The 115343-nt window shown below is 35.2% G+C and carries 93 protein-coding genes and 1 tRNA gene (1 of these 94 running past the window's edge); 39 read left to right on the forward strand and 55 right to left on the reverse strand.

Annotated elements, in window-relative coordinates; translation table 11 throughout:
- Nucleotides 1–30 precede the first annotated feature (30 nt).
- From M0D21_RS15805 to M0D21_RS15835, 7 genes are all read right to left on the reverse strand, one after another.
- The gene (locus M0D21_RS15805; RefSeq protein WP_248331288.1) at nucleotides 31–186 is read right to left on the reverse strand and encodes a hypothetical protein; all 156 of its coding nucleotides are present in this window, start codon (nucleotides 184–186) and stop codon (nucleotides 31–33) included.
- Between the two features lie 76 nt (nucleotides 187–262).
- Nucleotides 263–424, reverse strand: a complete 162-nt coding sequence (locus M0D21_RS15810; protein WP_248331290.1) for a hypothetical protein — start codon at nucleotides 422–424, stop codon at nucleotides 263–265.
- 45 nt (nucleotides 425–469) lie between these two features.
- Nucleotides 470–2641: a peptidase domain-containing ABC transporter gene (locus M0D21_RS15815; protein WP_248331292.1), complete on the reverse strand. Its 2172-nt coding sequence runs from the start codon at nucleotides 2639–2641 to the stop codon at nucleotides 470–472.
- Nucleotides 2642–2655: 14 nt separating this feature from the next.
- Entirely contained in the window at nucleotides 2656–3627 is a 972-nt protein-coding gene (gwsS, locus tag M0D21_RS15820) for a grasp-with-spasm system SPASM domain peptide maturase (protein WP_248331294.1), read from the reverse strand.
- Nucleotides 3605–3850, reverse strand: a complete 246-nt coding sequence (locus tag M0D21_RS15825) for a hypothetical protein (protein WP_248331296.1) — start codon at nucleotides 3848–3850, stop codon at nucleotides 3605–3607. The genes gwsS and M0D21_RS15825 overlap by 23 nt, the downstream gene beginning before the upstream one ends.
- Before the next feature lie 5 nt (nucleotides 3851–3855).
- Nucleotides 3856–4857 carry an ATP-grasp domain-containing protein gene (locus M0D21_RS15830; RefSeq protein ID WP_248331297.1) on the reverse strand — a complete coding sequence of 334 codons (1002 nt, stop codon included), beginning with the start codon at nucleotides 4855–4857 and terminating at the stop codon, nucleotides 3856–3858.
- Between the two features lie 11 nt (nucleotides 4858–4868).
- Nucleotides 4869–7262: a TonB-dependent receptor domain-containing protein gene (locus M0D21_RS15835; RefSeq protein ID WP_248331299.1), complete on the reverse strand. Its 2394-nt coding sequence runs from the start codon at nucleotides 7260–7262 to the stop codon at nucleotides 4869–4871.
- A 291-nt stretch (nucleotides 7263–7553) separates the two neighbouring features.
- Here M0D21_RS15835 and M0D21_RS15840 point away from each other — a divergent pair, with 291 nt between their 5' ends.
- From M0D21_RS15840 to M0D21_RS15865, 6 genes are all read left to right on the forward strand, one after another.
- Nucleotides 7554–9266: a tetratricopeptide repeat protein gene (locus M0D21_RS15840; protein ID WP_248331301.1), complete on the forward strand. Its 1713-nt coding sequence runs from the start codon at nucleotides 7554–7556 to the stop codon at nucleotides 9264–9266.
- 113 nt (nucleotides 9267–9379) lie between these two features.
- Complete coding sequence (locus M0D21_RS15845) at nucleotides 9380–9544, forward strand: hypothetical protein (RefSeq protein ID WP_248331303.1); 165 nt, start codon at nucleotides 9380–9382, stop codon at nucleotides 9542–9544.
- Nucleotides 9545–9691: 147 nt separating this feature from the next.
- Nucleotides 9692–11842: a prolyl oligopeptidase family serine peptidase gene (locus tag M0D21_RS15850; protein WP_248331305.1), complete on the forward strand. Its 2151-nt coding sequence runs from the start codon at nucleotides 9692–9694 to the stop codon at nucleotides 11840–11842.
- Between the two features lie 79 nt (nucleotides 11843–11921).
- Entirely contained in the window at nucleotides 11922–12995 is a 1074-nt protein-coding gene (locus M0D21_RS15855; protein WP_248331307.1) for a PA0069 family radical SAM protein, read from the forward strand.
- Between the two features lie 451 nt (nucleotides 12996–13446).
- Nucleotides 13447–15447, forward strand: a complete 2001-nt coding sequence (locus M0D21_RS15860; protein WP_248331309.1) for a M12 family metallo-peptidase — start codon at nucleotides 13447–13449, stop codon at nucleotides 15445–15447.
- A gap of 27 nt (nucleotides 15448–15474) precedes the next feature.
- The gene (locus tag M0D21_RS15865; protein ID WP_248331311.1) at nucleotides 15475–18750 is read left to right on the forward strand and encodes a discoidin domain-containing protein; all 3276 of its coding nucleotides are present in this window, start codon (nucleotides 15475–15477) and stop codon (nucleotides 18748–18750) included.
- Between the two features lie 74 nt (nucleotides 18751–18824).
- Here the strand turns inward: M0D21_RS15865 and M0D21_RS15870 are convergent, their stop codons facing one another.
- From M0D21_RS15870 to M0D21_RS15885, 4 genes are all read right to left on the reverse strand, one after another.
- A complete protein-coding gene (locus M0D21_RS15870; RefSeq protein WP_248331899.1) occupies nucleotides 18825–19475 on the reverse strand; it encodes an HD domain-containing protein in 651 nt (216 codons plus the stop codon).
- Nucleotides 19476–19492: 17 nt separating this feature from the next.
- Nucleotides 19493–20488, reverse strand: a complete 996-nt coding sequence (locus M0D21_RS15875; RefSeq protein ID WP_248331313.1) for an acyl-ACP desaturase — start codon at nucleotides 20486–20488, stop codon at nucleotides 19493–19495.
- 14 nt (nucleotides 20489–20502) lie between these two features.
- Complete coding sequence (locus M0D21_RS15880; RefSeq protein ID WP_248331315.1) at nucleotides 20503–21243, reverse strand: lysophospholipid acyltransferase family protein; 741 nt, start codon at nucleotides 21241–21243, stop codon at nucleotides 20503–20505.
- Between the two features lie 183 nt (nucleotides 21244–21426).
- A complete protein-coding gene (locus tag M0D21_RS15885; protein WP_248331317.1) occupies nucleotides 21427–21837 on the reverse strand; it encodes a BrxA/BrxB family bacilliredoxin in 411 nt (136 codons plus the stop codon).
- A 215-nt stretch (nucleotides 21838–22052) separates the two neighbouring features.
- On the opposite strand from M0D21_RS15885, the gene M0D21_RS15890 reads away from it, so the two are divergent.
- A complete protein-coding gene (locus M0D21_RS15890) occupies nucleotides 22053–22787 on the forward strand; it encodes a TerB family tellurite resistance protein (protein WP_248331319.1) in 735 nt (244 codons plus the stop codon).
- Between the two features lie 13 nt (nucleotides 22788–22800).
- On the opposite strand, the gene M0D21_RS15895 is transcribed toward M0D21_RS15890, so the two are convergent.
- On the reverse strand, nucleotides 22801–23940 hold the full coding sequence (locus tag M0D21_RS15895; RefSeq protein WP_248331321.1) for a lycopene cyclase family protein: 1140 nt from the start codon (nucleotides 23938–23940) through the stop codon (nucleotides 22801–22803).
- Between the two features lie 97 nt (nucleotides 23941–24037).
- On the opposite strand from M0D21_RS15895, the gene M0D21_RS15900 reads away from it, so the two are divergent.
- Nucleotides 24038–24448, forward strand: a complete 411-nt coding sequence (locus tag M0D21_RS15900; RefSeq protein ID WP_248331323.1) for a hypothetical protein — start codon at nucleotides 24038–24040, stop codon at nucleotides 24446–24448.
- A 33-nt stretch (nucleotides 24449–24481) separates the two neighbouring features.
- The gene (locus tag M0D21_RS15905; RefSeq protein ID WP_248331325.1) at nucleotides 24482–25399 is read left to right on the forward strand and encodes a DMT family transporter; all 918 of its coding nucleotides are present in this window, start codon (nucleotides 24482–24484) and stop codon (nucleotides 25397–25399) included.
- Nucleotides 25400–25591: 192 nt separating this feature from the next.
- Here M0D21_RS15905 and feoB read toward each other — a convergent pair whose 3' ends face one another.
- From feoB to M0D21_RS15920, 3 genes are all read right to left on the reverse strand, one after another.
- Complete coding sequence (gene feoB, locus M0D21_RS15910) at nucleotides 25592–27685, reverse strand: ferrous iron transport protein B (protein WP_248331327.1); 2094 nt, start codon at nucleotides 27683–27685, stop codon at nucleotides 25592–25594.
- A gap of 14 nt (nucleotides 27686–27699) precedes the next feature.
- On the reverse strand, nucleotides 27700–27927 hold the full coding sequence (locus tag M0D21_RS15915; protein ID WP_248331329.1) for a FeoA family protein: 228 nt from the start codon (nucleotides 27925–27927) through the stop codon (nucleotides 27700–27702).
- A 107-nt stretch (nucleotides 27928–28034) separates the two neighbouring features.
- A complete protein-coding gene (locus M0D21_RS15920) occupies nucleotides 28035–28706 on the reverse strand; it encodes an SCO family protein (RefSeq protein WP_248331901.1) in 672 nt (223 codons plus the stop codon).
- Between the two features lie 156 nt (nucleotides 28707–28862).
- Here M0D21_RS15920 and rseP point away from each other — a divergent pair, with 156 nt between their 5' ends.
- From rseP to M0D21_RS15935, 3 genes are all read left to right on the forward strand, one after another.
- Entirely contained in the window at nucleotides 28863–30197 is a 1335-nt protein-coding gene (gene rseP, locus M0D21_RS15925) for an RIP metalloprotease RseP (protein ID WP_248331331.1), read from the forward strand.
- A gap of 143 nt (nucleotides 30198–30340) precedes the next feature.
- Nucleotides 30341–30511, forward strand: coding sequence for a bacteriocin-like protein (locus M0D21_RS15930; protein ID WP_248331333.1), 171 nt, complete (start codon nucleotides 30341–30343; stop codon nucleotides 30509–30511).
- A gap of 216 nt (nucleotides 30512–30727) precedes the next feature.
- A tRNA-Asn gene (locus M0D21_RS15935) sits at nucleotides 30728–30801 on the forward strand.
- A 184-nt stretch (nucleotides 30802–30985) separates the two neighbouring features.
- Here the strand turns inward: M0D21_RS15935 and katG are convergent.
- Nucleotides 30986–33292 (reverse strand): catalase/peroxidase HPI, encoded by a 2307-nt coding sequence (gene katG / locus M0D21_RS15940; RefSeq protein WP_248331335.1) that lies wholly within the window; start codon nucleotides 33290–33292, stop codon nucleotides 30986–30988.
- Nucleotides 33293–33401: 109 nt separating this feature from the next.
- Here katG and M0D21_RS15945 point away from each other — a divergent pair, with 109 nt between their 5' ends.
- Entirely contained in the window at nucleotides 33402–34337 is a 936-nt protein-coding gene (locus M0D21_RS15945) for a hydrogen peroxide-inducible genes activator (RefSeq protein ID WP_248331337.1), read from the forward strand.
- A gap of 174 nt (nucleotides 34338–34511) precedes the next feature.
- Here the strand turns inward: M0D21_RS15945 and M0D21_RS15950 are convergent, their stop codons facing one another.
- The 21 genes from M0D21_RS15950 to M0D21_RS16050 form a co-directional block, all read right to left on the reverse strand.
- A complete protein-coding gene (locus M0D21_RS15950) occupies nucleotides 34512–35066 on the reverse strand; it encodes an RNA 2'-phosphotransferase (protein WP_248331339.1) in 555 nt (184 codons plus the stop codon).
- Nucleotides 35067–35094: 28 nt separating this feature from the next.
- The gene (locus M0D21_RS15955) at nucleotides 35095–35280 is read right to left on the reverse strand and encodes a hypothetical protein (protein ID WP_248331341.1); all 186 of its coding nucleotides are present in this window, start codon (nucleotides 35278–35280) and stop codon (nucleotides 35095–35097) included.
- A gap of 39 nt (nucleotides 35281–35319) precedes the next feature.
- A complete protein-coding gene (locus M0D21_RS15960) occupies nucleotides 35320–36339 on the reverse strand; it encodes a hypothetical protein (protein WP_248331343.1) in 1020 nt (339 codons plus the stop codon).
- Complete coding sequence (locus M0D21_RS15965; protein ID WP_248331345.1) at nucleotides 36323–37900, reverse strand: tail fiber domain-containing protein; 1578 nt, start codon at nucleotides 37898–37900, stop codon at nucleotides 36323–36325. Before M0D21_RS15965 ends, M0D21_RS15960 begins: the two co-directional genes overlap by 17 nt.
- A gap of 57 nt (nucleotides 37901–37957) precedes the next feature.
- A complete protein-coding gene (locus tag M0D21_RS15970; RefSeq protein WP_248331347.1) occupies nucleotides 37958–38590 on the reverse strand; it encodes a hypothetical protein in 633 nt (210 codons plus the stop codon).
- A gap of 11 nt (nucleotides 38591–38601) precedes the next feature.
- Nucleotides 38602–45810: an Ig-like domain-containing protein gene (locus M0D21_RS15975; protein ID WP_248331349.1), complete on the reverse strand. Its 7209-nt coding sequence runs from the start codon at nucleotides 45808–45810 to the stop codon at nucleotides 38602–38604.
- Between the two features lie 4 nt (nucleotides 45811–45814).
- Nucleotides 45815–51853 carry a hypothetical protein gene (locus tag M0D21_RS15980; RefSeq protein ID WP_248331351.1) on the reverse strand — a complete coding sequence of 2013 codons (6039 nt, stop codon included), beginning with the start codon at nucleotides 51851–51853 and terminating at the stop codon, nucleotides 45815–45817.
- Nucleotides 51854–51863: 10 nt separating this feature from the next.
- Nucleotides 51864–52919 (reverse strand): hypothetical protein, encoded by a 1056-nt coding sequence (locus tag M0D21_RS15985; RefSeq protein WP_248331353.1) that lies wholly within the window; start codon nucleotides 52917–52919, stop codon nucleotides 51864–51866.
- A complete protein-coding gene (locus M0D21_RS15990; protein WP_248331355.1) occupies nucleotides 52920–56549 on the reverse strand; it encodes a peptidoglycan-binding domain-containing protein in 3630 nt (1209 codons plus the stop codon). It abuts the gene before it with no gap.
- A gap of 3 nt (nucleotides 56550–56552) precedes the next feature.
- Nucleotides 56553–58643, reverse strand: coding sequence for a hypothetical protein (locus M0D21_RS15995; protein ID WP_248331357.1), 2091 nt, complete (start codon nucleotides 58641–58643; stop codon nucleotides 56553–56555).
- Nucleotides 58644–58984: 341 nt separating this feature from the next.
- Complete coding sequence (locus M0D21_RS16000) at nucleotides 58985–59260, reverse strand: HTH domain-containing protein (protein ID WP_248331359.1); 276 nt, start codon at nucleotides 59258–59260, stop codon at nucleotides 58985–58987.
- 128 nt (nucleotides 59261–59388) lie between these two features.
- A complete protein-coding gene (locus M0D21_RS16005) occupies nucleotides 59389–60123 on the reverse strand; it encodes a tetratricopeptide repeat protein (protein ID WP_248331360.1) in 735 nt (244 codons plus the stop codon).
- Nucleotides 60098–60709: an RNA polymerase sigma factor gene (locus M0D21_RS16010; protein ID WP_248331362.1), complete on the reverse strand. Its 612-nt coding sequence runs from the start codon at nucleotides 60707–60709 to the stop codon at nucleotides 60098–60100. The genes M0D21_RS16005 and M0D21_RS16010 overlap by 26 nt, the downstream gene beginning before the upstream one ends.
- Before the next feature lie 161 nt (nucleotides 60710–60870).
- Complete coding sequence (locus M0D21_RS16015; RefSeq protein WP_248331364.1) at nucleotides 60871–61761, reverse strand: thiopeptide-type bacteriocin biosynthesis protein; 891 nt, start codon at nucleotides 61759–61761, stop codon at nucleotides 60871–60873.
- Complete coding sequence (locus M0D21_RS16020; protein WP_248331366.1) at nucleotides 61754–63991, reverse strand: lantibiotic dehydratase family protein; 2238 nt, start codon at nucleotides 63989–63991, stop codon at nucleotides 61754–61756. The genes M0D21_RS16015 and M0D21_RS16020 overlap by 8 nt, the downstream gene beginning before the upstream one ends.
- A gap of 102 nt (nucleotides 63992–64093) precedes the next feature.
- The gene (locus tag M0D21_RS16025) at nucleotides 64094–65326 is read right to left on the reverse strand and encodes a lanthionine synthetase C family protein (RefSeq protein ID WP_248331368.1); all 1233 of its coding nucleotides are present in this window, start codon (nucleotides 65324–65326) and stop codon (nucleotides 64094–64096) included.
- Nucleotides 65327–65534: 208 nt separating this feature from the next.
- On the reverse strand, nucleotides 65535–65708 hold the full coding sequence (locus tag M0D21_RS16030) for a hypothetical protein (protein ID WP_248331370.1): 174 nt from the start codon (nucleotides 65706–65708) through the stop codon (nucleotides 65535–65537).
- Between the two features lie 194 nt (nucleotides 65709–65902).
- Nucleotides 65903–66070: a hypothetical protein gene (locus M0D21_RS16035; RefSeq protein WP_248331372.1), complete on the reverse strand. Its 168-nt coding sequence runs from the start codon at nucleotides 66068–66070 to the stop codon at nucleotides 65903–65905.
- A gap of 141 nt (nucleotides 66071–66211) precedes the next feature.
- Nucleotides 66212–67825, reverse strand: coding sequence for an AraC family transcriptional regulator (locus M0D21_RS16040; RefSeq protein ID WP_248331374.1), 1614 nt, complete (start codon nucleotides 67823–67825; stop codon nucleotides 66212–66214).
- A gap of 104 nt (nucleotides 67826–67929) precedes the next feature.
- Nucleotides 67930–69660, reverse strand: coding sequence for an AraC family transcriptional regulator (locus tag M0D21_RS16045; protein WP_248331376.1), 1731 nt, complete (start codon nucleotides 69658–69660; stop codon nucleotides 67930–67932).
- The gene (locus M0D21_RS16050) at nucleotides 69657–71372 is read right to left on the reverse strand and encodes an AraC family transcriptional regulator (RefSeq protein WP_248331378.1); all 1716 of its coding nucleotides are present in this window, start codon (nucleotides 71370–71372) and stop codon (nucleotides 69657–69659) included. The genes M0D21_RS16045 and M0D21_RS16050 overlap by 4 nt, the downstream gene beginning before the upstream one ends.
- 289 nt (nucleotides 71373–71661) lie before the next feature.
- On the opposite strand from M0D21_RS16050, the gene M0D21_RS16055 reads away from it, so the two are divergent.
- The 8 genes from M0D21_RS16055 (at nucleotide 71662) to M0D21_RS16090 (ending at nucleotide 79038) form a co-directional block, all read left to right on the forward strand.
- Entirely contained in the window at nucleotides 71662–71922 is a 261-nt protein-coding gene (locus M0D21_RS16055) for a hypothetical protein (RefSeq protein ID WP_248331380.1), read from the forward strand.
- A 7-nt stretch (nucleotides 71923–71929) separates the two neighbouring features.
- Nucleotides 71930–72154 (forward strand): hypothetical protein, encoded by a 225-nt coding sequence (locus tag M0D21_RS16060; RefSeq protein ID WP_248331382.1) that lies wholly within the window; start codon nucleotides 71930–71932, stop codon nucleotides 72152–72154.
- 5 nt (nucleotides 72155–72159) lie between these two features.
- A complete protein-coding gene (locus M0D21_RS16065) occupies nucleotides 72160–72639 on the forward strand; it encodes a hypothetical protein (protein WP_248331384.1) in 480 nt (159 codons plus the stop codon).
- Nucleotides 72640–73223: 584 nt separating this feature from the next.
- A complete protein-coding gene (locus M0D21_RS16070) occupies nucleotides 73224–73484 on the forward strand; it encodes a hypothetical protein (RefSeq protein WP_248331386.1) in 261 nt (86 codons plus the stop codon).
- A 247-nt stretch (nucleotides 73485–73731) separates the two neighbouring features.
- Nucleotides 73732–74739 carry a hypothetical protein gene (locus M0D21_RS16075; RefSeq protein ID WP_248331388.1) on the forward strand — a complete coding sequence of 336 codons (1008 nt, stop codon included), beginning with the start codon at nucleotides 73732–73734 and terminating at the stop codon, nucleotides 74737–74739.
- A gap of 28 nt (nucleotides 74740–74767) precedes the next feature.
- Nucleotides 74768–75922: a hypothetical protein gene (locus M0D21_RS16080; RefSeq protein ID WP_248331390.1), complete on the forward strand. Its 1155-nt coding sequence runs from the start codon at nucleotides 74768–74770 to the stop codon at nucleotides 75920–75922.
- Between the two features lie 17 nt (nucleotides 75923–75939).
- Complete coding sequence (locus M0D21_RS16085) at nucleotides 75940–76587, forward strand: hypothetical protein (protein ID WP_248331392.1); 648 nt, start codon at nucleotides 75940–75942, stop codon at nucleotides 76585–76587.
- A gap of 378 nt (nucleotides 76588–76965) precedes the next feature.
- On the forward strand, nucleotides 76966–79038 hold the full coding sequence (locus M0D21_RS16090) for a prolyl oligopeptidase family serine peptidase (RefSeq protein WP_248331394.1): 2073 nt from the start codon (nucleotides 76966–76968) through the stop codon (nucleotides 79036–79038).
- Nucleotides 79039–79415: 377 nt separating this feature from the next.
- Here the strand turns inward: M0D21_RS16090 and M0D21_RS16095 are convergent, their stop codons facing one another.
- Genes M0D21_RS16095 through M0D21_RS16105 form a run of 3 tightly spaced genes read right to left on the reverse strand, consistent with a single transcriptional unit; the run spans nucleotide 79416 to nucleotide 81709 of the window.
- A complete protein-coding gene (locus tag M0D21_RS16095; protein WP_248331396.1) occupies nucleotides 79416–79793 on the reverse strand; it encodes a thiol-disulfide oxidoreductase DCC family protein in 378 nt (125 codons plus the stop codon).
- A 36-nt stretch (nucleotides 79794–79829) separates the two neighbouring features.
- Nucleotides 79830–80498: an ABC transporter ATP-binding protein gene (locus M0D21_RS16100; protein WP_248331398.1), complete on the reverse strand. Its 669-nt coding sequence runs from the start codon at nucleotides 80496–80498 to the stop codon at nucleotides 79830–79832.
- Nucleotides 80495–81709, reverse strand: coding sequence for an ABC transporter permease (locus M0D21_RS16105; protein ID WP_248331400.1), 1215 nt, complete (start codon nucleotides 81707–81709; stop codon nucleotides 80495–80497). Before M0D21_RS16105 ends, M0D21_RS16100 begins: the two co-directional genes overlap by 4 nt.
- A gap of 376 nt (nucleotides 81710–82085) precedes the next feature.
- Between M0D21_RS16105 and M0D21_RS16110 the strand changes: the two genes are divergently transcribed.
- Entirely contained in the window at nucleotides 82086–85268 is a 3183-nt protein-coding gene (locus tag M0D21_RS16110) for a T9SS type A sorting domain-containing protein (protein WP_248331402.1), read from the forward strand.
- 54 nt (nucleotides 85269–85322) lie between these two features.
- Here the strand turns inward: M0D21_RS16110 and M0D21_RS16115 are convergent, their stop codons facing one another.
- The 3 genes from M0D21_RS16115 to M0D21_RS16125 form a co-directional block, all read right to left on the reverse strand.
- The gene (locus M0D21_RS16115) at nucleotides 85323–85688 is read right to left on the reverse strand and encodes a TfoX/Sxy family protein (protein ID WP_248331404.1); all 366 of its coding nucleotides are present in this window, start codon (nucleotides 85686–85688) and stop codon (nucleotides 85323–85325) included.
- A gap of 2 nt (nucleotides 85689–85690) precedes the next feature.
- Nucleotides 85691–86356, reverse strand: coding sequence for a DUF2461 domain-containing protein (locus M0D21_RS16120; RefSeq protein ID WP_248331406.1), 666 nt, complete (start codon nucleotides 86354–86356; stop codon nucleotides 85691–85693).
- A gap of 91 nt (nucleotides 86357–86447) precedes the next feature.
- Nucleotides 86448–86810, reverse strand: coding sequence for a VOC family protein (locus tag M0D21_RS16125; RefSeq protein WP_248331408.1), 363 nt, complete (start codon nucleotides 86808–86810; stop codon nucleotides 86448–86450).
- Nucleotides 86811–86901: 91 nt separating this feature from the next.
- On the opposite strand from M0D21_RS16125, the gene M0D21_RS16130 reads away from it, so the two are divergent.
- On the forward strand, nucleotides 86902–88293 hold the full coding sequence (locus M0D21_RS16130) for a hypothetical protein (protein WP_248331410.1): 1392 nt from the start codon (nucleotides 86902–86904) through the stop codon (nucleotides 88291–88293).
- A gap of 4 nt (nucleotides 88294–88297) precedes the next feature.
- On the opposite strand, the gene M0D21_RS16135 is transcribed toward M0D21_RS16130, so the two are convergent.
- The gene (locus M0D21_RS16135) at nucleotides 88298–89005 is read right to left on the reverse strand and encodes a LytR/AlgR family response regulator transcription factor (RefSeq protein ID WP_248331412.1); all 708 of its coding nucleotides are present in this window, start codon (nucleotides 89003–89005) and stop codon (nucleotides 88298–88300) included.
- Nucleotides 88995–90035, reverse strand: a complete 1041-nt coding sequence (locus tag M0D21_RS16140) for a sensor histidine kinase (protein ID WP_248331414.1) — start codon at nucleotides 90033–90035, stop codon at nucleotides 88995–88997. The genes M0D21_RS16135 and M0D21_RS16140 overlap by 11 nt, the downstream gene beginning before the upstream one ends.
- 210 nt (nucleotides 90036–90245) lie before the next feature.
- On the opposite strand from M0D21_RS16140, the gene M0D21_RS16145 reads away from it, so the two are divergent.
- Genes M0D21_RS16145 through M0D21_RS16155 form a run of 3 tightly spaced genes read left to right on the forward strand, consistent with a single transcriptional unit; the run spans nucleotide 90246 to nucleotide 92198 of the window.
- Entirely contained in the window at nucleotides 90246–91283 is a 1038-nt protein-coding gene (locus M0D21_RS16145) for an SMP-30/gluconolactonase/LRE family protein (RefSeq protein ID WP_248331416.1), read from the forward strand.
- On the forward strand, nucleotides 91276–91779 hold the full coding sequence (locus M0D21_RS16150) for an ankyrin repeat domain-containing protein (protein ID WP_248331418.1): 504 nt from the start codon (nucleotides 91276–91278) through the stop codon (nucleotides 91777–91779). The genes M0D21_RS16145 and M0D21_RS16150 overlap by 8 nt, the downstream gene beginning before the upstream one ends.
- An 11-nt stretch (nucleotides 91780–91790) precedes the next feature.
- The gene (locus M0D21_RS16155; RefSeq protein WP_248331420.1) at nucleotides 91791–92198 is read left to right on the forward strand and encodes a hypothetical protein; all 408 of its coding nucleotides are present in this window, start codon (nucleotides 91791–91793) and stop codon (nucleotides 92196–92198) included.
- A gap of 49 nt (nucleotides 92199–92247) precedes the next feature.
- On the opposite strand, the gene M0D21_RS16160 is transcribed toward M0D21_RS16155, so the two are convergent.
- A complete protein-coding gene (locus M0D21_RS16160) occupies nucleotides 92248–92868 on the reverse strand; it encodes an FMN-dependent NADH-azoreductase (RefSeq protein WP_248331422.1) in 621 nt (206 codons plus the stop codon).
- An 82-nt stretch (nucleotides 92869–92950) separates the two neighbouring features.
- Here M0D21_RS16160 and M0D21_RS16165 point away from each other — a divergent pair, with 82 nt between their 5' ends.
- The gene (locus tag M0D21_RS16165; RefSeq protein WP_248331424.1) at nucleotides 92951–93850 is read left to right on the forward strand and encodes a LysR family transcriptional regulator; all 900 of its coding nucleotides are present in this window, start codon (nucleotides 92951–92953) and stop codon (nucleotides 93848–93850) included.
- A 51-nt stretch (nucleotides 93851–93901) separates the two neighbouring features.
- On the opposite strand, the gene M0D21_RS16170 is transcribed toward M0D21_RS16165, so the two are convergent.
- Nucleotides 93902–95479, reverse strand: a complete 1578-nt coding sequence (locus M0D21_RS16170) for a solute:sodium symporter family transporter (RefSeq protein WP_248331426.1) — start codon at nucleotides 95477–95479, stop codon at nucleotides 93902–93904.
- 496 nt (nucleotides 95480–95975) lie between these two features.
- On the opposite strand from M0D21_RS16170, the gene M0D21_RS16175 reads away from it, so the two are divergent.
- Complete coding sequence (locus M0D21_RS16175) at nucleotides 95976–96512, forward strand: hypothetical protein (protein ID WP_248331429.1); 537 nt, start codon at nucleotides 95976–95978, stop codon at nucleotides 96510–96512.
- A 1-nt stretch (nucleotide 96513) separates the two neighbouring features.
- Nucleotides 96514–97005 carry a nuclear transport factor 2 family protein gene (locus tag M0D21_RS16180; RefSeq protein WP_248331431.1) on the forward strand — a complete coding sequence of 164 codons (492 nt, stop codon included), beginning with the start codon at nucleotides 96514–96516 and terminating at the stop codon, nucleotides 97003–97005.
- Here the strand turns inward: M0D21_RS16180 and M0D21_RS16185 are convergent.
- The 5 genes from M0D21_RS16185 to M0D21_RS16205 form a co-directional block, all read right to left on the reverse strand.
- Nucleotides 97002–97655 carry an HAD family hydrolase gene (locus tag M0D21_RS16185; protein WP_248331433.1) on the reverse strand — a complete coding sequence of 218 codons (654 nt, stop codon included), beginning with the start codon at nucleotides 97653–97655 and terminating at the stop codon, nucleotides 97002–97004. The two genes, M0D21_RS16180 and M0D21_RS16185, sit on opposite strands and share 4 nt — an antisense overlap.
- 10 nt (nucleotides 97656–97665) lie before the next feature.
- A complete protein-coding gene (locus tag M0D21_RS16190) occupies nucleotides 97666–100074 on the reverse strand; it encodes a TonB-dependent receptor plug domain-containing protein (RefSeq protein ID WP_248331435.1) in 2409 nt (802 codons plus the stop codon).
- Nucleotides 100075–100077: 3 nt separating this feature from the next.
- The gene (gene recO, locus M0D21_RS16195) at nucleotides 100078–100797 is read right to left on the reverse strand and encodes a DNA repair protein RecO (protein WP_248331437.1); all 720 of its coding nucleotides are present in this window, start codon (nucleotides 100795–100797) and stop codon (nucleotides 100078–100080) included.
- Nucleotides 100798–100871: 74 nt separating this feature from the next.
- Nucleotides 100872–102215: an NADP-specific glutamate dehydrogenase gene (gdhA, locus tag M0D21_RS16200; protein ID WP_248331439.1), complete on the reverse strand. Its 1344-nt coding sequence runs from the start codon at nucleotides 102213–102215 to the stop codon at nucleotides 100872–100874.
- 104 nt (nucleotides 102216–102319) lie between these two features.
- On the reverse strand, nucleotides 102320–103459 hold the full coding sequence (locus M0D21_RS16205; RefSeq protein WP_248331441.1) for a cystathionine gamma-synthase: 1140 nt from the start codon (nucleotides 103457–103459) through the stop codon (nucleotides 102320–102322).
- A gap of 108 nt (nucleotides 103460–103567) precedes the next feature.
- Here M0D21_RS16205 and M0D21_RS16210 point away from each other — a divergent pair, with 108 nt between their 5' ends.
- Nucleotides 103568–104347: a DUF3298 and DUF4163 domain-containing protein gene (locus M0D21_RS16210; protein ID WP_248331443.1), complete on the forward strand. Its 780-nt coding sequence runs from the start codon at nucleotides 103568–103570 to the stop codon at nucleotides 104345–104347.
- On the opposite strand, the gene M0D21_RS16215 is transcribed toward M0D21_RS16210, so the two are convergent.
- Together M0D21_RS16215 and M0D21_RS16220 are read right to left on the reverse strand one after the other, a co-directional pair.
- On the reverse strand, nucleotides 104323–105837 hold the full coding sequence (locus M0D21_RS16215; protein WP_248331445.1) for a serine hydrolase domain-containing protein: 1515 nt from the start codon (nucleotides 105835–105837) through the stop codon (nucleotides 104323–104325). The genes M0D21_RS16210 and M0D21_RS16215 overlap by 25 nt on opposite strands.
- Nucleotides 105838–105859: 22 nt before the next feature.
- Nucleotides 105860–106315, reverse strand: a complete 456-nt coding sequence (locus tag M0D21_RS16220; protein ID WP_248331447.1) for a DinB family protein — start codon at nucleotides 106313–106315, stop codon at nucleotides 105860–105862.
- 88 nt (nucleotides 106316–106403) lie between these two features.
- Between M0D21_RS16220 and M0D21_RS16225 the strand changes: the two genes are divergently transcribed.
- Together M0D21_RS16225 and M0D21_RS16230 are read left to right on the forward strand one after the other, a co-directional pair.
- Nucleotides 106404–106757, forward strand: coding sequence for an arsenate reductase family protein (locus M0D21_RS16225; protein ID WP_248331449.1), 354 nt, complete (start codon nucleotides 106404–106406; stop codon nucleotides 106755–106757).
- Nucleotides 106750–107643 (forward strand): DMT family transporter, encoded by an 894-nt coding sequence (locus M0D21_RS16230; RefSeq protein WP_248331451.1) that lies wholly within the window; start codon nucleotides 106750–106752, stop codon nucleotides 107641–107643. Before M0D21_RS16225 ends, M0D21_RS16230 begins: the two co-directional genes overlap by 8 nt.
- Here M0D21_RS16230 and M0D21_RS16235 read toward each other — a convergent pair.
- Nucleotides 107635–108111 (reverse strand): acyl-CoA thioesterase, encoded by a 477-nt coding sequence (locus tag M0D21_RS16235; RefSeq protein WP_248331454.1) that lies wholly within the window; start codon nucleotides 108109–108111, stop codon nucleotides 107635–107637. The two genes, M0D21_RS16230 and M0D21_RS16235, sit on opposite strands and share 9 nt — an antisense overlap.
- Before the next feature lie 134 nt (nucleotides 108112–108245).
- Here M0D21_RS16235 and M0D21_RS16240 point away from each other — a divergent pair, with 134 nt between their 5' ends.
- The 7 genes from M0D21_RS16240 to M0D21_RS16270 form a co-directional block, all read left to right on the forward strand.
- Complete coding sequence (locus M0D21_RS16240) at nucleotides 108246–109247, forward strand: bestrophin family protein (protein ID WP_248331456.1); 1002 nt, start codon at nucleotides 108246–108248, stop codon at nucleotides 109245–109247.
- On the forward strand, nucleotides 109247–110209 hold the full coding sequence (locus tag M0D21_RS16245) for a YheT family hydrolase (protein ID WP_248331458.1): 963 nt from the start codon (nucleotides 109247–109249) through the stop codon (nucleotides 110207–110209). The genes M0D21_RS16240 and M0D21_RS16245 overlap by 1 nt, the downstream gene beginning before the upstream one ends.
- A 197-nt stretch (nucleotides 110210–110406) precedes the next feature.
- Entirely contained in the window at nucleotides 110407–114045 is a 3639-nt protein-coding gene (locus tag M0D21_RS16250) for a S8 family serine peptidase (protein ID WP_248331460.1), read from the forward strand.
- Between the two features lie 205 nt (nucleotides 114046–114250).
- On the forward strand, nucleotides 114251–114406 hold the full coding sequence (locus tag M0D21_RS16255) for a PLDc N-terminal domain-containing protein (protein ID WP_248331903.1): 156 nt from the start codon (nucleotides 114251–114253) through the stop codon (nucleotides 114404–114406).
- Nucleotides 114403–114744, forward strand: coding sequence for a DUF2834 domain-containing protein (locus M0D21_RS16260; RefSeq protein WP_248331462.1), 342 nt, complete (start codon nucleotides 114403–114405; stop codon nucleotides 114742–114744). The genes M0D21_RS16255 and M0D21_RS16260 overlap by 4 nt, the downstream gene beginning before the upstream one ends.
- A 60-nt stretch (nucleotides 114745–114804) precedes the next feature.
- Complete coding sequence (locus M0D21_RS16265; RefSeq protein WP_248331464.1) at nucleotides 114805–115218, forward strand: hypothetical protein; 414 nt, start codon at nucleotides 114805–114807, stop codon at nucleotides 115216–115218.
- Nucleotides 115219–115300: 82 nt separating this feature from the next.
- Nucleotides 115301–115343, forward strand: partial view of a WG repeat-containing protein gene (locus tag M0D21_RS16270; protein WP_248331466.1) — the beginning only. The gene runs 1250 nt beyond the window's last position; the window shows 43 of its 1293 coding nt (coding positions 1–43); it begins with the start codon at nucleotides 115301–115303; its stop codon lies beyond the right edge, outside the window.

The raw sequence follows: 115343 nt of genomic DNA on the forward strand, positions 1-115343 counted from the left end.
AGGTTTTCGCTTGCCCTCTGTTTTTACTGTTTATCGAACTTGAGTATTCCCGTCTTTCTTACCACTTTCTACGTCAGAATCATTTCTTTCTGATTCTACTGTAGACGCAGCTGCGAATCCTCCTTGTACGATGTCTAAATCTTGTTGATTTAATACTTCAAAACTTGTTAAACTTTCTAATTTCATGATGTAATAATTTAATTAATGTTTGCTACTTCTTTTTCTAAGAGGTTTTCGCTTGCCCTCTATATTTTATGGTTATCTAAGCATATTTTGGTGGTCCTACATGGTCTATTTTGCGAGATGGTCTATCTGGATCTCCCAGTTCACTTATGGGGTCATGAAACCCTCCTTGTATGATGCTTAATTTTTCCTGATTTAGAGTCTCAAAATCCTTTAAACTCTTTAATTCGATGTTTTTCATAATATTTGATTTATTTATACATTTTTTAGACAGCTTCTAGGTGAATTACACCCCTAATTCCAATTGATTTTTAACTAGGTTATAATATCTCGACTTATTATCCACCAGGGATTTATGAGCCCCAAACTCCACTACTTTTCCATCTTCTATTACCAATATTTGATCTGCATTTTTAACCGTACTTAATCTATGTGCTATGATGAATACAGTTTTACCGTAGAAGAAATTATTGAGATTCTCCATTATAGCTCTTTCATTATTCGCATCCAGTGCAGATGTGGCTTCATCCAAAAAGATATATTCAGGATTTCTGTATACAGCTCTGGCAATAAACAATCTTTGTTTCTGACCCCCGCTCAAATCGACACCGGTATTACCTATTTTGGTATCAAATTTTAGAGGTAATTTTTCTATAAAGTCATATAGACAAGCAGTTTTTGCGGCAAACTCTAATCGTTCGGGATCTGGAGTTTCATCAGACAATGCGATGTTATGAGCAATAGTACCACTAAAAATATGTCCGTCCTGTAATACCACTCCACACTGGTCTCTCCAGTCATCAGAATTAATATCATCAAAACTGGTGTCATCTAGGTAAATATTACCTTGAGATGGTTGGTAAAACTTCAATAGTAGCTTCATCAATGTTGTTTTACCGCTTCCACTCACACCAACCACTGCAGTGACACTTCCTTTGGGAATTTCTATGTTGATATCTTGCAAAACGTAAGGAGAACTACTACCCTCATACTTAAAACTTACATTTTCTATTTTTATACTTTCCTTAATATCTGGTGGTGGAACCATTGAAAATATGTTTTCATTTTCTTTTTGGTGCACCTCATCCATTCTGAAAAATGAAATTTTAGCTTCCTGAAGTGATCGTACAAAGTCCACAGATATCTCAAAAGAATTTGTAAGTTGTCCCAAAATATATCCTACACTGAGCATAACCCCTATTGACATTGAGTCATAGATTACCCAGTAGGCACAGATAAAGGTGATGAGTATACTTTTGATATGATTAAACCCCCGTATTCCAATCTCTTGAAATTGATCTATTCGTAACCCCTGTAACTTTATATCATGTAATTTGTATTGTATTTTTTTCCAGATTGATACTTTGACAGCTTGTGCATTGTTGATCTTAATTTCTGTCATCGCCGTAATCAGTTCTATTAAAGCATTACGATTTTCGAGTTCATTATTGAAAGTGATATAATTAAGTCGTTCTCGTTTTTTATTAAAAACCAACATCCAAAAGACAGATAGCACACTTAAAACTATAAATACTAGGAAAACCGTCATATTTAACATTGCCAGCTGTATCGATAAGGCAATGATGAGAAAGAACGTAAACATCGATTGAATCATAGTTTGATTTAAAAATTGTTCAATTCTATTTTGTTCATCTATTCGCTGTAGAATATCTGTATACAATCTGGTATCAAAGAACTTCACCGGAAGTTTAATTATCTTATAAAGAAAATCGGTAATAATTTTCAAACTCACTTTAACCCCAAGTTTTATAAGAAGTACTCCTCGTATCCATTCAAAAATTACCTGTCCAAGAAATAGCGAGGTTTGAAACAGCAATACTGCCCACACAATATTCATGTTCTTTTTTTGCACACCTTCATCTAATAAATATTGTATAGTCATGGGAAATACAAAGGACAATACCGAGGTTACTCCCAGAATAGCAATAAGTTTAAAAATTGATTTCTTGTAAGAAGTATAGTAAGATTTTAAAAATTCTAACCCTCTTTTATACCCCTGATCCAGAAGCTTAGGTTCTAGCTCATAAAATTCCTCGGTAGGTTCTAGGAGTAAAACAATTCCTTTTTGGTCTGTAGTTTTCCAGAACTTAAGAAAATCCTTTTCTGAAAGCTTTAATCTACCGTGACCAGGATCGAGGATATAAAACTTCTTATTTTTTATTTTTTCAAGTACGACAAAGTGATCATGATTCCAATGAAGTATCAGCGGGAAAGGGGCTTTTGTTTTTAACTCCTCAAGAGATATTCTTGCTCCCATGGTATTAAACCCAAGTTTTTTGCTACCATTTACCAAGTCTGAAAAAGACACACCTGTTCTTGTAATTTCACATACATCTCTTATTTCGTCGAGTGTATATTCTTTTCCATAATGCGATGCAATCATGCGTATACAAGTCGGACCACAATCTGCTACCCCTATTTGATGATAAAACTTCATTTTTTTACTCTTTATTAATTGATAACTTTATAGTAGTAATCGTCTACTTTTTCTATTTGCTCGGTATAGAATCTGCAATACCTCATCTCGTCGTCTTTATAATCCAGGATTCTATCTGGATTTATATTCCATAACTCGGTAAAATCTGATTCCTGTAAAATGGTTTTGATCTTATCTTCCTTAATGTTTCCGAAGCTTTTAGTATGCATCAAACAGTTTTTGATGTTTCCTTCCCAATCTATACATACTCTCTTATTGAAGTAGGTATGATGTTTTTGAGATTCTGTGAAGTATTTCACATTAACGATATAATTATCTTCGGGAAAATTTTTTGTGTAAAGCTCATCATATATATTCTCTGTGATGAAATTGATCCTGTCCTTAAATTGCCCTGTGTTTAAATTGATGTCGGGGCTATTATGCACGATGATGAATTCAAATTTTTCATTCAAAGAAAATATACGGTTCAGCTCGTCCTGTAATGAATCTTCATACTCTACAATTAGACCTATAGATCTAAACACAAGTCCTTTGGTTAATTCAGAAAATGAATATATATCATCTACATTTCGAACTTTGAGTCTTATTTCGATATGAGTACACAGTACTTCATCCAATTGCGAAAGCAATTTCTTGAGATCATAGGTTTCAGTATTAAAGTCAAACTCAACTACTGCTGTGTTTATTACGTTGGGTGTTTGCCATGTTAACGGCATTTTTGGAAATTCTGCCGGAAACTCTGTAAAAAAACCAAGGTCATTTTTGAGTAAAAAATCGATGTAGCTTTCGTAAATATTTCGTTGATCCTCGGGTAAACCCTGTCGTATTTCATCTACCGATTGATGGTCCATTTCTTGTAAAATCTGGTATAAACTATTCGGAATAAAAGTGATCCCTGATCGTTGCAGATTATATATCGCGCTTTTCTCTTTTCCTTGCACCGGAATATTATGAGAGAACAACTTAAAGTATTCTATTTTTTTCATTGATTCTTAGTATTTGTCTTAGATATAAATTTGAATTTGGCTTATAGTTACTATGATTTATATAACTATATGATCTATGTCTTTCTGAGGTGCTGAAACGAGTATCACTATATAGCTCTCTTACACTGTTAGTAGGATCGACATGCATATGTCTATAATTCAGTGAAACATTCCTCAAAATATAATCGTCTTTGGTGATTGCTTTTAACTTTTTATCTTTCATTGTATTTATAGTATTAGTTCTACTTCCTTTTTATTTTTACTTTCTTCCAGCTTCATTTTTAACCAGTTTTTAATCTGAAATTCTAGATAATAATTGCTATAGTTCCCTGGGGCTAGATATTGCCCTACCGGGTTCACTTCGATAAATCTAAACCCCTCTTCTGTTCTCAGTATGTCTATCGAACCTGTATTAAGGTTTATTCTTGACATAAAATCGGTCAGTTTTTCTTCGATATCCTTAGGCAATTGATAGTTCACCCAGTGAATATGGTCTGTGTAATAATTCAGTTTGATATCTATGTTCTTATCTTTTGAAGTGGTAATAGCTGCGGTCGAATAGCATTTGCCGTCTAAGAAAAAGATTCGTATTTCATGTCTAGAAGCTACCTTCTCCTGAAAAAGAGTTGGGAAAAACTTATTTGGAGCCTCATCGATCATTTTTTGAGTATATGAAGTGGTATAAATCGAATAGGTTTCTTCTCCTTTTATAAAATAATTCGAAAAATACAGCGGCTTACTTATGATCTTGCCTTTGTTATCATCATAGAATTGTTGTAACTCCTTTTTATCATTGGTAACAATGGTATTTGGGCATTCTAATCCGGCTTTTTTAGCATGATCTAGGAAAATAAGTTTGTTTTCTCCGTAAGCCGGCATTTCTGGCATAATAATTCTATTGCGGAAGAAATATTTTAAATATTCCAAAAATGTTTTAATCTCAGAATCTGCTTCCTCATTTACCTGATTTAAGATGGGATCACTTTCATCGAATTCGAAATAATCGAGAATAGAGTAAAATCTTCGGTACCAGATCACATCAATAGCATTCTTAATACTTTTACCTTCTATAAGAATATCATTATTGATTACATCAACTTTATAAGATACTTTTCGGGTTACTAAGTCTTCAAGATTCAGCTTAAAAAATGGGATCTTATCTTTTATTAACCAGTCTACTACTGGATCTGTACATTGCTCATATAAGCTATACGTTAATACTAATATCATATCGTTTTGTTTTAATTTATACGGTTTCTAATTGAAGAATTTGTTCTTCGGTTTCTTTTTCCTTTTACAGTATTTTTTCCAAATGAATACCTTAGCGAGAACACTAACCTTCTTGAATCATAGTAGTTTTCATTGGTGCGTCTATAGTTGTCTTCTATAAGTTCAAATTTGTACTTATCGGTTCTAAGAATATCTTGAAAAAACAAGCTCAAATACCAGTTATTAATACTCTTCGATAGTGTAAAATCCATTGAAAAAACTGGTGATAACGTACTTTGTGTTAGTGGGCCATATTTGTTATAGTAGAAGTCTAAACTTGCTTCTAAACTTTTGTCTTTTAAGAAATAATAGTAGTTATACAGTCTAATGTCGAGTTCTAACCCATCAGCAGTAAATGGTGCATTGAAAGCTGGTGTTGCATTGAGCTTCTTATAATTTGCGTTGGCTGTAAATTGACTTTCGAATCTTTCATTATTAGTAGCATAATTATATACATATGTACCACCAACAATATCATACACGCCGTAGTTATCTCGGTAGTAGTTCAACACATTATCGTCGAGAATTCTTGATAACTGTCCAATCACATCTGTCTGTCTATTGTAGTTTATCAAAAAAGTATGTTTAGAATGTGCTACCAGAGAAAATTCTGTACTAAACGTTTTTGAAGGGTTAAGAAAAGGGTTGCCATCAGAAAATATTTGTGGAGTGATATAATATCTAAAAGGGTTAAGTTGCCAAAATGCAGGTCTTACAATTCTGTTATTTACAGATAAACTAAAAATGTAATTATTGCTAGGGGCATATTTTAGGAACGCCGATGGAAAAAAGTTGGTAAACTTATTTTCGTTTATAGCATTGGTCGTTAATTGATTTCCTTTTTGATTGGTATGTTCTACACGCAGGCCAAAACTATAATTGAATTTTTCATTAGGATTATAATTTGTACTTATATACCCAGATGCAACACGTTCTTCAAATTCAAATACATTACTGGTATTTGGATCTATAATATACTCCCCAGCATTGAACCTTCTAAGATCAATTTCATTGTCAGTAGTGGTCTGAAAATACTGAGCACCCAGACTAAAATTCCACTTATCTGATAAAACCTGGTAATAGTCGGCCTTAATGTTGTAGTTTTCTATTTCCTGAACAACCCCAGAATTAAAATTATCTATTGGAGATTGGCTAGGTATGGTAGAATTATTGAGAAAGTTGTTGTTCTCGGTAAATTGATCGTTTTTATACTTAAAATAATCAAAATTCCAACTTAAACTACTTCCCAAAGTATCTGTCTTGTAAACATGGTTTATATTAATATTATAACTTAATTTTTCATTCTTACCATCTACTGTTGTTAGTGTAAGAGAGTCTTGAACAGTATTAGTAAAGTAGTTGCTTAAAGTCTTATTTTCTATTTTTGGTTTACTAAAATTGAAATCAAGTAATAGACCTAGAATATGTGTATTTGAGGCATTGAAATCAACACCTATTTTTGTTCCTACTCCAAGGGTTGATGGATTTAACCTATCAGTATCATGGGTAGAAGTATTTGATAAATTTGGAAACTGTTGAGCAGAATATTCACTCACATAAGTTTTGCCTTCTGTAATCCAGGTAGAGGTATACGCATTCCATTTCCCTTTATTATAATTGAGATCCAAAGAAGCTCTACCCGCATTGTATTGTGACTGTCGCAGTACCGCAGAGGCAGATCCTACTAAACCTTCTTGAGGGTTGGGTTCCATAATGATATTTATTACCCCATTGCCTTGAGCATCAAATCTAGCAGGCGGACTGGTATATATCTCAATTTTCTTAATACTTTTAGCAGGAAGATTTTTAAGGTAATTTATAAGGGTTTCCCCAGAAAAATTGCTTTTTCTATTGTTGATATATACACTTACATCATTTTTACCTAATATTGACAGACCTCTACTCTCTTTGGCAGATAGCAATGGAGCTTTTTTCAGGGTTTGCCAACTATTTGCATTTTGTAAAAAATTCTTATTACTGAGGTTAACTACAAAATGATCCGATTTTTTTTCAATTAGCTTCCTTCTTTGAGTAATGACTACTTCATCCAGTTCATTACTTTCTTCTGTTAGTCTTATTTCTGCTAAGTCAATATTTTGTTCTACTATTGAAATTTCCTTGGTTAAGGTTTTATAGCCAATAAAACTTATAACAAGAACATAACTACCTTTATCTGCCTCGAGTGAAAATTTCCCCTCATCATCCGTAATTGTACCTACATAGATTTTATCTCCACTTTGTAGGCTAATATTTGCAAATGGAAGGTTCCCATGTATGTCAGTAACTTTTCCCTTTATAGTAGTCTGAGAAAAGATCAGAGCGGGAGCACACACAAAAAGTACGGTGAAAAATTTTATTATATCCATACTAGTCGTATTTTTAGTTACTAATTTTTTATTGGTTTCTTGAGTGAACATTTGCGTGACTATTAATCAGTTTTTGATTGTTTTGATTGACTCAAAGATATGAGCGTAAATAGCTGTAAAACAAGCACAACTAACCGATATTCTATGAATTTCTAGTCGAATTTCTAAGAAATCCGACCAAACTTAAAACCTTTCAAATGACTGATAAACAAACACATACATCTTCCTGGTCCTGATTTTTAAAAAAACCAACACTCTTACCCTTACTCTTTAAAGCCTGTTTTAAAAATCATGAAAATCAGCCAGTATATTCTATTATTTTATTCCGTCTTAGGAATAAATCATCCGGTATTTGCTCAGGAGAAAAATGGTCAAATTCCAGATTCTCTGATCCACCTTAGCAACAAAGAATTGTATTATGCTTTTGTCGAATCTTATTCAGATACTACCAAAGCAACCACTTATATGAATGCCTTTTTATATCGTGCCATTAAAGAAGATAGTCTTATTAATCAGGCCAGGGCGTATAATTATTTGTCGTATTATGCCATTACCGAAAAGAAAAAATTAGAACTTCTAGATAAATCGATTTCTATTAGCCAAAACCTAAATAATAGAACCTATCCTATTTTACCGTATACCTTTAAAGGGTATTATTATTTTAAAAAAGGAGATTACAAATTGGCGTTAGACAATTATCTAAAAGCACTTGAATTATCTGAGAAGGTGAATAACACAGAATACATTGATATATCAAAACATAATATTGGTATTATCAAAACCGAAATTGGAAAACATGAGGAAGCTCTTCTATTATTTAAGGAGAGTTATGCTTATGAAAAAACCAAATACAAATTAGACACAATGGGTTATCTTGAATCTTTGAGGTTATTGGGAGAATCCTACAGATATAACCAACAGATCGATTCTGCTACATACTATAACCAAAAAGGAATAGATCTATCTAAAAAAGCTAAACCTTATTACTACAATAAGTTTCTCATTAATGAAGGTATTAACTTATATTATAAGAAGGAATACCAAGATGCCTTAGACAGTATTAATAAAGGATTGTCCCTAATTAATCTCTACAATCCCGAAAATGTTAGATCGATTATTCTAGGAAAATTCTACAGTGGCAAACTCAAAATAATATCAAATAATAATTCAGACGCCTACAGGGATTTTGTAGCACTAGACTCTATTATAACTCACAAAAAGGTATACGTCGCCGAAGTGCGAGAGGGTTACGAATTTATTCTGAAACATTATAAAAGGAATAATGATAAAGACAAACAACTTGAATACATAAACAAATTACTGAGTTTTGATAGCGTTATTAATTATCAGAGAAGTTCACTCACCGAAAAATTATTTAGTGAATTCGATAAACCAAGACTTCTTAGTGAAAAACAGACTTTAATCAGTTCATTAGAAAAAGATAGAAAAAACATAAGCACCTGGTTATGGATATTTATTTCAATTTCAATATTGATAACCATGTTGTTGTTTTGGCAATACAATAAAAGGAAGTCTCTTAAACAAAAGTTTGACCAACTAATTACCGATAAGAACAAGAACGCTGCTGTCCCTAAGAAAAAATCTCAACCAACTAGTCCAAAAGAAGAAATAGATGTTCCCCAAGATATTGTTCAAAATGTTTTACAAGAACTACAAAAATTCGAGGAAAAAGAACTCTTTTTGAAAAAAGATATTACTACCAATACGTTATCAAAAAGTGTAGGGACCAATCCGAAATATCTTTCTAAGGTTGTCAATTTTTATAAAAAGAAAAGTATTACCAATTATGTAAATGATCTTAGAATTGAGCATGTGGTCAATTTACTAAAGGAGAACAAAAAAATAAGAAATTATACTATTCAAGGTATTGCAGAAGAAGTTGGATTTAATACTGCAGAATCATTTTCTTCAGCTTTTAAAAAGAAAACTGATATAAAACCCTCGTACTATGTGAAAGAATTGAATCGATTAGAGAAAAATTAACGCGAAATTCATAGAATCTCGTGTAACACCGCCCCAAAAACTCTTTTTTTTGGTTTCAACGAACATATATTTGCTTCATAATCAACTATTTATTAACAAATATATTTCGCATCATGAAAAATCAAAACAATAAAGGGCTTAACTTAAAAAAAATTAAAATTGTAAACTTATCAATGATAAAAGGAGGACATATTGGTGTAGGACCGGGTGATGATAAAAGTGGGAGGCCAGGATGTCCAGACTATACTCTTACAGGAACAATTTCAGATCAAAGATAATATTAGTTAGCTGTCTGAAATATGAATAGATCAACCCTTGATATTTCAGACAGCTAGCTTGTTTCCTATAAAAGTACTCATAATGATATAATACTATTAACATACCTCCGAAATATAGTTTCGGTTATATTTTAAAACCATACTTCTATGCTTAAAAAAACAGTTTTATTATTGTTACTAGTGTCGTGCACCACACAAAAGACTCCTACCCCTCCAGAAACTGTTTCCATTCCAGCTACCGATATTTACCACGGGGTTTCTATCACAGATCCATACCGAAATCTTGAAAACCTTAAAGATAGCACTGTAATTGACTGGTTTAAAAATCAGGATCAATATGCAAAGGAAATTCTGACTAAAATTCCGGGAAGACAAAGATTGCTTGATATACAACTTAAGCTTGACGAACGGCAAGCATTTTCTATTCAAAACATTGCTACGCAAAAAGACGGTTCATTGTTCTATTTAAAGCGCTCAAAAAACGAAACAATTAACAAACTTTGCTATCGTAGTACGAAAAACAAATCGGAAAAATTGATATATGACCCCACATTGTTTAAAGAAGGATATATCATTAACTACTTTAAAGTAAATTGGCAAGGAACAAAAGTGGCAATAAGTTTGGCAAAAAAAGGTGAAAATATTTCTAACATTATAATTTTTGATTTACTCACCCACAAAAGAAGTCCTTACGTTTTACAAAATACCTCACCCAATAGTGAAGGTGGTATACATTGGTTACCCGATGGTTCTGGTATTATCTATCAATATATTCCTTATACAGATCATCAAGACAAGAAATATAAACTAGATACAAGAGCTGTTCTTTACAAACTTGGAGAAGCTCCTGAAAAGATAACAGATGTTTTTTCAAGAAGGCATAATCCTTCATTCTCTATTCAAGAAGCCGACTTCCCCACTGTTTTTCTGCGATCCAACAACCCTTCATATATTTTTGGAAAAATAAGTGGCTCTTCAAAATACAACGATCACTATTATGCTAAAATCAACTCAAATACCAACTTTACAAAACTAGATTGGAAACCTCTTTTTAGTAAAAATCAAAAAATAGAACAATTTGTGGTCGTTCAAGATGAACTCATTTACAGGACTTCCAAAAATGCTTCAAATTATAAGATCTGCAAAACCTCTATACAATCACCCAATTTTGACAATCCCATAGAAATTGTACCTCAACAAAAGGATAAAGTAATCAGGGATTTCGAATTCGAGAACGAACAGTTATTTTATACTACTCTAAAAAACGGAATTGAAGCTAATCTGTATGTTCTAAAAAACGAAAAGGAGAATGAAATACAGCTACCATTCCCGGCGGGAAGTTGTTATATAAGTTCGTACAATGGGTATTTTACCGTTTCTATACGGGGGTGGACCAAACCAAATAAAATTTTTTACCTAGACACAAATACCCACGAATTCTCAGAAATTGATATAAGTGGTGGCGCCAAATATCCAGAGTTCAATGATTTTATCGTTGAAGAAATAGAAATTCCATCTCACGATAACGTAAAAGTTCCATTATCGATAATCTATAAAAAGGGATTAAAAAAAGATGGAAAAAACCCCCTTATTTCTCTTAGTTATGGTTCATACGGAGCATCTTTTAGTCCCTACTTCTCCATTCCCTTTCTCACCTGGGTTCTTGAAGGTGGAGTTTGGGTAATTCCTCACGTTAGAGGAGGAGGCGAAAAAGGTGATGCCTGGTACAAAGCCGGATTTAAAACAACAAAACCAAATACATGGAAAGATCTTATTGCCTGTACTCAATATCTCATAGATAATAAGTATACATCTCCAGAATATAACATAGCCTATGGAGTAAGTGCTGCTGGAATAGCAGTAGGTCGATCTATAACAGATAGCCCAGAACTATTTGCTGCTGCCACTATGGAGGTTCCTGCTCTAAACTTCCTTAGATGTGAAATTCAACCTAATGGCCCAAATAGCATTAAAGAATTTGGTACAGTAAAAGATTCCGTTGAATTTAGAGCGTTACTTGAAATGGACAGCTACCATCATATAAAATCGAACACCAATTATCCTGCGATTCTTATTACAACCGGAATGAAAGACGGAAGTGTTGTCCCTTGGGATCCCGCAAAATTTGTAGCAAGAATGCAAGCTTCAAGCACCTCAGGAAAGCCCGTTATCTTTTCTGTAGATTTTAATGCAAATCATCAGGGTGATGGCACCTATACAAAATATTACAGAGATATGTCTGATATTATGGCCTTCGCGCTTTGGCAAATAGGACATCCAGAATATCAATCTCAATAATTATATTAATGGAAATATTCCAATTATAATTGGAATATTTCCTAATTGATAGTATTTTTATACCAGAAAATACTATCAATTGAATTCAAACAAATACATTAAAGGAAGAGGCGCTCAGCAAAAAGTTCATAATCGTTTTTCAGAACATCAACATGAAATTCGAGACGACTTCTTGAATTATTGCCTTGAACAAAGAGAATCTATTCATAAATACCAAACTGAGTATATTGATATTTTTCCAAAAACAGTGGTAAACAAAGTTACAAGCCCAGATGTAGGCATGATGTATTCTCTAAATCCATATCAGGGTTGCGAACACGGTTGTGTATATTGTTACGCCAGAAATTCTCATGAATATTGGGGGTATGGTGCTGGGTTAGACTTTGAAAGTAAAATTCTCATTAAAAAAAATGCCCCAGAATTATTAGAAAAGAAGATAAAACACAAAAACTGGAAAGCCTACCCTATTTCATTGTCGGGTAATACAGATTGCTATCAACCTGTAGAAAAAAAACTCCAAATTACCAGAAAACTTCTGGAGGTATTCTTAAAATATAAACACCCTGTAGGCATTATTACCAAAAATGCGTTAATTCAAAGAGATATCGATATTCTTTCAGAATTAGCAAAAGACAATTTAGTGGGAGTATTTTTATCCATTACATCGTTACAAGAAAAAACTAGAAGGATTTTAGAGCCCAGAACTGCAAGTATCAAAAAAAGATTAGAAACTCTCGAAAAACTAAATCAAGCAGGCATACCTACAAGTGTAATGATGGCTCCAATTATTCCGTCTATAAACAGCCATGAAATATTACCTCTAGCTGAAGAAATATCAAAACGAGGAGCAAAAAGTCTAGGCTATACAGTTGTGCGTCTTAACGGTGCTATAGGAAAAATATTCACTTCGTGGTTAGAAAACACATTACCAGATAGAAAAGAAAAAATCCTTAATCAGATTATGCAATGTCATGAAGGCAATCTAAATGATAGTGAATTTGGGAGAAGAATGAAGGGATCAGGTAACATTGCCACTCAAATTCATCAATTATTTGCATTAGCAAGAAAAAAGTACTTCCCAAAGACAGAAAAGATGCATTTAAATTGTGATTTACATGATCAATATAAAGATGGACAATACAAACTATTCTGACATAGTCATGAAAATCAATTTAATCAAAAAGTAATTGAATTTTCATGTACACTATTCGATCAAAAATTTGTATTTTTGGGTAACCAATTTAACAAAAAACACAACTAGTCGATTGCTAACCTCAAAACTCTTAAAATGAAAAAATATCCCCATTATTTCCTAAACATTTAATCGTTTATCTATCATACTATCTGTTTGCTTATCATAATTAGTTTCTACTACACTTGATAAGATGTACACATGTGGTATACCATATACCTAAGACCCTTCGTTAAAGCAATTTAACACCCAGCATCATGTGAGATTTGCGAATTCTTCCTGTATAGGATGCATAATCAATTTTGCAAATTCTTACCCCTGATGATTCGCGAGTATACATAACTAACTTATGGTAATCTATCGCTATAGAGCTACCATTTTATTCTATTCAATAATCTTAAAACCTAAACCTATGAGACGTATTTTTACACTTCTCGTCATTACCTTAATGACATCACCTTTTTTTGCCCAAACCCAACACTTTAATCCAAAACATCTGGTTACGAAAACCAAGATGTCTGGACAATCTTTTACAGAAACTTCTCTTTTCTCATTGAAGACAGATAAATCGAAACTTTCCATTCCAAAGGAATTTAAGAACTATAGCATTCTTTCTTTGCAATCTTCTGAAATGAAAAACATGCTAGTTTCGAAACCAAAAGCAATAGATCTACTGCTTCCAGGAAAAAAATCTTCAATGCTTTTAGAATTGGTTAAAGTAGAAATGTTTTCAGACGAATTCTCGATCATTGAAATGCCATCTGGAAAACTACTTAAACCTGAAAACAGTATAGCTCATTATCGAGGTATTGTAAAAAACAGTCCGAACTCTATAGCAGCAATTACCATAAGTGACGGTGAAATTTCAGGACTCATAAGTCTTGAAAACGAGATCGGAAATCTAGTACTTGGTAAACTAGATAACGGTAATGATCATATTCTATATGAAGATAAAGATATACAACATCTCAATGAATTTGTATGTCAGACCAAAGACGTTTCTACGCATCAAATCATAGGTAATAATACATCAAAGCAAGAGCCTTCAGCAAGTGTTACTAAATGTCCAGAGATATTCTTCGATATTGCCAACGATATCGTAAGAGATAAAGGCGGAGCCCAGGCAGCTTCAAATTATATTCAAGCCATTTTTAATCAGGTAGCCTTATTGTACAATAATGAAGATGTAAACATCAAAATTTCCGGAATAAGAGCATGGACATCTACAGCCCCATTTAATAATTTGGATAACTATCGTAGTTACAGAAATCAAAATGGATTTAATGGAGATCTTGGTCATTTTGTGACCTATAATTATTCTGGTGGCGTAGCATGGCTTAACGCGTTATGCGGGTCTTACAGATATGGTTTATCTGGTATTAACAGAAGTTACAACGATGTACCTCGGTATTCTTGGACGGTATCTGTAATTGCACATGAATTGGGACATAATTTTGGTTCAAATCATACTCATTCCTGTGTTTGGAACGGAAATAATACGGCTATAGATGGTTGTTATACTACCGAGGGTGGTTGTGGGCGACCAGGAATACCTTCAGATGGAGGAACTATAATGAGCTATTGCCACTTAACCAATGTAGGAACCAACCTTAGAAAAGGTTTTGGATCCCAACCCGGAAATGTAATTAGGAGAACAATTAGCAGAGCCAGCTGTGTGAGTACCTGTGAAGGTGATGGAGGTGGTGGAGATGAAGTAAGTTGTGCTGGCATCGAACCTTGGTCAAACAATGTAAATTATGTTGCAGGAGATAAAGTTACTTACCAAGGAAGGTTATTTGAGCGAACAGCAAACAATAGTTGGAACGATTTGGGGGCATGTAGTACAGACCCATGTTTTGAAGTACCACAATGGTCTGATAGTACCAATTATAATCCAGGAGATTTGGTAATCTACCAAGGAAACCTGTTCCGTAGAAATAATAATGATGGATGGGATAGTTTAGGTTCATGTAACAGCAATAGCGATCCTTGTTTTGGGGTGAACCCATGGTCTGAAAATGAAAACTACACCAGTGGAGATCAAGTGATTTACCAAGGAAATTTATTTGAATGGAACGGAAGTGAATGGGTACAATTAGCATCTTGTTCAAGCTCGTTGGCTTCTTTACCGGGAACCTCTATAAAGCTTGAAGAAAAACCTTTATTCAAAGTATATCCCAATCCATCAAAAACACACATCAACCTTAACATTAATCATCTAAAAAACGGGGTTGTTACTATTTCAATTAGAAGCATGCAAGGTATTGATGTTTTTTCCAAAACAACTCATCATGTTTCCCCTATTAGGCATCTTACAGAAACTATTGACACTCAATCGTTGACCAGTGGAATTTACTTCGTTACCATTACCAATGGAACTACTAAGGTTACCAAAAAAATAACTATCGAATAATCAACTTAGCATATTAAAACAATAATCATGACACAACCAAAAAAAATACCAGTATTAGGAAAAGGTATGTTACTTATCATTTTCCTTATCGTTAACCCATTTCTGCCCAAAGGGTTTGGACAAGAGCTTTTTGATCTTATGCAAAAAGAAGATGTGAAAATTAATAAACTAGAACGCCTTGGGAATAAATATTACAAAAACAAGGATAAAGGTAAAGGAAGTGGGTATAAACTGTACATGCGAAACCTATATTGGGCCAAACGAAACGCTGATGACCATGGTAAGGTTATAAGCGATACCAAAGTAGTACAGGAATGCGAACAATTTCACGACAACTTTAAAAAAGAAAATCCCACCTCGAAAAATCAGCAACGAAATAGTGGTTGGACAGAATTAGGACCATTTAACTGGTCGCGCACATCGAGTTGGTCGCCAGGACTAGGGCGAATAACTGCAATTGCCGTAGAACCAGAACAGCAACAAATTATATATGCCGGCTCTCCCGGTGGCGGAATCTGGAAATCGACAAATGCAGGACAAAATTGGGATCCCTTAGGCGATACCATGTATAGCATGTCTATTTGGTCTATTGCTATAGATCCTAATAATACCAATATTGTATACTTAGGAAACTCTGCCGGGCAAATTATGAAATCTACCAATGGTGGAAATTCCTGGTCTGAAATTGCAAGAGTAAACGGTACTCCCAGAAGAATCTTAATTCACCCTAATAGTAGTCGCATTTTTGTAGGAACTACAAAAGCACTATATCGATCTAACAATGGAGGAAGTTCTTTTAGCTTAATCTTAAATGACCGAGCAGAAGATGTAGAGTTTAAACCAGGAAATACCAATGTTGTTTATGCCTGTGGAAACAGTTTTTACAAATCTAATAATGGAGGATCCAATTTCAGCAGAATTACCAGTGGTATCGTAAGAACTGAAAGAATGAAAATGGCAGTAACCCCAGCGAATCCCGATGCGGTTTATCTGGTTCAAAAAAGAGGAAGTAGTTTTGGATATCTATACCGTTCTTTAAACAGTGGTACAAATTTTACAGTGCGTTCCAGCTACAACACTATTTCTACCAATCAAGTATACTTTACGCAAGCGTCAAGAGATATGGCCATAACTGTTTCTAATACTAATGCCAATGAAGTACATGTAGGAGGAATGGATTACTCACGATCATTAAATGGAGGAACCAGTTTTACCAAATTAGCTACCTGGAGCAGCCCTGGAGATCGATCTTATGTGCATGCAGATATTGAAGTTATGCAATACATAAATGGTATCATTTATGTTGGTAGTGACGGTGGTATTTTTAGGAGTAGAGACAGAGGAAATAATATGACCGATCTTACCCAAGGTGGTTTAGCAGTGCGACAGTATTATAGAATTGGTGGTGCTGCAACCGATGCCAATATGATCGTTGGAGGAGCACAAGATAATGGAACCAATATCATGTCTGGATCAAACAGAAAATTTAAAGAATGGTTGGGTGCAGATGGTATGGAATGCTTTATAGATCATAAGAATAAAAACATTGTTTACGGTACGGTGCAATTTGGTTCATTGTATAAAAGTACCAATGGAGGAAACAGCATTGGAAACATCAGTAAACCAGGTAATTTTAGTGGAGAATGGGTAACTCCATTTATGATGGATCCTATCGATAATTCTAAAATTTATGTGGGATATCGTGATTTATATCAAAGTAACAATGGTGGTGCTGGAGGTAGTTGGAGAAACCTAACCTCTAGGATTAATACCGGCGGAAACTTAGATGAAATGGCCATTGCTGCTTCTAATAATAATTATATCTATATCGCTCAAGAAGGTAGGGTTTGGAGAACCAAAAATGGGCAAAGTGGTACTCCCTCTTGGACCGAAGTAAGTAATTTTAGAGGAGAAGTGAATTTTATCGCAGTAGACCCTAACAACCCTGAAAGAGTGGCTATTGCTGCTACGGGATCCAGAGTATACATTTCGAACAACGCAGGAAGCGATTGGACCAATATTAGAGGTAATCTCCCAAGCATTTCGGCACAATGTCTTGTTTTTGATGATACCGCTGCCAACGGATTGTATGTAGGAATGCAATCTGGGGTGTACTATACCAATGACAACCTAAGTTCGTGGGTACCTTTTTCGACCAACCTTCCAGGAGTACAAACTACAGACCTAGAGATTCACTATGGTACACGAAAACTTCGGGTGGCTACTTACGGACGTGGAATCTGGGAATCGGACCTGTATGATGAAAATGGTAATCCAGACGAAATTACACCTCCAAGTAACCTAGAGGCTCAAGTAAATGAAAAAAATGTAACCTTAACATGGACCGACAATTCTACCAACGAAAATGGATTTACCATACAACGTAATGACGGTTCGGGTTATAATCGTATTGATTATGTAACCACAGGGATTCAAACCTTTACCGATGAAAACTTAGCCGATGGAACGTATTCATACCGGGTACGAGCATACGATAGCGATAGCTATTCTGACTTCTCAAACACGATAGAGATCGAGATAGGAGATAATCCACCAAATATAGTTGATAACTGCAATGGCTGTGTAGTTTACGATACCAATAGCGAAGAAACAGGAAATGCCGATCATGCCAAAGAAAGAGCAGTCGATGGCAACCCAAACACCTATTGGCATACCAACTGGTATGACGACAATACCTCTCACCCGCATTTTATCGCAATCGATTTGGGAGAAACCCGCGAACTGGTAGGATTCTCATATCTGGGTAGACAAGAGGGAACCACAGGAATGGTAAAAGACTACATTCTTTTTGGGTGGGATGGTGACGGTTGGCAACAATTATCTACTGGTTCTTTTCAAAAATCGACACTTAAGCAAACCGTAGAGTTCAACAACTTTAATGGAAGATATATTTATTTTCGAGCACTCTCTGAAGTTGACGGTAAACGATGGGCCTCTGTTGCCGAATTGAGTTTTAGATATATACCTTCTTCGGAAATTAGTAGACTTGCCTCAAAAGAATCTACACCTGTTACACCACCTACAGTAGATGTCGATGATTTTGATGGCATAACTATTTATCCTATTCCTTTTTCTAATAGCTTAACTATTGAAGGTATCACCAATAAAAAAGTGATACGATCGATACAACTTATAGGAACCAACGGAGTGGTGCAACCCATTACAATTGAAGTTGCTGAAAATGGAGTGATTCTGGATACTCAAAAATTATCACAAGGTTTCTACATTTTGCGTATTACCCAAGGGGAATCGGAAAAAAATATAAAAGTGTTTAAGAAATAATTTAGAAAACCAATGGATAGTAAAAACAAAGGCTGAGCGTTTATACTCAGCCTTTGTTATATTATGATCTTTTATCATTCTCCTTCCCATTCTTTATAGAACTGATCTAAAAATTGCTCCATAAAATCATGTCGCTCTTGTGCTATTTTTAGTCCGGTTTTGGTATTCATTCTATCTTTTAGCAATAGTAGTTTTTCATAAAAATGATTAATCGTGGGAGCGGTAGATTTTTTATACTCCTCTTTACTCATATGCAAGTTTGGTGCAATTGCAGGATCATACAATGCTCGATTTTTAAATCCACCATAATTAAAACACCTGGCTATACCAATCGCGCCAATTGCATCTAACCGATCTGCATCTTGTACTACATCTAATTCGGGTGAAGTAAATTTTTGCTCTACATTGCCCCCTTTAAACGAAATGTTTTCTATGATATTGATAACATGATCAATGGTATCTTGTTGCACATTGATACTTTCTAAAAACTCTCTGGCAACTCTGGGACCAACCGTTTCATCTCCATTATGAAATTTAGAATCGGCAATATCGTGTAAAAGAGCTCCTAAACAAACTACCGGATAATCTACTTTTTCCTGCTTAGCGATCATTTTGGTAGTGTTATACACTCGTTGAATATGAAACCAATCATGCCCACCTTCGGCTCCTGCTAATTTTTGCTTTACAAAAGCTATAGTTTTAGATACAATTTCTTCTTCTATCATACCTTTTTCGTATCTCTCTATTTGGCCAATGCGGGTTCTACCCATTTAAAATGAAAAACTTCTTGAGGGACCACCAATCTCTCATTAATGCGTTGCATTCTAGCTGGTAATTTCATTACAAAATCACGCGCTTTTTCGGCCTCATCGGTAAGGTCAATAAGCTTATCGATTTCCCACTTATCAATTAAGCGTTGCATAATATCGATATAGTCTTGTGATGTATACACCCCAAGTCGTTGTGCTGCATAAGAAAACTCCTCAAATGCAGAACCAATTGCTTCGCCAGATTCTCTTAAGAAATGAGCAGGCATTACAATCTTCTTTTTCATCATATCACTAAATGCCAACATCATTTGGCTAGGGTCTACTTCAAAAATATTTTTTACAAACTCACTATAGGCGTTAAAGTGTCTCATTTCATCTCCTGCAATGATTTTACACATCTTTGCCAACGACTTATTTGAATAATCCTTTGCCATTTTTGCCACCCTGTTATGAGAAATATAGGTCGCTAATTCCTGAAAACTGGTATACACAAAGTTCTTATATGGGTCCTGATCGGTACCAATATCGAAACCATCGTTAATTAAATGCTGAGTAGTTCTTTCTACCTCTCTCATGTTCACTCTTCCCGAAAGGTATAGGTACTTATTCAAGGTATCTCCGTGACGGTTCTCTTCGCTGGTCCAGTAGCGGGTCCACTTTGACCATCCGTTTCCTCCTTCTTGTTGATTGATTCCTTCAACATCCATCAACCAGGATTCATAGGTTGGCAGTGCTTCTTCGGTGATAGTATCTCCTACCAAAACCACCCAAAAATCATAAGGCAGCTCCTTTGCTAGTTCTCTTAATTCTCGTACCTCTTCAAAAAATGTATCTTCATTTTGAGAGTCTGGTAAAAAATCTGTGGGTTGCCATACTTTATCTATCGGAATCAAAAATTTATCTATAAAGGACTCCACCTTCTTTTCGAGAAGTTGCATTACTTCTAATCTAATATTATCTAAAGCCATTGTTTAATTGTGTGTTAAGTTCGTATTGCAGTAGTTACCTTTTGTTCTATGGTTTCTATAAATTGGGTAATATCTGTTTTATCTATTTCTTCAGGCTCGTGTACCTCTAAGGTAAGATGAAGCCCAACTCCCATGGGAAAAGTACCAAAGCGCACCAGTTTCCAACTATCGTTTATAGTGACTGGAACCACTAAAGCTTCTGGTGCGTTTTTGAACAGCATTTTCAAACCGGTTGCTGCAAACTTCTTCGGTTTTCCATTTTTGCTTCGTGTTCCTTCAGGAAAAATAACCGCAGCAAACTTATTTTCGGCGATAAATTTTCCGAATTTAGAGAGCACGGGGATCGATTGCTTAGGGTTCTTTCTGTCGATTAAAGCGTTTCCGCCATGTCTTAAATTGAATGAAATACTAGGGATACCCTTTCCCAGTTCAATTTTAGAAATGAATTTGGTTTTATGTGCTCTCATAAACCAAATAATTAATGGAATATCGAACATACTTTGGTGATTAGAAACAATAATTTTTTCTCTATCAATAGGTAGATTTTGCTTATTTCTATAACTCACCCTAACTCCCAAAATCAAAAGACACCCCAACAAGCAAAAATTCATGGCATTTACCATCTTTCTGTGAGCTGTCGTACTTATTTTAACGGCAATCCATTGCAAAGGATGAAATATTACTAAGGTAAGCCCAAAAAACAAATAAAACAGTATGCTTAACGGATAAGATAGTATCTTTTTAAATATTTCCATTTGTGTATTTGTGTGAACAGAGAAGACAGTTTTTAAACCTGTCTAATCGATGACGCAAGGTCTGATATTATTTTTAGTTGACCAACAGTTTATGTGCTAAATTATAGCATTAAAAAACAAAAAACCGTTCCTTAACTAGGAACGGTTCAAAATTGAATTTTGTATACTTTTTACAGTCAAATTTTAACAGTGCTCGTTGTAAGCATCCATCAGATTTTCTGCGATCATATCTGCTGGTCTTCCCTCGATATGATGACGCTCTAGCATATGAACCAATTCTCCATTTTTAAATAATGCCATCGATGGTGATGATGGAGGAAATGGGATCATATATCCTCTTGCTTTGTCTGTAGCTTCTCTATCTACTCCTGCAAAAACAGTTACTAAATTATCTGGTTTTTTACTATTATTTAAAGATGCTTTTGCTCCCGGACGAGCATTGGCAGCAGCACAACCACAAACCGAATTTACAACCACCAAAGTTGTACCTTCTTTTGCTATAGCCGCTTCAACTGCATCTGCTGTATGTAATTCTTCGAAACCAATATTGGTTAAATCTTCACGCATTGGCTTTACTAAATCTGCTGGATACATATTTCTTACTATTTTTTCGTTTTAATTTTTATACAAATGTACAAATTATGTACCATACGATACCAACTGTCAAGTAGTCATAATTACCTTATTTAACTAATATTATGATTTTTCTGGCGTAACAATCTTTAAGAATCGTTGTCTAATTAATAAAAGAGTTGAAACATAACACTAGATATTTTCGGTTATCTTTACAACCCAAAAAATTGTTTTGAATGATAAAATGGCTTGCAGCGCTTTTAGGAGTATCTTTTTTTAATTGGCCCGGTGGAATTTTAGGTTTTATTGTGGGTAGTCTTATTGATGCCACTCGTTCTACCAGTGGAGGCAGTTTTAAAACGGTATTTACACAAGCCGAAAAAGTAACTCCTGCAGATTTTGAGTTAAATTTACTCTCCCTCTCTTCTATTGTTATTAAAGCAGACGGTAAAGTAAACCAAACCGAGCTCGATTATGTGCGACGTTATTTTGTGAGTGCCTACGGAAAAGAGCGTGCCAATGCCACATTTAGAACCTTTAACGATATCATTAAAAACAGACAAATATCTGCACAACGTATTTGTATGTATATCAACCAACATACACGATATCCTTCACGATTACAGATTCTTCATTTTTTATTCGGAATTGCCAATGCCGATGGGAGTGTAAGTTCTGCCGAAGCAGAAGAAATTCAAAAAATTGCCGGATTTTTGCGTATCAACTTTAGAGATTTTGAAAGTATAAAAGCAATGTTTTTCAAAACGGGTGATCATGCATATAAAATCTTAGAGATTGAAAAAAATGCATCTGATGCCGACGTGAAAAAAGCGTTCAGAACCATGGCTAAAAAATACCATCCCGATAAACTACAGCACATGGATGATGTCTATAAAAAAGGTGCCGAAGAAAAGTTTAGAGAAGTACAAAAAGCCTACGATCAAATTAAGAAAGAACGAGGCATAAGTTGATTCGATAATTACTCTAAAATATTCTGCTCCAAAGCGCTTTTAAAAATCTGGATTTAGGCAAACTTGTAGTAATTTTCAATTCTTCTACAATCGTTGTTTCTTCGTCAAGGAACTTTAGTATTTTTTGACTGCTGTTCTTTTTGAAAAGGGTAGAAAACAACACATGTCCAAACCCATTATCTTTATACAATACATCAAGAAAAAGTAAATCATAGTACCAAAATCTTGTCTTTCTCTCGAATTGAGAAAGATGCTCGTTCTTTTTAAGAAATTGTACAAGCTTATTTATTTTCTTCGTACAAATATGAAATGTATATCCTGTACTTGGTTTTGTCCAACCTCCAGCGGTACCCATATGCAAAATATTCTTTGAATTTTTATTCGCAAACGGATAGGACGTCATAGGAATGCATCCTTTTTCCTTCTCTACAATCTCATATGCTTCTATTCCTTTTTGCTGTAAATACTCCTTTATCGCATCTTCGTATTCACCTTCGGGCAATAACTTTTCAGAAAATAACGTGTATTCTAATAAGGCTTCGGTTGTCGAAGTTGGCAGCACATACATAAACCGTGTATTTCCTCTTTGAGGTATAGTAAAATCCATAAATGTAGCGGTCTTGTTATCAAAAACCTCTTTTTTGGTCTTTACAAACCATCCTACAAAATGTTGGTTTAATAATGGATACTTGCCATGGGTTCTATAGTCTGAAGATAATACCACACTATTAAATACCTTATCGCAAACATAGGTATGGTGGTTTGTGATTACCTGTGCTTTTTCCCCATCATCACGCAATGAAACAAGTTCTTCGGTGGCAATAGTTATATTTGAAGATCTCTCTAATGTAGTCAACACAAAATCATAAAAATCTTTTCCTTTTATCATTTTATAGCGATACGGTAGTATTTCGATTTGCTCAGAAAAACCTTCACTACCAAAATATATGCTATCCCATTGTTGAGAAATGATAGGTTCCCAACAGCTAGTTTCTTTTTCCCAAAAACACCAGGTACGATCATTCTTATTTTTTAATTCCCTATCTATCAACAAGATATTTTTATCTTTAAAGAAGGGATCATTACATAAATGATATGCCAACATCAGACCAGATGCCCCCATTCCTGTTATTATGTAGTGGTATTTATGCATGTTCAGGAGTTAAATATAAAATGAAAAACAGTAATTTGAGAATAATCGCATTTATTTATGTTGGTTTTATCTATCTTTAACTGCAATCACACAACTAATGAATAAGATTTTAGTATTGTTGGTATGTCTTTCGATTTCTATATTGAAAGCTCAAGATGCTACTACTGCATCTCCTAAAATCGTTTCTAAACTGAAAATAGGAAACGCAGCCGAATTTGAAGATTATACCATAAAATTCATCAAGGTAATTGAAGATTCTCGTTGCCCCAGCGACACTAGTTGTATGTGGGCAGGTGAAATAAAAATTAAAATCGAACTTTACCAGGGTGATGCTATGGTATCGCAAGAGACTTTGATTTTTGGTACAGATGCCATTCATCCTGAAAACACCAAAAAGCTATTCGAAGTAGATCAAAAAACTGTTTTCGCCTATAATGTAAGTCCCTATCCTGTTTCAACTTCAAAAATTAATCAAAACGAATATTATTTAGAACTGCTTATTCAATAGTATGTATCAAATTTTCTTACCATTTAGTACTATATGATTTCAAACAAAGCAAGAGCCCATATCGCATTACTAAGCGTGAACATGATATATGGTGCCAATTATCTTATCGCAAAAGGACTAATGCCAAACAAACTAGAAGCTTCTGCATTGGTTTTTCTTCGCATAAGTGGTGCGGGTGTATTGTTCTTCATTCTAAAATTATTCAGCAAAGAAAAGGTAGACAGAAAAGATATTCCTAGGTTAGCATTATGTGGTTTTTTGGGTGTCGCTGCTAATCAATTTTTTTCTATGAACGGGTTAAATCTAACGTCTCCTGTTGATGCCGCTATTATTATAACGGCAATGCCTATTTATACTGTAATTATAAGTCGATTTCTATTAAAAGAGCCTTTTACCGTTCAACGTATAGTTGGCATTACTCTGGGAGGCTCCGGAGCAGTACTTCTTATTTATTTAGGAAATTCTGGTTTAGGCAGTGGGTCTCTGAAAGGTAACATTTTTGTGGCTATAAACGCTCTAGCCTTTGCCTTTTATTTGGTTATTGTAAAACCTATGATGTCTAAATACAAACCTATAACGGTTATTATATGGACCTTTCTATTTGGTTTTATTTTTATGTTCCCATTTTGTATCTCACCATTGCTAAGAACAAACTTTGCTTCTTTTGAAGCTTCAAACTGGATATCCTTACTTTACGTTATTATTGGCCCTACTTTCTTGGCCTATTTTCTCAATATGTTTGCGCTTCAGTATGTAAAACCCACCGTTTCGAGTAGTTATATTTATGTACAACCGGCGGTCGCCATGATTTTGGTAGCCCTCATCTCTTATCTCATTGTAGATAGTCAATATAAAGGTGATATTACCTCTGTAAAACTGCTATGTTGTGTGCTTATTTTTATTGGAGTTTACCTAATTAGTAGTGGTCCAATAAAATGGTTTAAAAAGTAGATTAGGGACATCCACAACCGGATGACCCACAGGAACTATCTTTTTTCTTTTTGGAAGTTGAAAATGAAGGTTTCCAGAAGAATTTTTTAATTAAAAAACCCACTGCAACCACAAAAACCAGAATTACTAATATGTTTTGAATAATAAAATTCATGACCAATTTGTCGTTTAAAGATACAAAATCTTAATTTTCTATTTTAAAATCTGATAGGCTATTAATGCAGTACTATAAGCCAGTAAACTCATAAACACCAATTGCATAAGGGGCCATTTCCATCCATTGGTTTCTCTTTTTACAATAGCCAACGTACTCATACATTGCATTGCAAAAGCATAAAACAATAATAAGGAGATTCCGCTTGCGAGATTAAATAAAGGTAATCCTTTAGCATCTACCTCGGCTGCCATTCGATTTTTAATAGTTTCTTCTTCATCGCTACCTACACTATAAATAGTAGCCAATGTCCCTACAAAAACCTCTCTCGCTGCAAACGAACTAATAATTCCAATCCCAATCTTCCAATCGTATCCCAACGGTGCAACAATAGGTTCTATAGCTTTACCAGCATACCCAATAAATGAGTGTTCTAATTTATAAGATGCTATTTCGGTTTCTAATTCTTCTCCAGTGAGATTGGTGTGAGCAGTACTAACAATTTCTTCGGCCTTACTAAATTTTTCATTGGGCCCAAAACTTGCCAAGACCCATAAGATGATAGAAATGGCAAGAATAATTTTCCCTGCTCCAAAAACAAAAGCTTTCGTTTTTTCTATCACATTAATAGCTACATTTTTAAACATAGGAACCTTATATCCAGGCATTTCAATGACAAAATATGACTTGCTTTTTATGTTTAATGTTTTATTTAGTATCCATGATGCTCCTACGGCTGCCAAAAACCCTATAAAATACAATAGCATTAAGGTGAGACTTTGGTAACTAAAAATCCAACCTATTTTTTCATCGGGAATTACCAGAGCAATAATAATAAGATAAACAGGTAATCTTGCAGAACAGGTGGTAAAGGGCACTACCAAAATAGTAATAAGTCTTTCTTTCCAATTTTCTATATTTCGAGTTGCCATTACAGCTGGGATAGCGCATGCAGTTCCTGAAATTAAGGGCACTACACTTTTACCGCTTAACCCAAATTTGCGCATGACCCTGTCCATCAAAAACACAACGCGACTCATATAACCACTTTCTTCCAAAATGGAGATAAATAAAAACAGAAATGCAATTTGTGGAATAAAGATCACAATTCCTCCTAAGCCAGGAATGATCCCATCGGTAATAAGATCTACAAATGGACCTGCTGGAAGCACAGATTTGGTAACTTCACTAAGCCAAGCAAAACCCTCATCAATTAAATCCATCGGATAGGAAGACCAATCATAAATTGCCTGAAAAATAAGTAATAAAATGGCGAAGAATATTGCGTAACCCCAAACTTTATGAGTTAATATTCGGTCTAATCTGGCACGTACACCTGTGGCTGCTTTTTCATCTATAAACAACCCTTTTTTAAGTACATTGTTTATGAATTGGTATCTTTTAATGGTTTCTTTTTGTTGAAAGCGTTTAAGCTCGCTCTCGGATTTTATCTGAAAATCTGGAGTGATATCTAATTCTTGCTTATCTATCTTTCTGAAATTGACATCTTGGGTAATAACCAGCCAAAGTTTATATAATGATTGCTTTGGAAACGCCTTTTTCAGTCGTTCGAAATAGTCTGGCGCAAAGGTAAGTGCATCTACACAAGGTTCAGATGACAATGTACCATATGATTCGATTAGTTGTTTAAGTTCATCAATCCCTTCATTTTTTCTGGCACTTATTAAAGCTATTTTTGTATTTAATTCTTTCTCTAGCAATGGTACATCTAAGGTGATTCCTGTGCGTTTCATACGATCGGCCATATTGATGACCAAAATGGTAGGAATTTCCAAATCTTTTATTTGTGTAAAAAGTAAGAGATTTCGTTTGAGGTTTTCGACATCACTTACTACAACTGCGACATCAGGAAAATCTTTATCTTTTTTATTCAAGAGTAATTCTATCACCACATTTTCATCGAGTGACGACGCATTAAGGCTATATGTACCGGGTAAATCGAGAATATGTGCTTTTACACCCCTAGATAACTTACAGATACCTTCCTTTTTTTGAACGGTAATTCCCGGATAGTTCCCTACTTGTTGATTGAGCCCTGTGAGCAAATTAAACACTGATGTTTTTCCAGTATTAGGGTTTCCGATAAGTGAAACTTTAATTTGCTTAGCCATAAAGAGAATTACTATTATAGAATTTGAACTTCAATTTGTGCCGCAACCTCTTTTCGTATAGCAAGATGGCTACCATTTACATTAAGATATATTGGGCATTGAAAAGGAGCCATTTGAAGTAATTGCACTTCATTTCCAGGAAGGCAACCCATTTCTAATAGCTTCAGCGGAATTAAATCGGAGGTAATCTCTTTTATCAAAGCTCGCTGGCCTATCTTAAGATCGGCGATTGTAGTCTTCAAAAAACTTATTTAGATTAATTTTAAACAAGGCAAAAGTAAGGAAAAAAACCTATTTGAAACGCTAAATTTTTCAAAATAAAAAAACCAAAAAATATGAGAATAGTTTCTTATTTATTTTCAGACTTCAAAATAGAGATATCTTCTATCAGTTTATCAATATCTTCGGGGTTCGTGCCGTCATAAAACCCACGAATACGTTTCTTTTTATCTACCAACACGAAGTTCTCTGTATGTACCATATCATATGGACCTCCATCTCCATCAGATTTTGCTGCCAGATATGACTTCCTGGCCAACTCATAAATTTGTTGCTTATCTCCAGTTACCAAATTCCATTTAGCGTCATCTACACCTTTTTCCAAGGCATATCTCTTCAGCCTTGCCACACTATCGATCTTGGGAGTTACACTATGAGATAGTAACAATACCTCTTTATCTTCTTTAAGTCTTTCTTGAATTTCTTTCATATGACCAGTCATAATAGGACATATAGTCTGGCAAGTTGTAAAGAAAAAGTCGGCTACATAAATTTTATCTTTATAGGTATCCTGAGTGACCTCTTCACCATTTTGATTGGTAAGATTGAAATCTGCAATTTTGTGATATTTTCTAACGTATTGCACCGTACTATCAACGAGCTCTGTATTCACCATATTAGGTTCATATACTGGCAACACCTTTTTGGGTTTGAGGATAGAATATATGATACTGATGATAATTGCAGAAAGTACAAACAATACTACCGCAAAAAACTTGTACTTTGAAAAAAACTGAAGCATATTCTCTTTTCTGGATGCAAAATTACAAGGATTCTCGGTTATTTTAAATCGATTTTTCATTAAAAAAATACTAAATCTGAGGATATACGGTATAGTTTTTTTTAATATACCTCCTAAAAGGTTACTTTTGCGTGATTTAATTTTGAATATGACCTAATGAGTCCATTTTTTATAAAAGCAATACAATTACTATTAAGTTTATCTCTCCTAATTGTTTTACACGAGCTAGGACACTTCATACCAGCCAAATTATTTAAAACCAGAGTTGAGAAATTTTTTCTCTTTTTTGATGTGAAATTTGCATTGTTTAAGAAGAAAATCGGAGAAACCGTTTATGGTATCGGATGGCTACCTCTTGGTGGATATGTAAAAATATCGGGAATGATTGACGAGAGTATGGATAAGGAGCAAATGGCAGGTCCACCCCAACCTTGGGAATTTAGATCAAAGCCAGCCTGGCAGCGACTAATTATAATGCTCGGTGGTGTAACAGTGAATATCATCCTTGGGTTCTTCATCTATATGTGTATTGTTTTTGTTTGGGGATCTTCTCATGCCAATGGTGACGATTTGACTTACGGTTTTGGTGTAAGTAAAACCTTAGAAAAATATGGTTTCGAACAAGGTGATAAGTTAGTTTCAGTAAATGGAGAGCCTTTATTTGATGACAGAGATATTGGAAAATATCTTCTTCTAAGGGATGTACAAACGGTAACTGTTAAACATCAAAATGGCAGTACTGAGACTCTTACACTACCTGAAGACATTGGAAACGAAATTTTTCAATCTGGGCAAATGAATTCCATCAGCTACAGATATCCTTTTAAATTAGATTCTATACTTGAAAAAGGGCCTGCAGAAAAAGTTGGATTGTTAAAAACGGACAAAATCTTAAAAATTGGTGGGATGCCAATTCAATATCAAACCGATCTTGCGTATGCACTTAATAACTTCAGAAAAAATGATAGTACTGTAGTAATTAACTACGAAAGAAATGGTGTTGAAAGTAATGTGGATCTGGTTCTGAATAAAAAGAAAGAAATCGGGATTATGTACTCTTCTTTAGAAGAAAAACCGATTACGACACATAAAGTAGAATATGGCTTCGTAGCTAGTGTTTCTAAAGGTTTTGAAGTTGGATATTGGACGCTGAGAGATTATATTGCTCAAATCCCTTTTATATTTACAAAGAAAGGAGCTACCTCTGTAGGTGGTTTTGGAGCCATAGGAAACATTTTTGCTCCAAAATGGCACTGGCCATCATTTTGGGCAAATACAGCCTTTATATCTATTATATTAGCGTTTATGAACATTTTACCAATACCTGCATTAGATGGAGGGCATGTAATGTTCCTGTTATATGAAATTATTGCGGGACGTAAACCAAATGACAAGTTCATGGAATATGCACAACTTGTTGGTTTTATCATTTTAATTTCATTATTACTATTTGCCAACGGAAATGATATATATCGAGCTATTTTTGAATAGTTCAAAATTATAAGATTTGAAAAATAGGTCTGCTAGTTTAGCAGACCTATTTTTTTATACAAGTCTCAAAATAAGAGATCATTACGTTCTAGTTTTACACCAGTTAACAATAAAAACTTTAAGTAATCTAAATCAATCAAAAAATGAAAAATCTTAAAACTTTAAATCAGGATGAATTGAAAAACATTAATGGAGGAAAAATTATTGAAGATATTATCTACCCGATTCCTTTTCCGAGACCTATTTTCCCAATGCCTTTCCCGTTTCCAAGACCACTTCCTTTTCCATTTCCTTTCCCAATAATCTCCAAATAAAAAGGTCTCATTACAACCGAGGGAAATCAAATCGTAAAAAAGCTTTTAAAATATTTTAAAGGCTTTTTTGGGTTTCAAATCGCTAGATAAGACTAGTTTATTCAAACTATTATTTAAATCTTCAGAAAAAATTAAAAAAATCTTTTCGAGATATAAAAAATAGTATATATTTGCACTCGCAAAAGAGAAAAACACTCTATATTTGCAAAACCATTTTCCTCCTTAGCTCAGTTGGTTAGAGCATTTGACTGTTAATCAAAGGGTCCTTGGTTCGAGCCCAAGAGGGGGAGCAAAAGTCCAACAGAAATGTTGGACTTTTTTGTTTTATCCTTTTATGTAAGAAGTTTATTCTACGGGTAATCAAAGGAAGTTTTAATCTATTAAACTTGTTGATCTTCGATACTCTATCGTAAACAAAAAATGACTTAAGATAAATACTTAAGCCATTTTTTTAATTATTCTATGATAATATATCTAGATATCGAATCTATCCAACATCATTACTTTATTCCAAGCGGCAACAAAATCGGTTATAAATCGTTCCTGTGCATCACCACTTGCATATACTTCTGATAGTGCTCTTAGTTCAGAATTAGAACCAAAAATCAAATCAGCACGGGTTGCAGTCCATACTTTATCTTTTGTTCCTCTTTTAAACCCATTAAACAAATATTGTTTATCGTCTACAGCTTCCCATTCATACTCCATGCTTAATAAATTTTTGAAATACTCATTGGTAAGGGCACCTGGTTTACTGGTTAAAATACCTGTTTCAGAAGCATCATAATTGGCACCTATAGCGCGCATTCCTCCTACTAAAACAGTCATTTCTGGAGCAGAAAGTGTTAGCAATTGGGCTTTGTCTACTAACAACTGCTCGGTAGTTAGCGTGTACTCTGTTTGTTGATAGTTACTGAAACCATCGGCCATAGGTTTTAGGAGTTCCATTCCTTCAACGCTCGTTTGTTCTTGTGATGCATCCATTCTACCCGGTGTAAAAGGAACCTTTGTTTCGTAACCTGCTTTTTTTGCAGCTTCCTCTACACCTACACATCCTCCCAAGACAATTAAATCTGCAATAGAAATTTTCTTATCTCCATTTTTAGCATCAAAATCTGCTTTTACCTTTTCATAATAAGCAAGAACGCGCTTTAACTGCTTAGGATTATTAGATTCCCAATTCACCATGGGTTCTAATCTAATTCTGGCTCCGTTTGCACCTCCTCTTCGATCTGAATCTCTATAGGTAGCTGCAGAGTTCCAGGCGGTGCTTACTAACTCACTAATACTTAAACCAGATGCTGCAATTTTTGTTTTTAAAAGTGCAATATCTTTTGAGTCTACCAACGGGTGGTCTACATTAGGAATAGGATCTTGCCAAACAAAACTTTCTTTGGGTACTTCTGGTCCCAAATATGTTGTATTGGGTCCCATATCTCTATGAGTAAGTTTAAACCAAGCTTTGGCAAAAGCTTTTTCAAACTCCTTAGGATTTTTATAAAATCTCTCAGATATTTTTCGGTAAGACGGGTCATGTAGTAAAGCAATATCTGTCACCAACATTGTAGGCTTATGCTTTTTATTTGGATCAAAAGCATCTGGATACATCTTTTTGGGGTTTACCGCCTGAAACTGATGCCCTCCTGCTGGACTCTTTACCAGTTCCCATTCGTTTTCAAATAAACCTTCAAAAAAACCATGGCTCCATTTATCTGGGGTCTGTGTCCAAATTACCTCAAGGTTTGAAGTCGTAGCATCTGGACCTTTTCCCGATTTATAGTTGCTTTTCCACCCTAGTCCCATATCGGTGATGCCTGCAGCTTCTGGAGCTGGGCCAATATGTTCTTCAGATGCCTTGCCATGCGTTTTACCTACGGTATGCCCTCCCGCAATTAGCGCAACGGTTTCTTCGTCATTCATTCCCATTCGACCAAAAGAAATTCGAATATCTTTTGCGGCAGCGGCTGGGTCGGGATTTCCGTTAGGACCTTCAGGATTTACATAAATCAATCCCATTTGTACTGCTGCAAGTGGTTTTTCTAATTCTCTGTCTTCAGAAAATCGTTCGTCATCTAACCACTTTTTCTCAGATCCCCAATATACATCTGTTTGAGGTTCCCAGGTATCTACACGACCTGCAGCAAAACCAAAAGTTTCAAAACCCATAGATTCATAGGCTACATTACCTGCCAAAATAAACAAGTCTGCCCAAGAAATTGCTTGTCCATACTTTTGCTTCACAGGCCATAATAATCTTCTTGCTTTGTCAAGGTTAGCATTGTCTGGCCAGCTATTTTGTGGTGCAAAACGCTGTTTCCCTTCTCTTGTTCCGCCTCTACCATCGCCAGATCTGTAGGTTCCTGCACTGTGCCAAGCCATACGCACAAACAATCCACCATAATGCCCAAAATCTGCTGGCCACCATTCTTGAGAATCTGTCATTAAGGTTTTTAAATCTTCTTTGAGCGCAAAATAATCTAAGCTCTCAAACTCTTTCTTGTAATCAAAATCTTCTCCTAGAGGATTTGATAACATTGCATTTTTGCGCAGTACTGTAAGATCAAGTGAATTAGGCCACCAATCTCTATTAGAGTTTTGTTTGCCATTGGTTACCGCTCCTGTAGACTTAGCTAGCTTATCGAAACCAAAAGGGCAACCGCCACCTTCAGATTTGCTAGTTACTTTTCTATCTTCTCCACTAAAGGACGAGAATAGAACGATTGTAGCCGTTATAGCTAAAGCACCTGCGGCCATTAAAATTTTGGAAAGTGTTTTTCTCATTGTGTGATAATTTAAAAGTTGGTGGGTAAAATTCTAAAATATTTATCATTGATAAAAACTAATATATAAATGTGATTATTGATAGTGTAAATAATTATTATCTTTACATATGAACATTCAACAATACCAATATGTATTGGCAGTTGTAAATTCTAAGAATTTTGAATTGGCTGCCGAAAAGTGCTTTGTAACACAATCTACCTTGAGCACAATGATTAATAAGTTTGAAAACGAGATCGGGATTAAAATCTTTAATCGTAAAACCAAACCGGTTACCGTAACTAAAGAAGGAGAAAAAATCATTGAAAGATTACAAATCATTGTTAACGAAATCGATTTGCTTACCAATGTAATTCAAGAAATAAAAGGGGAAATGATTGGCTCCTTAAAAATAGGAATTATCCCAACTCTTGCGCCTTATTTGCTACCACTTTTTATTACAGATTTTGTCGAGAATTTTCCGAAGGTGAATATTAGCGTTCGAGAATTAAACACAAGTCAGATACAAGATCAACTATTAAAAAGAAACTTGGATATTGGAATTTTGGCTCTGCCCTTAAAACACAAAGAACTAACAGAATACCCCCTATTTGAAGAACCTTTTTTAATATATGATTGTACTGAAGAAAATACAAAATCTAAAGTTTCTCCACCAGATTTAAAATTTTCAAAAATGTGTTTGCTGGAAGAAGGGCACTGTCTAAGAACACAAGTGTATGATATCTGCGAATTATCTGCTAAGTATATGAAGACTCCTAGTAATTTTAAATTTGAAAGTGGATCTATGGAAAGTCTCCTTCGTATTACCGAATCTAGAAAAGGGATCACCATTTTACCTTATTTGGCTAATAGATTGCTAAATCATAACGAAAAATCTCGCATCAATGAATTTAAAGATCCTGTTCCTGTAAGATCCATTGGGTTGGTTACTCACAATTTTTTTGTTAAGAAAGTACTGAGCGAGGAATTGGCAAGACTTATACAAACGTCTGTTACAGATTTAATTCCTAAAACAGAACAGTTCAAAATTGTAAATCCTGTGTAATAGATAATCACGAAAAATTGTTCTACAGCCAAAAGATATCTACAAGCTTCTTGTTTACAATTAAGAGAAATTTTTAAGAAATTCACAGTCAAAACAGAAGCATTTTGTTTTTTGTAGCATATCATTACCAAATAACTCAACTACAACTTTTTAGCCGTGATTAGTTTATTCGATTTATAAACCTATGGATTTAAAACTCAAATACTGAGTTGGAATATCTTTGGTAAGCCAAACATTTTCTTCTGTCTTATAGAAAATCCAACCGTTATCAAGTAGTTTTTTGGTTTCAAGTACTATAATAGTTGGTTTCCCATGCCTACTCCCTACTTCTTTTGCCAACTCGATTGTTTCTGCTAGATGTACATATTGTCGTTGCATTGACTTTAAGCCTTCTTTCTGAATGTTTTCTACATTTTGTACTGCAGTGCCATGATAGAGATATTTGGGAGGCATTTGTAAAGTTCTTTCGTATTGAATAAGAATGGAATGACCATGCGCAGATTTTATTTTATCATTTTCAAGATCAATCTTCCATTTTGGGAGATGAAACTCTTTATTCAACACAATAATATCACTCCTTTTGACATCAAAACCTTTATAGCGTAACGCAGTAAGAACATCTTCAATCTTTGCCCAACCAAATTCATCTAAATCAATATCGGCATCTTCGGGATGGTGTCTAAGCCAATAGTTTATAAGGTCACTGATATTGTTTTGGAAATTTTGCATGAGACATTTTAAAGCCTAATATCTAGAACTATTGGTTCAATTTATATTTTTCTGCAATGGCATTGCTAACTGCTCCTATTTCTCCAATCGAAACATCGGTACCTTTGGCATCGACAAGATCTTTTACAGATAATATTAGATCTAATGTAGGTATATCAAAATTTCCTCCTACAGTTCTCAATGCAGAAGAAAGTAATTCAAGATTGTTATTCATAATATATTATTAGTACTTTCAAAAATACTATTTATACGTTTACTTAATAGGAGTATCTACTAATTCGGTACTTAAAATTTCTGCATTATGTGCTACAATTCCCGATATCACATAATTATCAACAGATTCTACATCGAGCACCCCTACTTCAATTTCTTTTTTCATATGTGTGATACTTCTTATCTCTATCAATTTTCCCGATTTATCTACCATAAAATCTCCTTTTTTTATTTGCGGAGGTTTTTTCCAACAAACTTTATTTTCTTTATCATTATCCGTAGTTAATAAAGAATGTCCTGGAGTAACTTTTACAACAGATTTGTTCTTGAGGGTTATATGGTAATAACTTTTTTCAACATAGGTAGCCAGTTTTTTAACCTTTACTTTGGTCGGTTTAGCATCTTTAATATTTCCTATCCACTGCATATAATCTCCTTCTGAAGCATCTATTCTATCTGGAAAATCTAAACCTACTAATATATCGCCCTCTACAATTTCTTCTAGCAATTTTGTTTTACCATTTGCCAATTGTACTACGGATTTTAAATCAAAACATGCATCGATAGGATCTTCTATAGGACCACCTCCACCTCCTCCAGAACGACCGGTTTGTGACCAATTAAAAGAAGCAGAATAAACAGGGAGCCCTTCGGTTCTTACTTCGTATTCTCCTACCCTTGTAGAGGTATATGGGTTGGAACCAAATCTAATAGTAAAGGAACCATTTCCAAACCCCTGGCCCTCTCCTACCGGTATTGAACCACCACTCCCAATAAGATTATGAACAGACCATGCAGAATTAGTAGTTACGGTAATTCTAACACTAGCAGCTTGATAATTCCCGTTGTACCTAGTTGGACTTATAGATAAGGTTACTGTTGACCAAGTTTCACCGTACCAATCACTAAGTTTATGTTTCGTATTGTTAAACTTGGCTTTTCTGGTTTGGTTATACCATTGACTTGCTAAACTATTAAGATCTGTTTTGGTATTTGTGGGCCTCCCCATTTCCCGAAGAATATCCCCAATACATATTTTTCCACTAGTGGGTAATGCCATGCTTTAATTCTTTAAGTTCTTCTTTTAACGATTTGATCTCTGCACGAAGTTCTTGTATACCTTTTACCGCAAGTACGGCTCCCATTTTATCATAAGACATGGCATAATGATCTCCACTTCTTTGCACCCATTGCGGGAATACTTTCATCACATCTTGTGCAATAAAACCTAATTGCTGGGCCTGTTCTTTGGTTTTATCTTTCCATTGATAATATGTAGGTTTTAACTGGTCAATTTTATCAAGAAAACTCTCCTTAACTGGTTTAAGTGCTTCTTTAAGTCTTTTATCTGAATAGGCACATACATTACCTGCCGATGTAATACTTCCAGCCGATGTAACTGTTCCTCCACTTGTAACTTTAAACTTACTACCGCTTGAACCAACCTCAAACTGCCCATCGGTTCTTAACCTTCCTGAACCACAGTAAATACCGGAAGTAAAGTTGTTTGACGGATTAATTCTTAACCAACCATCACTAAATTGAATAATTCTTTTTCCATCTCCATAGTAATAGGAACCATTGGCAAATACATCTCCTGCTGTCCAGATATTACTTCCTATAGCAACTCTAGGGTTTCCGTTATCGCACCAAACAGCTTGATGCCCCCCTGCCATGGTTCCTCCGGTAGCATTATTGGTATGCTTGTACGCAAACCCATACATATTTCCAAAATTGGACCCATTTGCAGCAATTTTATAAGCTGTTCCCATTGACCAAATATGACCTATTTTGGTTGAATCGTATATACCATAAATTCCTGCCTGTCTGCTATTGGTAGATCCCACGGATAACATTCCTGTAAAAGTGTCATTAGCATTTGATCTTAGAAATGCGCTGCTATCAAGACCATCTAATTTATCACTATCTTTTGCTTTGGCCGAAGAACCTGTGCCTACAAAAAAAGCATTTACCCAATTTTGAGTAGCTACACGTACTCCGTTTTCCAAAATTGCACCATCACTATAGCGCATATAGGTATTTTTATTGTAAAGCCTAACATCCCCATGAGAGTGTACTCCTTTATTAAAATAAAAATTAGCTCGATCTGTACTAAAATGAGACCAACCTGTATTTTGTGGTCCCATATCGACATAACCATGATTTGTTTTTATTCTCATAGCATTAGAATTCCCTCTTGCTAATCTGGTATTCTTATCTACAATTCGGAATTCTCCAGCATGAACATTAGCATTAGCCAATATGTTGGTTTTGGCCGTATCTGCATTGAAGTGAAAACTATTATCTGTATCATTATAACTAATAGCATCTACATTATTGGCATCAGAAAAACTAAAGATAAGGTATTGACCATTCCATGATTGATGTGCATCTACCCCTTTGCGCACAAAATTTGCCTCATTAACCTGCTTTATAGTTATAGTTCTATTATCAGATAAAGTAATCACTATATTTCCAGAAGCATCGGTGCTAAAAGATTGAATAGACTCTCCATCATTTAAATGTCTAAGACTATCAATAAGATCTTCAAATTGTGGTTCTGTAGGTATATCACCTGTTTCGAAATAAGTTTTGAGTGTATTTTTTGATTTTATCGCCATGATCTTTTTGTTTTTGAATTATTAAATTGGAATACAGAGTATGTGTACTATTATACCCTACCCCGGGATAAAGGATATTCCTGATATACTGGTCCAAGAAGCACCAAAATTATAACAGGTTACATCTCCATTAGATTTCACATCAATACGTATAGAAACGTTTCCAGTCTTTGTACATGTGAATACCAATTGCTTCGATGGTCTATATCCTGTTGGTAATTTAAAAACCACAATTGTAGTATTATTATCTGCCGTTTGACCTTTGATCATCCCTTCTATAAAAACAATATTATTCTTTTTTCTATACCGTACACCTTGGAATGCTGTTGAATAATTGGTTACATTATTTAATAATACAGGTGTTTGCCAACCACTATCTTCTTCCTGATATTCTGCAATGGTTACGGCACCTGTTTTACCATTAACACTTTTAACTGGCGCATGTCTATCTACAGCCCTTTTTGCACCTTCTGGTGTTACAAATCGGGTGCTATCTGTAGCGGTTTCTACCTCGGCTAAAGTAGCTTGCTCTACTATACCTTTTTGTGTAGTTGTTGCATCAGGTAAACTAGCCACAAAATCATCATCTAATCGATTTAAGAAACTATCTATAAGATCTCCATAATCCTGTTCTGTAGGTTTATCCCCTTTTTTAAACCGATTTTTTAGCTCGTTTCTGCTTCTTTCCATGGTATAACTTTTTATCGAATTAGATTTGTATTTTCTATAATCATACTACCCACACCTTCATCCTGTTCAATTCCTGTATTTCCAGGAATAGTAAGTACGTTGCTTTTAAGATTCAGCATTCCTGCCGAATTCTCAACATCTACTTTAAAGTGATGGTATTTGGGTAGTGAATTTTCATCTAGTATTTCTAAACTTCCCGTTTGCAAGGAAGTTTCAGATAGCAATAATTGTACATCTTCTTCATTTGTGAGTACTTCATGAATTTTAACCCAGTTTCCTTGAGTATTCATTTTATAAACAAAGTACTTCCCGTTATGCGCTTTTTTACTCCATCGCAAAATGACCGTCTCTATAAATCTTGTATCACTTGACATGTCAAAACTATATTTTGGCTCCGGCGCCTTGGGATTGGAAGACTCAACAATACTACTTATTAATAATTTTGAAGGTTCGGAAGGGGCATATTCTGTAACTACGATTAAGTTTCCTCCTTCATCTTTTGCATATTCTATTTCTCTGGAAACTGTAATTCTATAAAACAATGGATCTCCATAAGGAACAAAATCAAGGTCTCTAAACTCATCTTTTATGCCCCAAATACTTTCGTTGATTTGATTGTCTAAAGTAAGATCAACTGTTTTTACTAAATCCATAGTTCTTATAGACAAAGAATTTGTAGGATCAAGTGTTCTATATAGACTTACCTTAGTAATATTTTGTTCTTTTTGATAGCTATTCAACTCTATAGAGAGAGCTGGACTTGTACTTAATGAAGGAGTAAGGTTCTTGCTTAATTTTTCAGTTTTACAGATGGAAAGATCAATAATTTTACTCCCCAATTGATACAAAGAAAAATCGACTAACAAAGGAATATTATCTTCGATTGAAAGATCGTAAAAGGGCCTGTTATTCTTCTTAAAGAGAATAACAGAATTTCTTCTTTCAATACTTAAAAGACTGTTTTCATCATACGTTACACACTTTGCAATCTGATTTCCATCATTATACACATATAGATATCCATCTTCTTTTGCATACAAAGAAAAATCGATATCTCCGATTCCTGAATTTTCATTATACGAAGCTAAACCAAGCATAACATTGGTATTATTTAAAACCTTATAATGTACAGAACCGTAAAAAGGTACATACTGATCTGTATTTCCTCCTGCATCCCATGCACTGTCTCCAAAAATTTTGGTAATTGTATTTGATTCAATTTCGATATTATCAAGATTCGAATACGTAAGTGGAATAGTGGTTTTTTCTAGTGTTTCCTGAGTGTAGTATTGATCATCACTGTATAGTTCTATATTCGATAATACCATATCTTTTTTATGCATAGCAATGTCTAGCAGTAATCCCTCAGGAATGGTTTCCATCTTAGAAGAGTACAACAGAAAATTATCTTTTATAAACAAGATTTTATTTCCATTTCGTTCTATTCTTAGAACAGAGTTTTCATCATAGTCTCCTATTTCTTTAATATTTTGGCCATTACGATATGCAAACAGTTGGTTTGTTGTATTCGCATAAAGGGCATATTCAATTGTATTGAAATGGTCATTTCTATTAACTCTTGAAAATCCTACCATAGCAGCTCCGGCATTTGTGCTTTGAAAAGACACGTAACCATTTCCTTTTAAAATTTGCCTACTAGCAACACCCGCATCCCAATTGTCGTTTGAAATTTTGGTTATGGTATTCACGTTATTAACCTCTACATTACTATTATCGACAAAATCTAACGCAATCTTTTGTAATTCGAAATTTTGAGATGCCAATACAGGTATTGCCCTTTTAATCTCGGGAGCTTCGGGAGCTTTGGTATTTACTAGTTTAATTGGACCAAGAACGGGGCTAAAATCACTCATTTGCAATGTATTTGCCATTTCTCGTGTCATGTAAAAATAAATATTGTTCGATGTCCCGTCGAGAGTAAAATCTGTAAATAACACTTCTCGAGTTCCTACCTTCTTAGCCATTGGTGCTACATCAAAATCTGGTTCTGTAGGTTTCAAGAGCTTACCATTACGATCTCGTATCACCTGCTTTTTGTTAATAGGCTGGTACGGATGCGATTTTATTTTACTAAATAACAATGGAACCTCTGTTAAAGGAGCAAAGGCATTTGAGACCACAAGTTTGATATAATCTGCAAGAGTAGTATCTTCTCCATCATCACCCCCTGGAATAATAACAGAGCCCGGCATGAGGCTACCTGCAGTTACATTTGATATATTCTGATTATTTTCTGTATTAAACTTATTGATATCAGCATTAATAATCGAGAACAACGCTGGGTTATCTGGATTTGGTAATCGATATCCATCATTAAAAGGAGGGTATATTCCAAATTGCCCATCTTCATTTACAGGATCATTAGCCGCATATGTATAATCAAAGCCAAGTAAATTATTCCATCTACTTGAGAAATACACATCTTTTCCGAATGATGCCAATTTTTCTTTCACAGTAATTACGGTATTTGCGGTATATAGCGTATTTAAAATCGCTTGATCATCTGCTCTATAGTAGATAATCGAATGCGGTTTATGTTTAAACTCTGTGGTAAGTGTATATGTGGCTTTCCCAAAACTATCGGGTCTGGTAGCATATAATGCTCCTTTTGGTAATTCTGGCCTTAGAGGATCGGTGATCTCCTGAGTAAACATCATCCCTGGAGTTCCGATTTGAGATTTATAAAAGTCACCAGATTCATTAGTGTAATTTCTATCAACACTTCGCAAACCAAATATTGAATATTTGATTCCCTCGCCTTCATCAGGCACTAAATTTTCTTTGGTTAATCCCCAATTGCTATCTGCATACAAGTACAAACGATATCCTGGATACACATTTACTGAAACCGTATTACCAGTTTCAATAGGATTATCTGTTGCATAACTAATAACAACATCTGAACCTTGTTCTGTTACTGGTTGAAAGGTTTCATCTATAGCATATACCACCAGATTATCGGTTGTACCTACGTTTTCTAGTTTTACAATTTTAAGAATTCTTCTCGGCCCATTGGGATCTGAAGCAGCATGAATTCTAATAGCACCCCCATACCATTCTACAGAATTAGCATTGGTTGCAAACTGAGGATGTTGTGCCAGTGTTTGATTGAGCTCAATTTTGTACATCCCCTTATGAATTTGCTCAGTAACCTCATTGGTATCACTCACCGATTTTGCTTGAAGCACCTCGGTTATTTTGGCATTCTCCTCCCAAATACCTCTTGTTTTCTCAACAGTTTTCTCTAGATTGGTATCTGCCCCAGGCTGAAGAATAATTTCTCTATGAACCGGCCAATTAGGCACTTGAACTTTTAAAGAATTAGGATTGTTTGCTCCCCAACTTGAAGGTGACAACATATTTTCTATGGCCATAAAACCTCCACCAGATTCTGGACTTTGAAGCGCTGCATTGGGGTTGGGAGCGATACTATTCTGTATCGCATCGGTAATCTCTTTTTTGTATACTACGAAGGTAGGTGTTGCTCCCTGAGCTATTGTCACACTATGGATGATAAACTGATCATTCCCCGCAGCCAAAACTCCACCAACAAAACGTGAAGGAGACATTCCCGAAGGAATTACAGGAATTACTTCTTCTCCTGTACTATGTAATGGATAAGATTCGGTGATAACCACAGCCAAAATTTCATTGTCGGGATCTGTAGTAACACTTTTTATTTTTCCTGTTACATTTTGAGGCACCTCATCTCTAAAGAAAAGCTCTATCTCCTCGGCAAATACCTCATCGCTATCTTTAAATATAGCATTAGGATCTAATAGGTCGGGATATTTAATTTCATCTTCTTCGGTAACCTTATAAGAAACCAATTCTTGCTCACTGTTATAATCGAATAATAACCTTACCATAGTATTATCTGCCCTGGTATTGGCTTCTAACATTACCTGCTCATCAAACGATGTGAGCACAAATGGTCTTTCTTCTACAATATGTACAGCATTAATTCCTGATGGTGGGAGTAGTCTATTGTCAGGCTTAAAAGTAGTAGTTATCGAATGACTAATACCACTTTGTTGCGAACGGCTAAACCAATTGATGCCATAGGAACTATACAGATGTGTTCCCTCTTCGGTCTCACGATGTACAAACAAAGATTCTTCGGCTTCAGGAATACTTAACGGTACTGTTTCAGGAATTGGGTTCTGCCCAGAGATCGGGGCATTATAATATTCGATGGTACTGGAAATTTCTGGTCTTCTCCAGCTGGTTTCCCCTTCTTTTTTGTATTCTATTCCGGCATATACCGGAGTGGTTTGCTGAGAAGTATTAAACTCTTCTTCGGTTTCGTAGAAAGTTTGTGTATGATAGTCTTTTAACTCCTCTGCATATAAAGTGATATAACGTTGTTTCCCTGAATTGGTATATCCTTGGGCATCGGTAAGTCCGATAGTTACCTCTCCATCTCTTTTAGGAACCCCTGGTACTGGCGGCTTCAAATCGATAGAAATTGGCAAGCGCTCATCTTGTCTTCCAGTAGGCATTGAAACATATAAATGCTGTACATCTCTTTTGCCGAGACCATCTCCTAAATTCCCGCTGGTCATATATTCGGTCATGTAAATATACTTTTGGGTATCATTATTGACCTCTGTATCCAGATACCCAAGTCCCAACATACGAGCCATATGATAATCTAAAGAGGCAATAAATAGCATATCCAGATTAGAGATTTCTATCGAATCTGAAATGGTTTCTCCATCTACTGTTTCTGAGTAGCTTATATTTTCAAGAGCTCTAGGGTTAAGTCCCTGATCGCTTAACGTTATATATTTATCAACAATCTCCTTAAGGTTTCTATCACCAGCTTCTTGTGCTCCACTCCAGCGATTTTTGTAATTATCGAGATTTACAAAACAACCATCATTAAATCTTGGCCATTTGCCATTGACAGCATTTACCGAACTCTCCAATCTGGTAAAGGCTTCGGTATCTTGTTTGGTCAATGCAAATTTTCCTAGCTCTACCCAGCCGTCAGATTCATTTATTTTGGTTATCGTGATGCTATAGAGTTCTAATCTTATTTCTTTAACCACACAATTGGTAGCTACATATCTAACACTTCGTATATTTTCGGCAGACTGATAAGTATTTGATAAACCGGCCGACATAAATGTTTTTCTTGCAACAATATTTTTAGAGGCGCTTAATTTATTGTCATCTACCGCTAATAGTTCTGTTTTTAGATTGCTATTGGGTACCGTATCTACTACTGTAAGTTCTGCAGAGAATACCAACTCATCCTTACTTTCAATTTCTATTAATTTATTTCCATACTGCCTAATGAACTCTAGTGAACTGCCCGATAATGGGTTAATCGTCTGCCGTATGGTTTGATAGGTCACCTGATCTCTAAAGTGCACAAAATACTTTTTGTTATCTATGCGATAGATCCATAAGGTATTTTGATCATCGACCAAGGTAGGTGTAGTAGCTAAATCTATTGTAAGTTGCTCTTTAAGATAGGGAGCGCGATATACTTTTACATAATCATTTGGTTTATTAAAATTTAATTCATTTGCAGCATAATCTCCTTTGGGTAAGTGTTGCTCTCCCAATTTGTTTTTAAACATCCACCGTAAATGCACCCCTGATACGCTACCATCTGCCCCTGTAGAACCGGCTGCCTGTAAATAAATATGTGGCGATTGAAGATAGGTGTTTTCGTTAATAGTGATGATTGCAATGAACTTAACCTCGACAGTGTTCGGAGATGCAACAGCATCTATAGTAAAAGAAACTATAGCAGTTTCTTCTGATATCGAAGATGTTAATGTGGCTGTATATGTCCCATCGCTATTATCGACTACGATACTTAATGTTCCTTTTGATGTGGTCATCGCAACCGCTCTACCCCCAGTAGTAATATTATTTCCGGCACTATCCTTTAATTGTACTGTAATGGTAGATGTCGACAAACCATTGGCCTCTATACTGTTGGGATTGGCGGTTATTGTACTATTAGTTATACTAGGTATTATTGGCTCAGGACATACTTGCTCAAGTAACGAAGTAGTTACATTAGATACAGACGGGGTATTATTGTTTATTTGAGTGCTTAAACTTAAAATTTCATAAGACTTATCCTCAACCAACACATTGAAATTCTCAACACTTACATTGGCAAAAGAAAATATACCAAAACAATCATCTGCTCCAGAATCTAAATTTGTTAAAACTAACGAGTTATTAAATTTGTCTAATCTTGAGTAAACTACAGATATGATTACATCATTGTTTTGTTGTGGAAGTAACACAACCGAAGCATTTTGAAGCTCTGTTCTTTTGGTCCACTGGTAATTTAAGTTTAGATCAAATTTATGCACCAATACATTTCTATCTGTATCTTCATCGTAATAATATACTCCACTGTCACCTATAGAAAAGGTTGTAGATAGACCAATCGGAGACCATTTTTTTACGCTGGAATTTATGACTTCATAAGTCTGTAAAGAGAGAGCACATAATAATTTATAAGTTTCTCCTGATTCAACAAAGAAACTTCTTGTAAAGTATGCTATATTTTCCTTTACATATACACTGGGCCCACTTCCTCCCCAAAAAGTAAAATGGTTTGGTGTTGAAATTTGTTTTTGATGAATAACATTAAGGTTTTTATCAAAAACTGTAATATACCCTACCTCTACTATCGTGTCATCCCTACTGGTCAAAAAATAACCATACCCAACAATTTTTCCATTTCCGGCTGAGGTCACAACTAATTTTTGCTGTCTATTTGCAATAAGTTTTACCGTTTTACTGGCGATAATTACTCCATTATCATTAAAAGTTACAATATCTGGATCGCTAAAAATTACGTATGCTCCATCCTCTAGACTACTAATAGTCGTAGATTGTGTAGTAGATGAAACCGTTATATCTAAACTTTTCGCCCAAACTTGAGATCCTGTAGAACTAAATTTTACAATTGAAAATGGTGCTTCTCTAGGCATTGCACATATCACGCCACCATCGATACTAAGCACAATATCGATAATAGCATGACCCGTAAACCTCTTAGACCAAAGAACATTGAACTCTAAATCAGTTTTAATTAAATACAAATCCTGAAATGGCGTTACCGCTTCCCTAGAAAGTAGGTAATAAAAATTCTGATAGCGCAATAACTTCTCAGTCCTTACTATTTTATTATCAACATTTATTTTTTTAACAAACCCCATTTTCCTATAGTGTATTATTAATTAAAACATCACTTACTACTACTTCATCTTTAACCTCATATTGGTTACCGTTCCAACGCAGGTATTTAAACCTAAAATCGAGTAATGGTTCTGTAATTTGTATTGTTGTATTTTCTTGTTTCATAATGATACATTGGGCATAGTCTTTGGCATACAAAATTTTAAAATCGTTATCTACGGTACCGTCTTCATTAAGTATTGCAAAAGCCTGTTGACTTTGGTTTTCTGTTCCTGTTATAATATCCAGTGGTGTTTTAGGATCATTAAAGGGTTCTGGATTACGCACCAAAATGCCTACTATAGTACCATTGGTATTTTTAATTACATTAATTTCTGTAGTAACTGGTGGATCTAGTGGTGGTATCTTTAAAATCCCTTCGGTAACCCTATCGAACCAATCCAGTTGATCGGTCTCTTTTTGGGTACTTGCAGCATCTGGACTACCCACTACCGTGCTATACGCCGCTCGCAATTCTGAAGTCGTTACATGAATAGGAATATCAAATAACGCTTGTCGTATTTCTTCATTTTCACCTTTTAGGTAATAGCTATTTACCTGAGCGGTAAAATCTTTATATCTCGACGTTTGAAATACAAAATCATGCACAGGTACAGTCTTCCCTTCAAAAATATTATTTACAATAGCTGTGTACATTTTTCTGGGTTTCAGGTTGGTAATGGTTATCGTGCGCTTGAAACTTCTTGGTATAATGGCCTCACCCAATACCCCTACACAATTATCGGGGTATCGCTCCAGCATATTGGCAATAAACTGGTGGTGCTCGGGCATGAGTGGCAAAGTATCTTCGGTCCACGCCGCAGTAGTGCCCGGGATCGCCTCAATTTCTTCTACCGTTTCCGGCGGATTGCTAAACGAAACCTTCTCTATTGGATCCTTAACAATAATTTGCATCTCACTGGTAAGTGCCGGTAATCCTTTATACGATTCCCAATTGGTGAGCATATGATACACATATGGTCTTGTAAAGAAAATAGCAATCTCATTATTACCGCCTTCGGTACCATAAAACAAAGGTTTTGCCTGCAACAAACTACCATTGGCATTAGGATACGATCTATTGTAATCGATATAATTACGTAATGAGGTTAACGGATACTGGTCCGGATTCGCAATACTATCACCATAATTTGCTTTAGGATCGATATGGAAATGCCCAATAGGTCCTGCTGTTCTAAACCCGTAATAGTAATCGAATTCGTGTTCGGTTTCATTATCTACCGTATCAGACAACTTAAAATGAATTCTATACTTGGTATTTGGTCTCCAAATTGGGTCTACAGTTTTAGAAATTGCATTTACACTCTCCTGCAGATCTTCTTCGATCGCATCTTGTTGCGGTATATTGATATTATATTCATAATCCTCTACAGACAACCAACATACTTCATGCAGTAGGGTATAACATTTTTCACCTTCAGACGGCATAAAAGGAGGTTGAGTATCATAATTTATACCTCCACTATTAAACGCATCTACACCCACAATAAATGTATTTTCAAGTTGCATTGCTCCGATACCTCTTGGCGGTGGTAAGGTTGCACTACAAGCTTTTCTTTTAGCTTCTTCAAGCTCAGACAGCAATTGATCATAGGTATCTTTATCATTTGGAGCACCTATATTGACATTAGCAATACCTCCATCCATATTTTCATCATAAGTAATGCTAAATAATGCCTCTATTTCTTCACGAATGCGATTGATCTCCTCTTCGTTAAAAGTTTCTGGATCAATAATTACTTTTGAAATCGAATCGGTTTCACTTTCGAAGGTAAATTCCTTATAGAGTTCTGCTGAAAACTTATACACCTCGCCGTTGGGTAGTAACTCATAGGCGACCAGGTTAGAATCTTCTGAAGAAACTGCCTTATAAAATCTGAAATTAACCCCTCTAGCCGTACTGGTCAATTTCATGGTTACCCTCTTTGATGGGTTCGGAAATTTTAATACGATCGAATTTGTATTGTCTATTTTAAGGGATTTCCCAAAATCATAAGGGCTATGCGCATTTGAAATTTCGGCATATTCACTTCTGAAATAATTGATTCCATCTCCTAAAAATGGAGTTCCCTCAATTTGAAAATACAGTCCTTTTTGCTGATAGAAAAAATTAGGATTCACTAACGGCACATAATAACGTCGTTTAACAGGTCTGTTTAACCAGTTGGCACATTGTGCTCTGCGCACTTCACTTTGACAAAATAATGATGAGGCAGTGATACCCAATTGTTCTGGTACAAACCATCCTGGTTCACCTTGTTCTGTAAAAGAGAATGGATTATCGGCCAACAGTCGTATTTTACTGTATTCTTTTCCAGTTTTTTGCCAATGCCCTACTTTTAGATTTCCAAAATTCACATTGGTATCGGCTCCTTTGGCCACAGCTTCATAAGGATGATAATCTTCCCATCCGGAATCATTCACCCAAGCCTGAATATTCATTTCTTTAATCGCGTATTTATGCTTTACTTGTCGTAATGAATTTCCTTTAACTGTTGATTGCGGCGGAATAAGGTCTGTATATCCAACAGGTGCATTATTTATTCCTCCCAGCTTTCGAACCGCTCCCGGCAATACGGGTTTGGTGAATTTGATATCGATATAACTATCTAATGGCAATACAGAACGATCGAATGCACTATTTCTTCCGGTAACTCCAGCGGTAATTTTCTGAAGCTCAAAACCTTCCCCAGTAAGCATACTTACTCCTTTTACCAATTCTTCTGCCTGCTCTGGTAATAAGGGTGGCACCGGTGTTTTGTCTATGCGTTTAGATTTCTCCCATTTGATTTTGGCAGTAATACATTTTCTAATTTTAATAAATCCTATCTTAATTCTACCACACACACGTACCTCGGCATAGATCAAGAACGGTTTTGGTGCTTCTGCTGAGAATATGGCGTAGAACGATATTCCTATGCGCAGTACCCAGAAGCTCACCTCTAGGCCTCCTCCAGCTTCGATATAACCACCGATTTGAGGCCTTTCGAAACTTATTTTCCCTCCAACTTCAATAAACAGCCATGCTTTTACTTTGGCCGGACCAAAACGCTTACTAAAATTAAACTCGGCTCTAGCACCGGCTTCAATACCTTTTGCAGATAGTTGAAGATAAGCTTGTACGGTAACAAGATCTAATATTCTAGCCTCGTTTGGTTTTTGTCGTGTACCAATGTTGATATACCAGGCTGACGGATTATTGAAGAAAAACCCTGCCTGAATATTTACATATAATCGAATAATATCACCACTATTTTGTGGTAGCTTAAAATCGGCACCGATACCAGCTTCTATAGAGTTATCTCCATAGGCCAAAAATGCAAAGAATGGCGGTTCCCCAGAATCGTCCAGACCATATTCTTTTGATAAAACGCTTGCTCTACCATCGATCATAAACAAGCTTGGGATAGATAATAATATCATTACTCGGGTAGAGAATATGGTACCTCCTTCGGCAGTGCTAATCGTAGCTCCAGCTCCTATCGAAACTGGGTTTTTATATCGAGTTGTTTGTTCTGGACTGCTAAATTTTTGGATGTTTACTCCTCTTCTAGGATATACATAATAATCATACCAGGTATCTTCTCCCGAAGTAAGCCCAACGGCTTCTTTTTCTGCCACATATCTAAATCCTAGCAAACCTCTAAATCCTGTAAACGCCAAACCAGTTGCCGCTATGGGTATAGGAACCGGAATCTGCATAGAAGCATCAATAATAAATGCTGGGTATTTTGGAATAAAACGCATTTCGGCACTACCAGCTATCTTAGCTTTCGGCAATTTGACCGATATTCCCCCAGAATATTCTTTAGACACACCCGGTTCTGGAATCGAAACATACCCATTGATTATCGCTGTTGCCGATGCCGGACTAGCATTACCGGGAATAATAAGATCTACCGATACGGTTTTGATATGAATGTAAGAGTCTTTTGGTTTCCCTTCTCCATCGTCTACCGTATAATAGTATCTTACCCCATCTCCTCGAACATCAAACCCTAACGGATCTACACTTATAGCTCCATCGAATCCCCAATAGTTATATTTACGCATTTGCCCACCATACTCCCTCTGATGTGAACCAAAATTGATATTGGTTACACTTATATCCACAGGACCAAGACAAAGGCTAAAACTTGTTGGTACCGGTATAGCCCCACCTACAATCTCAAAACTCCCGTCGCTATAAATACGCATTTTGGGTAGTGCTATTCTTGATGGAGAATTACAGAATAGCTTTTTCATAATAGGATTGGTAAACTCAAGCTCGCACATCGTACCCAGGAAGAAATCGTCTCCTTCTTTACCTACCTCTATAGATTGTATATATATTTTTAATACTTGTGGAATATTAATTGGCTGAAAACCATCTTTTTCTGAAGCGGTAATGAAGAAATCTCCTTCATCATCCATATGGCCTACAATTTCTACTTCTGCAGTATCTCCATTTCCATCTTTAAGTCCCGGAATTTTAAGTCCTCCTGCAATATTAGACTCAATGACTTTACTTTGCTTAAATGAAATATCGAACGAGGTAAACCATATCTCGAATCCTTTGGCCTTACCAAATTTTTTGATTAATCTGGGAGGAAGTTCGTTCGCCTCACATTCGTTTAAGAGATTAGAAAATGCAGTTTGAGAATCTATTTGCTCTACAGTACCGTTTTTTCGTATCACCGTTACCGGAAGATCAAAGGTATATGCAGCTGCACCAAGATCGTTAAGATGCACCAATAATTTACTGTAATCTTCTATGGGGACTGAAGTGCCTCCCGAAGTTATAGCGACCGGATATTGAAATGAGAAACAATCTGAATAGAAGTCGGTTATTGTTCCCTGAGGAATTTCTATGACTTCGAGTGCTATTTTACCTGATATCCCGCCGGTACCCACCAACAAATCGTACCCTGCCAATCTACCTGTTGTACCTGGGTGATTGTCTTCGTTATCGAACCATTTTGCAGGCAGGGTAACAGCTGCATATTGCGCATATACCCCTTTAAAATCGTTACCACGACCATCGGCCGTCGCTTCTGGAACGTTTGAATCTTTGCTAAGATCAAGTTTAAGACCGCTGAATTCTACAATCAAACCTGTATTTGCAACTTCAGATCTGGTAAGTGAAAGGTTATTTTCTTTTCTGAATTCGAAACCACTTTGCGTAGAATATTCTAAAGCCCCTACATTAAACTCTAAAGTCGTTTGGGCTGGCTCAGGTAAAGGTTGATAATTCTCATCCAAAGGCTTTAGCCATTTCCTTGGGAAAAGTAGTCCCAAGCTTACCTGAGGCATTGAGAACCTAAATTTTATCTTTATAATTTCTGAAAAATTAGAAGATAATTCACCATACCACCTATTAAGAAGTTGTTTAAGTCTATCAAAACCTTCTTCATAAGTTCCTACCTCAACATATTTTGTAATGATATATCGTACAAAATCAATATCGTTCTCATCTATCTGGTGTAATATTTTTGATAACTGACTGCTTTCTGATTGATTCGCCTCCACCTGAAGACTGGTACTATTGTCGGTATTGAACTGTGTAATAAAACTCTCTAGTGCATTGAAATCTTCAAAAAACGTGGTTAACACCTCATTTAACAGCTCTTCTCTGGTTATTCCTGCTAGTTCTAGCAGAATTTCAAAAATTGAACCTATTGCATTATCAAAACTATCGAATGAAAATGCACTAAAATATTTAAGCACTTCCCAGCTATAATCGAAAGAGATTGGCACTTCGGTCATGGTGCCATCATTTGATGGGTTAATAACCAGTTTTAGATCATTCACAAAAGGAATGTTTACCCCCAAAGGTTTTAAGGATATAAGTGTAAGTGTATAGTATCCTGCTTCGCCATGGTAGCTTTTACCAAGGACCAGGTCTTTAAAATACACTTCACCCAAAACCGCTTCTATTGCTTCTCTTACGGCTTCAAACTCAGATGGAATTTTATCTAGTGCTACAATATCACTAACTACGGGATATAACTGGTTTTCTGGCATAATATATTGTTTATTCGTAGTATTCTATTTTTCGTTCGGTATAGGTATGGGGATCACCATTGGTTTTATAAATGATTCTTTTGGTCCAATTACCATGCTCATCATATTCTGAGTAGTCGGCTACCTTACGTCCATCTGCAACCAATATATCTCCAGTAGTATTAAATCTAAAATCGCCAACAACGAGCCTAGTTCGCAAATTTGCTGATTTTACGATCCCAGTTGGATAATAAATATATTCATCTGTTACATCACTTATAGTACGTGTATGGGTGTGTAATTTCCCATTTTGATAAATAAACCTCTCAATCTGGTTCCCTTCTTTTTTTTCTATTACTCGCCCTTGACTATCATATTTATATTGAATTCTATATTTATGAAAGTCATCTTGTAATACTAAATCTCCATCATTCTCAACCATCCTATAAGAAGTGGATTTGACTAGATCTCCCTGATTATTAAATTCATAGGTTATACTATCTTCTGTCCATCGATCTGAATAATCAACCGTATGGTGTACAAGTAAACGATACTTTTTTCGGCCATTAGCATCATAAGTGTATTCATATCCTTTTGTAGTAAAAAACCCCAGATCATCTTCTTGTAAGAAATGTTCTTTGACCAATTGATCTTTATCATTGTATTCATATTCAAAACCTACTCTTTCTGGATCTTCATCTCGGGCTATCAAAGTGTACTTATCATATCTAATCATTCTTCCTAGGGAATCAAACTCAACTTTAAAGTTATTAGGAAAAGCACCAGACTTGTAATAAGTTTTATTGATCTTAATAAACTTCCCATTAGGCATTTTTGCCATATAGGTCATGACCTCTTCACTAGATTTTACAGGTCCATAAAACATCCTTTTTAGGATTAAAGAGATATATGGTTTCCAGATAATTGTATCTTTCAACTTGTTATTTTTATCTCCTTTTAAAACTTTACTTTCATTTTGTTGCGAATCATCTCCTTCAGAAACTTTTTCACTTTTCTTTTTTCCAAGTTGGTTACAAGAACCTAACATCAAAACCAAACAACTTATATATGTAGCTATCCTTATCATTTATCTGACCTGTATTTTATTCACCGTATTCTGGGTTAACAAATTCCCTATTAAAACACTATCGACGAGTAATTCCGGAGAAGCTGCTCCAAGGGCTTTTATAAAAAAGAGTAACAGATCGAAATATGGATCTTCTGCCAAAAATATCGTTGCTAATTCTCCTTTATTTAGAACCTCAATGCGATTATATAAGATTCCTATTTCTGCATAAAAGCCTAACTTAGCTTTATAACCACCTCCTGCTTCTCCTGACACTCCCGCTGAATATTCTAATGAATTCTCAACGACAACATTTAGTTGTGATTTAGTTGTTAGATATTTTACTACCAACTTTAATATTTCGGCGATCTCAGTTAAGTATGGAGAAACTGTTTTCACAACGGTATCAGGCGTGTTACGTAGTGTACTTAAAACACCATCTTGGTCCAAAGCTTTTATAAAATCACCTATTAAGCTGGTGTAAGGTCGCAAGGTCGAAGTGTCAAATAATTCAGCTTGATAAATTTGTTCTAATTCCTGTAATGCTTCCTCAAAGATGGTATTCAGATTTGTAGCAGTCACAGAATCACCAGTAATCGTAGATGCTAGTGTTTCCTTTTTTGCACATATAATACCTTTAACTCGTTCTTCTACTTTCTTGTACTTCACTAAATTTTCACCGGTATATCGTAATTGAGAAACTACAAAACGTAAATATTCAAAAACAAACTTAATGGTATTAAGTACTTCTTTGGTTTCCAGAGTGGCTTCTACATCTACAGCACTGGTAAAAGATGCTCCTTTATTTAATAAGCCAAGAATAAAATTGTTTTCTTTAAAGGTTTTTTTATAAAATTGAGAAGAACGGCTTCTTGGGGTTTCTACAATTCTTTTAGCCTTTCTTGAATTCCTGTTGGTAATACCATTACCCAATGTCAGTCTCTTTCTTAAAGACATTTGGCTGAAGAGCTCTACTAGGGTATCAATATTGGTAACATAATCACTAAAGGTACTTCCATTATTTTCTGCTTGGAGAATAAATTCTTTTAACTTACCAAACTCAAGAAAAAAAGCTAGCTCACTTCCTGGTATTAATGGAGTATCTAGATCTCCCGAGAAGACTTTAAAACCTATTTTTTTAGAGATATTATTACCGGGGTCTGTTATGCTAAAAGGTTGGGAAATATTAAAAATATGACTAAAAAATTCATGATCTTCGGGTATCGCATTTCGGGTATACTCTAAATTGTGTAGTATCGCAATTCCAGCATGAAGATTAAACGAAGGAATCCAAAGTAGACCTGTCATTTGAAGCGTACCCAGCATAAATCGGGACAGGAATTCTTTAAATCTTATATTTAGTTGGGCTTGCCCTTCATAATAAATTTCACCTTCTAGATTCACCTTACTCGGCATCCTAAAATCTGCATCATATACATCGGGTAAATTATCGAATTCAGCCTTATAAGTAAATTTTCCTCCAAAGCGCAAGAAATTCTCCGAATTTCCTCCAAAACTCAAATATTCGATCAGTCCGGTAATTCCGTTAAACTTTAATCGATCAGATTTTTTCACGTTCCCTAACGCCCATTGATTATCATTTGCTGTACTTCCCACATAGGCGTCACCATATATTCTTCCCTGGGTATAAATTCCAGCATCATAATAGATTAGATAATCCTCAGGGTCAATATTTGCTGCTAAGAAATAATTTGCAGCTTTTTTAAGACCATTGGTAATATTACTTTTAACTCTTCCCAATGGAGTTACGGGGTCCAAACTGTTTTCAAATAAGGCAATTGCCATTGCCACCAAGGGTGTATTAGACTTAGAAATATCGAACTCATAAACACTGGTAGATTCATAGTTAAAAGTTAAATCTGCCGAAAGCGTCGCTCCTCCTCCATACTTAACATTTTTCTTACTGTTATTTCCTTTACCAGCACCATTATTTCTAGCAGCCTTACCTTTGCCTCCAAATGAGATACCTACCCCAACACCTATATCTGCCCCTAAACCTAGAATAAATTTCTCACGTAGATTAATCACAAAATGCTCAGAGTCCGTCACTTTTCTCCAAATATAGGCGTCTCCTCCTATATTACCTGTTGCGGGAACTGGTCCCAAGGGACCACTTAGTACTGCTCCTCCTTCTGTTGAAACTCCAAAACCTCTTGGCCATCCTAATTCACCAACTTCGAGCAACCAATCGTACATAGTAACAAAAAAGGTTCTGGCTTCTTTATAGGTATCTATAATATCAGTAATAGTTTCCTCAGCATACTGCACAATATCCCTCAAATTCTGTTCGGCTATATTTAAGAAGTCTGAAAAATCAACATCATCAATCCAGTCAAAGTAAGAAGTGCCTTCAGGATTGTCAGGGGTTACAGAACCCGATTTGGTCTTTTTTTGATACATTTCACCTTCCTTAGGGCAAAAATTAAGGCTATAGTACAATCCTTCTACATATGTTCTTGAGGGAAGCCAAATATGATTTCCTTGTAGACCTACTACTGGAGCATCAAAATTATAAGTTACACCATTTACAACTCGGTTATCTGATACAAACTGCCAATCATAGTTAGGATTTTCTTCTTTTAGTCTCTCTAAAAATACTTGGTAATTTAGTTTGTAACTATCATTATCATAGATACTTATTTTATCTAAGTCATCTAAACTATACTTTTCATATCCATCAGCCCAATCTATTCCATTGGCAACACCAGGAGCTGTATTCATATAAAAAATTAAGTTTGTAATAAATTTTAGTCTAGCATCTTGCTTTAACTCCCTTGCAGGAAAAGTGTGTACAGCGTTAGCTGGATTACTTTTATCATTTAAAGGATCATTGGGATTATCAGGATTTGGTTTTCTTAGAATAGGATATGCCTCTTTATAATACTCTTCATAAATAATTGAAATCAAACTCTCATTTGGTTTAACCTCTACCAACCTTGCTCCTGGTTCTGGAATTTCAGTAATAGTGGGAATTAGGATCCCTTCCTTATTATCCTCAATGTAGAATGCATTATTTTTATTCAAATTACTTTCTCCAGCACCCTCAAAAAGGGCTACTCCAAATTGAAGATCACTTTTTGGAGGTAAATAATTAAATACTCCTAACTGCTCAATTTCACCTGATTGTACGGCATTTAGACCTTCTGAAATATATGTTTTTATACCTACTCCAGACTTATTAACAGCAATAACCACTTCACTATTTTCACCGCTAAATTTCCCTAAAGTATTGTCAAAATAAACGTCTCCTGATAATTGATAATCTAATGCTCGCAAAGTTTCACCATCAACTTGTCCCGTTTCAGGTAAACCTAATTTTGTTTGAATTCTTTTTACTGCATTTTCCGTCAGATTTCCAAAAATACCATCAAGATCAAGTTTATCACCAATTTCCAATTTAGCTGAAACAGCGGATATCCCAACTTGTAATACCCTAATCATATCAACATCATACGTCCCTTCTTTAGTAACTACATCAGCACCCTGACCTTGTAATAACAGATTCTGGAAAAAAGGAAGATTCTTGAAATGATTTGATGTTAATCCTTTACTACCAAAAGTAGGCAGATAGGAACTCAAAAACTCATCTGGAATATTACTTGTTGCTTTTTGAGATATATATATGGCCATTTTTTAATTTTTTGTAACTAACCCATTAAGAGTAATCGAGTCATTTCCTTCAACAAACTCTATATTTTGTTCTAAAATTTCTTTGCTGTCATTAGGGCTAACTCCCATAATCCCCAGTTGCATTTCGTTTATTCGATACGATTTATTAATGTGGAAATCAGTTTCCAAAGCTTGGATATAGGTGCGATAAGAATAGTTCGTTCCAAACTTTGTCTCCTTTAACTGTTTAATATTCTCATATTCTTCCAAAGTAATAGTAAGGCAATCGAGAGTTCTTAGATCAATATTAAATCCATTATTTCTTCCTTGACCAGTTTTAAGATAGTACAGAAACTCTCTTATTTCTTCTTGACCATTCTGGGGAAATGGATGTTTTACTCTTTTAAGAACTAAGCCCTGTTCTGGGATACGTTTTGGAAGAGCCGCCAAAAAACCAAGACTTTTTTGGGTTGGGTCATAAGTATACTCATCTAAAAACACCGAATTATCATACTTACCTTTTCTAATCAAAGACATAGGATAATTCAATTTATCTCCGTTTGCATTATGATTTCCCCTTTCCTTAAATGCAAAGAAGGTGATATGATTTTTATCCTTTGCAATACCAATATTTGCCAAATAGACATCCTGACTATCGTCTTTTTCTAATGTCTTATCTATTAATGGGGCATTAATGGAAGAATACAGATATGTATTAAAATCTCCATCATCAAGTTTTCCATCATCGATTATCAATTTCATATCAAGAGAAAACAAGGTGTCGAAGATGGAGTTTCTAATTATTTTATCGCAAAATGCATACTGCAATGCACTATACTTGAAAAGAAAGTAATTTGAACCTAAATTATTTTCTTCGTTAACCCAATTTAAAAGGGAAATTACTTCGGAATAACCAACTAAAAATAATTTTTCCTCGTCGAATTGATTTAAGTGATGGAATTTCGTTCTTGATCCAGTTTTAGGCAGAAATTCATGTGTAAAAGAGTTTAAATAATATTTTGAGGAATCATCATTTACTCCAACAAAAGGAAGTTCAAAAAATATTTTTGACTTCCCTTTTTTAACTGGTAGTTTTTTACTTTCTAAACGTAAAATCGGCCAATCGGTATAATAATTTAAGGATTCTGAGAGAAGTTCATCACTTCCTTCTTGTTCAAAACTTAATCGTAGGGTTTTACCAAAGCTATCGTAATAATCATACGAATAATTTTGATCGTTTCGTATATCGATATACACCACTTCTTTGTTATAAAACTTCTCTACTACATTAATAGAATCAACTTTTTCTGCAGTTTGACCGGTATAAGCTTTCACTTTTTCGCCGTTGGCTTTGGCACAACCATAAAATGCTGCCGGATCTACATATGTGAGTATAGCTTCTTTATCATGCCAATGTTTAAAAGCACTTGTCTTGGTCGTACCCAAAGGAGAGGTCACAGTAATTATATGATCCAAAGAACGAATTATCCCCAATTTTGGCTCATACCCCAAACGATCTTGTATAATTTGAAAACCTGCTGAAGTAGTGTTACCGATAAACTTTCCTATTTGGCAACCAGCAGTTACCAAAGGAAGCTGTACAGTATCTTTTTTAAAGATCACCCTTTCCAGATATTCATCATCGCTTTGGTAATTATCTGTATTACCTACTACCGAATAATGATATCCTATGTTCTCTGATTTTGGATCTAACTGGGTATTGTTGTCGGCGTTGATCTTATCCTGTAGATCATGTAACACCTTTAGAATATTATTTGGTTTCCAAGAACCATCTGGTTCTCTTATTGTACCCTGAGCATCAAAAAGAGTATCTTTTTGAATTCCTCGGTATACAAAAAACTTAATAGTAGGGAAATCGAAATCTGGATTATTTATAGGTAACAAAATGACATTAACACAATCTTCATCTTCTTTACATTGTTGCACAAAAGGTATCCCATCTGTTACCGCAATTGCAGAGGAAGATGGCTTTACCAAAAATTGATTGCTTACCCTAAAACTTGTATTATCTCCAGGTACAGGCCCAAAAGCCTGAGCTTGAGTTTGAGCAGATGCCAGGGCATCGAGATCGGTAAAAAAGAAAATATCTGCCATACGGTTTTAAAAGTTTAGTTTATAGCACACTCTATCTTACATCAGAAGAGTGCATACAAAGACTGCCTAGGTTTATACCCAGATTCGTATTATTACATTACAATTTAACCTTGAAAGATTTGTTATGGGGTAGGAAGAACAACAAATCGAAATACTCAAGAAATGATATCTTAATAGACGAAAGCTCTATTTTTATGTTGCATAAATGTAGCTAAAAAATTTACCGACAGCTAATCTCTTTGCGTTATAAAAATGTTAATCTATAGCGACTACACTCTTCTTTATAGGTTAATAATTTGTTTTACAATTCATTGAACAAAAAGGTCATATACTCCCAATTGTTAACACACCGATTTTGAGTATAAGGGCTCTGTAATTCCCATATTTTTATAAAACCCAAACTGAAATCTAACCGAACGTTCGTAGATAAAACTTCCTAGAGCAACATCGTAAGCAATAGGAGCATTTAATGCTTTCATAGTTCTAATAAGTCTGTACAAGGTTGGTTTTGAGACATCAAGTCGTTGGGCCAACTCGCAAGGTGTACCCGTTGCTCTTAAATGAATTAGTTGATCAATTCTCTCAATAAGTTCAATTTGTTTGATAATAACATTCATATGTATTTCTTTAACTTATTTTCAATTCGTATTCCTGGGGTTATATATTAATGTTATAACCTTGGCATTTGTTACCACCAGATCATGTGTTTTTTGAAAATATGTCTAAAAACAATGAATAACAGCTATTATAGCTCCTTTAAAAGTGCTTCTGCTTTTTCTTTGTAGATACCATTATAGGCGATAAGTTGTTGAAGTACTTGTTTAAGTTGCGGTATCTGATCAAGTTTAAGATGGGTAAGCGCCAAATACCATCGTGCATTCTCATAGTATTGACTATTAATCGAAACATTTTGAAAGATTGGGATTGCTTTTTCTTCTTTATTGGTATTCAGATAACTATTTGCCAAATAAAGTTTCACTTGTTCTTTGCCAATAGAATCTTTCCATTTTTCAAGAGCAATAACCACCTTGTCATATTGACCATTGGTATATTTTGATAAAATATCTTTAAGTTTCTCATTAACCGATTCGCCTCTTGTTACGTCTTCTACAGGAAACGGCTTGTAATATTCGGCATATAACTCTTTTGACGAATCTTTAGATCCCATAGTGAACCAAAGCAAAGATCCCACACTAACCAATACCAATAACACTGCTGCAATCTTCCAAAACTTTAAAAAACCACTGCCAGATTGCTGTTCTTCGGCTTTGATTTCTTTACCTATTTTGATTACTTTTTCTCTAAACGCTAGTACATCGGTATCGCTTAAGGCATCATGCAATGCCCGATGCTTCTCAACTTCTTGTTGTAAAGCCTCACTTTCTGTCATTTGTTTTTCAAATGCAGTCAACTCATCCTGAGATAGAGTATTATTGAGATACCCTTCTATCTTTTCAAATAATTCTTGTGTTCTCTCCATAAGACTTATTATTTTCAGAATAGACACTCAGTTCTTTATATAGCGGATCTTTCTCGATCATCTCTATTAATGATTTTTTACATTCAAATTTTTTCTTTCTGGTATACCCTTCAGAATATCCTGTAAGACCAGCAATTTCTTTCATGGGTTTTCCTTCAAAAACTAACAACAATAATTCTTTGCAGGTATCAGATAATTTTACAAAATACTTATGATACAATCGCTGTTGTTCTTTTTGTTCAAGATGATCTTCAATATTTATTTCCTCTTCATCGATACCTTCAAATACTTGCTCTTTTAGGAGTATTTTACTTTGTTTCCGTAATCTATTTCTCCAGATATTTTTACAAATACCATAAAAATAAGTATCCAACGTTGAAGTAAACTCTAAAGACCTTTCTTTTAGCTTTTGATAGATCACCACTAAAGCATCTTGCACTACATCTTCTACATCTTCTTCATTTCCCGAATTTTGAAGAACATAACCACGAATATACCTAAGATTCTTTTTATAAAAAGCCTTAATTACTGCTTCATCACCAGCAATAATACCTTCAATATTAGTATTTTCATCAGACTTATTCATAGGTTAATGTTCCCACGCAATTATTTGTTACTCAGTATAACGATTTTTTTAATTTTTAAAATACAAATTGAAGGAGTTTAAAACCTTAATATTTTCATATTTTTTAGCTTTTTATCTTCTAAAGATAACTAATTCATTATAAGGTCTTTGCGAAAGATAGTTTATGCTCCCTTCTTTTGCTTGAACTTTCTAATACCCCAAGCGACTTTATAGGTTCTAAATAGAAGATCATATAACACCATTTCATGTAGTCTGTTTTTGGACCTAAACAATCGATTCATGAGCATGTGCTGGTAACTCCCCATAAGATCGTGCAATCGTGCTTCGTCTACCAGGGGTTTTATCTCGTTTACCACAGGTATACTTAGTTTACTTTTAGTCTCCAACACATCAAGAATAGGTGCCAGATCGGGTTTTTCTTCTCTCGTAAAATGCAAAAAGGCTTTTATTTTTTCTTGCTGTTCCCTAAACTTTTTATCCATCTGCTTTTTTAGGAACTTATTCATCCCGAACTCTTGTCCAAATCCGGTTTTAAGTCGCTCCATCAAGGCCAATTTTTGATCTTCATCATATCCAAAATCTGCCAGCATTGCATCCATCGCTCTGATACTAAACAACCACCGTAATTCTTCTCCTTCATCTTCATCGATCATATCTAAAAAATCGACAATCATTTTACTATCGTAATAGAATAAGGTTTCTGATGCCTCCATTGTGCTTTGACCATAACGTTCTAGCTCCCTTTGGTAAGTATCTATCTGTATTTTCCAGATAAGATCCTGACTAATGTAGTGTTGCAAAGGTTCGTGCAACGCATTGATAATCTCTCCTACATTTTTAGCATCGGTGTAATGAAATCGTACTCGTATATGATGCTTAGGATCTGCATATCGTATAAAAAACCACTTGTCGATAATATTATTTGCCAAAAGTGCATCGGTAACTGGCTTTATTAGCTCTGTAAGCACAAGGTCTGAAGTCTTTGGCCCTGTATATATTTTATAATACAACCATTCTCCACCTATTATAAATGATCTCTGTGTATTAGCCATGATTCTTCTGTGTGTTTTTTAGTTTTTGATCATTATAAAATGAAAATACAACCTGGTTGGTGTAGCTTTCTTCTCCTTCTTTTACCATTCCATCTTCCATATGCAAGAATTCTTTTAATTTAAAAGCAGGTCTCTTTTTAATGGTTTGCAACAGCATGTTCACCGAGGTAATATTATGTGTATTGATTAGCAACTCATTATCTCCATCGATAAGCAATACAAATTGCGGTAATTTTTTGGTAGTAGCAAAATCTTTCCAGGCTTCACTAAGAGCTTCGCCATGTAATTTCAGGAAGGGTTTACAAACATCTACTTTTATGTTCCAACTGGCAGAAGATAAAATCACTCCCTGATATTCTACTCGTGGTAAAAACTCATAATCTTCGGCTAATGGCCCCCAATTAAACCCAAGACCCGATCTCATTTTTTGAGTTTGCATATTGGCCAGGAACTGGTAAATTGGCAATGCATCTCCTGAGAAGTTATGTGCATTGGTCAAATGAGGTAATACCTCTTTATTATATTTTTTTGAGCGCAATCGTACCTTACCCCTAGCCGTTGCCGAAATCATAAGATCGTCTAAGGTAAGTTGATACTCCGGATCTACAATTGATTTTGCCAGATATGGGATTTCAAATTTTCGAAAGGCAGGTCGCATTAAAATATTACCCACTCTAGACTCAGGTAAATGCACAATCTCGGCCAATATTTTATCAGGATTTTCTTGCGCCTCGATATCTACGATTTCTTTGGTATAAGCATGTAGCGCTTCATCACCGTGACAAAAACGCCCCAACAAATTTGCTGCACTAGATCCTCCAACACTAGACATCACTATTTTCTCTTCACCATCAATATTTACTATCTCTACCATCGAAGAAATCGTATCAGGCATATCGTCCCACTTGGCTTCAAAGCCTTCAAAATCGTTATCGGTAATATGAATCACAGTTTTGTTTTCGCGAATGCTTTCTAATAATTTTTTCTGAAGAATGGTGTGTATTGGTGTCCAACGCATTTCTCTTACAGGCACCCCATTATCTTTTTGTGGCAACATGATATCATCTACAATTCTGCTCACATCTCCCGTTCCCTGGTTTTGCAAAAACCCTACTCCCAACTCTACATCGAGGGCTTGGGATAGCGGCACTTCACGCTCTTCATACCGTTCATAAAACGCAGTTTGAAATCTGGTCATTAAGGTCTCAGTAGCTGGCAAGGTCAATTTATTCAGCAACGTCATGGTCTTTTTTATGCGATGCAAATATGACCTATCGAGGGTGTTTACTTTGGGAGTCAACAACATATCGGTCTGAAACATAAACTTGAGTTCAAAGCCTACTTCGAGTTGTTTTAACGATTCGCTAAGTGCGATATATTTTTCGGCCTTGTTCCCAATATTGGCATCTAACTCCTGCAGTGTTTTTTGCGCTTGTTCTAAAGCCGAAATTAACTGTTCTGTACCTTCCAGTTTTTTTAACACTGGCATAATTTGATCTAAGAACTCTGGACCTGAAACCGAAGGTTCTAATTCACTAATGAGTAATTGACTCGCCACCAATTCATGAATAAACTCCATAGCTTCTTCTTTGGTAATCTCATCATCTACCAAAAGATCTCCCAAATCACTGAGTCGCGCTCCGGGTTTCGCTTTTTCGATTACTTTTTGCAAATATTCAGAATGTTCTACCGCAACAATGTGGTGCATTCTGCGACTGTTTACATAATTGTACTCTACATAACGCAATTGATGCCCAGTTTCATAAATACTGGTATTGGGATAAAACAATAATTGCTCTCTTATATGCTCGTGCTTTACGATATCTTGAGACAAAGCCACCAGATAGTTCATATCTAGTCGGGTATGACGTTGGTTTTTAGACTTGTCCTGAAGCTCAATATGGGTTGCATCTGAAAATTCTCCAACAGCAGTACCGGCAAAAAGCCCAAAAGGAGTACATCGTGACGACATACGACTTAGGTATTTGAGTACCGAATACAACATGCGATTAGCTTTCTCTTTGTCATCAATTTCTCCTCGCAGCCATTTTTCGAATTCTGTATATAACGATGGTGATGCCAGAAAGATGGCCTCTTTAATCGCTTTGTCTTCACAAATAGCCTTTAATGCATCTTCAGAAAGAATATGGTCTTGAGTAAGTTTTTTATAAAATGAAAAGGAAAAAAGTGGAGCACGTAACACGTACTTAGAAAAATTCTTATACCCCATAATTAAAGCCGATAGTATTTTGTGTAAATCATTATGTCCCAAATGTAACTAAAAAAGCCCTGTTAAAACAGGGTTTTCTTTATTTCGGATAACAAGTTGTTTTTAGCCCATCAGCATACATTGGTCCCATTTGGTATCAAAAGGTGCCAGGTATGAAATCATAGCTAGCCCTATACCGCTAACACCCTCTAGTAGGTTGATTTCGTTTTTCCAACCGGCATTTTCTCCGCCTTGCCATCGCATATAGCCTGCGTGACCTTCTTGGTGAATGGCCATCTCCAGGGCTTTATCGAGCCAAAAATCTGCCGCTTCTTTGCATGCGACTTCTCCAGTTTCTTTATACATAAAATTGTAAATATGCATGATCCCAAACGCTCCGTGGCATAGTCCTGCATCTTTTACTCCGGCTTCTTCCAGTTTTTTGCGACGGGTAGTATGTAGTACGGTAGCAATAGCCTCTTGCTTATAAGGTTCATGATCTAGTAGTTTTCCTGCTTTCCACAGTGAAATGGCGACCCCCAAATCGCCATAGCACCATCCCAACCTGGAGTTTTCACTTTTTTGCTGACTGGTAGTGACCCAACTCGGAAAAATCCATGAACGCGATGTGTCTTCATTTTTACAACTGAGTATAAACGCTACAGATTGGTGTATTAAAGTAAGTACTTCACTTTTAAATTCTTGATGTACCGCCAATCGAGATAAAAAATTGAGAATAGACGGTATGCCATGAGATAGCCCGAGGTTATACCCGCGAACTCCTTCTTGTCGAATGACATAACTCTCCCATCGGGTAAAACTATTATCATGCTGTCCCCGTTCTTGAAGCAGTGCTACAATGTCTGCCAAAATTTGTCGATAGGTATGTTGTAATGCTATGTTTTGGGTATGCTCAAATCTTTTTAAGAAATAATACCCTATACCTAAAATACCGTGTAGAAAATCATAGAAATTATCATCTGGGGTGATATGCGCAATAGATTGAATAAGAAAGCTGTCTAAATCTGAAAGTAGCTCATCACAATCGAGATCTACATACCCTTCTTCTTGTAATAGTTGTATGGTCCAGGCTGCTCCTGCGATTCCTGAGCAAAATGTATGAAAGTTATACCCTGTATTTATTTTTTCGATAATCGATGCCAAAATTTCGACCCCTTGGTCTGCATAAGACTCCTCCCCAGTAAGCTTGGCATAATAAAACTGAAACAAAGCGATACCCGCACTACCCGATAAAACTCCTATCTCGTCTACCTCATGTACATGGGCAGTGAGCACTTTTTGAATTTCCTCCAGTTTTTGAACCAAAACTGATTCTTTTGTAAGCGTAGTATTCATGGTAAAAAGAATTTGAATAGACAAGAGGCTGCCTAAAAAGTAGTTGATTGTTGTCAAACTGAGCTTGTCGAAGTTTTTGGCTTTTGATTTTTAAAACGTCTTCGACATGCTCAGACTGACAACTGTAAAAGCATTAACTTTTTTTGACAGCCTCTATCTCATTGATGAATGATCTAATATGTATCTTAACCTCCCAAGAGATATCATATTAGAAACATTGCATTCCTGGAGGTGGGCAAGTGTTTAAAGCCCCGTTGGTAATGCAAAAACGTGTTTCTGCTGGGCACATTGCAGTTGGGTGCCACCCTCCTTTTACCGTGTCTTGCTCTAGCTTGCTAATTACTTCTTTCTTTAGTTTTAAACCTTTCAACGATTTTTTCATGTGAATTATGTTTTTAGAAGTACCTACTCTTTTAAAGGTTTTCGGTTTCCCCTTGTACCAGTCGATCTCGACCTTAGGTTAAAATTAGAGGGTAATACAGGTGCAGAAAAATAGAAGCTCCCTAGTTTAAACAATTAAGGGCATAAAAAAAACCTGCACATATGCAGGTCTTTCTAGGGGTAGACAGTATTTTATTAAGGTCTATGATAGCATGGCTCTCCCGGTTGTCTTGCGGTTGGTTCAAAATTGTCTGTATCGGTAGGAATACTACTTCCTCCTTTTATCATGCTCATCCACTGTGAATTGATCCTGGAAACTGTTATTTTTTTCAAGGTAATTTTGTTTGTTTTTTGTGTATTCATTGAGTCGAAATTTAAATTGATACTCGATATATAAAGGGTTCTGCAATAATCATTGCTATTGCACCTCCCATGTTTTGAATATAATTTTTTAGTACGAGCATTGATAATAGTACAACCCTAAATTGTTTAAAATAGGGTTGTTTATATGGTGTTTTCCAGGCTTTTTTCCTGCTTTTGCAAGTTCTTGATATAGTACGACGGATTAAGACCTGTTTTTGCCTTAAAATGCTTGGCAAACGAATAATCACTTTTATACCCAATTTCGGTAGCGATCGACTTTATAGAAAAAGACCTGAACTTTTTATCATGTTGTAAACGTTGTAACACATACCCTATTCTTAAATCGTTGATGTACTCATTAAAATTTTTCTGCTGGTGTAGATTAATAATCTTAGACAAATAGGTTGCATTGGTTTTTACCTTTTTTGCTACCGATCGCAAATTACAATCTGATCGCAGGTAGTATTCTTGTTCTTCGAGTTTGGCCAACCCTTTAAGAACATGAGCTACTTTTTCATCATCGATCACCAAAGGAGTACTTGTATCTTTTTTTATGGTCGTGGTCACTCCTTTTGCCTCTAGCGTATCTATTTTTTGTATGAGATTAGCAAATTGCACTTTGTTTGACCGTTGTTTTTTAAGTACCAAAAACACCACCACAAATAGTAACACCAGGAGTACGGTAGCAACCACATATCCTATCTTTTTGGTGCGCTCACTCTTTACATGTTGGGTTTGCAAGTTGGCCATACCGCTCTCTAGATTTTGTGCTTCTTTTTGGTAAATCTTACTTATGGTTTTCTCTTTTCTTTTTTGAAATGTATCATTAAGGTTCATGTAAGCCGTATTCCACCGCAAGGCATTTTCAAAATCTTCTTGTGCCGCATAACAATTGGCCAATAACAAATGAGATTGTAATACCGGGAGTTTATATAAATCCTTTTCTTCTGAAACCTCAACATTGGCAAGCAACCTTTCTATTGCCTCCTCATATTTCCCTTGCTTGTAATAACAACTGGCAATAAAATAGGAGCAATTAACCGTTGGATAGTGCTTATTTTTGACTTCGTTATTTTTAAGAATCTCTTCGGCCTCAAACAAATGCTTTAATGCAGTATCATATTGTTCTCGATAATAAAACACAACCCCTTTTTTGATGCATAAATCTATAAGACCTTCTTTATAATCTAGGTTTTTACTTAATGTAATCCCTTTTTCTATGTAGTGCAATACCGAATCATATTGCTCGGTATCGAGATAGACTTCGCTACCTGTAGTAATTACATTTACATGATTTTTGGTGTTCTTAAACGAGGTATCATCAATAGACACCAACATTTGCCTTGAAACATCGAGCGCTTTATCATATTGGTTGGTCTTTTTATATACCAGCACCAAACCTGAGTTGGCCATAATTTCTTGCTCCAGGTTTTTGATGTTTCTGGCAATCTCAAGACTGGTGTAGTAAGCTTCAAGTGCCTCCTGGTTTTGATCGTTCATAACATAGGCATGTGCTTTTCGGGTAGTAGCATTGCAGATAAGTATAGAATCATTAAGCGCTCTAGCGATGTTGGCCGCATGGTTAAATTGTGCAATACTCTGCTCATATTTCTCGGCATAATAGAGCGATTTTCCTATGTCGATGTACTTCTTGGCCTCTTGTGTGGTATAGGTTTGCGCAATAGTGGCACTCCCTAAAAGCAGGAAAACCCAAACGATAATCCCAGATACCCATAACCACTTCGCGCTCCTCATTTTGATGTGTTTTGTGTGTACTATCAAAAGTAAGGATTCATTTTTAATTAAGCATGGTTAAGGGAAGGATGGAATTGGTGGAATTGGGTTAATTTGATGTTTTTTTACAGATTTTTCTTATCTAATTCCTTTATGTAATATGAAGGATATAGGCCTGTTTTTTTATAAAACGCTTTTGAAAAAGCCTCCGCATTATTAAACCCAATTTCTTCAGCAATTGCTTTTATCGTGTATTTTCTCAAAGTGACATCTTCTCGAAGTCTAATAATTACATACTCAATTCGTAAATCATTAATATAGTTAGTGAAACTTTTTTCCTTAAAGGTGTTTATGACTTTCGATAAATAACTAGAATTAGAATCAAAGCTTTTGGCAAGGTCTTTAATGTTAATATTTGCTCTTAAATATTCTTGATTTTCTTCAAATAATTGTAATTGACTTACTAGGTCTTGAAAAGCTTCTTTCTTTACAAATGATTCCTTGTCTTGCTTTGGAAATATAGGTTCCTTTGTATCATCATTTAATGTCTCCTGAATTAACTTATCAAATCTTTGTCTATAAGTCTTTTGACGCTTATAATAATAAAAAGTAGCTACAAAGCTGATAAGTAAAAGAGCCATTATCAAAATATTTTGAAAAGAAATGTTCTTATTTTTTTTCTTCAAAGAGTCTATAATCTTTTCTTTATCATCCAAAAGCTCCTTTTGGTCATATTTAGTAATTATTTCATAACTACCTAACCGATAATAACTATTTAAAATACTATCAACACTTAATAATTTATTTATTTGAAGAAGTTGATTTTGTGAGTCATCTATAGATTTATAATAATCTATTAACTCTAGATACGATGACCTACTTTCCGGCAAATAATAGTTTCTTTGTTTACAAAATGAATCTACTTTTTTAAAATATATATTAGCCATCTTGTTTGCACCCAGTTTTTTCAGGGTCTTACCCAAAAAAGTGTATCCTTCAACGACATCGTACTCAGAAGTACTATGTGTTTGCATCTCAAGTAGTATTGGTAAAACGTGTTCCAATTTTCCTTTAGCAATATGATATCTTTTATCATAGTAGTCTAAGATAGCATCATTAAGCATAAATAGACGACCTATTGTTTTGTTCTTTGAAAGAGATAAACCTATGTTGTTAGATACCCTTGCCGAATCTAAATCATCCGTTAATCTATATACTGGAACTATTTCGGCCAGAGTTTTTAGATAACTAATACTATCCCATTTGCCTCTATTTATTTTCATGTTGTTCTCTTTACATATCAAGCATTCTCTAAATATTTTTTTTGCCTCTTCATACATGCCCAACTCCCTCTTGACTGTGGCTAAATTATGTTTAACAATAGAAGTATAGATAGGGTTATTATTCTTTTTGGAATATTCTAGGGCAGAAATAAAATCATCTAAAGCCTTTGAAAATTTCCTGTGATCAGTATAATACAATGCCCTTTTATTATATAGAAGTTGCGGATAATACAACCTTTTAATGTTTTTACTATAAAATATTGCAGTATCAAAAGCTCTTATTTTTCTAATATCCAAATCGTCATACAAATTACTTTTAATCAAATAGGCAAGTGTCATCTTAGTACTATCATTGTTGATCCTTCCTTTATACCAATATGCTTGAAAATACATCTCAGATTTCTCTTTATCTGTTTCTAAGTTTTCAAAAAAACCATCTCTTAGTTCCTCATAGGTTTTTTTCTTTAACGAATCTGAAACTTTATAGGATTGCCCTAGTACATCAGAAAAAAAGAAAACACTAATCAGTGTTACTAGTATTATCGTTTTGAGATTTTGCTTAAACCTGCTCATAAATTCTTTTTTTCTAATTCTTTTATGAAATAAGAAGGATATAGCCCTGTTTTTTTGTAAAACGCTTTTGAAAAAGATTCAGAATTATTAAATCCTATTTCTTCCGCTATTGCTTTTATGGTATATTTTCTAAGAGTGGTGTCTTCTCGAAGTCGAACGATCACATAATCTATCCGCAAATCATTTAGATAATTACTGAAGCTTTTTTCCTTGAAAGAATTAATAACCTTTGACAAATAGCTCGAGTTAGAATTGAATTTTCTAGCGAGATCTTTAACATTGATATTAGGTTTTAAGTACTCTAAATTGTCCTCAAAATGTTGTAGCTGATCCAATAAACTATTTATGGTTTTTTTACTTATTGAAGATACATTAGAAATGTTGTCTGGTGAATTGTCGACTATATTTTCGTTGGTGCTTTTTTCTAATAATTTTTGAAACCTTTTTTCAAAAACACGTTGTCTGTAGTAGTAATAACCTACTCCAAATAAACTAATACCTAAAACAATAGATATAATTAACTTTTGAGAAGAAATTAATTCATTTTCCTTCTCTAAGGAAGAAATAATTCTCTCTTTTTCTTCTATAAATCTTTTATTATCAAATCTTGTGATCATTTCATAACTACCAGACCGATAATAGTTATTTATAATACTATCTACATGTAATAACTTATTGATGTGAAGAAGTTGATTTTGGGAGTTGTTTCGCATTTTATAGTAATCAATTAGTTCTATATAAGCTTGTCTTCCTTCGGGTATATAAAAGTTCTTACTTTTTGAAAAAGAGTCTACTTTTTTAAAATAGGTAATTGCCTTATAGTCTACCCTCATTTTTCTCAGAGACTTCCCCAAATAAACATACGCTTCAATAATATCATATTCAGATGTGTAACCAGGGGTCATCTTTAATAGTGTTGGTAAAATTCTCTCTAATTTCGATTTAGCTAATTGGTAGTTCCCGTCATGATAATCTAAAATAGCATCGTTTAAATAAAATAAACGATCTATTTTTTTACCTACAGACATTTTAAGACCTCTATTATTTAATATTCTGGCCGAATCTATTTTATTAGTCAACCTGTAAGTAGGTACAACTTCTGCCAAAGTTTGTAGATATCCGATGCTATCCCACTTCCCTCTATTTTTAATCATGTTATTTTCTTCCCAAATCAAACATTCTTTAAACAGTTTCTTAGCATCTTCATACATCCCTAACTCTCTCTTTAAACACCCTATGTTGTGTTTTACGAGTGATATATATGGAGGATTTTTATTTTTTTTTGAAAATTCTAATGCAGAAATGTAACTTCTTAGAGCTAAGGAAAATTCTCTACGATCATTATAATACAGCCCTTTCTTGTTATACAAAAGCTCTGGATAATGTAATCGCTTAACATTTTTGCTGTAAAATATTGCAGTATCAAAGGCTTTTATTTTTCGAATATCTAAATTACCATATAAGTTACTTTTAATTAGATATGCGATCATCATCTTGGTACTATCGTTATTAATCCTTCCTTTATACCAATACGCTTGAAAATAACGCTCAGATTTTTTTTTATCGATTTCTAAATTCTCAAAAAAACCATCCCGAAGTTCTTCATACATTTTATTTTTAAGAGAATCAGCTATTTGATATGATTGAGCAAATCCACTTTGATAAATAAATGAAATTAAAAAAACACTTTTGATACAATTCCAAAGGTTCATAAAAACAGTTTTTTGTACAGCTCAAAAGTATTTAAATAAGAGTAAGATTTAGAATTCAGTGCAATTAATAATACAAATGCTTCTCGGTTTTTATAAATTCCGAGTCTGCTTATTTCTTCCATTTACATGTAGTTCAAATCAATCGTTCTAAAGAAAAAACAGAACATAAGTATTTGTTAATCAATTTTTTAAAACAAATATTTACCCTCGGTTTTTATAAAACACGACCTACTTTCCTTGCAAACTACCTTTATCGTAACATACTTTTGACAGCATTAATACACAACTCATGACAACAAAAGTATACCCATACAAAAATCAGTTTATCTATACCGTCTTACGGGCGTTTCACCTGCAAATGGATAGGTTTATGTATAACCTGATACACCATCACGCCTATGAAATCATTTTGTATAGATGGATATTAAAACTATATGACAAAGGAGCTTCTATAGAAAAAGCAATACTCACCATTTATAAAGCTAGAAATATGTTTTTATTAAAAGATACTTCTTGTATGACTCGGGATAGTAATACACCTAAAATTTAGTAATACTATGCTTACAAAATATTACAAACAGTTACAGCCCCAGCAACAAGCATTTGCAGATCAAAAAATAGCCCTACGACTACAAGCCAGTACAAGCATAATACGAAACATATTACTTAGCATGAATCCTGTAATCGATATAGCCAATGGCAAAGTGATTTTACATAAAAACACCCTTTTTCGAATAGAGAAAAAAGTGAACAAAGAATTAAAAAACAATTATCAAAAATAACAGCAATGAGAAACATTATTCAAGATCAATTTACCGTAGAAGAAAAACAACAGGCCGAGCAATTGGTCACACAACTAGAAGCGCTGTTTATAAGTAAGCTTTCGGGTTTAACCGAAAAACAACGCCAAGATTATAAGGCCATTAATGAAAAAAACAAACTGTTTGTAAATAAAGTTTGGGATTATCGCCAACATAGCGCAGGACTTAGTTCTCCAGATGTAGACTGGCAAGAATTTGAAAGCGATTATAAGGCCAGAGTATTTACAGAAAATCTACTAGGCAGATTAGAGAGTTTGGCCTATCGCTTAGAAAGCACCAAAATCTTACACGATTATGACAACTACCAGGATGCACTTAATGATTATGCCTATTCGCAATACAGCAAAGGAGCTGGTAAACCGGGTTATACTGAAAAAGTGGCCGAGTTAAAACAATTTTTTAACCGTACCAGACCCCAGCCGAAAGGGGATGAAACTGAGGTTTGATGTAGTGGATTCCTGCCTACGCAGGAATGACAGTTTGCCCAAAAACACTTTCTGCTGGGCCAAAAAGGCCTTAGACATAGCTCAGGGATACACTTGTAAAAGACCAATGTCACACTGAGCTTGTCGAAGTGTAATTATGCAGTAGGATGGCTTAGTCTTCGACAAGCTCAGACTGACACTAACCTATTTCCCCAAAAGACCTTCTGTTGGGCCAAAAAGGCCTTCGGTTAGACTCGAAAGATTAAAAATTAGACTCTGGGAGTTCAAAATTGGCTCAATAGGACTCAAAATTAGACCTCTGAGGTTCAAATTTAGGTACGGTGGTTTCAAAATTAAGTCCTAAAGGTCTAACACTTCGTCAAAAAGGCCCAACCGAAGGTTACATAGGCCCATCATAGGGTCAAGCAGGTCTAAATTTGAACTTAAGAGGTTTAATTTTTAAGGTTACAGCTTAAAAATTAAACTAATAACAATAAACCATCAACAATGAACCAAAAACCAGTAACCATTAACAAATAACTACTAACTAAAAACTAATTACCACCAACCAAAACAAAAACGCAACACATTAAAAGGGAAAAGCAATGAATACTATATTACAGCAAATAGCATTAATAGAAAGAATTGATCGATTGATTCGAATGAAAGCCACTGGCTCACCAAAACAATTATCTCAAAAGTTGAGTATTTCTAAAACCAAACTATATCGCGTGCTCAATACCATGAAAGAATTACAAGCTCCCTTGATTTATGACACTACTATACAAAGCTTCGTTTATGAAGAACCGGTAGATTTTAGCTTTGGCTTCTATGGCGAACATGACAAATTGATGTATGCTGGATAGTCATGAGTAGAAATGATCAACAAAAAAATAACAGTAATAAAAATTACTCAGTTCCGAAAAATGAAACTGGCATATTGTAATATTGCATAAAAAGATAGAAACAACGGTTTTAAACGTACAGTTAATCTTATCAACTAAAATTGTTAAGACCAAAAGTATGACCTAATGAAATACCAACCGATTTGGAATAGAAGTTGAATATATTTTATACATTCACAAACACTCTTAGAACTAGAAAATAAATACCATGAAAAGACTTATCATCATTCTGCTACTGCCTTTGCTCTCTTTAGCGCAAGAAGATGTTGATTTTCTAAAATATTTAGGCAAACCTATAGATTCATTGCCTATTAAAAACTTTGAAGACCCTTCTGTGGCATTTATGAAAAAACTATATCGAACTACTGGTGATTTTGAGTTTTTAGGTATTACCTACAATACTTTAGATGTCATAACCTCAAAAATATCTGATGATATCATGTGTTTTACATTTACTTTGGAAGAAACGTTTAATGAAGACTTTTTTAATAGATTAAAAGATAAGTACCCAATAGATGAAAAAAGGTCTTCAGATTTACATAAAATCACCGAGATGTTTAGGTTTGATGTAAATGACCGCGTAATACAAGACCCTGCATTAAAACACGCAAATTGCCCTAACGGAAAACCTCTAAACATTAATTATTTTTTTGATCAATACAGAGTTACCATAAGGTGTAATCATGAGCATCTTTTTAGACCTCCGGCAATGCAAGTTTCTGTTGCTCATTTAGAAAAAGTAGACCCTCTATCGTATATAGGAAAAAATATTAATGATCTACCACAACTAAAACGAATTTTATATCTGTATAAGGATAAGCAATATGAAACTATGCCGGTTGCACAAATTTTATATGCAAATAAAGAAGCGCATACAATGATGTTATATCTACATAAAGAAAAAAAAGATAATGTTAAAGAAGTATCTCTTTTGTTTTTTGGCGCACTAGATAAAAACATGCAACACGAATTAAATAAAATGTTAGGCAAACCTAAAATGTATAGTAATATTTATTCTCTACCTCCAGAAAAAATAAAACCTGAATACATAGTTAAAAACAGGAATAATGTTGTTTTTGATATTCAAGTTTTTGATATAGAAGATGCTGATTTGATGGTATGGAAACATAACGGCTATGTAATAATGGCAGACGATTTAATAGGAGGGCTTACTCTAAAATTTTTTAAGGAAGAAGATAACTACACACCATTTTAATATATAACTAATCTAAAATTTTAACACTATGAAAGCAGTAATGAAATTCATTACCCTGGCATTCCTATGCCTTATTTTTTACAGTTGTGAAAAGGATGAAACTCACATTTCAGACCATTCATTAATTGAAGAAATACAGTTATGGTACGCAGAAAACCATATTGAAGCCATGAATTCTAACAATCATTTTACAGGTATTATTGATTGGGAAAATTATAATTTACATAATAACAAAATTTATATTCCTTTTATTCAAAACAGCATAAAAAGAAGTAATAAGATTTTTGAAAAAAATGCTCAAAACTCAGTACTTACCAAAGGGATGTATGTCTTAGAAAAAGTAGATGGGCAGTATCAAGAATATTTACATGTTTACATATCGAGAGAAGAAAGTGCACTAGATTCAATGGACATGTTATTACAACAGTCCTATGTTGCATTTACTTACTCCAATGAGGGAAGATTAGCTAAATTTTATAATCAAAAAAACTTGTCTTTTACTCCAAATTCAGACACTGAAGTTTTGGATACGAATCAGAAAGGAATAGCGTGCGACACAACTTATGTATTTCAAACCGTTCATTATAGCGATGGTACAAGTGATCGCTATTATTTATATTCTTTTGACACTTGTCATTCTTCTGGGGGAAGCAGTAACGGAGATAATTATGGAGGTGGTAGTTCTGGAGATACTTCCGGTGGTGGTTCAGGTGGTGGACTAGGGGATGTTTTAGGTGATAATGGATTAGAAGAAGAGGGCTTTCCCGATTGTAAATCTTTTAGGTTTGAACAAATTATTGGTAAAAATGCTATTTCTTGTGGAGTATTTGACCTAAGAGTAACTATTAAGTTGCGAAGCAGTGAAACAAATGATGGTATACCAAGAGGTTTTCACTGGACTATTCCTGATAATGTTTATTTTACATATCCCAAAACTTGGAAAGAAGGCCATGCAGCCAATCAGATTTCTTCTATAATATCTATTACTACTCAAGAGCTAACAGGTGAATGGATTCAACTGGGAGCTAGTTTAACATATCAAGAAATGAAAGATTACTTTTTCTCAGAACTTATAAGAAGAGTCAAATTAACTGGTGGAGAAATGCACATGGATAACAGACATAACGTTTCTCCTGTCAGATACGAAACTAATAGATGGTTAATAGGAAGCTGTGCCGATTAAATAGAAAATAAAAAACAATGAAAAATATAATAAAAGCTTTAATAATCGGTGTCTTTATCATTTCTTGTAATAATGATGATATCGCAAATAATACTGAACTTGAACAAGACACTAATAAAACATCCTTTAACATTAGTTTTTTTGACAAAATACCAAAAAACAAATCACAATTTACTTATCCATTACATATAGAATTCCCTAATGGCAGCTTGACAATGATATGTCCGCCCACAATGTTGGACCCTGCAGGAGCAGAGGCTTGCGATGACCCCAGTGATGGAGGAGGAACGGGTAGTGGTTGTGGTAGAGGTCAGGTAAAATTAAGAGGTAGTTCAGTTTTATATCCAGGGCAATACCATATGACCTTTAACTATTCAGAAGATGAAAACGGAAATACAGTTGTAAGTGGTTTTGAATCCAATTTAAATGGAACAACTTTTAATAATGATTATAGTCAAAACGGAGAAGCACTAATTACATATCTCGATGATCAAACGGTACAAATAGATGTACAAGGAACAATTACGCATGCTTTGAGCTATAATATTCTTAATGGCGCTCAAACTACCAGCGTTAACCTATCTGCAAGATATAATTTATGTACAGGGGGAGGTACCGGTACAATACATGAGATTTTAGAAATTTATGACGCTAATAGAGATTAAACCACTCACTTAAAAATACGTACAATGGCATTCTGCATAGATAAACTGAAAATTGATTTTAAAGATTATAGTTCAAATTGGTGTGTACTCCGTCGTAATCTTAATTTTCTATCTTCAAAACTATAGACTCTATTGTAGGATAAAAGCAACATAAAATGATAAAATATAAATCATTAAGTTGAGTGTAAAGTACAACTTAAAAAAACAGCTTTAGGTTTTTTAACTTATTGCTGTTTTTGTCGTATACTACCATCCCCTGCACTTTACAAATATTTATTTTATGATAAGCCCAAAATCATAGTAACGTTTTACTCAATTGTAACACATATAATAACGGTTAGTTATATTTAAATCATAGAAACATAATACAACAAAAACATGAAAAAAATCATCTTACTAATGATACTTGCGCTACTAACAAACAAAGTATTTTATGCCCAAGAAGATAAATACCTTTGGTTAGAAGAAATAGACGATGACAAAGCTCTCGAATTTGTTGATAACGAGAATAAAAAAACTGTTGCTAGGTTAACTGCTACACCTTTTTATCAAGATATATATACTAAATCCCTAGATATATTTAATGCTACAGATCGTATTGCATACCCTACTACTTATGGTGATTATATCTACAACTTTTGGAAAGACAAAGACCATGTTCGGGGAATTTGGCGACGCACTCCCAAGGCCGAATATGTTAATGGTAATCCTAAATGGGAAACCATTTTAGACATAGATGCATTATCCAAAAAGGATGGTAAAAAATGGGTATATAAAGGAGTGAGTGGTTTATACCCAAACTATGATCGGTTTTTGGTAAGATTATCTGATGGTGGTGGAGACGCTGTCATCATCAAAGAGTTTGATGTGACAAAAAAACAATTTATTGAAGACGGTTTTTATATTCCCGAATCTAAAGGTGGTGCCAGCTATGTAGACCTGAACACCTTATTAATTTCATCAGATTTTGGCGAAGGTACTATGACTCCTTCGGGCTATCCAAATCAAGTAAAGTTATGGAAACGTGATACACCCATAGAAAACGCAAAATTGATTCATGAAGGTGATATACAAGACACGGGGTCTTTTGGAAGCATTTACCGAGATAATGATAAAGAATATATTGTTGTCTACAGAGCGAAGACATTTTATACACAAGAGATGAAAGTATGGCACGAAAATAAATTTGTATCTCTAGATATTCCTGAAGATGCTTCACTAAGTGGGATTTTGAACGATCAAGCTATTCTTGATTTAAAATCAGATTGGACCATAAATGGCAAAACGTATAAGCAAGGCGCTATCATTAGTTTAAATTTTTCAGATTTGATACAAGGAAAACATAATGTACACTTTATCTATCAGCCAGATGAAAAATCTAGTGTCTATGGGATTTCCGCTACAAAAAACACCCTATTACTAAATATTTTGAAAGATGTAGCCTGCGAATTGTTCATCTATAAATTTGATGGCAAAAGCTGGAATAATGAAAAAGTTAAGGCTCCAGAATTAGGTAGATTATCTGTGGTTGCCACGGATCAAAATACAGATGATTACTTTTTTCAATTTGAAAATTTCCTAACCCCTGAAACGGTATATTATGGTAATGCCCAATCGAACTCCTTTAAACCGTTTAAATCATTACCTTCATATTTTGATAGCGATAAATTCCAGGTTCAGCAATTCAAGGTAAATTCTAAAGACGGTACGGCTATTCCATATTTTGTGGTATCTCCCAAAAATATTACTTATAATGGTAAAAATCCCACTTTAATTTCTGCATATGGTGGATTTGAGTCTTCTTCTTTACCATTTTATTCTGGTAGTTATGGAGCCTCTTTATTAGAAAACGGAGTCGTTTTTGTTGTGGCAAATATACGAGGTGGAGGAGAATATGGCCCTAAATGGCATCAGGCAGGGCTTAAAGAGAAAAGACAAAATGTTTATGATGATTTTCATGCTGTTGCTGAAGACTTAATAGCCAGAAAAATCACCGCTCCTAAACATTTAGGTATTCGAGGAGGAAGTAATGGAGGGCTACTGGTAGGAGTTGCATTTACTCAACGTCCTGATTTGTATAATGCCGTGCTTTGTCAAGTTCCTTTGCTGGACATGAAACGTTACAACAAATTACTAGCTGGTGCTAGTTGGGTAGGGGAATATGGTAACCCTGATATTCCTGAAGAATGGGCATATATCAAAAAATACTCCCCATACCATAACCTAAAACCTAATACTAAATACCCTGAGGTGTTTTTCTATACATCTACTAGAGATGACCGAGTACACCCGGGGCATGCAAGAAAAATGGCAGCAAAAATGAAAGATATGGGATACTCTATTTTTTACTATGAAAATACAGAAGGAGGACACGCAGGTTCTTCTACCAATGAACAACGTGCAAAATCTACGGCGTTATCATTTTCATATCTATTGATGAAATTAAAGTAATAATATTCAATACTCCTAGAAGTAGTGACCTCAACTATTCAAGCTTGTATGGAGTTATTCTGATGAAAATAAGAACGATCACTCAAAAGGTGATCGTTTTTTGATACTATTTACTCAGTTTCATTTTTTGAAACTAGAATTTCATAATATCGCCTTACAAACTTATGGAAGTTGGAGCTCCACTTTGTTTAATTAAGTTCAATACCGAAATTCTCAATCTATATTTGCTTATGCCTAAATATGATAAAGAATGCATCAAAACAATACATATTGACCATACTGTAGTAATGGATCCTTATTCTAAACAGTAATTAAGTGTGATGTGATACAAGATAGAAAACATCTTGTTTTACAATTGGCGTGTTAAATCGATCAGACTAATTAAAATTAATCGTACAGCTTTTTGATTGCCCAAACCATTTTACGCGGTTTCTAGAAGCCATTTTGTAAATTCCGTCGCGAATCATTCTTGGCACAAAAGCAAGTAGCGCAGCTACCAATTTCCAACGAGGTATTTTTGAGACAATTCTTAAAAAGCCATCAGAATGGGTATGTGCACCATGCTCATCGATTAGAATTACCGTTTCTAATCGCTCTAGCGGGTAACCCTGTTCTTTTAAGAACTGCTGCCCTTGTGGCGATTGAAATGGTACAAACTGGAAAATATCTTCTGGAGCAAATTTTAGTAACCACCCTACTACTCCATTACATAAATTGCATTCTCCATCAAAAATGATTGTACTTTTAGTTGCCATAGCTTCCATCTTGTTGGTTTTTAATTGATTGTGATCTTATAGTCGCACAAAACCATCAATCATTTCAATAGCACGATGAGAATTTTTATAAATTTTAGGATTATGCGTTGCCATGACCACTGTTTTGCCCTTATTTTCGGTAATATCTTTCAGCAGTTCAAACACCATTTCTGTGTTTTTTTGGTCAAGATTCCCTGTGGGTTCGTCGGCCACAATTAAATTAGGGTTGTTGATAAGGGCTCTGGCAATTGCCACCCGTTGCTGTTGTCCTCCAGATAGTTTATACGAAGGTCGAAACGCCAGATCTTTCATTCCGATTTCCTCTAAAAGAGTCATTGCATCTGCTTTAATCTCTTCTTTGGTGCGATCTCGTAGCTTCATAGCTGGTAACATAATGTTTTGCAAGACATTAAATTCTGGCAACAAATAATGAAACTGATACACAAAACCTATGTGCTCATTTCTAAAATTGGTAAGCTCTATCGATGATAACGACTTAATATCTCTACCTTGAGTCTGTAAGCTTCCATCAAAATCGGTATCAAGAGTAGACAAAATATATAACAAAGTAGATTTACCGCTGCCTGATTCGCCATAGACTGATATCAACTCCCCATCATGAAGTTGTAAAGACACATCGTGCAGTACCTGATGCCTCTCGGGATCTTTAAAATATTTATTGATGTGGGTTGCTTCTAGTATCATGCGCCTCTTATAATGGTTACAGGATCAACTTTACTTGCCTTTTTCGACGGAAAATATCCCGCCAGTATTGTGGTGAGTACTCCAAAAACGAACCCCATGAGATAGTATACCGGGGTAAAGTTGATCGGGTATGTATCTACAATAATAAAATCTGAAGTGTCTAAAGGCGTTACCGAAATACCATAACTAATCGCATAGCCCAACGCTATACCTAGTATCGCTCCCAACACACCTATAATAATTGATTGTACTAAAAAAATAAAAACGATATCGCCACTGGCATACCCCATGGTTTTTAACACTGCAATATCTTTGCGCTTCTGGATCACGGTAATATTCAAAATGTTATAAATCCCAAATCCTGCAACCAGCAACAATGCAAAAGATACCGACCAGGTCAAAATATCCCTTACCTTATTACCAATAACAATAGTCTTATTGCTATCCTGCCAATCTTCGACCACAACGTCATCATGTCGACTGGTAATCTTTGACTTAAGAGCAATATTATTTCGATCTTTTAGCTTAATATGAATATGAGTTGTTGTTTGTTCCTGTCCGAGTAGCTTTTGAAGTGTATTTGCTGAAAAGTAGGTACGTACATTATCGATTGTGGTGATCCCAAAACTAAAAACACCTCCAACCTTGAGCTGTGTTCTTTTACCGTTGGGTAATATCATTTTAAGTTCGTCACCCACCGAGACCTGAAGCTTTTTGGCCAAACTTACCCCCAACAAAATAGAGTTTTCATCCTTCAAGCTCTCAAAACCTTTACCGTCTAATAAACGACGCTCCAGTTCAACCATGTGTTTTTCCTCTTCAGGAAACACTCCGTTAATACCACCAGGCAATTGCATGGTATTGCTTATTAAAATAGCCGGTGACTGCACCTGATGTGCAAAAGATTGCACGTTTTCATCTTCGGTTAACAGTTGGTCTATCTCTGTTACGTCTGGTAATGATGAAATTCGTGTTTCAAATTTCTTATGCTTTTGAGCATCCTTTTTGGCGCCAACAGTAATGTCTGGACTTCCGTTAAACACAGCATCGTCTAAAAAGTCATTCACCCCAGTCATAAAGTTGATCATTACAATAAATGTAGTGACTCCCAACATGACACCTAGGGTTGCCAAAATGCTCTGCTTCTTTCTTGATAACAGATACTGAAGCGCGATAAAAATATTGGTTCGATTAAAAACTGTGTTAGACATGTAGCATAGGTCGAAAAAGTTACCTCTAGATTACAAACATTTATATGAGTTACTGTATTCCAAGTTATTAGGCTATAAACTACAATTTTATCGATAAAAGTCTTACCCACCAAATTAGGTTCTAAAATAATGTTAATAATTTCGTATTTACTTCTGTTTTATCTTGTGTGTGAATAATCAAATGATTAGTTTTGCATTACGGTTATCACGTACAATGTATGAGTTAATTGTTTTCCTTCCCCCCGTTGTAATTATCAGAATATTTAAAGTAAGTTTTACATCTGTATCTACCCCTATTTACCTAAATTGTGTTCATCACTTTTGGTTAAGTAATACAGAGTGATATAGAATATAAATTATATAGTATCATATAGTTATGAGAAAACTATTACTCATTTTTATTATTTTTCTTTTGGGAAACCAGCTGGTTTCTGCGCAGGCAGATTATATAAGTTGGGAATTTCGAGGTGGTCGTTTGCTTAGCAATCCCGATGGCACCAGTAGAGGACCGGGGCCAGAACCTGCAGGATTAGATGTAGCAGATATCCCAAGTACGCCCATTACTCTAGGTCGATTGCAATCTGCCATTCTGGGTGATCTTGACGATGATGATGATCTTGATTTTTTATCTGGAAGTCAAGGAGGAACGGTGCATTACTATCAAAACACCGGAACCCCAACTGCTCCGAATTGGGTAGCCGCTTCTATCCCTACTCTCGATACAATTTGGATTGACAGCGGAAGCGCTGTTAGAAACCAGAATCGCCCACAATGGGTAGATATCGATAATGATGACGATTTAGATTTATTTATTGGTACCGAACGTGATTATGAAGGTGATGGAGATAACGATATCTTATTTTACAGAAACATAGGTACCCCCGATACTCCGGTCTTTCAATACCGTGCCGAGGGAATTCCTGGGTTAAATGAAATCGAAGTAGCAGAATTTCCTGGCTTAGGTTTTGTAGATCTTGATGATGATAATGACCTCGATTTGGTAACACTGGGAAGTGATAAGCTTACCTATTTTAAAAATATTGGTGACATCAATAATCCTATTTTTGAACGACAGTCTGAAGCTGACAGCCCTTGGGATGACGAAGATGCATATAATAATATGGATGTACCTGTACCTGTATTTGAAGATTTTGATAAAGATGGAGATTACGACATGTTCTTTATGATCGATACTGGTTTTGTGCGATGGATCGAAAACGTAGGTACCAAAACAGAACCCGATTTTGGTTCTGAACCTCAACAACTCTTTAATGGTGAATTAACCCAAGGAGAAATAGGAAGTTTCCCAACCATAGACTTTGGAGATGTAGATGGTGATGGACTAAAAGATGCTATTTTAGGAAGTTTTAATGTAGCACGATTTGCATGGTTTCGTCAAGTTCCGGTTTGTGTATCTCCTACCACACCAACCGTAAATTTTACTCCGGTTACTTGTGAAGGTGACACTTCTACAATCACCATTTCTGGGAACCTGAATATTGCCTCGACCTGGTCGATCTATACCGATTCTTGTGGAGGAACACCGATAGGCACAACAACAACAAATACCTCAACTTTTGAAGTAACTCCAACCGCGCCAAGTACCACCTATTACATTCGAGGAGAAGACGCAGGGTTATCTTGTATCGATGAGACTACTGCGATTTGTGTAGAAATTACCATTCCTGTAAATGCTATAGACGATCCTGGTTTTAATTATAGTGATAGTTCTTATTGCTCTAATGATACCAACCCTACGCCAACCATTACCGGAACAACAGGAGGAACCTTTACCACAACAGCAGGGCTTAGTATTGATGAGGATACAGGTGAAATAGATATAGCCAACTCTACTCCCGCTACCTATACCATAACCTATACAACCAATGGCACTTGCCCAGATAGCAGTGATGTGGAGGTAACTATTATACCGCAAGACGATGCAACTTTTAGTTTTGATGCAAGCTCATATTGTACAAATGACAGCAATCCTACACCAACAATTACAGGAACATCTGGAGGAACCTTTACTTCTACTATAGGATTAAGCATTGACCCAGGAACCGGGGCCATAGATATCGCCAATTCTACTCCGGCAACTTATACAGTGACCTATACAACAAATGGCACTTGCCCAAATAGTAGTACTATAGACATAACCATTATACAACAAGATGATGCAACCTTCAGTTTTGATGCAGGATCTTATTGTTCTAATGATCCCAATCCTGCTCCAACCATTACCGGAACCACAGGAGGAACATTTACCACAACAGCAGGGCTTAGTATTGATGAGGATACAGGTGAAATAGATATAGCCAACTCTACTCCTGCTACCTATACTATAACCTATACAACCAATGGCACTTGTCCAGATAGCAGTGATGTAGAGGTAACTATTATACAGCTAGACGATGCAACTTTTAGTTTTGATGCAAGCTCATATTGTACAAATGACAGCAATCCTACACCAACAATTACAGGAACATCTGGAGGAACATTTACTTCTACTGCGGGATTAAGCATTGACCCGGGAACCGGGGCTATAGATATCGCTAATTCAACTCCGGCAACTTATACAGTGACCTATACAACCAGTGGCACTTGCCCAAATAGTAGTACTGTAGACATAACCATTATACAACAAGATGATGCAACCTTCAGTTTTGATGCAGGATCTTATTGTTCTAATGATCCCAATCCTGCTCCAACCATTACCGGAGCGACTGGAGGAACCTTTAGTTCGACAACTGGTCTGAGTATTGATTCTAGCACTGGGGTAATTGATCTCACAAATTCAACACCAGCGACCTATACAATAACCTACATTACTAGTGGAGCTTGCCCGAATAATAGCGAAGTAGAAATTACCATCATACCTCAGGAAGACGCAAGTTTTAATTACGATGATATTGCATATTGTATTAACGACAGCAACCCTGTTCCTAACATTACCGGAACTATTGGAGGGACCTTTAGTTCAACTACTGGATTACTTATAAATTCAAATACTGGAACCATAGATCTTGTCAATTCTACCCCTGGTGTCTATACCATAACCTATACTACCAGTGGTACCTGTCCAAACACAGATACAACTGAAGTTACCATTAATGCGATACCTGTAGTAACCGTTCAAGACGATTCGCCTACTTTAGTTGCAAATACCATCACAAATGCTACCTACCAATGGTTCAATTGTGATACAGATCAAGCGGTTGCAGGAGAAACAGATGCTACTTTTACTGCAACTATAAATGGTTCTTATGCGGTAGAGGTCACCGTAAATGGATGTACTTCGAGATCTGAATGTTTCACTGTAGACAACGTAAAAGATGGTACTATTGCTTCTTTTAAAATATATCCTAACCCTACCGAAGGTATGATTACCGTTACTTTACCACAGATAAACACAATAACGGTATACAACTACTACGGAAGAGTGGTTCTTGAAACATCACAAAATACGTTTGATACCTCAAAACTACAATCGGGAGTATATTTTATGAGAATTGAAACGAATGAAGGAAGAACAACAAAGAAATTTGTAAAGCGTTAACCATATCCCGACACTTTACAATAATTGGAACCTCCTGTTTTTGCAGGAGGTTTTTTATTTAGATCTCTTTTTGCTACGCTTGGCCAAAGGGTTAAAATCTAGACATAATTGTAACCAATAATCGAGGTCTTTGTCTAAATCAAAACCATCGGGTGCTACAAATACAAAACCTTTCATGGGTCGTCCGGTAAAATCCATAGGTAAACAACCTTCTCTCTTCATTGCCTCATCCATGGCATCTATTCCTATTCTTGCCATAAGTAAATCCATTTCTTTTTTCTTATCAAAATGAATCCCACAACACATCTTATCATCGACCATAAAACAGAGTCCGCCCATCATTTTTCTGGCTTCAAAACCTACTTTTTTCTCCTGAAAAAACTGTCGTATACGGTCTGCTAGAAATTCATTATATGCCATTGTTATTGTATTGCTTTAGTTAAATATTCGTTTACAGGTCGCATACTTCTCCAATAGTCCATCAATGTATCCAGTAAATGAGTGCTCATAATCAAATCAGGAGACGCTTCAGCTACAAAGTAAAATTGTTTATGAGCTATAAGCGGTTCCTTCTTACAAGATTCTTGCCACTCTTTAGGAATACGTTTCATGATATCCCCCTTAATCTCTCCAAATTTTTGTGAGAACTTTTTATCTTCAATTAACGATCTAAACACCTTAGGTTCTTTAGCAATGGTAGTTCTTATTTTTGCAAGTTGCTCTTTGGAAGGACCAAAACACCCACCCATTATCCCAATCATTTCGGGAGAAAAGCGGATAAATATACCCGGTATACTCTTATCTTTTCGACCTCCATTAGAAATAAATGCGGTGTAATGAAGATTGTAGGGAGATTTATCTTTGGAAAAGCGAACATCCCTATGTATTCGTAAAATACAATCTTTGGGAGCGACTGTTAAACCCTGATCTTCTTTTTGAATTTCCTTAATCATAGCTTCTACAAAAAGAGTGAATGGCTGTTTTATACTTAACTCATATCTTTTCTTATTTGCATGAAACCATTCTTTATGGTTGTTACTACTTAACGCCTTAAAGAAATCAATAAAATCATTCGTAAAATACTGCATAGTGTTATTCATTTAACAAGACCAGACCTTTTGAAGTTTGAATTTTTGCTAACTCGCTTCATACTCAAAAGGTCACGGTCTCATAGAAACGTTACTTCATAGAATGGAAGGCGACTCTATTTCCCTCGGTATCCAGAAATATCGCCATAAAACCATTTTCTCCCAGCGATGTTTTAGGCATGAGTATTTTGCCTCCAGCTTTTTCTACCCTAGCCAAGGGCACAGAAAGATCATCGCCACCATTTAGATATGCAAATGTACCTTCTTGCGAGGGTTTATTTCCATTTCCATGTGTAACACAACCGCCTACTCCCCCATCTCGATATGGAAAAAAAGCCATTTTAAATTCTGTTTCCATTGGTTGTAGTTCTTCGTCTAATAGTTCACTATAAAACTGTACTGCTCTTTCAAAATTAGTACTTGGTATCTCGAACCAATTGATTGCACTTGACATAATATTTTGATTTTTGATTAATAACTACTCAAAGATACCTGATCAAAACCACGAAAAAAATTATATTTTTGAAAAAACATAGGTTTCTAAAATGAAGAAAAACGAAGAACTCTTTTATCTAATACAATCTCTAAGTAAAAGTGAAAAGCGATATTTTAAAATGAGTGCGCAAGGAAATGATGATGCAGAATACCTCATTCTATTCGATGCCATTGAAGCACAAAAGGAGTATAATGAGAAAGAAATCAAACTTCGTTTTAAGGACAAAGCTTTTATCAATCAGCTCACCACTATCAAGAATTATCTCAAGCATCGTATTCTTCAATCTCTACGTAATTATCACGCCAAAATTTCTAAAAACACCGAGCTTCTTGATATTATTCGCAATGTAGAAATCCTATTTCATAAAGGGCAATATACCATATGCGCCAGTGAACTAAAACGTGCAGAAAAAAAAGCCAAAAGTTTTCAACAAGACACACTATTATTTCATATTCAAGACTGGAAACGGAAAGTACATCAAGCGCTGTATCCTCAGGATTTCGAATCACTTCGAACGATCATTACCGAACAAAAAAACACCTTAAAATCAACCAATGAATATATCGATTTACTACTAGCCAATATAGACCCTGGGCAGTTTTCTCTTTCTCACAAGAAAAGTGTTTCACTACAGAACAGAACACTAAAAACACTGCACAAATACCGAAAACTACTTATCTCTAAAGACACCGATAAAGCAAAGCGTACTTTGGAAGAGCTCATAAAAGAGTGGGAACAACAACCTGAGTTATTGCGCGAATTTTTCACTATGTATTTTTCGGTTTGCAATAATCTACTGGGTTTCCTTGTGTTTAAAAAACAATATAAAGAAGCCTTTGTACGCATTCTTTTATTAAAACAACGAGCTGAAGAAATTGAAACAGTTTCGGCAGCTATGATCAAAGAAAAACTACGTCTATATAACATAGAACTAGAGATTCACAGAAACCTTAAAGAACTGCATACCACTCATGAAGTAATCGAAGAAATACAACAGTTTATTGAAAAGCACCAAACCTTGGTCCCCAAAAACTACCGTCTTTCATTTTCTTTTCAATTCGCAATTATTTACTTCCTTAAAAAGGATCTCAAAAAATCCCTTCAATGGATCAATGCCATACTTAATAACCAAACCAAAAAAGACCGAAAAGACCTTATTACATATACATATTGGTTAAACCTTTTAGTACATTATGAGCTGGGCAATGGATTCACGTTAAGGTACCTAGTCGACAGTATGAAAAAATACCTAAAAAAGCAAAAAAACATAGCACCCTATGAAAAACTGCTTTTAAAGTTTATTTCAAAAACTGTAGAATATTCTTCTACTCAAAAAAGAGTTGCATGTAACGACTTGCAAGAACAACTATTAGCACACCCTATTCCTGATCATGTATTAGGATATATCGATTTTGAAAGTTGGATACAAAAAAAGCAATAAGACCTTAGTTTTGTCTTCTGGTGAGCAGGGTAAAAAAGTTTTCTTTATATGTATTGCCAATAGATAATTGACGATCAAAGATTTCTACATAATCGTTTCCGTAGGCTTTAATTTTATCAAAGGCTACAATAAATGATTTATGAATTCTAACGAATTGGTCTGACGGTAAAAGGTTTTGCAAGTCGATAAGTTTATGATAGACTACAAAATGTTTGTCTTTGATATGAATTTTTACATAATTGCTTAACCCTTCGATATAGATAATATCGTCATAATCTATTCTAATATTTTTTCGATCAACTTTAAAGTACTCGTAGGTTTTTTCGCAAGACTTTGGCTCTGTGGGGCTATGTATCTCTTGGGTTCGATTTACTTTATTCACTGCCTTTAAAAATCGCTCAAACGAAAAAGGCTTTAGTAAATAATCAACTACATCTAACTCAAAACCTTCCAAAGCAAATTCTCTATAAGCTGTAGTAATAATGGTTGCCGGAGGATGCGATAGGGTTTTTAAAAAGCTTAACCCGCTCAACTTGGGCATTTCTATATCCAAAAACAAAATATCGACAGTTTGTTTTTGTAACACTTTGAGCGCTTCCATCGCATTATCACAAATATCAACCACCTCAAGATCGGGAATATCTTCAATAAACCCCTTGACAATATTTTGCGCTATGGGTTCATCATCTACGATAAGACATTTAAGCTTCATCTGTCGGTAATTTGATTTTTAAGTTAACAATAAAAGCTTCTTCAGTTTTATCAATTAACAGCTTTTTATCATCTCCATATAGCAAATCTAGTCGTCGACATATATTTTGCAGTCCTAAACCTCCTCCGTTACTTTCTTCCTCTTGTTTAGAGATACTATTTTCTGCGGTGAACATGAGATGTTCTTTTGTAACCGTAATATGCACTTTGATCCAACCTTTTTTTACTTCATTCTTTAAGCCATGTTTAAATGCATTTTCGATAAATGGCACCAGAATTAATGGCGGTATCTGTATACCATCTACCTCTCCTTCAACCACATAATCAATCTTAACCCTTTTCTCGTAGCGTTCCTTTTCTAGCGCAATTATATTTTCAATAAGTTTTAGCTCTTTACTCAACAACACCTTTTGAGTATTAGACTCATACAAGGTATAGCTTAAAATATCTGACAACTTCAAGATAAGGTTTGGTGTTTTTTCAGATTTTGCCAGTGCCAGCCCATAAATACTATTTAAGGTATTAAATAAGAAATGAGGATTGGTCTGCGATCGCAAAAACTTCAATTCGGCATTGGTTTTTTCTTGAATTAGCACCTCTGTCTGTCTACGTTGTTTATACCAATCCATAAACAGTTTAAATCCTGTAGTATAGGCTACAGGAGAAATTATAATCAGCAACGCTTGTAATAACTTTGCAAAATGAAGCGGTTCTATTTTTTGCCCTTCCATCCATTGTGGAAAATAGGTCGGAAAGCCCCAATACAACACAAAATATCGATGAGCAATTGCCAAAATCAATAGTACCAGAATTAAAATGGCAAAATACGGTAATAGTTTATTCCTATATAAAAACATGGGAATAAGAATAAACCAGTTTACATATACTGCGATTAATCTGGATGGTAGCAGCAGCAACTCATATATCAACGCATCTCGAAAAGAAGGCATATACCCCCATTCTGAAATGGTAAACGACGCAGTAACTATAATCCAAAAAAGGACATGATATGTAATTTGTTTTATACTCAAACTAGCATTGTATTAACTTCCAAATCTAAGATATAAATTTCCTAAATCATTCATTTTTATGCCTAATAGGTTTGAATTTATGTGAATTCATCAAAATCACCTTTCACATAAGAACTATATAGATATACACCATTGTTATAGCCACATATATAAAATTTACAGATCTAACATTAAAGTAATGTAATTTAACCTAAACAAACAATCATTTCTATGCAACCACGCTTCTTATTTACTATTATCTTGACCTACCTATTTATGCATAGTATAAGCGCTCAAGAACAACCTAATATTATCAATAATAGCAACATTGCTTTTACAGTGGCAGAAAAAGATTTACTTCCTGAAAGTATTGCCTATGACACCCTGAAAAATCAATTTTATATTGGAAGTACGCGCAAAGGAAAAATAATAAGAGTATTACCCAATGGGACTCATGAAAATTTCATTCTTCCAAAACAGTATGGATTGTGGATGATCATAGGAATGGAAATAGATGTTGAAAGAAGGCATTTGTGGGTGTGCAGCTCTGGAGGAAGTAATTTAGAAGGATACAACTATAAAGACAATATAGAAGGAAGACCTGCAGGAATTTTTAAATTCGATCTGGACTCAGGAAAACTGATTAAAAAATATGTACTGAACAACCCAGGAGAAGTGCATTTCTTCAACGATATCGTTGTGGCTCAAAATGGTGATGTCTATATCACTCACATGTTTACCAAACATGGATTATATAAAATTACTTCGAAAAAAGATATTTTGGAAAATGTGTTTTTTTCTAATACCTATAAATTCCCAAATGGTCTAACCTTATCACAGGATGAATCTAAACTTTTCATAGCTCATTCTAATGGTATTTCTATTTATGACATTACCCAGCAAAAAACTAAAGAAATTGAAGTTCCTAAAGAAATTAATATTAGCAAAAATCATAGTATTGATGGCTTATATTATTATAACAATTCTCTTATTGGAATTCAACCAGATCTTAATACCGTACTACAATTTAAACTAGACAAAACGGGTTCTAAAATTTTGAGTGCAGACCCATTGGAAGTAAATCACCCAATGATGAACAATCCCACCACCGGTGAGGTAATTAATGGTTCACTGTACTATGTTGCCAATGCTCAATTTGGAAGTTTTAATAAAGACGGATCCTTATTTTCTTCGGAAAAATTGTATGAAGTATGTATACTTCAATTACCCTTGGATATTCATCAATCAAAAAACGAACATCATGAATAGATCTCAATTTATTAAAACCAGTATGTTAACCGGTGTCTACACATTTTCACCGGTTGGCATAATTTCAGCACAAAAGCAACAAGACTCACAATTAGACAAAAAAGTTGTTGCTGAATTTGTTAGAGCAGGACATGGAAAATTTGAGACCATAAAGGAACTCCTGGAGGAATATCCTACCTTGATTAATGCGGCACACGACTGGAAAAACGGTGATTTCGAGACTGCCCTGGGAGCTGCTAGTCATGTAGGTTATAAAGAATTGGCTCAATACCTTATTGATCAAGGTGCCCAAGCCAATATTTTTACTGCAGCTCTTTTTGGCAGAATCAACATTATAAAACCCATGCTAAATCTTTTCCCAAAAGCGCTTCATGCCAAGGGACCTCATGGATTTACCCTGCTTCATCATGCCCAAAAAGGAGGTGAAGATGCTATGGAAGTAAAGGAACACCTTATCACATTGGGTGCCAAAGAAACCAAAATATCACTCTATTAAACTATCTAGCCATGAACTCAAAAAGTATACTTTTTTGCATTCTAGGTATTGTATTCGGTGAAATTTGCCTAATAGTCGGTACCACATTCACTCAAGAATTAGTTTTTAAAGGAATACACTATAACAGTTCTGCATCAGTTATCGCTTTTGGAGGTCTACTAACATTTACCGCAGCTATTGTGTCGGGACATCTAGCCAGAATAGTTGGTAGAAACTATACCATACTTATACCTTCTGTGTTAAGCACCTTGATTATTATGGAAACCGCCTATCTAACCTTTTCTAATATCACCGCAGACCCAGTTTGGTTCGATGTACTGTCTGGTATTGGACTCATTATCGGCATATGGATAGGGTATCATTTTATAGAAATAAAGGATTCTTTCAAAGGTCAACAGTATTATCCCGATATACCATAGTACCACCATACGTTATTTATTTAGTCAGTGAAATAACGAAAAGAGGGCACTAGTTTGAAAACCATTTGTCGACTAGGGTTTTAATTTCAAATTTTGCCCTCTTTAAAATTTCGTCTAATTGATCTCTATTTTGATCAACGCCAAAGACCAAAATTTCCTCTGATGTTATCCCCAAAAAATCAAAGTTTTGTTTAATTGTAGCAGAGGCATATTCCTTTGCATCATTCGAAGAATTGTAATCGAACCCTGCAACGATAATTGACACTGCTTTTTTATCACCACAAAGTCCTTTAAATCCAGCTTCGGGACTAAATGAAAATGTCTTATCGCTCACCACAATAGCATCAATCCATGCTTTGACGGTAGCCGGCATTGTAAAGTTATAAATAGGGAAAGCCAATACAATATGATCTGCTTCAAGAACATCTTGTACCAGATCATTATGATTTGATAATATAGAGCGTTCTTCATTCGTAAAATCTCTTTTACCTTTATTCCATTCCATGATTAGATTTAAATTCCTTTCCAGTAATAAATCTGGCGGAGTCTGCACTACATCTAAATGTTTAATTTTTGTTTTTCCATTTGCCAATTGCACAAACTCATCAAACAAAATCTTTGTATAAGAACCGTATCTAGGTGCATAACTAACTACCAATGTATGTGTCATAATTTTGAAATTTTCAACAAATATAGAGTCAACCCATTAATAATTTTAATTATTTTTATTCATACAATTAATAACATAAGTTATGATTAATCTAGAATGGTTGAGAACCTTTAGTGCTATTTATGAATGCAATAGTATAACTGAAGCTTCAAAGAAACTGAATATGACACAACCCGGGGTAAGTAAACATCTTTCTGCGTTGGAGCATCATATTGGGAAAAAATTATTTGACAGAACTACGCGAAGGGTGACTCCCACAGAATATGGTAAATTTTTATATTCACAAATCGACAACCCTTTACAACAACTTCAAAAAGTTGAATATTATTCTGGACAGAGGGCGAAAAAAAGGCGTTCAGCAATTAGTATAGGATGTACTTCAGATTTTTTTAAACATGAATTGATGAATAAGATCTATTCCTTCGACATGTATATTGTTACCCTCTTCGGAACCGAAAAAGAACTTATTGAAGCACTAGAGCAAGATAAAATTCAACTAGTAGTTGGAGCCAAAAAGCATGACATCTACAATCATCGATTTACTCATATTAAAAACGAAGAGTTGATGTTAATCTGCTCTTCCTCGATTAAACCTCCAACATCAACATCTTCAGAAAAAGGAGATATTCAACCCATAGAGTGGTTACAAAAGCAAACTTGGTTCGTATATGATAATGAACTTGCAGATATTAAGGAATTCTGGCAAGCTACTTTCGATGAAGCTCCAAAAATAATTCCAAGATACGTTTTACCTTCATATACCAGCATTGTAGAGGTCTTAGAAAAAAATTCCGGGTTTAGCGTGGTACCCAAACAATATTGCAAGACTTATTTAACCACGAATTTGATCAAAGCACCTTTCAAATTTATACAACCAATCGAACGAAATCTATATTATTCTTACAAACCCAAGAATAGCAGTTTAAAAGAAATTCATCAGTTTATAGATGAAATGAAAAAGCATAACATCAACATTCCATAATCCTAGCTATACCTCCTTATAAGGTATCATTCTCTGTAACCGTTCAAAAAACTAAGAGAAATAGATGTACGTTCCTATCACAATAAAACATATAACGGCCCCCACAACCTTAACTGGTTTCCAAGGTGTGATATCGACTTCTTCGGTATATTGCTGTTCATAAGGCACCTCTCTAGGTTGTAGCATACCTATAAGTAACATAATAAGTACATTAACCACAAACAGAATTGCCATAACATGCAAGAAGTGCGGAAGTTTACCCTCAAGAACTGTAGCATCTAAAACCACATAAATAAGATATAAAATTGCACCTGAAACTATAGCAATTTTTGCAGCAATTGCAGGCACATTTTTGGTCAAATATCCCACGACTATAATGGTAAGAATAGGAATACTATAGCATCCATTCACTTGTTGCAAATAACTAAAGATACTTTCTGCGCTTTGTAAAAGAGGAGCGATAAACATTGCAAATAATGCCAATGCTATTCCGAAAAGCTTTCCTGCCTTTACTGTTTGTTTTTCGGTTGCTTCTTTATTGATGTATTCTTTGTAAATATCTATACCAAATAAGGTAACCGAACTATTTAATGCGCTATTGAATGAACTTAAAATAGCACCAAATAAGACTGCCGCAAAAAATCCAACTAATGACAATGGTAATACTTTACTTACCAATGTTGGATATGCTTCATCGGCCTTATCAAGAGTATCTCCAAACATGTGAAATGCTATAATACCAGGTAACACCACAATTAATGGTCCCAAAATTTTAATAAAAGAAGCTAATAACAATCCTTTTTGTCCCTCTTTCAGGTTTTTGGCACCCAAAGCTCTCTGAATTATAGCTTGGTTTGTTCCCCAATAAAATAACTGCACCAGCATCATACCCGTAAAAATAGTAGCAAATGGCACTGAGGCTTTGCTATCACCTATAGAATCAAATTTTTCTGGATTGTCTCTAAACAACGTCGCCAAACCATCTCCTATACTTCCGTCACCAATTTCTAACAGTCCAAAAACAGGAATCATAATTCCACCTATAAGCAGTCCTATTGCATTTATTGTATCTGAAACGGCAACGGCTTTTAATCCACCAAAAATTGCATAAATCGATCCTATAATACCGATCCCGAAAACGCAAATCCAAATTGCTGCACTTTTAGACACACCCAATAAACCAGGAACATCAAACATGGTACTCAATGCCAGGGAACCCGTATATAAAACGATAGGTAACAATACAATTGCATATCCAGTAAGAAACAGACCAGAAGCTATAGCCTTGGTCGTAGTATCATACCTGCGTTCCAAAAACTGAGGTACCGTAGTAAGACCCCCTTTTAAATATCTAGGCAATAAAAACACCGCCGTAATTACCATGGCAATAGCTGCCAATGTTTCCCATGCCATCACCAATATACCTTCAGAAAAAGCACTACCATTAAGACCTACAATTTGCTCTGTAGATAGATTCGTTAATAACAGCGAACCTGCTATCGTAATTGCAGAGAGACTTCTTCCGGCTAGGAAGTATCCATCGGAAGTATTTTCATCTGTTTTTCTGGTAGAAAGATAAGCTATGACACCCACCAATAAGGTGAAGCCCAGGAAGGAAAGTATACCCATGATCTGTGTTTTTGAATTTTAAATATAGACGAATTATTTTAATTTATTGTTAATCTTATGCTGTTACATTTTATCTAGTTTATGCTCGCCATAGGTCCCAATACTCAATTAATACGCAATAATTCAACTACATAAATAAAAACCATAGACATATCTATGAGTAAAAAAAGATGATTTTGACTACATTAGAAATGTTAATTTTTACTAAAAATGAAATTTGGCCGTAAAATCTAAGGTTATACTCCAGATATTTGCGGTCGAAATACGAGCTTAGATGCATCTTAAAAAAACATCTCTCTTTTTAGAGAAAATAGGATATAAAAAGCTACCCGAATTTTAACCAATTTTACTTATGCATTTGCGAGACCTCAAGTAGTTTTCTACTCGAGGTCTTTTGCCTTTTCTTTTATTTTGAAAAAGAAAAATTAAAATTCGTGCATGTTATTTCAATTGTCATAAATACCCTATTTTTGAGTCATTATTAATAAAAACTATAATGAGATTATTTCTTTTCTTAGCAATTGCAACCCTTTGTTTTTCATGTAAACAAGAAATTAATACCAATACCAATCAAGAGGTTGTTGCAGTTCAATTAGACAGTTTATCTAAGCAACAGATATCTTTAGATTTGCTTAAACTTTCTTCTCAAGCAGAGAAAGATCTCGAAAGTTTTGAAGATTTTCACAACTTAAGAAACCTAGCAAAAACGCTACATACTTCTAATTCTTTTTATGTAAGAAAATATGCTGACAGTGTAGAGGTTTTAATTCAAACTTTTGAAGAAAACCTTACTGAAGATTTAAAAGTGAACCCTATTAATTCAAGAATTACTATACTTCTGACTGAATCGGGCTTATTGCGACAAGAATCTGCAAAAAAGAATCCGGATTCTGTGAAGATTATGAACGCAAACAGACAATTCTTGAAAGCTTACAACAGTCTAATAATTCAACTTAACGAATTATCTCTAGCCATACCAGAAAATATTGAAAAAGAACTCTTAAGAGATCTTGGAGACGACAAAAACGAATAATATGAAAAACTACATCACAGTATTCTTTATTGCTATTTGTAGCGTTGGATTTGCTCAAGAAAAAGCAAACATTGATAAAGTCGTAAGTGCATGGCATAAGGCCGCTGCCGATGCTAATTTTGAGCAGTATTTTGGTTTAATGACAGATAATGCTATTTTCATTGGAACCGATGCTAACGAAAATTGGACAAACGAAGAATTTAAAGCTTTTGCCAAACCTTATTTCGATCGAGGGAAAGCCTGGAGCTTTACTCACTTGGAAAGAAATATTTTCATAAAAAAAGAGGCCAATATTGCCTGGTTTGATGAGCTACTAGACACTCAAATGGGGATTTGTCGTGGTAGTGGAGTGCTTCAAAAAACCAGTGACGGATGGAAAATACAACACTACGTACTCTCGATTGCAATTCCTAACGATAATGTAACCGAAATCACTGCACTTAAGAAAAAGTTTGACGATAATCTTATAAGCAAACTAAGACAAAAGAATTAAAAGAAGTATTTATGAAATGCTTCCAGATTTGTAAAGCAATGCTCTGCCCCATGGCCCAAAAGCTGTGGCTTATTTCTATCGCCGATCCCAATAAATTCTAGTGATAAATTTTGTGCAGTTTTAAGATCCCAAAGACCATCGCCTAAGGATACAATACGATCGAATTTATCCATCTGGTAGAATGTTTTAGCTCTTTCTATCGCATCGAGCACAAAGCCTTCTCTAGATTCATGAGTTTTTGAAGTAGCCAACACCTTTTCGTCATACCATAGATCACATTGTCCTAATTTAAGCATAGAAGGTTTTGGAAGTGCACCGGTAGCAAAACAAAATGGTATTTCCTCAGTCTTCAAAAAAGAAAGTAATTCGCGTGCTCCTTGAATTTCTTTAACCCTATCAAATTTCTGCATTTCTTCAACCAGGTTATTCTCAAAATCCTCTAACAAACCCTTAGGCATTTCTGATTCAAAATTACGCTCATAATTATACCGCAGCGCATAACTATCGGTATGGTGCTTATAATTATTATAATCGGTATCAATATCTGTAATACCCAATGATAATAGCGATTTTGTCACAGAAATAAGATACATAGGAACACTATCTGTAAGTGTGCCGTCTATGTCGAAAATAAAAAGGTTATTTTTCAAAAAAATAAGATTAAAACGAATATTTTAACGATGCAATAAGGTTTCTACCTGCTCCCGCGATTCCCGATGAGTAAGGCCTATACCTTTGATCGGTAATATTTTCTAAAGAAAAAACTCCTGTTAGCTTTTTAGTAAAATGATATTTTGTTCTCAGATTAAGCGTATACCAAGACGGAGAATACGGATTTCCATTTTCGTCTCTTGCATATAAAAAGTCATTATTCTGTTGTGAAGGTGCCAGGTCCTCAAAATCAAATGTTCCATTATAATTTGCAAATGCACTTACCATTAATCGTTTGTTATTAAATGTAAGGCTTGTATTTCCAAACTGTGGTGATACATGTCTAGAAGGCGTAATTGCTCCATCATCTAACTCTTCTTCACCGCCTGTAAACGTATATTGAGATGCAAATTCAATTTGATCTGTAAACTGATATTTAAGTCCTGCTTCAAAACCATATATTCTGGTTCTAGCAGCATTTTGAATTGCTTGTACATTACTTAATTCTCCTCCAAAAAGAATTTCGGTCTCCCCATTTAGATTAAAATCTCTTCGTACCAAAGCATTATCAAGATAGGTATAATATGTGGCGAGGTCTAAAGAGAATTTCTTCCCTAGATTCGCACTTAAACCAAGCTCGGCATTATACGCATACTCAGGTTTTAGATCTGGATTTGGCACTACAACTGACCCGGGTTCAGAATCAAATATTTTCCCAACGTCGTCAATATTTGGAGCTCTAAACGCAGTTGAGAAATTTAATTTCCATTGCAGGATATCGTTTGGTAACCAACTTAAACCTGCAGTTCCTGTAACGGCATCTGTATCAATATTGGCTTCGTTGAACGGAAAATCGAAAAATTCATCGTCAAACTGTGAATACAAAATAATTCTGTTATACCGTAGACCTCCTTGAAATCTCAACTTTTCGCTAAAGTTATTGTTAATGCTAAAATAGGCCGCAATCGATTGCCAGGTAGAACCATCTGGGTAACGAGAAGGTGCTCTGGTCACATTACCTGTTTCAACATTTTGCTGAGAGCCATCAGAAAATACATTATTCAATATATATTCTAACCCATAATACATAGAGATTTTATCTCCATACTTCTTTTCGAAATCAAAATTAATAGAATATACATCTACCTGTTCTTTGGTTCTTTCCAATGTAGTACTACCAAAATTACGATCATTTCTACTTTCTTCGAAGTATTGATACGCCGCTGCAATTTTCATTTTGTCATAAAATCGATTTCCAGATTTTTGCGCCACATGCAAATTTCCCATAAACCATTTCTGTGGACCATAGTACCACTCTGCAGATCTCAAGTTCCCATCTGTATGTCTAATTAAGCGATCATACCTAGGATAATCTGAAGTTGTGGTATAAATCAGGCTTGCGTTAAAATCCCAGACCTCATTGGGCGTGTAATGTATTTTTTGAAGAAAATTTACCTGATCATACCCTGTAAACACCTGTTCTTCGGGGTCTTCATTTTGTACAACAGTATCTACTCCATTTACGGTAGTAACAAATTCATTTCTCAAATAGTCGTCTGGACCATGACTTCCCATTTTAAGATCATCAAAATCGGTGTAGCTCACGCTTGTTAGAAAGGCCCATTTTTCTAGCCCAACATTAAGATCAAAATGACCTGTCATTTCGTTACTGGCACTAGCATATCTAGCAAATGCGTTTCCGCTAACAATATTTTTACCTCTAATACCAAATTTAGGCTGAGCTGTGTAAAAATTCATCACCCCTCCAACAGCATCACTACCATACACCACAGATCCAGGTCCGAGTATAACCTCTGTTCTATCTATGGTAAAAGGATCTATAGCTATTACATTTTGCACATTTCCACCTCTAAAAATTGCGGTGTTCATACGCACACCATCTACTGTTATCAGCAATCTGTTGGTTGAAAACCCTCTTATGATTGGGCTTCCTCCTCCCAATTGACTCTTCTGTATAAAAACCTGACCACTGCTTTGCAAGAGGTCGGCAGAGGTTTGGGGAGTCGCCAAAGCAATCTCTTCTGTAGAAATACTTACTATTTTTTGGGCTATATCCTTTTTGTCCTGCTCCCATTTTGAAACCGAAATAACCACTTCTGAAAGCTGATTTTCATCGATGTCTAAATAAACGACATTTCCTGCCTTAATGATTTCAGATTTTGTGATCTGAAAAGGCTTATGAGCGACATGAACAAAATATAAAATTTCTGTATCTGAGAATTTAGAAATATCGGCCATACCATCAAAATTGGTAATAGTACTTTCTGTTTTTTCAGCATTAGAAATAACAGCATTAGGCACTGGATCATTTGAAGAAGCGCTCACCACATAAATTTGTTGAGCCATCGCAAATGAAGAAAATAATAAACAGAATAAGGCCGATATAAATATGCGCATTATCTAAGTGAAAATTTCGTTCAAAACCGAAAGTGATTTTGGTTTCTTAAAACCGTGCAAATGTAACTCAAAATATACTAATAACATAGTTAGAATCTCACTTCGCGTGTTCTTCGACAATCTTATATTCATACTCCCCTCAAATGTTGTGCCTAAAAACTCTTTGAATTTAGAAATATGATTCCCAGAGACACAATATATGTTGGTATCTTCAGACTGAAATATACCTTCCTGCATATTGAAACAGTCGTCATTAAGATTTGAGTCATCTGGGTAAAAACCAAGATATTGCGTAAGCTTTGTAAGAAAGGCTATATGAAAATTCCCAATAGTGTCGTGCGTATCCAACCATAGAATTGTGGTTTGCAAGTACTCAAAAAGATCTAAATTTGCTTCTTCTTCCTGGATAGAGCTCTTTAGAATATCGGAAATAAAAAAGACCAACGCACTTTTTATCACATCGGTATGCAGAGAAGCATAATGGCTTAATACTCTTGCATCTTTAATACGCTCCAGAGTTCCTTTGTTTCTGTGAGAAGCCTCTATTTCTAAAATCGTTAAAGGTTGAAAAAAAGAAGCTCGTATCTTTCCCCGTTTCGATTTAAGTACCCCTTTTTGAATATAAGTTTGAAGCCCATTGGTTTTGGTAAACAAAGTCACTATTAGATCGGCTTCACTGTATCGCAAAGAATGAATAACTATAGCTGGAGAATTGATCATCATAATTGCACGAAAATAACTAAAAAAAGCCGTTCAAAATATTGAACGGCTTCTCAATAATCTCTTAAATTTATGTCTTAGATCACTCCTTGCGCAAGCATTGCATCAGCAACCTTTACAAATCCGGCAATATTGGCTCCTTTTACATAGTCTACATACCCATTTTCATCGGTACCGTATTCTAAACAAGCTTTATGAATATCACCCATAATCTGTTTCAATTTATCATCTACCTCTTCTCTAGTCCAATTGAAACGTAAAGAGTTTTGTGTCATCTCTAGTCCAGATGTCGCTACTCCACCAGCATTTGACGCTTTACCAGGAGCAAAGAAAATTTTGGCATCATGAAAAGCCGAAATTGCCTCTGGTGTACTTGGCATGTTTGCTCCTTCACTCACACAAACACAACCATTTGCTATAAGTGTTTTGGCATCATCACCATTTAACTCATTTTGAGTAGCACAAGGTAATGCTATATCACATTTTTCTCCCCAAGGAGTTTTTCCTTTATGGAAAACTGCTCCAGGATATTTCTCAACATATTCATGAATACGCCCACGTCTCACATTTTTAAGCTCCATCACGAACTCAAGTTTCTCCTGGTCGATACCATCTTTATCATAGATGTATCCTGAAGAGTCTGAAAGAGTCACAACTTTAGCTCCTAATTGTGTTGCTTTTTCTGTAGCAAATTGAGCGACATTTCCTGACCCAGATACGGTTACTACTTTTCCTTCGAAACTATCTCCCTTGGTCTCCAGCATATTTTGAGCAAAATACACTGCTCCATATCCTGTAGCTTCAGGTCTAATTAATGATCCTCCCCAAGTAATTCCTTTTCCGGTAAGTACTCCTGTAAATTCATTCTTCATTCTTCTATATTTTCCGAACAAGAATCCGATTTCACGAGTTCCTACACCTATATCTCCTGCTGGAACATCGGTATTTGGACCAATATGTCTATACAACTCACTCATGAAACTATGGCAAAAACGCATTACTTCGGCATCAGATTTACCTTTAGGGTCAAAATCTGAACCTCCTTTACCACCTCCCATAGGCAGTGTAGTTAAGCTATTTTTGAAAACTTGCTCAAAAGCTAAAAACTTAAGAATACTTAAGTTCACCGAAGGGTGAAAACGAAGTCCACCTTTATATGGACCAATTGCAGAATTCATCTGTATTCTGTATCCTCTATTGACATGAATCTCGCCTTGATCATCTACCCATGGCACACGAAACATGATTACCCTTTCTGGCTCTACCATTCTTAAGAGAATGTTTTTACCGTTATAAATATCGTTTGCCGCAATGTAAGGAATTACAGTTTCTGCTACCTCTTGTACGGCTTGTAAGAACTCTGGCTCATACTGGTTACGAGCTCTTACTTCTTCCATAAATGCATCAATCTTTGCTTGCATATGTTAAAAGGATTAATAGATTCTTATTTGATAACTAAAATTTGGACTCAAAGATATGATATTCCCAAAATATTAGGTCTATTTTTTTGAATTTAATAATTAATTTAACCTATTGCTTGTTCCAAATCCGCAATTAGGTCATCTACATCTTCAATACCTACACTCAATCTTATTAATGAATCAACTACACCTATCTTTTCACGGTCTTCTTTTGGAATAGATGCGTGCGTCATACTAGCCGGGTGTCCAGCAAGACTTTCTACACCACCAAGTGACTCTGCCAAAGTAAAAATCTTGAGGTTTTCTACAATTTTAATAGCATTGTTATAATCACTGCCCTTGGTAACAAATGAAATCATACCACCAAAACCATCCATTTGCTCTCTAGCAACATTATGATTTGGATGATCTTCAAAACCTGGCCAGTATACTTTTTCTATTTTAGGGTGATTCTTTAAATACGTAGCAATGGCCTCTCCATTTTCGCAATGACGTTGCATACGAATGTGTAAGGTTTTAATTCCTCGTAGTGCCAAGAAACTATCCTGAGGACCACATACTGCTCCACTTGCGTTTTGAATAAAATATAGTTTTTTGGCAATAGCATCATCTTTTACGATAAGCGCTCCCATGACCAAATCACTATGCCCTCCTATATATTTAGTCGCACTATGCATTACAATATCTGCTCCCAAATCTAATGGTCTTTGTAAATAAGGTGTAGCAAAAGTATTGTCTACGGCCAACAGCAAGTTATATTTTTTTGAAACCCCAGCAACAGCCTTGATGTCTATAATATTCATCATAGGATTTGTAGGTGTTTCTACCCAAATTAATTTTGTATTATTGTTGATGTAACTCTCTATTTTTTCAGCCTTTTCCATCCCGATAAAATGGAACTTGATTCCAAAATCCTCAAAAATTTTGGTAAACAATCTATAGGTGCCACCATAAAGGTCATTGGTAGAAATAACTTCATCTCCAGGTTTCAATAATTTAATTACAGCATCGATAGCTGCCAGTCCCGAGCCAAAGGCTAAACCATGTTTTCCGTTTTCAATACTTGCCAAAGCATTTTCTAGAGCCTGACGGGTTGGATTATGTGTTCTACTGTATTCAAATCCTTTATGCCCACCTGGAGTGGTCTGAGCATATGTCGAGGTTTGATAAATGGGAGGCATTACCGCTCCATAAGCTGGATCGTGTTGCTGACCTCCATGTATAGTTTTTGTATTAAATTTCATTTAAATTTTTACAAGAAAAAAAATAACTTGTTCATTTTTATGTTAAAAAACTGAACAAATGTATGATTTAATTCGTTCTAATCACATTTCAATGAATATCTTTAGTAGATGATTAACACAAAACCTAACAGACCTTTTTTATTGTATTTTTTTCTATGGGTTGCAGTTGCTTTTCAAGCGTGTACCACTAATGAAACATTCACATTTGAAAAACAAAAAATAGCCACAGAAACACTTCTAGATTGCAAGAAAAAAGAATGTGCTTCCATTAAAATAAACCTTGTTCAAGTATTGGATAATGCTCCGGCTTGTAAAACTATGAATAGTGAAATTGAGAAAGCTGCTTGTTCTGTCTTAACTATAGAAGAAGATCAATCTTATAGCAATATTGATCAAGCTATTAAGGAATTTAATCAATCATATGAAGATGCCAGTAATGAGTTTCCAGAAGAAATCCCTCCCTATGAAGCTACGGTAGATTGTGAATTAAGTTTTCAGTGTAAAACTATGATTTCTGTTCTAATGGATTCTTATATTTTCACAGGCGGAGCACATGGATACGGTGCTGTATCCTTCATTAATCTGGACACTAAAACCGGAAAACCTATCAAAAACAAAGATCTCTTTAAGGACTATTCGGTTTTTATGGAGTATGCTGAGCGCGTATTTAGATCAAAATACGAAATCCTACAGAATGAGTCTATTAATAGTACGGGGTTCTTTTTTGACAATGATACATTTGCTCTTCCAGAAAATATTGGCATTACCAATACCGAGGTTATCCTATATTATAATGCCTATGAAATAAGTTCCTATGCTGAAGGACCTATAGAAATCAAAATAAACAAACAAGACGCTGCTTCCTATTTTGCATTTGACATCTTGTAATCTGGTTTGTTTTTTTTAATCCAATTCTCTGCCTCAGAAGTGTACCAATTTCTGGAGAAATTATTGGCTTCTACAATATTCTTAAAGTAGTAAAAGGCCTTACCTTCATTTCCTCTTCTACTATAATAAGTCCCCAAATACATATTCAAATAAGGATTTTGAGGATCATCTTTTAAAAGTTTATGCCCAATCTCTTCAATTTGTCTATCAAAATCGTTAAACGATTCTAAGTCTCTATAAAAAGCCACATCTTTAAGGAAAGAAAGTGTATGCATTAAATTTAGATCTGCATAATCATGATAGTTTGGATGATCGGTAAAAACCTTTTTCAGCACTATCTTACTAGTTTCCATTTCTTGAAGATCAAACCTAGACATAAAAGAAGATGCCAAAGCTTGTGCAAGAAGCTTTTTCCTGTAAAAATTCTCATTTTCGAGCTTTTTTTTGGTCTCTAGTGATTTTTCAGTTTCTAAAAGCCTCATAGTAGAATCTTCAATACTATAATTCTTCAAAAAACTTAATGCAAAGAGTGAAGAAGTCACATCTCCATAAATCAACCTCGCCGGATCACTCATTAAATTATTATTTGCAAGTAAGGTAAGTGTCAAATTCTTTGAAGGTATTTTAAGTAAAAGACTTGAGTAACAATCATATTGCCCATATGCCCAGATTAGTCTAGTGCCATTAAACGTCTGACTAAAAATTCCATAGCCATATGGCAAGGAATCATGCAATCCCGAAAACATCTTCTCCTTTGAAGTTTTTGTGATAAGCGTATTGTTATCTAAAGCATTATTAAAAATAGCTAAATCTTCTAAATTGGTAATGATCCCAGCAGAAGCAGAATACCCATAATCAACAAAACCATCTTTAATTCCATCTTCAATAAAATAAGGCTTTACCAATAGAAGGTTATTTTTAGCAACCTGTAATGAATCTTTTAATAAATATGTGTTTTTTAAACCCAACGGCTCTACTATTTCAGACTGCAAATACTCCTCAAAAGAAGTTCCCGAAGCCTTTTCAATTACATTGGTAAGCATTCCAAATCTAAAACTATAATAAAAATACTCTCCGATTTCATCTCCTTGTGAGGTATGGGATAAAATATGTTTTATCTGAATTGGTTTTTCTATAGGTAATTCTGGAAAGTACTTGGTAAGTGAATCTTCCAAAGAAAGTTTTCCTTGTTCAACTAACTTCAATAGTAAAACACCTGAAAAAACTTTGGTTAACGAAGCAATAGGAAACAATGTTTCTTCATTTAGCTTGGTTTGTGAATTCAAGTCAGAATACCCCATATATTCCTCTTGAATTATCTCGCCTTCTTTTTCAACAGAAATTGCCAATCCTGGAATTTGAAAATACTCCTTTAGCTCAGTTATTTCTTCAATGAATTTTTTTGAAGCGTCAAATTCTTGTTCTTTTTCCTGATTACATGCGGCAAGAACCAACACTATGGATACAAAAAACAACAAGAATTTTTTCATAACTAACTATTAAAATGTCTAATTATAATGCCTTTTTCAAAGCCAATACATATCCTAAGTGGATACCTTCATGAAAATTATTAAAATTCATAGCATCTTCAACAGACTTTAGTACAAAACCTGTGCTTGTAGGGTACTCCTGAAAACTTTTAAAAACTCCAGCCTCAATATCCTTTTCTGTCTGATCTAAGGTGGCAAACAATAATGATTTTACTTTATCCACTTCTTCCTGTGACACTATACCTTCTGCCTGAGTTCCCTTTCTGTATTTGGCCACCATTTCATCACTTACCATCATTGGTAATCCGCTCAATTTATATACCAATAATTGCTGGGTTACCACAACATGGGCGACATTCCAAATTAGGTTGTTTTTAAAACCTTCGGGAACTGTATTGAGTTGTTCTAAGGTATGCGCATTTAAAATTTTCTCTAATAATCGACGGTTAGTTCTTGTAATTTCTAAAAGATGTTGCATGAAGTTCTTAATTTTTAGCCAAAAATATGAGTTTTAATTCTTAAATGAATTTCCTTTGTGATGATTTTGACACTTAATATTACCATCTGTGAAAAAAATATATCATCTTTCTACTTGTGACACTTGCAAACGAATTATCAACGAATTAAATCTTCCTTCAGATTTTATATTGCAGGATATTAAAACCGATTCGATTACTACCGATCAAATAGAAGAAATGCATGAACTTGCCGGGAGTTATGAAGCTTTATTTAGCAAAAGAGCAAGATTGTATAAAGAACGAGATCTTAAGAATCAGAGTTTAACCGAAGAAGATTTTAAAAATCTCATTCTTGAACATTATACGTTTTTAAAACGTCCGGTAACACTGTTTGAAGGGCAAATTTTTGTAGGAAACAGCAAAAAAGTGGTCGAAGCTACAAAACAGGCTATTCATGGATAAAAGAACCGCAGCATTACTCGCCGCTTTTGGTGCGAGTTTGATCTATGCGGTTAATCATACCGTTGCCAAGGGACTAATGCCTACCTATATTAAACCCTTTGGGTTTATTTTTCTAAGAGTAATAGGTGCAGCAGTCTTATTTTGGTTGGCATCGGTCTGGGCCCCCAAGCAAAAGATAGAACGTAGTGATTGGCCCAGAATTTTGGGTTGTACCATTTTTGGTATGGTTATAAATATGCTTATGTTCTTCAAAGGGCTACAACTTTCTACTCCTATAAACAGTTCGGTAATGATTACCATATCACCCATTATGGTTTTCATACTCTCTGCCATTTTCATTAAAGAGAAAATTACGTTTCTAAGAACTATTGGCATACTTCTGGGGTTTGCTGGTGCATTAGGGCTTATACTTTTTGGAGCCGAAATACGCCAGGATGCTCCAAATATTCCTTTGGGGAATACTTTATTTATTATTAATGCTGCCTCCTATGCCATTTATCTGGTCATGGTAAAACCTTTAACGGCCAAATATCACTCCTTTACGTTAATGAAGTGGTTTTTTCTTTTGGCTGTGGTAATAAATTTCCCAATTACCATTTCTGAATTTAATGAGGTAGAATGGAGCTCTTTACCCTTTGATGTTATCTGGAAAATGGTATTTGTGGTAGTGGGCACCACCTTTTTTACTTACCTATTAAATGTATTTGCTTTAAAAACATTGAAAGCATCTACCATAGGAGCATTCATATATTTACAGCCCTTATTAGCCATAAGTTTTGCTATGGCCATGGGTGCAGATTCTTTAAATCTGGTGAAGATAGTATCTGCTGTTCTGGTATTTATAGGAGTATATCTGGTAACTAAAAAGCCAAAGACTTTAGCTTAGATCTACTGGCTTTTTATTAAATCTTCTCGTATCCTCTTTGGTAAGGGTTCTAAAATCTGAAGGGCGCTCAATCTTTTCCATAAGCTTGCTTAAATCTTCGGGAAGTGGGATTAATTTTCTTGTACCCAGATCCATCCAAGCTCCCATCATTTCACATTGCGCAAAATTTCTTCCTTTGTGATCATAGAAATTATGCCTGAATTCGAAAAACATTCCATCTTCACTCAACCCTGAAATTTCTAATGAAACTTTTACCGGCGGTCCATAAAAAACCTCTTTGAAATAATAAATATGTTCATAAAAAACCACTGGACCAATATTTAATTTACCTAGTAGTCTTCTATCAAAACCATGTTCTGCCAAAAAAGACATACGTGTATGCGCTGCAAATTCAATATATGCCTTGTTAGCTAAATGTCGATTTGCATCGATATCATTCCATCTTATTTCAAAGTCTTTTATATACATAAGCGTTGATTTAATATTACAAAAATACGAAACATTTTATTATGCGTGCATAATAAAATACACTATTCATATCAAAATCGTTTAAGGTTTTGAAAACCAATATGGTCTTCTTATTTTAGAAAAAAATATCACACATGTACATTAAAAGAAATATCGGTTGGGGTTTAATTCTAAGATTTGGGTGGAAAAATATCTTGTTTTTTGTTTTTTACGCTGCATTTATTTTTTCATTGTATTATTTCTTAAACTTAACTTTTATTGACATTCCCTTTCAGCCCTTATCGGTCATTGGTATTGCCGTAGCTTTTTATATTGGCTTTAAAAATAGTCAGAGTTATGACCGTTTTTGGGAAGGACGTAAAATTTGGGGTGGCATTGTAAACTATTCCAGAACTTGGGCCAATCAAGTGCTTTGTCTTATTGATGATGATCACCAAACCAAAAGTATTTTAATACATCGCCATATTGCTTGGATAAATGCTTTGAGAATACAACTGCGGCAACCTACTTCTTTTTCTATCAAAGAGAATTCGTCTGTAGAAAGTTTATTTAAGAAACATGGAGAACAACAACCAGCTTGTGATGCCACTAAACAATTTGTTCCCCAAGAAGAATATGAGGATCTTTTAAGCCGTAAAAATACTGCCACTCATATTGTAAAAAATCAAGGGCTTCATCTTAAGAAATTATCTAAAGAAGGTAAAATTACCGAATTCGACAAGCAACTCTTACATGCTGTTCTTGAAGAACTTTATAATTTACAGGGTAAATGCGAACGAATTAAAAACACTCCTTTCCCCAGGCAGTATGCTTATTTTAGTACAGTTTTCACCTGGATTTTTGTACTACTTCTTCCCTTTGGAATGCTGAATGTATTCGAAGCAGAATTAGCCAATATGCCCGATGAAATACAACGTTGGTTTATCTTTTTAATGATCCCACTATCGGTATTGGTATCTTGGATTTTTACAACTATGGAAAAAATTGGAAGTAATAGCGAAGACCCTTTTGAAGGTCGTGTAAACGATGTTCCTATGACAGCGTTATGCAGAACTATAGAAATAGATTTACGAGACATGCTAGACGAAGACAACCTTCCAGAAAAAATAAAACCTAAAGATAACATCTTGTATTAATGCCAATTATTCCATCTTCTTATTCTCCACCATTTCTATTTAAAAATGGCCATTTTTCGACTATTTATCCAAATCTTTTGAGAAAAGTTAAGGGCGTTCAGCAAAAGCGTGAACGGGTAGAATTGGCTGATGGTGATTTTATTGATATAGACTGGAGTTATGCTTCTTCTGCAACTCAAAAAGTATCGATAATTATTCACGGGTTAGAAGGTAATGCCCAACGGCAATACATGGTAGGTCTTGCCAAACATCTTAACCAAAACCAATGGGATACTGCATTGGTCAACTTACGAAACTGTAGTGGTGAGGTAAATCGTTTATATCGGTCCTACAATGCCGGAGTGACCGAGGACCTTTCTGAAATTATCGATCACATTCTTAAAACTAAAAATTATACCAGCATTTCACTTTGTGGTTTTAGTCTAGGTGGTAATTTGGTTCTAAAGTATTTAGGAGAAAATGACAATCTTCCGTCCCAGATAAAAGCGGCTGTTGCAGTTTCTGCGCCTTGCGATCTATATAATTCTCTACTTGAAATCAACAAACCCAAAAACATCATCTACCAGCAAAGATTCATAAAACACCTTAAAGCTAAATTAATAGACAGGCAAGCTGTTTTTCAAGATCATATTAGCAAAGAAGAAATTAAGGCATGTACTTCATTAATTGATATTGATAATTTATACACTAGTAGAGCACATGGATATAAAGATGCACTAGACTATTATGCCAAATGCAGTAGTAAACAATTTCTTCCTAACATAAATATTCCTACGCTACTTATAAATGCTAAGAATGATTCATTTTTGGGCTCAGAATGTTATCCTTTGCAGGAAGCTAGAGAAAATGAGAGTTTCTTCTTGAAAATACCAGATTATGGAGGACATGTAGGATTTTATTCTCCGGGAAACACATACTACAACGAGGTTGTAACCTTAGAATTCTTCGAAAAAATGAGTTAATTAAGAACGCTACAATAGGTTTTTTCTTACATAATCATTTTTTTAAACGAACGTTAAGCCTATGTTAATGTTTTATAAAGAATTTTCAAGCGCCTCATCGAAAAACTTTTTTTTATTGACAATATTTTAAGAGTTTTGGTCGTTTCCTTAGATTTTTTCAAGGAATCCTAACTAATGCTAACTCAAACTCAAAAAAAATGAAAAAAAGCTACAGAAGTCTTAGTCTAGCTTTGAACTTCACACAAACCAAATTGAGCGTAATTGCATTTTTTACAATGCTGCTCGTTTCGGCCGGTCTTTTCGCGCAAACCACTGCAGATAAGGCAAAAATGGCACAACAAACCAACTTAGCAAAATTAAATCAATTACAAGCCGACTTTTCCCAAAAAGCGGCACTCGACAAGAAGAAAGCTGTGCAAATGGCACAACTTGATGGTAGACCAACCAAAATTCAAGCAAAAAACGGAAGTTACTCTGAGCTTCAGAAAGTTGCTTCTTTTGGAGGAAAAAATTATTATATCTATTATACCACTAATAACGTAGATGCTGCCAGATCTACAAGAACCAACCACCTTAATTCTGGAGGATCTTTAGGATTAAATCTTGACGGGCAAAATATGACAGCTCACGTTTGGGATGGTGGTCACGCACGTGTTACGCATCAGGAATATGATGGTCCTGGAGGTAACAATCGTGTAACCATTCAAGATGCCTCTTCAGAAGGAGGAACGCAACTTAACTTTCACGCAGCTCACGTAACAGGAACTGTAATGGCTTCTGGAGTGCAAGCCGATGCAAAAGGTATGGCGCCTCAAGCGAAAGTACATGGATATATGTGGAACAATGATGTTTCTGAAGCTACTTCTGCTGCTGCAAACGGAATGTTAGTCTCTAACCACTCTTATGGTTTTAGAGGAGATCTTGTTCCCGATCAATATTTTGGTGCATATATCGATGAATCAAGAAATTGGGATGAAGTAATGTTCAATGCACCTTTCTACCTTATGGTAGTTGCTGCTGGTAATGATGGTAACCAAAATGGTTATAACGGTGCTCCTCTTGACGGAAACTCTTCTTATGATAAGTTGACAGGGCACTCTACTTCAAAAAATAATTTAGTAGTTGCAAATGCACAAGATGCTAATGTAAATAGTAACGGATCACTAGTTAGTGTTTCAATCAATTCTTCAAGTAGTGAAGGACCTACTGATGATTATAGAATTAAGCCTGATATTACTGGTAACGGTACTGGAGTGTACTCTACGTACCAAAATAGTGATACTGCATATAATAGTATTACCGGAACGTCTATGGCATCACCAAACGTTACGGGTTCATTATTATTATTACAACAACATTACAACAACATCAATGGTAACTTTATGAGAGCAGCAACCTTAAAAGGTATTGCTCTGCACACTGCCGACGATGCAGGACCATCTGGACCAGACGCTGTTTACGGTTGGGGATTATTAAATGCTAAAGCAGCTGCTGAAGTAATTACTAATGCTGGTAGTGGAGAGTCTAAAGTAGAAGAATTAACACTTAATGGTGGTCAAAGCTATACTATTACTGTTGATTCTGATGGGACTAGCCCTTTACTAGCTTCTATCTCTTGGACAGATCGTCCTGGAACTGCTGTAACTGCTACTAACTCTAATACTCCGGTTCTTGTAAATGACCTTGATATAAGAGTAACAAAAGGATCTACTACATATGAGCCTTATAGACTAACTAGTATCACTACTAACGGTACTGGTGACAACAATGTTGACCCCTATGAAAGAATAGATGTAGCAAATGCTTCTGGAACATACACCATTACTGTAACACACAAGGGATCATTAACTGGTGGAAGCCAGAACTTCTCTCTTGTAGTAACAGGATTAACAGGAACTCCAGTAGTTTGTAACGCAACAGTACCAACAAATGTAGCCGCTTCAAACATCAGCCATGATTCTGCAACCATAGGATGGACTGCAGTTCCAGCTGCAACTTATGACGTAAGATACCGCGTAGCAGGAAATTCTTCATGGACAACTTTACAAGATGTTGGAGGAAATTCTACAAATTTAAGTGGGCTTACAGAATTAACTTCATATGAGGTACAAGTAAGAAGTAAGTGTTCTGATGGAACTACTTCTTCGTATAGCCCGACAACTACATTTAGTACTATAGAGTTCCAATTAACCTATTGTGACTCAAACGGACAAAGTGTGGCTGATGAATTTATTAGCAGAGTACAACTAGGAACTATAGATAATACTTCTGGTGCTGGATCTGGAGGGTATACAGATTTTACTTCGGTATCTACAAGTTTAGCAAAAGGTAGCTCAAATACAATTACAGTAACTCCTACCTGGACAGGTACAACGTATAACGAAGGATATAGTGTTTGGATCGATTACAACCAAAACGGTGTATTTACTGATGCTGGAGAACAAGTTTGGACACAAAGTGCAACCCAAACAACTCCAGTAAGCGGATCGTTTACAGTACCTTCAAGCGCTGCAGATGGGCCTACCAGAATGCGTGTATCTATGAAATATAATGGTGTGCCAACTTCTTGTGAGTCTTTCCAATATGGAGAAGTAGAAGATTATACGGTATCTATTGGAGGAACTGCTCCCGATACTCAGGCACCAACTGCTCCTACAAGCTTAGCAGCATCTAATATTACTGAAACTACCCTTACCTTAAACTGGACAGCTTCTACAGATAATGTAGGTGTTACAGAATATGATGTATACCAAGGAAGCACAGTATTAGGATCTGTTACCAATACTACTGCAAATGTTACGGGTCTTACTGCAAATACTGCATATCAATTTAGCGTAGTTGCAAAAGATGCAGCAGGAAACGAATCTGCTGCAAGTAACGTAGTAAGTGTTACTACTAGTGGTGGTGGAAGTGGATCTGGATGTACATCTGGAATCACTGCATTCCCATATAATGAAGGGTTTGAAAACACATTAGGAGCTTGGACACAATCTACTGCTGATGATATTAACTGGACTGTAGATGCAAACGGAACACCATCTAATGGTACCGGACCATCAAGTGCTACTCAAGGCTCTTACTATATATTTGTTGAAGCTTCTGGAAACGGAACCGGATATCCTAACAAACAAGCAATCTTAACATCTCCATGTTTTGATCTTAGTAGTTTATCTAGCGCTTCATTAACGTTTAGCTACCATATGTATGGAGCTGCAGATATGGGAAGCATAGCTGTTGAAGCTAGTACAGACGAAGGTGCTACTTGGACCAGTATCTGGAGTCAAACAGGAAACAAAGGAAACTCTTGGCAAAACGCAAATATTGATCTTGCTGCATATGTAGGTGGTGGAGTTCAATTACGATTCAATAGAATTACTGGAGCTACATGGCAAGCCGATATTGCCATAGATAACTTATCTATTGGTAGTTCTGGTGGTGGACCTGTTGATCAATGTGAGGGTGTACCTGCATGGAGCAGCACACAATCTTACTCAGTAGGAGATCGTGTAACATACCAAGGAAGCCTTTATGAAAGAACAGCTACAGGATGGACTAATTTAGGACCTTGTGGTACTACAACATCATTTGCTGTAACTTCTGATGGATTTGGACCTCCAATAGGAGCAGATTTTATCTTATCTCCAAACCCAGCAAACTCTGTGCTTAACGTATCTATGAGAACTTTCGGAACTCACCAGTACCGAATCTTAAATATGTTAGGACAAGTAGTGGACAAAGGAACATTTACCAATGTGATTAATGTTCAGAAATTAGAAAATGGTCCTTACATCTTAAATGTAGATAATGGGACTATAAAACGTTTTATTAAGCAATAAAGCCAATAAACAATCAAACCTTAAAAGCCCGAGACATCGTTTTCGGGCTTTTTTGTTTTATAAGAATAAAATTATAATTTAGTGACACCTACCCCACATGAAGTGCAGCATCATTTCATATAAATCACGAAAAGCAATTATTGATAAATTTTACCATATGATTATTTTAGGAATGTTGGGCCCTTGGCAAATCCTGTTACTGTTAATGCTAATTATACCGATTATTGCCTTGATCGATATTTTACGAAGTAATTTCAAAGGAGACAACAAACTAATTTGGGTATTGGTTGTACTCTTTTTTAATATAATAGGTTCCCTATTATATTTTATTATAGGAATAAGACAAAAAATGAAAAAATGAAACGCAAGTATGTATTCTTAATCTTGGCTATTCTAGGAGTCTGTTATACCTGGTATTTTAATATTCGGTTTTACATGACCGCAGAAGACACCTCTTTACTCAATTATATTGCACAAACAAAAACTACTTTCCCGGCCAGATCATTTAGTGCAGATTTATTGGTAGTAGTATTTACCTTCTTTGCCTGGTATATTCCAGAGTCTTTAAGGCTCAAAATCAAATATTGGTGGATACTCATACCTCTAACTTTTCTAGTGGCGATTGCCTTTACGTTTCCGTTATTTTTATACATACGACAATCGAAACTGGATCAATTAAATGCATTACCACAAAAGTGATCTCGTCTCAAAAAATGATATTAATACGTTTTAGTATTGCCACTCCAAAATAAAGCTATTATGCCAACCACATGCCCGCTGGCTCCAAGCGATAAAAAGGAGTATATCACCGATATTGGAAAAATACTGGTGCAGAAACATGGAAAAAAGAAGCACTACTCCCCAGAAGAAGTAAAAAAAGCGCACCAACAGAGCAAATGGTATGAAGGTCTTGATTTTTCCTGCTGGGCTATGTGCATATTCTCATCACATGGGGGTTTCGAAAGTTATCATCTACAACATGATGAAACTTGCGAATATGTAATCATGAAAGGGGAAATGCTTCAAGATCTCTCTAGTACAGTGTCTGAAAAATGGTATGAAATTTCAGAGATAGATTTAGACACTTCCTGGCTAGATATTGGAGATGTTTTTGATGGCATATTGGAAGGGATCACCGAATTTTTTGGACAAATTCTAGATGGTATTTCGTAAAAAAACGCTTAACCAATGATAACTAACCTTAGACACAAACTTTCCAAAGTAAATATTGTATCTTAAACATAATTTTCTATACATGATTAAAAAGCTTTTATTCTTTTTTTGTTTATCGATTTTCT

This window comes from Aquimarina acroporae, assembly GCF_023195925.1.
GTDB classification, from domain to species: domain Bacteria; phylum Bacteroidota; class Bacteroidia; order Flavobacteriales; family Flavobacteriaceae; genus Aquimarina; species Aquimarina acroporae.

Coding starts and splice junctions, on each gene's coding strand:
- M0D21_RS15805 (WP_248331288.1), bottom strand. CDS start 186: ATGAAATTAGAAAGTTTAACAAGTTTTGAAGTATTAAATCAACAAGAT.
- M0D21_RS15810 (WP_248331290.1), bottom strand. CDS start 424: ATGAAAAACATCGAATTAAAGAGTTTAAAGGATTTTGAGACTCTAAAT.
- M0D21_RS15815 (WP_248331292.1), bottom strand. CDS start 2,641: ATGAAGTTTTATCATCAAATAGGGGTAGCAGATTGTGGTCCGACTTGT.
- gwsS (WP_248331294.1), bottom strand. CDS start 3,627: ATGAAAAAAATAGAATACTTTAAGTTGTTCTCTCATAATATTCCGGTG.
- M0D21_RS15825 (WP_248331296.1), bottom strand. CDS start 3,850: ATGAAAGATAAAAAGTTAAAAGCAATCACCAAAGACGATTATATTTTG.
- M0D21_RS15830 (WP_248331297.1), bottom strand. CDS start 4,857: ATGATATTAGTATTAACGTATAGCTTATATGAGCAATGTACAGATCCA.
- M0D21_RS15835 (WP_248331299.1), bottom strand. CDS start 7,262: ATGGATATAATAAAATTTTTCACCGTACTTTTTGTGTGTGCTCCCGCT.
- M0D21_RS15840 (WP_248331301.1), top strand. CDS start 7,554: ATGAAAATCAGCCAGTATATTCTATTATTTTATTCCGTCTTAGGAATA.
- M0D21_RS15845 (WP_248331303.1), top strand. CDS start 9,380: ATGAAAAATCAAAACAATAAAGGGCTTAACTTAAAAAAAATTAAAATT.
- M0D21_RS15850 (WP_248331305.1), top strand. CDS start 9,692: ATGCTTAAAAAAACAGTTTTATTATTGTTACTAGTGTCGTGCACCACA.
- M0D21_RS15860 (WP_248331309.1), top strand. CDS start 13,447: ATGAGACGTATTTTTACACTTCTCGTCATTACCTTAATGACATCACCT.
- M0D21_RS15865 (WP_248331311.1), top strand. CDS start 15,475: ATGACACAACCAAAAAAAATACCAGTATTAGGAAAAGGTATGTTACTT.
- M0D21_RS15870 (WP_248331899.1), bottom strand. CDS start 19,475: ATGATAGAAGAAGAAATTGTATCTAAAACTATAGCTTTTGTAAAGCAA.
- M0D21_RS15875 (WP_248331313.1), bottom strand. CDS start 20,488: ATGGCTTTAGATAATATTAGATTAGAAGTAATGCAACTTCTCGAAAAG.
- M0D21_RS15880 (WP_248331315.1), bottom strand. CDS start 21,243: ATGGAAATATTTAAAAAGATACTATCTTATCCGTTAAGCATACTGTTT.
- M0D21_RS15885 (WP_248331317.1), bottom strand. CDS start 21,837: ATGTATCCAGCAGATTTAGTAAAGCCAATGCGTGAAGATTTAACCAAT.
- M0D21_RS15890 (WP_248331319.1), top strand. CDS start 22,053: ATGATAAAATGGCTTGCAGCGCTTTTAGGAGTATCTTTTTTTAATTGG.
- M0D21_RS15895 (WP_248331321.1), bottom strand. CDS start 23,940: ATGCATAAATACCACTACATAATAACAGGAATGGGGGCATCTGGTCTG.
- M0D21_RS15900 (WP_248331323.1), top strand. CDS start 24,038: ATGAATAAGATTTTAGTATTGTTGGTATGTCTTTCGATTTCTATATTG.
- M0D21_RS15905 (WP_248331325.1), top strand. CDS start 24,482: ATGATTTCAAACAAAGCAAGAGCCCATATCGCATTACTAAGCGTGAAC.
- feoB (WP_248331327.1), bottom strand. CDS start 27,685: ATGGCTAAGCAAATTAAAGTTTCACTTATCGGAAACCCTAATACTGGA.
- M0D21_RS15920 (WP_248331901.1), bottom strand. CDS start 28,706: ATGCTTCAGTTTTTTTCAAAGTACAAGTTTTTTGCGGTAGTATTGTTT.
- rseP (WP_248331331.1), top strand. CDS start 28,863: ATGAGTCCATTTTTTATAAAAGCAATACAATTACTATTAAGTTTATCT.
- M0D21_RS15930 (WP_248331333.1), top strand. CDS start 30,341: ATGAAAAATCTTAAAACTTTAAATCAGGATGAATTGAAAAACATTAAT.
- katG (WP_248331335.1), bottom strand. CDS start 33,292: ATGAGAAAAACACTTTCCAAAATTTTAATGGCCGCAGGTGCTTTAGCT.
- M0D21_RS15945 (WP_248331337.1), top strand. CDS start 33,402: ATGAACATTCAACAATACCAATATGTATTGGCAGTTGTAAATTCTAAG.
- M0D21_RS15950 (WP_248331339.1), bottom strand. CDS start 35,066: ATGCAAAATTTCCAAAACAATATCAGTGACCTTATAAACTATTGGCTT.
- M0D21_RS15955 (WP_248331341.1), bottom strand. CDS start 35,280: ATGAATAACAATCTTGAATTACTTTCTTCTGCATTGAGAACTGTAGGA.
- M0D21_RS15960 (WP_248331343.1), bottom strand. CDS start 36,339: ATGGCATTACCCACTAGTGGAAAAATATGTATTGGGGATATTCTTCGG.
- M0D21_RS15965 (WP_248331345.1), bottom strand. CDS start 37,900: ATGGCGATAAAATCAAAAAATACACTCAAAACTTATTTCGAAACAGGT.
- M0D21_RS15970 (WP_248331347.1), bottom strand. CDS start 38,590: ATGGAAAGAAGCAGAAACGAGCTAAAAAATCGGTTTAAAAAAGGGGAT.
- M0D21_RS15975 (WP_248331349.1), bottom strand. CDS start 45,810: ATGGGGTTTGTTAAAAAAATAAATGTTGATAATAAAATAGTAAGGACT.
- M0D21_RS15980 (WP_248331351.1), bottom strand. CDS start 51,853: ATGCCAGAAAACCAGTTATATCCCGTAGTTAGTGATATTGTAGCACTA.
- M0D21_RS15985 (WP_248331353.1), bottom strand. CDS start 52,919: ATGATAAGGATAGCTACATATATAAGTTGTTTGGTTTTGATGTTAGGT.
- M0D21_RS15990 (WP_248331355.1), bottom strand. CDS start 56,549: ATGGCCATATATATATCTCAAAAAGCAACAAGTAATATTCCAGATGAG.
- M0D21_RS15995 (WP_248331357.1), bottom strand. CDS start 58,643: ATGGCAGATATTTTCTTTTTTACCGATCTCGATGCCCTGGCATCTGCT.
- M0D21_RS16000 (WP_248331359.1), bottom strand. CDS start 59,260: ATGAATGTTATTATCAAACAAATTGAACTTATTGAGAGAATTGATCAA.
- M0D21_RS16005 (WP_248331360.1), bottom strand. CDS start 60,123: ATGGAGAGAACACAAGAATTATTTGAAAAGATAGAAGGGTATCTCAAT.
- M0D21_RS16010 (WP_248331362.1), bottom strand. CDS start 60,709: ATGAATAAGTCTGATGAAAATACTAATATTGAAGGTATTATTGCTGGT.
- M0D21_RS16015 (WP_248331364.1), bottom strand. CDS start 61,761: ATGGCTAATACACAGAGATCATTTATAATAGGTGGAGAATGGTTGTAT.
- M0D21_RS16020 (WP_248331366.1), bottom strand. CDS start 63,991: ATGGGGTATAAGAATTTTTCTAAGTACGTGTTACGTGCTCCACTTTTT.
- M0D21_RS16025 (WP_248331368.1), bottom strand. CDS start 65,326: ATGAATACTACGCTTACAAAAGAATCAGTTTTGGTTCAAAAACTGGAG.
- M0D21_RS16030 (WP_248331370.1), bottom strand. CDS start 65,708: ATGAAAAAATCGTTGAAAGGTTTAAAACTAAAGAAAGAAGTAATTAGC.
- M0D21_RS16035 (WP_248331372.1), bottom strand. CDS start 66,070: ATGAATACACAAAAAACAAACAAAATTACCTTGAAAAAAATAACAGTT.
- M0D21_RS16040 (WP_248331374.1), bottom strand. CDS start 67,825: ATGAGGAGCGCGAAGTGGTTATGGGTATCTGGGATTATCGTTTGGGTT.
- M0D21_RS16045 (WP_248331376.1), bottom strand. CDS start 69,660: ATGAGCAGGTTTAAGCAAAATCTCAAAACGATAATACTAGTAACACTG.
- M0D21_RS16050 (WP_248331378.1), bottom strand. CDS start 71,372: ATGAACCTTTGGAATTGTATCAAAAGTGTTTTTTTAATTTCATTTATT.
- M0D21_RS16055 (WP_248331380.1), top strand. CDS start 71,662: ATGACAACAAAAGTATACCCATACAAAAATCAGTTTATCTATACCGTC.
- M0D21_RS16060 (WP_248331382.1), top strand. CDS start 71,930: ATGCTTACAAAATATTACAAACAGTTACAGCCCCAGCAACAAGCATTT.
- M0D21_RS16065 (WP_248331384.1), top strand. CDS start 72,160: ATGAGAAACATTATTCAAGATCAATTTACCGTAGAAGAAAAACAACAG.
- M0D21_RS16070 (WP_248331386.1), top strand. CDS start 73,224: ATGAATACTATATTACAGCAAATAGCATTAATAGAAAGAATTGATCGA.
- M0D21_RS16075 (WP_248331388.1), top strand. CDS start 73,732: ATGAAAAGACTTATCATCATTCTGCTACTGCCTTTGCTCTCTTTAGCG.
- M0D21_RS16080 (WP_248331390.1), top strand. CDS start 74,768: ATGAAAGCAGTAATGAAATTCATTACCCTGGCATTCCTATGCCTTATT.
- M0D21_RS16085 (WP_248331392.1), top strand. CDS start 75,940: ATGAAAAATATAATAAAAGCTTTAATAATCGGTGTCTTTATCATTTCT.
- M0D21_RS16090 (WP_248331394.1), top strand. CDS start 76,966: ATGAAAAAAATCATCTTACTAATGATACTTGCGCTACTAACAAACAAA.
- M0D21_RS16095 (WP_248331396.1), bottom strand. CDS start 79,793: ATGGCAACTAAAAGTACAATCATTTTTGATGGAGAATGCAATTTATGT.
- M0D21_RS16100 (WP_248331398.1), bottom strand. CDS start 80,498: ATGATACTAGAAGCAACCCACATCAATAAATATTTTAAAGATCCCGAG.
- M0D21_RS16105 (WP_248331400.1), bottom strand. CDS start 81,709: ATGTCTAACACAGTTTTTAATCGAACCAATATTTTTATCGCGCTTCAG.
- M0D21_RS16110 (WP_248331402.1), top strand. CDS start 82,086: ATGAGAAAACTATTACTCATTTTTATTATTTTTCTTTTGGGAAACCAG.
- M0D21_RS16115 (WP_248331404.1), bottom strand. CDS start 85,688: ATGGCATATAATGAATTTCTAGCAGACCGTATACGACAGTTTTTTCAG.
- M0D21_RS16120 (WP_248331406.1), bottom strand. CDS start 86,356: ATGCAGTATTTTACGAATGATTTTATTGATTTCTTTAAGGCGTTAAGT.
- M0D21_RS16125 (WP_248331408.1), bottom strand. CDS start 86,810: ATGTCAAGTGCAATCAATTGGTTCGAGATACCAAGTACTAATTTTGAA.
- M0D21_RS16130 (WP_248331410.1), top strand. CDS start 86,902: ATGAAGAAAAACGAAGAACTCTTTTATCTAATACAATCTCTAAGTAAA.
- M0D21_RS16135 (WP_248331412.1), bottom strand. CDS start 89,005: ATGAAGCTTAAATGTCTTATCGTAGATGATGAACCCATAGCGCAAAAT.
- M0D21_RS16145 (WP_248331416.1), top strand. CDS start 90,246: ATGCAACCACGCTTCTTATTTACTATTATCTTGACCTACCTATTTATG.
- M0D21_RS16150 (WP_248331418.1), top strand. CDS start 91,276: ATGAATAGATCTCAATTTATTAAAACCAGTATGTTAACCGGTGTCTAC.
- M0D21_RS16155 (WP_248331420.1), top strand. CDS start 91,791: ATGAACTCAAAAAGTATACTTTTTTGCATTCTAGGTATTGTATTCGGT.
- M0D21_RS16160 (WP_248331422.1), bottom strand. CDS start 92,868: ATGACACATACATTGGTAGTTAGTTATGCACCTAGATACGGTTCTTAT.
- M0D21_RS16165 (WP_248331424.1), top strand. CDS start 92,951: ATGATTAATCTAGAATGGTTGAGAACCTTTAGTGCTATTTATGAATGC.
- M0D21_RS16170 (WP_248331426.1), bottom strand. CDS start 95,479: ATGGGTATACTTTCCTTCCTGGGCTTCACCTTATTGGTGGGTGTCATA.
- M0D21_RS16175 (WP_248331429.1), top strand. CDS start 95,976: ATGAGATTATTTCTTTTCTTAGCAATTGCAACCCTTTGTTTTTCATGT.
- M0D21_RS16180 (WP_248331431.1), top strand. CDS start 96,514: ATGAAAAACTACATCACAGTATTCTTTATTGCTATTTGTAGCGTTGGA.
- M0D21_RS16190 (WP_248331435.1), bottom strand. CDS start 100,074: ATGCGCATATTTATATCGGCCTTATTCTGTTTATTATTTTCTTCATTT.
- recO (WP_248331437.1), bottom strand. CDS start 100,797: ATGATGATCAATTCTCCAGCTATAGTTATTCATTCTTTGCGATACAGT.
- gdhA (WP_248331439.1), bottom strand. CDS start 102,215: ATGCAAGCAAAGATTGATGCATTTATGGAAGAAGTAAGAGCTCGTAAC.
- M0D21_RS16205 (WP_248331441.1), bottom strand. CDS start 103,459: ATGAAATTTAATACAAAAACTATACATGGAGGTCAGCAACACGATCCA.
- M0D21_RS16210 (WP_248331443.1), top strand. CDS start 103,568: ATGATTAACACAAAACCTAACAGACCTTTTTTATTGTATTTTTTTCTA.
- M0D21_RS16215 (WP_248331445.1), bottom strand. CDS start 105,837: ATGAAAAAATTCTTGTTGTTTTTTGTATCCATAGTGTTGGTTCTTGCC.
- M0D21_RS16220 (WP_248331447.1), bottom strand. CDS start 106,315: ATGCAACATCTTTTAGAAATTACAAGAACTAACCGTCGATTATTAGAG.
- M0D21_RS16230 (WP_248331451.1), top strand. CDS start 106,750: ATGGATAAAAGAACCGCAGCATTACTCGCCGCTTTTGGTGCGAGTTTG.
- M0D21_RS16235 (WP_248331454.1), bottom strand. CDS start 108,111: ATGTATATAAAAGACTTTGAAATAAGATGGAATGATATCGATGCAAAT.
- M0D21_RS16240 (WP_248331456.1), top strand. CDS start 108,246: ATGTACATTAAAAGAAATATCGGTTGGGGTTTAATTCTAAGATTTGGG.
- M0D21_RS16245 (WP_248331458.1), top strand. CDS start 109,247: ATGCCAATTATTCCATCTTCTTATTCTCCACCATTTCTATTTAAAAAT.
- M0D21_RS16250 (WP_248331460.1), top strand. CDS start 110,407: ATGAAAAAAAGCTACAGAAGTCTTAGTCTAGCTTTGAACTTCACACAA.
- M0D21_RS16255 (WP_248331903.1), top strand. CDS start 114,251: ATGCTAATTATACCGATTATTGCCTTGATCGATATTTTACGAAGTAAT.
- M0D21_RS16260 (WP_248331462.1), top strand. CDS start 114,403: ATGAAACGCAAGTATGTATTCTTAATCTTGGCTATTCTAGGAGTCTGT.
- M0D21_RS16265 (WP_248331464.1), top strand. CDS start 114,805: ATGCCAACCACATGCCCGCTGGCTCCAAGCGATAAAAAGGAGTATATC.